Source organism: Cellulomonas sp. Leaf334, from assembly GCF_001424195.1.
Classification (GTDB): Bacteria; Actinomycetota; Actinomycetes; order Actinomycetales; family Cellulomonadaceae; genus Cellulomonas.
In genome coordinates this window covers 1-107308 of the sequence record NZ_LMOO01000009.1, presented here as the reverse complement: position 1 = coordinate 107308, position 107308 = coordinate 1, and the positions used below count along the sequence as shown (strand labels likewise).

The following is a 107308-nucleotide window of genomic DNA, read 5'->3' as shown; positions in this document are numbered from 1 at the left end:
AAATGTCTACATGGCACCCCACCACCGAAGCAGCAGAGCAACCGACACACGAAATGGTCCCGATAAGGACCGTTCAGATTCGGCTGAATTTTGGTCCCGTCCCCCCACGGAGGTGGAAGAAACGACACCTATCTCAACCAAGACCCGACCACCCTCCAACACCCCACCTCGAACGAGGCAAGACACCATCAGATGACGAGCCATATGGCATCGACTATTTGGCACACTGTTGAGTTCTCAAGGAACAGACGCGCATCCTTCCAGGCCTTTCAACCTGTCCGGAGGCAACCGTTCTAACTTAGCGGAGCGGCCCTTCCCCGTCAAATCTCCTGGTCAGAGGAGATTCAGCTGGGGAGGAACCGTGGTTCCGCGTCCGGACACTCCAGGTGACCGACGATCTGGCCGCCGGTCGAAGAGTCCGAGGATGTCGCTCCGGGGGACCAGCCACTGCGGTGCGATCCGCGGTGTCCGTTCCTCCCTGCCGGGCGACATCGAGAAGATTACGCAGGCCTCGGCCCGAAGGGCAAATCCGTGCCCGGTGACGCGGGTCACGTGCCGATCAGGGCCCCGACCTGCGCAGACGTGCAGTCGCTCAGTACAGCGCGCTCGCCATCGCGCGGCGGGCCGCGATGACGCGGGGGTCCTCGCCCCCGATGACCTCGAACAGGTCGACCAGGCGGACCCGAACCCGCTCACGTTCCGGCCCGAACGTCGTCCGCAGGACGTCGACGAGGCGACCGAACGCGTCCTCCACCTTGCCGCCGAGGATGTCCAGGTCCGCGACCGCGAGCTGTGCGTCGACGTCCGTCGGGTCCGCCGCCGCAGCGGCACGGGCCGCCTGCAGGTCGAGGTCGCGCGTCCGGTCGAGCAGTCCCACCTGCGCCAGGCCGGCGCGCGCGAGCGAGTCGCGGGGGTTCTCCTTGAGCGCCTGCTCGTACGCGGCCGTCGCCGCGGCCAGGTCGTCGCGCTCGATCGCGTCGTAGGCCGCCTGGTGCAGCGGCGGGAGCTCGGGCTCCGGTTCCGGCTCGGTCGGAGCCTCGGAGTCGTTCGGCGCGGCCCGCCCGGTGATGCCGTTCGCCTCGGCTGCGGCGAGCACCTGATCGAGGACCGCGCGGACCTGGTCCCTCGGGTAGGCGCCCTGGAACAGCGGCAACGGCTGGCCCGCGAGGACCGCGACGACCGTCGGCACGCTCTGGGCCTGGAACGCCTGGGCGATCTGAGGGTTAGCCTCGGCGTCGATGCGCGCCAGCAGCCACCGGCCGGCGTCCTCGTCGGCGAGCGACGCCAGGTCGGCCGCGACGGTCGCGCTCGCCTCGCTCCGGGGCGACCACAGCACGACCACCACCGGGTGCTGGGTCGAGCTCTGCACCAGGTCGGGGAACGTCGTCTGGTCGACGTCCACCACGTACGCGCCCGGCGACGGAAGGCCGCCCGGGCTGCCCGGAGGCGGCGTCGCGGGACGGTTCAGGGTCGACAGGTCGACCGCTCCCCGCACGTCGAGGCGGGGACGGGGTCCGGTGGGCTGCGACATGCGGCGTTCTTCCTTCGGGGCCTGTGTCTAGGGTCGGCAGGACGGCGTGCGGGTCACTCGGCGGTCGCCGACGTGACGGCGTGCTCCGCTGCGAGCAGCTGCACGAGTGCGGTGCTGCCGGCAGGGGGCACGTACATGACGAGGACGTCGGTGAACGTGCGGACGAAGTTGCTGGCGGCGCTCTGCTTGCCGGTCAGCGCGGCGTAGAACGGGTCGGCGATCGGGATCGTCCCGCCCGCCACCGTCAGGGTCACCGTGGACACCGTCGTCAGCTGGCCGACCACGATCGCGCCGCCGTCGACAGTCTTGAGCGACACCACCGGGGCGGGCTCGGGCGTGTAGGTCTCGGTCGCCGAGCCGGCCGCCTGGACGCCGGCGACGGTCGCCGCCCGAGCAGCCTCGACGCTCGTACGGAAGGTGTCCGGCTGGAACGTCGCCGCGTACGGCGACGCCGTGCCGTTCGCCAGCACGTCCGCGTACTGGTGCAACGCCTCGGTGGGCGTCACCAGGAGTCCTGGCTCGTCGGGCGCCAGCACCTCGCTGCCGGTCTGCGGCGCTGCGGTCGCCGGCATCTGCACGCCCGCACCCATCCGTCCCCAGCCCCACAACCGGTACTGCTCGCGCGGCGCGGTCTGCTGCATGACGAGGATGCGCGGAGCCTGCAGGTCGTCAGGCTGCTTCGTGACGACCAGCTGGGTGCGCGGCCAGACGTCGGTCTGCGGCACGATCAGCACCTGCTCGTCCGTCGGGAGCGCGGTCGGCGGCTTGGCACCCGCCGTCGCGGTCGCGCGGGTGTACTCCGCCGTCCGCACCGCGAGCGCGGGACCTTCCACCCGCGGCGGCAGGAGTGCGGGGTCCAGCGTCGCGTCCGCGGCAGCGAGGACCTCGCCGACGTCGGTGAGGACGTCCTGGGACTGGTCCATCGTCGTCGCGGCCGGCGCGACGGCCGGGACGGGCTCCGGCTGGGCCTGCGGCAGCGGCGTGGCGCAGGCGCTGAGCCCGAGCACCAGCGCGCATCCCGCGGCGACGAGGAGCCGGCGGGCCCGTGGCGTGCGCGTCATCGCTGCTCCCCTCTCGTGTCCGTCTCGCTCTGCGGGCCGTCCGCGGTCCCTTCCGTCGGGGGCAGCCCCCAGGCGCGCCGCCAGGCGTCGGCCCGGGAGCCGGCGGTCGCCGGGTCGTCCGTCGACGGCGTCTCCGCTGCTGCGGGGCGAACCCACGTGGGCCGGCCTGCGTGCACCGACGAGTCGGGCCCGGACGGCGAGCCGGGACGCACGCGCGCACCGGGAGGCGGCGGGACCGCCGACCAGCCGGCGGGACCGGTGCGGTCCGCTCCGGTGACGGGCGCCGGGCCCGCTCCGGGCGCCGAGGTCGGCGGCGGTCCGGCCGTGCCCCGCACCCACGACGGTCGGCCGTGCGGCGCAGTCGATGCCTCGTCCGCCGGTCGGCCGGGACCTGTCGGGGCGCTGCCGCCGGGCGCAGGCGGAGCGCCGCCCGACCACCCGGGAGCCCTGCTCGGACCCGCGGGCGACCCGCTCGGGCGACCCGGGGCGCTGCTCGACCCGCCGGGCGCACCACCCGACCACCCAGGAGCACTGCTCGGTGCCGCGGGCGACCCGCTCGGGCCGACGGGGGTGCTACCCGGTCCCGCGGGCGCGCCGCTCGGCCGGCCGGGTGCCGGTGGCGGGGTTCCGGGTGCGCGGCCGGTCGTCGACGGGGTCGGAGCCCAACCCGGGGCGGGGCGCCCGCTCTCGGGTGCGGTGCCCGGCTGCGTCACGGGGATCGAGCCCGTGGGTGGGCGCAGCGCGCGACGGCTGGTCCCCGCACCTGCCGCGGACGCACCGGTCGGTACCGGGGCGCGCGACGGCTCGGCGGGGGCAGGTCCGGGCGCGGCTGCGGGTTCGGCGACCTGCGGGACCGGTCCGGACCGCGGCCGCGCGGCGTGCGACTGCGCGGCCTCGCGCATCTGCCGCCGCGTGAGCACGGGGATGGCGTCGATGTCGTCGCTGACCACCACCGCGGGGGTCGAGCCCGTGCTCACCGCGTGCCAGCGCGGCTCGTCGAGCCCCGCGCGTCGACGACGGGCGCCACGCAGCAGGAGCCAGGCGGAGACGAGCACGAGGAGGGTCCCGACCGCGACGCACGGCCACAGCCAGGGCGTCGTCACCACGCGCGGCCACGCCAGCGCGAGGGTGGGAGCGGACTCGCCGGTGCTGACGGCGAGCAGGCTCCAGCGACCCTCCTGAGCCGGCCAGACCAGCTCGGCCGACCCGGTGCCGGTCACCTCGGCGACCCAGAGGTCCGACCCGGTCGGGTCGGCCGCGGTCGGCGCTGCGTCCGTGGTGCCCTCGGTCGGGGTGGGCGCGGCTGCGTCCGCCGGTGCCGGCTCCGTCGCTGCGGGGTCCGTGGGTGCAGGAGTGGGTGGCGGAGCGGCGACGTCGTCGACCGCCAGCGTGTGCCAGCCGGACAGGCCCGTGACCTGCCCGTGCGCGTCGCTGCCCACCCAGCCCGCCACGTCCGTGTCCCGGCCGACGGCGAGGACGACCGTGCCGCCGTCGGGCACGCTCACCTTGACGGTCACCGGGTCGCCGCCGAGCTCCAGGACACCCGGGTCGGTGACGAGGGTGTGCGGACCGTCGGACGTCGTCGCGACGAGCACGTCGTCGGCTCGCCAGACCGTCGCGGACGCGATGCCGAGACCGATGACGACCAGTCCGACGACGCCGACGGCGGCGGTGGTCAGTCGCTTGAGCACGCAGGATCCTCCAAGGGCGGGGGCACCCAGGATAGGCAGAGGCACTCCCGACGACCGAACCGGGAACGAGTGGACGGATCCGCCCGAGCGTGCATACCTGGGCGTGCGTCCATCCGCGGCACCCTGAACACGCGTATCCTGACCGGCGGGCTCCGGAAGTCGACGAGCGCCTCGTCCGAGGCAGCTCCACGGAGCCACAGTGCCCAGGAGGACTGCTCGTGCCCGACGCCCGGACCCCCTTCCCCGTCGTCAACTTCCGCGGCTACGAACGCGAAGCTGTCGACGCTCGTATCACCGGGCTGGAGAAGGCTCTCGCCGACGCCCGCGCCCAGGTGGAGTCGCTCGACGGACGGGCCATGCAGGTGGCAGGCGAGCTGTCCGAGGCGCACCGCCAGCTGCGGGAGGCCGAACGGCCCACGTACTCCGGTCTGGGCTCGCGCATCGAGCAGCTCCTGCGCTCCGCGGAGGAGCAGTCTTCGGACGTCGTGTCCCAGGCGAACGCGCAGGCGGCCGACGCCCTGGCGCGCGCCAAGCTCGCCTCGGGGCAGCTGCGGGCCCGCGCGGAGAACGAGGTCGCCGAGGTCGTCGCCACCGCACGCCGGGAGGCCGACGAGGTCAAGACGACCGCTGCGGCGGAGGCCGAGAGCACGCTCCTGGCCGCGCAGCGCCGGGCGGAGGAGCTCGTCGGCTCGGCCGAGCGTGAGGCCGCTCGGATCCAGAGCGCGATCACGACCGAGGAGAGCGAGCGCCGCAGCTCGCTCGAGCGCGAGCTGGGCACGCTGCGCGCGAGCGTCGAGCACGAGGCCACGCAGCTGCGCATCGCGACGGAGCGCACCGCGAGCGAGCTCCGGTCTCGCTCCGAGACCGAGACGACCGCGCAGCGCGAGGAGGCCGAGCGGTACGCGCAGGACCTGCGCCAGAGCGCCGACGCGGACACCACCGAGCTGCGCCAGCGGGTCGAGGGCGAGCTGGCCGCCGCGCGGGGCGAGGTCGACCGGTACGTCGCCCAGCAGCGCAGCGACGTCGCGGCCGAGGTGGCCGCCGCCCGCCAGCAGGCGGCCGACGACGTCACCTCGCTGCGGGTGGCCACCCAGGAGTACGCGGACGGCCTGCGCGCCGCCGCGGAGCGGGACGCCGCCGCGCTGCAGCAGCGGGTCGCGTCCGAGGTCGCCGCGCTGCGGGTCGAGGCCGAGCAGTACGCGGCGTTCGTCCGCGCCCAGGCCGACCGGGAGACCGGCGAGCTGCGCGCGACGACGTCCGACGAGCTCGGCACCCAGCGCGCCGACGCCGAGCAGACCGTCCTCGCCCTGCGCGGCGACGCCGAGCGGTACGCCGCCGACCTGCGCACGCAGGCCGAGCGCGAGACCACGGAGCTGCGCGAGCGCGCCGCGCAGGAGACGTCGCACCTGCGTGACGTCACGACGCGCGAGGCGGCCGAGCTGCAGGAGGTCACCGAGCGCGAGACCTCCGAGCTGCGTGCGGCGGCCGAGCGGGAGACCGCCGAGCTGCGCGAGCGTGCGCGGCTCGAGGTCGAGCGGGCGATCACGGAGGCCCGCCGGTCGGCGGCCGTGGTGACCTCGTCGACGAAGGCCCACGCTGACGAGCTGATCCGGGACGCGGAGCAGCAGCTGGCCGACGCCGAGCTGAGCATCGCGTCGCGCCGTGAGGCCGCCGAGCGCGAGGACGCCGACCGGCACGAGACCGCGCGGGCGGAGACGGAGCGCCTCGTGCGCGACGCCGAGGCGCACGCGGCCGAGGCGGAGCAGCGCGTGGCGAAGGCCCTCGCGCAGGCCGACAAGGTGCGGACGGACGCCGAGCAGCACGCCAAGGAACTCCTCTCCAACGCGCGCAGGAACGCCGACCGCGTCGTCGCCGAGGCCCGTGAGCACGCAGAGAAGCAGATCTCCGACTCGATGATCGAGTCGGAGCGCGAGCGCACGACCGCGACCCGCCAGGTCGAGGACCTCAACCGCCAGCGCGAGTCGATCACGTCCTACCTCGACGAGCTGCGCAACCTTCTCGGGCACAACCCGGACCGGGCCACGCTCGAGCGGGCAAGCCGCGCGGAGGCCGCGTTCCAGGAGGAGCAGAAGTCGGCCCCCGGGGTGGCCTCCGTGCCCGAGCAGAAGTCACCGACGCGAGCAGCCGAGCAGAAGGCACCCACGCCGGCGGAGCAGAAGCCGGCCGACGCGTCGGCCGAGCAGGAGCAGAAGCCCGCGTCGTCGTCGAAGACCGAGGCCGAGCAGGTTCCTGTCGCGCCCGCCGGCAAGCCCGCCCGTCCGGCGACGCGGCCGACGAAGGCGCGTCCGGCGCCCGTGTCGGCGGCCATCCCGGTCGTCGCGGAGGCGCCGGTCGACGAGCCCTCCACGGACGACGCAGCGCAGGACGTCGCGACGGACGACGTCAAGGACGCTCCGCCGGCTGCCGATGTCCAGGGCGAGAAGCCCGCCAAGGACGACGCGGCCGCGTCGGCCCGCTGACGGGCGCCCCGCACAGAGGCCGAGGTAGGCGTGAGCGACGAGAAGGCTGCGCGCTGGCGCGAGGAACGGCGGGCTGCCGCGGAGGCGCACGGCGAGCTGCTGGCGAACCGGCAGCGCGCCGAGTCCGCCCAGGCGCAGGAGCAGATCGACGCGTTCCTGCGCCGGGCGCTGAAGGTCGGGCCGAGCCCTCAGCCCCTCACCGCGACCAGCTACGACGGTCGAGCCCGCTACAGGACGCCGCTGGTCGGGTGGTACCTGCGGCGCGACGAGACGGTCGCGATCGACACGGACGGGAAGTTCTACGTCCTGACGACGCCGTCGAGCCTCGCAGCCCGGTTCCGTGGCGTGACCCCGGCGCCGTCCGCTCCCCCGCTCGTCATCGGGGCCGGCGGCAAGGACGGCGAGTCGCTCGACATGTCGGAGGCGCTCGCGCGGGTGCTCGCGCGCTGACGGCTGCTCGACACCGGAGACCTTCGCCGCGTCGACTCGTCGGCCGCTGGGCCTGCCTCGCCGAGCCGGACGTCAGGTCGGGTCGGACGCCGCGGCGAGGTCGGCGAGCGCGGCCGCGACCGCGCCGGGCTGCTCGACGGCCGAGAGGTGGCCCGACTGCGGAACGACGACGAGACGAGCGCCGGCAGCCGTCGCGACGAGGTGCTCCGCCGCCTCGACCGGCGTGACGGTGTCCTCGTCGCCGACGACGACCGCGACGGGACCGCGGAAGGTCCGGAGCACGTCCGACCGGTCGGGACGCGCGGCCATCGCCCGCTGCGACCAGGCGATCCCTGCAGGTTCCTGCTGGTCGATCCAGGCCGCGACCTCGTCGGCGAGCTCCGGCCGGGCCACCCTCGTCGTCTCGCCCAGCAGCGAGGCCGCCATCGGCCGCACCGGGTCGACCGAGCCCGCCGACTCGGCCTCGTCCGCGATGCGCAACCGGTTGGCGCGCGCCTCGGGGGCGTCCGCGGTCGACTTGGTGTCCACGAGCGCGAGCCCGGCCACGAGCTCCGGGTGCCGCTCGAGGAGGGCCAGCGCGACGTAGCCGCCCATCGACAGCCCTGCGACCACCGCGTGCTCGACGCCTGCGGCGCGCAGCACCTCCGCGACCAGGTCGGCCGACACCTCGAGCGCGGGTTCCGGCAGGCCCGTCGCGTTCCCGGGCGTGCCGGGCAGGTCGACGGCGTGCACGGCCCGACCGGCGGGCAGCTCTCGAGCGACGTCGTCCCACATCCGGTGGTCGAGCGGGAAGCCGTGCAGCAGGACGAGCGGCAGACCGTCGCCCTCGGACCGGTACGTGTGCAGGCTCATGCGTCGTCCTCCGCTGTCGTGCTCGGTCCGGCCCACGTGCCGGGCAGCGGGACCGGGTGGTCCGGCAGCACGTGGGCGACGATCTCGTCCAGGACCCGCCGGACGGCGGACTCCCCGACCCACAGGTGCTTCGCGCCGTCGACGCCGATCACCTCGGCCTGCGGGACCCGGGCGAACCGTCGACGCGCCTCGTCCGGGCGCAGGTAGTCGTCGAGCTCCGGGACCAGCACGACGAGCGGCTTGCCGAAGGCGGCCCACGCGTCGAGGTCGGCGTCCGCGGCTCGGTGCAGCGGCGGCGAGAGCAGGATGGCGCCCTCGATCGACGGGTCCCGGCCGTGCATGAGCACGAGCTCCGTGCCGAACGACCAGCCGACCAGCCAGCGGTTCGGCAGGTCGTGGAACTCGGCGAACTCGATCGCGGCGTGCACGTCGAACCGCTCGGCGACCCCGCCGTCGAAGGCTCCGCCGCTGGTCCCCCGCGGGCTCGCCGTGCCGCGCGTGTTGAACCGGAGCACGGCCAGGTCCGCGAGCGCCGGCAGCCGCCACGCCGCCTTCCGGTAGACGTGGGAGTCCATGTAGCCGCCGTGCGTCGGCAACGGGTGCAGCGTCACGAGGGTCGCGGCGGGGGGTCCGTCCGCGGGCCGGGCGAGTTCGCCGACGAGGGTGACGCCGTCCGCGGTGTGCAGCTCGACGTCCTGGCGCACCGCCGGCAGGACGGTGAGCGACCGGATGGGGCTGGGGTCGGGTGTGTGCGTGGCGGGCGTGGTCATCGGGACGAGCCTAGGACGTCCTCGGCCAGCGCACCCGCGAGGTCCAGCACGTCGGCGACCCCGTCGTCGGCGTTCGACGCGCACCGCCGGGTCGCAGCGGCGGCGACGTCCGGGTGCGCGTTGGCCACGGCGAACGACGTGCCCGCCCAGCCGAGCATCGAGAGGTCGTTCGGGGCGTCGCCGACCGCCCAGACGTCCGCCGGGTCGATGCCCCGGGACGCCGCCCAGTCGGCGAGCGTCGTCGCCTTCGTGATCCCCGGACCGGAGATCTCTCCGAGGCCGTGCGCGCCCGAGTCGGCGACGATCGCCAGGTCCCCCACGACGGCGGCCAGCGCGTCGGCGTAGCCCTGCCCGGGTGTCCGAGCGGTGCGGACCAGCAGCTTGCAGGTGGAGGTGCCGAGGACGTCCTCGATGCGGTCGGCCGACGGGCTGCCCGATGGCACGGGGTGCAGGGAGCGGAAGCGGGTCTCGTGGGCGAACCCGCCGGCGCTCTCCGTGGCGAGGTGCACCTCGTCCGGACCGCCCCAGGCCGTGCGGATGCGGTCGGCGATGCGTCCCACCAGCGCGGAGGACATCCCTCGCTCCGCGAGCACGCGCCCTGTGCCCACGTCGAGCACCGCGGCACCGTTGAGGCAGATGGCGACGCCGTGGCCGGCCACGTGCGAGGCAAGGTCCTGCAGCCAGCGCGGCGGTCGGGCGGTCACGAACACGACCTCGACCCCGGCGTCGGCTGCCCGCAGGAGGGCCGCCGCGGTGCGCGGGGAGACGGTGCCGTCGGGGCGCAGCAGGGTGCCGTCGAGGTCCGTGGCGACGAGTCTGGGTGCCGACAGCGCGCGGGCCGGTGCGTCGGTCATCGGCGCGTCGGTCCGCGACGGGCGCGGGCCTGCCAGCAGGACGTGTGCCAGTGGCGGCGGTCGTCGAGCGCCTCGCCGAACAGGCCGTCGGTCCGCCATGCGACGACGTGGGCGGTGCCGGCGTTGACGAGCTGGTCGCACCCGGGACAGCGGTACTCGCGGTCGGAGCCGCGGACCTGCTGGACCGTCCACTCCCCGTCGGCACCCGACTCCGAGCGCCTGCCGCCGGTCGCCCGCTCGACGTCGAGCTCGACGTGCTCAGCCCCGTACGGCCGCTTGGTCGATCGTCGTCCCACCGCCCCATCCTCCCCCACCGCACCGGGACGTCCGCACCCGTGCAGCGGGGAGCCCACCGGAGTGCGGACGTCAGTGGCGGGGAGCTGGGACGTCCGCACTCGTACGGCGTTGAGCCCCACCGAGTGCGGACGTTGCGGGTGGGGGGACGCCGACGGCCGAGCACCCTGGTGGGGGGCTCGGCCGTCGGCGGGGGGTGGGTCAGAGGGCTGCCGACTCCGGGGTCGGGATCGTCTTCGTGCGCAGGAGCTCGCGGTACCAGAGGCCCGAGTCCTTCACCGTGCGCTCGAGGGTGTCGTAGTCGACGCGGACCACGCCGAAGCGGCGGTCGTAGCCGTAGGACCACTCGAAGTTGTCCATGAGCGACCAGACGAAGTAGCCGCGCACGTCGGCGCCGCGCTCGATGGCCTCACCGACGGCGTCGATGTGGTCGTGCAGGTACGCGACGCGGGCGGCGTCGTGCACGCGGCCGTCGGCGCTGACCTCGTCGTAGAAGGCGGCGCCGTTCTCGGTGATGGCCATGGGCAGGCTCGGGTAGCGGTCGCGGATCTCGAGGAGCAGGTCCACGAGGCCCTGCGGCTCGATGTTCCAGCCCATCGCGGTGTGCGGGCCGGGCTGCGCGAGCCACTCGACGGTGGTCGCGCCGACCCAGGGGCTGTTCACGGAGGACCGGTGGCCGTCGGGGCCGGGGGTGCCGTCGCCGCCGGCGGGCGTGCCGTGCTGCACGCGGCCGGTGGAGTAGTAGTTCACCCCGAGCAGCGCGAGGGGCACCTTGATGACGTCGAGGTCACCCTCGAGCACGAAGGACCAGTCGGTGATGTGCTCCGTGTCCGCGAACACGGCCTTCGGGTACTCGCCGTCCAGCATCGGGCCGAGGAACACCTCGTTGGCGATGGTGTCGATGCGGCGCTTGGCCTCGATGTCCTGCGGTGCGTCGGACGCGGCGCGCGTGACGTGCAGGTTGAGGGTCACCGAGATCGGCGTGTCCTCGCCCAGCACGTCCTTGATCGCCCGGCCGGCGAGGCCGTGCGCCAGGTTGAGGTGGTGGACCGCGGCGAGCGCGGTCGCGTCGTCGGTGACGCCGGGGGCGTGCACGCCCGACGCGTAGCCGAGGAACGCGGAGCACCACGGCTCGTTCAGCGTGGTCCAGACGTGGATGCGGTCGCCCAGGACCTCGGCGAGCTTGCGCGCGTACTCGCCGAACTGCACGGCGGTCTGCCGGTTGGCCCAGCCGCCCTCGTCCTCGAGCGGCTGCGGGAGGTCCCAGTGGTAGAGCGTCGCGACGGGCTTGATGCCGGCAGCGATGAGACGGTCGGCGAGGTCGACGTAGAAGTCGAGGCCGGCCTGGTTGAACTCGCCGGAGCCGGTCGGCTGGACGCGGGGCCAGGCGATCGAGAACCGGTAGGCCTGCAGGCCGAGGTCCTTCATGATCGCGACGTCCTGCGGCACGCGGTGGTAGTGGTCGGCGGCGACGTCGCCCGTGTCGCCGTCGAGCACCTTGCCGGGCGTGCGGGAGAACGTGTCCCAGATGGACGGGCCGCGGCCGTCCTCGTCGAACGCACCCTCGATCTGGTACGACGCCGTGGCCGAGCCCCAGAGGAAGTCGGAGGGGAACTGGCGTCCGGAGGGGCGCGAGGTCGTCATGGAGAGGTTCCTTCTGTCGGGCGGAGGTTCGACGGACCGTGGGAGCGCACCCATGCGGGGACCAACTGTCACGTCCAGAGAAGATCGAATCGATACGATACACGGTTCCGGTCCGCCGCAAAAGCCCGGTCGCTACTGTCCGTAACATTGTTACGTCCTGTCCTCGATCCCCCGGAGACCATCGTGCGCACCTCTCGACCCGTCCTGCTGTGCACCGCGTCGGCGCTCGCCCTCGCCGCCTGCAGCCAGCCCGCAGCCGTCCCGACGGAACCCTCCGCCCCCGCCGGCCCACCTCGGGTGTGGCCCGGGTGGGAGCCGTCCGAGCCCGACGGCGACCTGGTGCTCGCCAGCACCGACTTCACGGCCGGCGGTGACTTCCCGCGCAGCATCGAGCTGAGCGGCTACGGCTGCGCGGGCGAGAACGTCCGCCCCGAGCTGCACTGGGACGGCCTCCCGGAGGGCACCGAGAGCGTCGTCGTCACCTTCACCGCGGAGGGCGGCGGACCGCTCAACCGCTGGACGCTCGCGGACATCCCCACCGACGTCACGAACCTGCCCGCGAGCGCGGAGAACCCCGACGTCGGGACGATCGCCACGAACGGCATCGGCTGGGACAAGATGCTGGGCCCGTGCTCGAAGGAGGGCGAGCGGTGGGAGCTGTGGTTCACGGTGTACGCGCTCGACACCACGCTCGACATCCCCGAGGGGTCGAAGGGACAGGCCGTGATCGACGCGGGCGCCGGTCACGTGATCGAGGCCGCGGAGCTCACCGGGTTCCACGCCTACGAGGCACCCGCCGGCTGAGGTCAGACCGGGGAGGGCCCGGTGCGCAGCAGGGCGAGCACCCCGCGCTCGAAGCGGCCCACCGCCGCGTCCGCACCGGTGCTCGACGTGAAGAGCTGCAACATCACGTAGCCGTGCAGGAGGGCCCACAGCTGGTGGGCGGCATCGTCGACGTCCTCGTCGGCTAGGTCGGTGCGGACCAGGCGCACGCGGGCGACGAGGTCCGCGAACGTCGCCTCCGCGATCAGGATCGACGCGGCGCTCGGCTCGAACCGTGCCTGCGCGGTGACGAACATCAGCTGGTACTGCGTCGGGTGGGCCAGGGCCCAGTCCCAGTACCGCCGGCACGACTCCACCAGCCGCTCCACCGGGTCCGGCAGCGAGTCCGGCTCGGCCACATAGGCACCGAAGAGCGTGAAGCCGTCGGCGTACATCGCGTCGAGCAGACCGGTCTTGCCGCCGAAGTACGTGTAGATGCCCGTGGTCGAGCAGTCCGACGCCGCCGCCACGGCCCGGACGGTCAGACCACCCGTGCCGTGCTCGGCGAGGATCCGGACGGCGTTGTCGAGGATGCGCTGACGCTGGGGAGAGGCACTCACAGTGCGGTCACCCTAGCGTTTCGCGGGTCACGTCCCGATCGTCAGCGTCACCACGTCCTGGCCGGCGTCCGCGGTCGCCGTGGGACCGCCGGCCAGCGCGACCGACCACGGCGCGTCGGTCCCCCGCGCCTCGACCCGGACCGCCGACCCGTCCCGGGTCACGACGAAGCTGGCGTCCCCGACCCGGGTCACCGAACGGTGGCCGTCGGCGAGCTCGACGAGTCGCAGCGTGACACCGTCGGCCCACGCGTAGTCAGGCCGGTCCGAGCGCGCGCCGACGGGCAGCACGGTGTCCTGGCGGACGTAGACGGGCAGCGAGAGGTAGCCGTGCTTCTCGCGGACCCAGCGCGGGCCGGTCACCTGGTCACCCGTGAGCAGCGACGTCCACGTCCCGTCCGGCAGGTAGACGTCGACGTCACCCTCGGCAGTGAACACCGGGGCGACGAGGAGGCTCTCGCCGAGCATGTACTGGGTGTCGACGGTCGCCGCGCCCGGGTCGTCGGGGAACTCCAGCACCATCGGGCGCATGACGGGGACCCCGGACGTGTGGGCGTCCTGCCCCAGCCGTGCGAGGTAGGGCATGAGCGAGAGCTTGAGGCGGGTGAACAGCCGCGCGACGTCGACGGCCTCCTCGTCGAACGCCCACGGCACCCGGTAGGAGTCCGAGCCGTGCAGGCGGCTGTGCGACGAGAGCAGACCGAAGGCGAGCCAGCGCTTGAACACGGCCGCGTCGGGCGTGCCCTCGAAGCCGCCGATGTCGTGGCTCCAGAAACCGAAGCCCGAGGAGGCCAGCGACAGCCCGCCGCGCAGCGTCTCGGCCATCGACACGAACGTCGACTCGCTGTCGCCGCCCCAGTGCACCGGGAACTGCTGGCCGCCCGCGGTGGCCGACCGGGCGAACAGCACGGCCTCGCCCTCGCCGCGCTCGGCCTCGAGCACGTCGAACACGGCGCGGTTGTAGAGGTGCGTGTAGTGGTTGTGCATCCGCTCGGGGTCGGAACCGTCGTGCCAGACGACGTCGGTCGGGATCCGCTCGCCGAAGTCGGTCTTGAAGGAGTCGACACCCTGGGCGATCAGGTGCCGCAGGTAGCCCTGGTACCAGGCGACCGCGTCCGGGTTGGTGAAGTCGACGAGCCCCATGCCGGACTGCCACTGGTCGGTCTGCCGGACCGTGCCGTCCGCCCGGGTCACCAGGTAGCCGGCGGCGCGGCCCTCGTCGAAGAGCGCCGAGCGCTGCGCGATGTACGGGTTGATCCAGACGCAGACCTTCAGGCCCTTGGCGTGCAGGCGGGCGAGGAGGCCCTCGGGGTCGGGGAACGTCGCCGGGTCCCACGTGAAGTCGGTCCAGTGGTACGCCCGCATCCAGAAGCAGTCGAAGTGGAACACGCTCAGGGGCAGCCCGCGCTCGGCCATGCCGTCGACGAACGACATCACGGTTGCCTCGTCGTACTGCGTGGTGAACGACGTCGACAGCCACAGCCCGTACGACCAGGCCGGGACCTGCGCCGGGCGGCCGGTCAGCGCGGTGTAGCGCCGCAGCACGTCCTTGGGCGTCGGGCCGTGGATGACGTAGTACTCGAGGGACTCCCCCGCGACCGAGAACTGCGTGCGGGAGACCGCCTCGGAGCCGACCTCGAACGAGACGCGGCCCGGGTGGTCGACGAACACGCCGTAGCCCGCGTCGGACAGGTAGAACGGCACGTTCTTGTACGCCTGCTCGCTCGCGGTGCCGCCGTCCTCGTTCCAGATGTCGACGGACTGCCCGTTCTTCACGAACGCACCGAAGCGCTCGCCCAGGCCGTAGACGTGCTCGCGGACGCCCAGGCCGAGCTGCTCGTGCACGTACGCGTCGCCGCGGGCGTCCGTCACGACGCCGACCGAGCGGGCGGTCGACGAGGTCAGGACCTTCCCGTCGGCCTCGAACTCGACGTTCCAGGCGCCACGGGTCGAGATGCGGGCGGTCAGGGCGCCGGCGCGGAAGGTCGCGATGCCGTCCGCGGCGTCCTCGGCCTCGACGACCTTGACGTCGGCGGGGGTCCTGGTCAGCGCGAAGGCCGGGCCCCGGTCGACACCGCCGCGGTGGTGCTCGATGCGCACGCCGATCACGTCGTCCATCGGGCTGTGGAACGACACCGTGACGAGGGCCTTGTTGAGCGTGTCCCCGCGGGACGTGAGCGGCACCGTCGAGGCGTACACGGTCAGGGACTCCTCGCCCACCACCACGTCCGCGATCTCGCGCGGTCGCAGGACGGTGACGCCCGGGAGGTGCTGCCAGTAGCCGTCGGTGAACTTCATCGTGGCGCCTTCGCGTCGTGGGTCAGAGGACCGGTTCCTTCATCGAAGCGTTTCGATGCTGGTATTACGTTAAAGGGCAGCGTGAACGCTGTCCAGGATGGTGGAATGACGTCCGCCGTTTCGACGGCGGTTCGACTCGCTAGGGTGGCCCCGGCGGGTGTCGACGAGGGGATGACGAGATGGCGACGATCGACGACGTGGCACGCGTGGCGGGAGTCTCCGTGTCGACCGTGTCCTACACGTTCTCCGGCAAGCGACCCATCTCCGCCGAGACCCGTGCGCGCGTCGAGCGCGCCGTCCGCGAGCTCGACTACCGGCCGCACGCGGGCGCCCGCGCGCTCGCGTCGCAGCGCACGCAGGTCCTCGCGCTCATGGCGCCGCTGCGCGTCGACGTCAACGTCGGCGTGATCATGCAGTTCGTCACCGGCGTCGTCACGCGGGCGCAGTCGTTCAAGCACGACGTCCTGCTGCTCACCCAGGACGACCACGACGGGATCGAACGCGTCGCGGCCGGCTCGATGGTCGACGCGGTGATCATGATGGATGTCGAGGCCGAGGACCCCCGGCTGCCCATCCTGCGCAAGCAGCGCCAGCCCGCCGTGCTCATCGGCCTGCCCCGCGACGCCACCGGGTTCTCGTGCGTCGACCTGGACTTCGAGGCCGCCGGACGGGCCGCGGTGGCCCACCTCGCCGGGCTCGGGCACCGGCAGATCGCGCTCATCGGCTCCCCCCGGGCGGTGCTCAGCCGACGGACCACCTATGCCGCGCGCCTCGTGCGCGGGTTCACGCAGGAGTCCGCCCGGCTCGGCCTCGATGCCGTGTTCGAGACCTGCGAGTCCTCCCACAGCGGCGCCATCGAGGCCGTCGACCAGGTGCTCGCGACCCTGCCGGGCGTCACCGCCGTCATCGTGCACAACGAGGTCGCCCTGCCCGCGGTCCTCGAGACCCTGCGGTCCCGTGGCAAGGACGTGCCCCGGGACATCTCGGTGGTCGCCGTCTGCCCGGAGGACGTGGCCCTCGGGCAGACCGAGGCCCTCACCGCGGTCGACCTGCCCGCGCACACCATCGGCAGCGTCGCCGTCGACATGGCGATCGGCCGGCTCACCGGGGACCAGCCCGCCGAGACCCGCCTCCTCGCGCCCGTCCTGACCACGCGCAGCAGCACCGCTCCCCCGCCGCGCTAGCACCGCGGCGCCGCCGGCCGGCAGTCGCAGCAGCCCGTCGACGTCGGTCTGCGCCAGCAGGTCGCGGCCCGTCCAGACCAGCTCCGCCACCGACTCCCCGTGGTTGAGCACGAACAGCAGGCCGCCCCGCAGCGCGACCTCGACACCGTCGGGCACGGTCGGGACCGGGGGCACCACGCCCGCCGCGGCGACGCAGTCCGCGACGATCGCGGCGAGCACCGGTGCGGGTGGCACGGTCGAGACGTACCAGGAACCGCCGTGCCGGAGGACCGCCGGACGACCGTCGAGGCCCGCACCCGCGTAGGTGGCGAGGACCTCGGCACCCTCCGCCGTCAGGTGCTCCGACCAGAGGGACGCGGTGAACGCGCCGTAGCGCTCGGAGCGCACCGGCACGCCGGTCGTGGGCAGCGGGCGGTGCTCCTCGCCGGACACGCCGAGCACGTCGGCCCACGGCACGGGGAAGCGGCCCTGCCGGATGCGCTGGTCCTCGTCGGCGATGCCGCTGAACGGCCCGACCAGGAGGGTCCCGCCACGCTCGGCCACCCGCGCCAGGTTGGCGGCGTCGGCGTCCGACACCAGGTGCAGCAGCGGGACCACCACCAGGTCGTACCCGTCGAGGTCGGCCCCCGGCGGGACGACGTCGGTCGCGATGCCCGCCCGCCAGAACGGCTCGTGGTAGGCCGCGAGCTGGTCGGGGACGCGCAGGTGCGTGCTCGGCACCGAGTCCGCCTCACCGGCCCAGAGCGACGGCCAGTCGAAGACGAGCGCGACGCGCGCCTCCACCGCGGTCCCGACGACCGCCCGCAGCCGGCCCAGCAGCTGGCCCTGCCCGCGGACGGCGCGATGCAGGTCCGTGTCCGGGCCGGCGTGCGGGAGCATCGCCGAGTGGAACCGCTCGGACCCCTGCGCCGAGGCCCGCCACTGGAAGTAGCAGATCGCGTCCGCGCCGTGCGCGACCGCCCGCAGCGAGTCCCGCAGCATCCCGCCCGCAAGCTTGGGCAGGTTGTGCGGCCGCCAGCTCACGGCGCCGGCAGCCTGCTCGAGCAGCGCCCACGGGCGGCCGCCGCCGACCCCGCGGGTCAGGTCGTGGGTCAGGGCAGCGCGCGCGGGCGCCGACGGGTCGGCCGGGTCCGCGTAGTGGTCGTCAGCGACGACGTCGAGGTCGTCGGCCCAGGAGAACTGGTCGACCAGCGGGAAGAAGCCCATCGCGTTGGTCGTCACGGGAGCCGACGACGACGCGCGGATGATCTCCGCCTGCAGGCGGTACACGTCCCGCAGCTGGTCGGACGTGAACCGCCGGAAGTCGAGCAGCTGCGTCGGGTTGTGCACGTACGGCGCGACCCGCGGCGGCACGATCTCCTGCCAGTCGCCGTACCGCTGGCTCCAGAACGCGGTCCCCCAGGCGCGGTTCAGGGCGTCGAGGTCGCCGTAGCGCGTCTCCAACCACGTGCGGAACCGGTCGGCGCACAGGTCGCAGAAGCACGCCTGGCCGAACTCGTTGCCGACGTGCCACATCGCGACCGCGGGATGGCCGGCGTACCGGTCCACGAGCGCCCGGACGAAGCGCGCGACCCGGTCGCGGTACACCTCCGACCCCGGGCAGAACTGGTTGCGCGAGCCGACGCTCATCCGCACGCCCGAGGCGTCCACGGCGGACGTCGTCGGGTCCAGCCGGGCGAGCCACGGCGGCGGGGACGCGGACGGCGTCGCGAGGTCGACGGCGATCCCGCCCTCGTGCAGCAGGTCGAGCACCTCGTCGAGCCAGTCCCAGCGCAGGTCGCCCGGGCTGGGCTCGAGCGTCGCCCACGAGAACACGCCGACGGTCACCAGGGTGACGCCGGCCTCGCGCATGAGGGCCACGTCCTCGCGCCAGACGTGCGGGGGCCACTGCTCCGGGTTGTAGTCGCCCCCGTACAGGATCCCGCGGTCCCGGGTCAGCGCCTCGAACGGCTGCACGCTGGTCACCCCTTGATCGCGCCGAAGATCACGCCCTTGGTGAAGTGTCGCTGCACGAACGGGTACACGAGGAGGATCGGCACGATCGCGAGGACCATCACCGCCATCTTGATGGGAAGACCGGTCACCGCGCCCGTCGCCACGTCGACCTGCCCGACACCGCTGCCCGGCAGGGTGACGCCCTGCAGCACGTACGACCGCAGCACCAGCTGGAGGGGCCACTTCGCGTTGTCGTTGATGTAGAGGATCGCGTTGAAGAACGCGTTCCAGTAGCCGACGCCGTAGAAGAGGGCGACGACGGCGATCACCGCGCGCGACATGGGCAGCACGATCCGGCCGAGGATCCGCCAGTCGCCGGCGCCGTCGATGCGGGCCGCGTCGAGGATCGAGACGTCGATGCCCATGAAGAAGTTGCGCAGGATCAGCACGTTGAACGCCGACACCGCCCCGGGCAGGATCAGCGCCCAGTAGCTGTTGATCAGACCCAGGGAGCTGACCAGCAGGTACGTCGGGATGAGACCGGCGCCGAAGAACATCGTGATGAGGAAGACGAACAGGATCGGACGGTGCGCGAACGACCCCGGCCGGGAGAGCCCGTAGGCGCCCATCACCGACACCGTGGTGGACAGCACGGTGCCGACGACGGTGATGAACGTGCTCACCAGCGCGGCGCGCGCGACGATCCCGCCGCCGAGGATCTGCGTGTAGGCGTTGATCGTCAGCTCGCCCGGCACGGTCACCAGGCCACCGACGCGGATCGTCTCGGCCTGCGTCGACAGGCTCGTGAGGATGACGGTGTACAGCGGGAAGACGACCGCCAGCACGACGGCCGCGAGCACGATCACCTTGAGGGCCTGTCCGCCGATCGACGGGCGACCCTCCCAGGCGGGACGGTGCTTCGACCGGCGCTGGCGCCGACGTGGTTGCGGCAGGACCACCGCCTCGGCAGAGATCTCCGGTGTCTGTCCACTCATGCGCGCTTGTACACCCCCGACTCACCGAACACGTGCGCCAGCTTGTTCGCACCCAGGACGAGCGCGAGGCTGACCACACCCTTGACCAGCCCCGCCGCGGCGGCGAAGCTCCAGTCCCCGTAGACCACGCCCTGGAAGTAGACGTAGGTGTCGATGACCTCGGAGACACCCGCACCGACGGCGTTGCGCTGCAGGATCAGCTGCTCGAACCCGACGGTCAGCGCGTCGCCGAGCCGCAGGATCAGCAGCAGGATGATGACCGGGCGCAGCGCGGGCAGCGAGATGTGCCACATGCGCCGCCACCGGCCCGCCCCGTCGACGGCGGACGCCTCGTACAGCTCGGGCGACACCGTGCTCAGGGCGGCGAGGAAGATGATGATCCCCCAGCCCGCGTCCTTCCACACCGACTGCATGGTGATCAGGACGAGGAACGTGTCCGGGTTGGTCATCATGTCGAACCCGGAGCCCAGCCCGTGGTTGCTCAGGGTCTGGTTGATCAGCCCCGCACCGCCGAAGATCTGCTGGAACACCGTCACCACGAGCACCCACGAGAAGAAGTGGGGCAGGTAGACGATCGACTGGATGGTGGTCCGGACCGAGGGCGTGATGACGCTGTTGAGCAGGAGCGCCAGCAGGATCGGGATGGGGAAGAAGAACACGAGCTGGAACGCCGTGATGATCAGCGTGTTCTCGACCGCGTTGACGAACAGCGGGTTGGTGAACACCCGCTCGAAGTTGGCCCAGCCGACGTACGGACTGTGCAGGAACCCCGTGTACGGCGAGTAGTTCTGCCACGCGATGACGTTGCCCAGCATCGGGACGTACGCGAAGACGCCGAGCAGCAGGATCGCGGGCGTGACCATGATCAGCAGCGACCGGTCGCGCTTGAGCCGCACGCGCCAGCCGATCTTGCGGGTGGGTACGGGCGCTGGGGGCGCCGCCTCCCCGGGAGTCACAGGGGGGCGGCGCCGGACCAGCTCGGACAAGGACATCAGCTCTGCTGGTCCAGGATGTCCTGGTAGAACGCCCGGAGCTCGTCGCCACCGGCCGAACGCCACTCCTCGACGGCCGCGTCGAGGTCGTCGAGGCTCTTGCGCCCGCGGGAGATGTCCTTTTCCAGGTCCACGAACGGCTGCCCGATCGAGGCGTACTGCTGGGGCTCGACGATCTGCTGCGCGTAGAACAGCGGGTCCGTCGTGTACTCGGCCGCCTTCGCCTTCCACTCCGACGCCGCCTTCACGTACCCCGGGTACTGCACGTGCGTCTCGGAGATCGGCGGGTCGACCAGGAAGATGTACGTCGGCTGCAGCTCGGTGGCAGCCAGCTCGGTCGGCACCGGGAGCCCGTCGTCGCCGCGCGTGTAGTGCACGCCCTCGACGCCGTTGTTGATGGTGTCGTACTCGGTGGTGCCGTACGGCGCCGCGAGCACGTTGGCCATCGCGAGGAGCTCCTTGATCTTCGCCTCGTCGTCCGTCTTCTTGAGGAACGAGAAGATGTTCGCCGGGTTGCCCTTCCAGAGCACGGGCGTGCCACCGTCGGCCGCGAACGGGTCGAACGGCTGCTGCCAGTACTCGGGGTTGCTGGCGAGGTTGTCCCGCATCGCCTCGTGCCACCCGCCGACGCCGTCGTTGGCGATGAGCGACTTGCCGGACTGGAACCGCGCCTTGGCCTCGCCGGACAGGTCGGCCACGGCATCGGGGTGCACGGCGCCGCTCGCGAACAGCTCGGCGTTCCAGGCGAGCGCCGCGCGGTACTCCTCGGTCTCGACGCGGTGCACCAGAGCGTCGCCGTCGAGCTTCCACTTCGGCGGCACGGCGTGGATGATCGCCGCCGTGTTCCACAGGTCCTCGGCGCCCCACACGCTGCCGCCGGTCAGCTCCTTGGCCAGGTCGAGCAGGTCCTGTCCGTTCGTGACGGCCGGGGTGATGCCGAGGCCGTCGAGGACGTCGCGACGGTAGAAGATCGCGTCCGTGATGACCTCGCCCGGGAACGGCAGGCCGTAGAGCCTGCCGTTGAAGACGCAGAACTTCCACGCGTCCGAGGAGATGTTGGCCAGGTTCGGGTACGGCGTGACCTTGTCCCCCGCGAGGAACGGGGTGAGGTCCTGGAAGACGTTCTCGACGATCTCGGAGCCGAAGCGCGGGGGCAGGTTCCAGGTGGGGATGGACACCCAGTCGGGCACGTCCTTGGCGGAGGCCAGCACCGTGGCCAGCTTGTCGCCGTAGACGTTGCCGTCGGTGATCTGGAACTGGATGTCGGACCCGAGCAGGCCGTTCACGGCCTCGTAGTACTTGTTGCCCTTGGTGGGCGGGATGGTGCCCCACAGCGGGGTCATCGCGGTGTAGACGACGCCGGTGCCCGGCGCGTCCTTGACGGACTGCACGAGCTCGGACGGGATCGTCTCGTACCCCGGGACCGAGCCGTTGACGCTCGGGTAGTCCGGGTCGATGTACGTGACCGGGATGTACTTGGGGATCACGTCGCCCGCGGCCGCCGCGGGGTTCGTCGCCGACGGGGTCGGCGTGGTCGAGCACGCTGTCAGGAGACCGGGGATCCCGACGACGGCCGCGCCCGTCGCGATCAGGCCCAGGAACCGGCGGCGGTCGACCGCATGGTCGCCCAGGCGGCCGAAAGTAGGCGTGGCGTTCATCTGCGTCCCTTCACTTCCTCGTGGAGATCGCGTCGAAGCGGTTCGACGGCGAGACTCTATGGTCTTGTCCCGGGGGAGGCAAGGCCTGGGAGCCATGGATCGGCACTTGCGACAAACAGGGCCGTCAAGCACCATGAATGCCGCACGATGCCTGTTCGCGCGCCGTCGAACCATCATCGAATCGGTTCGACGTTTGCGGCCTTAAACGATTCACATCCTGTCCTGAACCACTCGACGACGAGGACTCCGTGGCCGACCACTCCCTTCCCGACCGGCCGTCCCCGACAAGCGCCGGCGCCCCCGCGCGACCGTTCGCCGCACGCGCCCGGGAGCTGCTCGACCAGCTCACGCCCGGCGAGCGGCTCGCCCTGCTGCACCAGCACGCCGCGCCGGTCCCCCGCGTCGAGCTCGGGCCGTTCCGCACCGGCACCGAGGGCCTGCACGGGGTCGCGTGGCTCGGCACGGCGACCACGTTCCCCCAGCCCGTCGGGCTCGCGGCCACCTGGGACGCCGAGCTGCTGGAGCGCGTCGGAGCCGCGGTCGGCACGGAGGTCCGGGCCAAGCACGCGGCCGACCCGACGGTCTCGCTCAACGTGTGGGCGCCCGTCGTCAACCCGCTGCGCCACCCCCGCTGGGGCCGCAACGAGGAAGGGTTCTCCGAGGACCCGCACCTCACCGCGCACCTCGCCACCGCGTACGCCCGCGGGCTGCGCGGCGACCACCCGACGTACTGGCGGACGGTCCCCACGCTCAAGCACCTGGTCGCCTACGGGAACGAGACCGACCGCAGCGTCACCAGCGCGCAGCTCTCCCCCCGGGTGCTCCACGAGTACGAGCTGCCCGCGTTCCGCGGCCCCATCGAGGCCGGGGTGGTGGGCGCCCTGATGCCGTCGTACAACCTCGTCAACGGCCGCCCGAACCACGTCGCCCGTGAGCTCCTCGACGAGGTCCGCGGGTGGACACCGGCGTCCCTGTTCGTCGTCTCCGACGCCGGCGCCCCCACCAACCTCGTCGTCGGTGAGCGCTACTACGACGACCACGTCGAGGCGGCGGCCGCCGCAGTCCGGGCCGGGGTGGACTCGTTCACCGACCACGACGCCGACCCGACCCGGACGATCGCGCACCTGAGCGCCGCCCTGGAGCGTGGCCTGCTCGACCAGGCGGACGTCGACCGCGCCGCGCTGCGCCAGCTCGAGCTGCGCCTCGCGACCGGCGAGCTGGACCCCGCGCTCGACCCGTGGGCGTCCATCACCGCCGCCGACCTCGACCTGCCCGCCAGCCGGGCGCTCGCCCGCGAGGCCGCGACGCGCGCGGTCGTCGTGCTGGAGAACGACGGCGTGCTCCCCCTGCGACCCGGTGCCCGCGTGGCCGTCGTCGGACCGCACGCCGACCAGGTCCTGGCCGACTGGTACTCGGGCACCCCGCCCTACACGGTGTCGATCGCCGAGGCGCTCGCCCCGGCCCACGTGGTGACCGGTGCGGACACCGTCGCGCTGTGGTCCCGCACCACCGGCGCCTACGTGGACGCGGGTGCCGACGGGACCCTCGTCGCGACCTCCCGCACCGCGGCCCACCATGACGTCACCGACTGGGGCGAGGGCATCCTCACGCTGCGCTCCGCCGCGTCCGGCCTGCTCTGGACCGGAGCCGGCTGGATCCTGCGCGCGGACGCGAGCAGCGTGCACGGGTGGGTGGCGCAGGAGAGCTTCCGGGCGCACCGGCACGACGACGGCTCCGTCTCGCTGCAGCACGCGGGCTCCGGCCGGTGGCTGATGGTGCAGCGCGACGGCGGGGTGCTCGTGGCCGACGCCCCCACGGCCGCGAGCGCCGAGCGCTTCACGCTGCGCACGGTCGCGTCCGGGACGGCCCGCGCGGTGGACGCCGCACGGGATGCCGACGTCGTCGTCCTCGCGGTCGGCAACGACCCCCACCTGCTCGGCCGCGAGACGGAGGACCGCCCGCACCTGCGGCTGCCCGAGTCGCAGGCGGAGCTCGCCCGTGCGGTGCTGGAGGCCAACCCGTCGACCGTCCTCGTCGTCGTCTCGTCCTACCCGTACGTGCTCGGCGCGCTGGGCGACGAGGCCGCGGCAGTCGTCTGGACCGCGCACGGTGGCCAGGAGCTCGGCCACGGCGTCGCGGACGTGCTCCGGGGCGACGCCGAGCCGTACGGGCGGCTGGCGCAGGCGTGGCCCGAGGCCGAGCAGGACGCCGGTGACCTGCTCGACTACGACGTCATCGGCGGCGGCCTCACGCACTGGTACGCGCCGCGGCCCGCCCGGTGGGCGTTCGGTCACGGGCTGAGCTACTCGACCGTCGCGTTCGAGGCGATCGACGAGGTGGCCGGGTCGGTCCGCGTGACCGTCCGGAACACCGGAGACCGGCCCGTCGACGAGCTGGTCCAGGTCTACGCCGCCGCCCCGGAGCACCGGCTGCCGGTGCCGCACCGCCGGCTCGTCGCGCACCGGCGCGTCCGGCTGGCGCCCGCGCAGACCGCCGTGGTCGCGCTCGACGTCGCCGCCGACGCGTTCGCGGTCTGGGACGTGACGCGCGGCCGGTTCGTCGTCGAGCCCGGCCGGTACGAGCTGCACGCGGGACCCTCGTCGGCGGACCTGCCTCTCGTGATCCCGGTCGACGTCCCCGGTGAGCCCGTCCCCGCGCGCTCGCTCGACGCCTGGGTGCGGGCGATCGACCACGACGACCGCGAGGACGTCACGTTCGCCGAGCACACCCGCGAGACCGGCGACGCCCTGGAGGTCACGCGCGGCCGACGCAGCGGCTGGGTGCTGTTCCGGGCGGTCGACCTGACCGGCGTCGGCCACGTCGAGCTGACCGTGGCGCGGGGCGGGTCGGTGCGGGTCGAGGTGCGCGACGGGCGCGGCTGGCGGCTGCTGGGCACGGCGTCGGCGCCGTCGGGCGGCCGGTACGACTGGTCGAGCGTGGAGCTGCCCGTGGCGGCCGACGGCGTGCACGACGTGCGCCTGGTCCTCGTCGGGGAGATCCGGCTCGGATCGCTCCGGGGCCGCGTCTGACGCCACTACGGTGGGCCGATGACGAGCCCCGCGCTGCCGCCCCAGTGGTTCATCCGGGTCGCCTGGCGCGTGCACCGCGGTCTCTACCGCATCAGCGGCGGCCGGTTCCTGTGGGAACCGTCGAACAAGCGCGGCTACGGCGCGCTGCGGCTGACCACGACCGGGCGGACCTCCGGGCAGGAGCGCAGCGTCATCCTCGGCTACCTCCAGGACGGTCCGAACCTGGTCACGCTCGCGATGAACGGCTGGATCGAGGGGCACCCCGCGTGGTGGCTCAACCTCCAGGCGCAGCCCGAGGCTGTCGTCCGCCTGGACGGCGAGGAGCCCCGCCCGGTCCGCGCGCACGCCGCCGAGGGGGCGGAGCACGACCGGCTGTGGGCGGTGTGGACCGCGGTCAACCCGAAGCTCGACGCCTATGCCGCGACGCGGACGACGGTGACTCCGGTGGTCGTGCTCGCGCCCCGCTAGACCCAGGCTCCGCCGCGCAGGACGCGCAGCGGTGCGAGGTCGGCGTCCGTGACCACGAGGTCGGCGCGCCGGCCCGCCGCGAGCGCACCGAGATCGCGGCGACCGAGCACGTCGGCCGGCACCGTGGCGGCGGCGAGCACCGCGTCCTCGAGCGGGATCCCCGCTGCGACGACGTTCCGCACCACGTCGAGCAGGTGCGCGACTCCCCCGGCGATCGCGCCGGTCTCGTCGGCGATTCGCGCGACCCCGTCGGCCACCCGCACGGACATCGGACCGAGCCGGTACTCGCCGTCGGGCATCCCGGCGGCGGCCATGGCGTCGGTGACCAGCGCGATCGCGCCCGCACCGACGAGGTCGAACACCGAGCGGACCGTCCCGTCGGCCAGGTGCGTGCCGTCGGCGACCAGCTCGACGACCAGCTCCCCGCGCGCCGCGGCGGCCAGGCACGCGGCGACCGGACCCGGGTCGCGGTGGTGCAGCGGGCGCATGCCGTTGAACAGGTGCGTCGCTGTCAGCCTGCCGTTGGACCGGGACGCCAGCAGGTCGAACCCGCGGTCGACGGCATCGTCGACCTGCTCGGCGGACGCGTCGGTGTGCCCGATCGACGGGACCGCGCCGACGTCGACCAGGGCGGCGACGACCTCGTCGGCCCCCGGCACCTCCGGCGCCACGGTCATGGTGACCAGGTGACCGTGCGCCGCCTCCGCGAGCCGGCGGACCAGCTCGGGGTCGCCGTCGAGCATGTCCGCCGGGTTCTGCGCTCCGCACCTGGCCGCCGACAGGAACGGACCCTCGAGGTGGATGCCGACGATCTCCCCCGCGTCCGCCAGCTCCGCGAGGACGGCGGTCCGCCGCAGGAGGACCTCCGGCGGGGCTGTGACCAGCGACGCGACCAGGCTCGTCGTGCCGTGCCGGCGGTGCTCGTCGACGGCGCGCTGCGCGTCCGCGGCGTCGGCGGCGTCCGGGAAGCTCGCGCCACCGCCCCCGTGGCAGTGCAGGTCGACCAGGCCCGGGAGGATCGTCGTCCCGCTCGGCTCCGGTGCTGCCCACCCCGCCGGCAGCCGGTCGGCCGGGCCGACCCAGACGATCGTGGCGTCGTCGACGACCACGACACCGTCGTCGAGCACTCCCCGAGGGGTGACGAGCCGACCGCGCAGGACCAGGGGGGTGTCGGTGCTCACGGGCCAATCTTTCCCCATGGCAGAGCCGCTCCTTGCACGTCCGACCAGGGCACCGCCCGGGCGTGCGCGCGTCCCGACCACCAGCGGGCCCCACCGGCTCCGACAGCCCCCTCTGCAGCAGCGACGAACCACGCCCAGCCGGTGATCCCGAGCATGCCCCACCATCCGCACAGCGTCATCGCCAGGAGTGCGCCGACGGACGCGAACACAAGGACGTGAACCCCCTCGCGACGCTGGCCGCTCAGCAGCCTGGCTGCGAGCAGGCCCGCCGGGAACCCGACCACGGCGATCAGCAGGGCGGCGATCGTCGCCACGGCCGGGAAGTACGCCAGGGCGGCCGCCACCACCGACCCGGCGGCCACGTCCGACCCCATGACGGCGTAGGCGACGGCGAGACCGAGCAGGTTGACGACGACCAGGACGGCCAGGCAGCGCGCGCACAGCACCGCGATCGCGCGCGGTCCACGGACGCTCATGACGGGCTCCCGACGGAGCGTCGGTCCTCAGCGAGCACCCGACGGGCGCCACGCGCGAGCAGCCGCAGGTAGGCGCGCTGCCCGACCACGGTGAGCGGGCCGGCGAGCCGCACCCACCAGCGATCCGGCACGGAGAAGGCCGTCACGACGAACCAGAGGTCCCCGGCGTCGTCGCGCTCGACGGTGAACGCCTCCTCCCCCCGGAAGACATGTCCGGCGACGGTGCCGTACCCGAAGCCGACGCGGTCCGTGGTCCGCTCGACCCAGACGACCTCGCAGGGCTCCGACAAGCGCACCGGCAAAACCCCGATCCGACTGACCACGCGCACGCCGGGCGCGGCCTCCGGCCCGTCCCGCAGGAGCTCGATCCTCGCGGCCGCGTGCACCTGCCAGGTCAGCAGCGCGTCGCCGACCACGTCCACGTCGCGCGCAGTCGACCCGGGCGCCAGCAGGTGCCGCACCCGCAGGTGCCGGTAGCCGGCAGGCAGCGGACCGCCCTGGGTCGCGCCGACCTCCGCGTAGGTGAGGCCGGACGGCTCGGGCGGGGTCGGGAGGAGCCGCAGCCCGAGCAGCGTGCACAGCACGAACCCCAGCGCGTTCGCGACGCCGTGGGTCGCGACCATCCACGACAGGCTCGGGTGCGTCAGACCGGTCACCTCTCCCACCGCCCACCAGAGCGCGAGGAGCATCGACAGCGCGATCGTCACCGCACCGAGCCTCAGGAGCGCCCGCGCCCGGGAGCCGCCGAGGCCCACGGTCGCCGCCGCCGCGCACCACAGCCCGACCGTGAGGACCACGGCCCCGACCAGCTCGGCGGCGTCCGAGACGAAGTAGCCCGCCAGCACCAGGAGCACGCCGGTCGGTGCCGCGGTCGCCGCCACCCGCGTGAGGGGGGTGACCGTCACCTGCGCGACCAGGCCGACCACGAGGCACGCCCCGAACCCGGCGAACAGCATGTGCGGGACGGTCAGCGCCAGGTAGTCGCCCGAGAACCCGAGCAGACCCCAGCCCGACCTTTCCGCGACGAGCGCGACCCCACCGACCACCGGGGTGGCGAGGGCGACCGCGGTGGAGACCGGCCGGACGGCGAACGCGCACAGCGCCAGCATCGCGGCGGCTGCCGCGAACGGCAGCGCGAGCCCGGCGGCCGCCGAACCGACCGGCAGCCAGACGCTCACCGCCGCGAGCAGCCCGACTAGTGGCCACATCGCGGATCGCGGCCGCGGGACCACCTGGTCTCCGAGCAGCCGCAGCCCGAGGGGCAGGACGACGACGGTGCCGAGCCCGACGACGGCCCGCACGACGTCGACCGCGACCGGGGACAGCTCGCTCATGAGCGCACCGCCCGCACGAGCGCCAGCACGTCGTCGGCGGCACCGCGCAGGACCGGCAGCCGGGACAACCGGACCAGTCGACCGATCAGGGGCGCGATCCCCTCCACCAGGGTCCGCGTCCGGCGCTGGTCCGGTGATCCGTCGTAGACCCAGAAGAGCGTGACCCCGAGCTGCGCCAACCAGAGGAGCTCGGGCAGCTCCTCGCGCAGGCCGGTGGGCACGGCGGGCGACGCACCTTCCACCAGCTCACGGAAGACGTCCTGGCTGAGCTCGCGGGACGCGCCGGACTCCGTCGAGAAGGGGCTCGCGGCCGATCCCGGCCGGATGGCGACCGTCACGAACTCGGCGCCGAACGCGTGGTACTCCGCGAACGCGTCCACCCCCGCCAGCATCACGCCGCGCAGCCGCGCGGTCAGGTCGCCGCCCTGGGCGAGGACCGCGCGCGCGGCGACCGCGTGCTCACGCGTGACGTCGAGGTAGAGCTCCTGGACCAGGTGGTCCTTCGAGGCGAAGTGGTAGTACGCGTTCCCCGTCGCGACGCCCGCCTCCTGCGCGATCGCCCGCATCGTCGTCGCCGCGTACCCGCGCTCGCGGAAGAGCCGAAGGGCGGTGGACCGGACGAGGGCCTTGGTGTCGTCGCTCATGCGTTCAGTTGAACACGTTCAACTGAACATGTTCAAGAGCGCGGCTGTGTGAGATGGGTCTTAGAAGAGCCGTGTGCTGCTGTCGTCGACGCCGCGCATCGTGTCGTAGTCGAGCACGAGGCAGCCGATCCCCCGGTCCGTGGCGAGCACGCGCGCCTGCGGCTTGATCTCCTGCGCCGCGAAGACCCCGCGCACCGGCGCCAGGTGCGGGTCCCGGTTGAGCAGCTCCAGGTAGCGCGTCAGCTGCTCGACGCCGTCGATGTCCCCACGTCGCTTGATCTCGACCGCGACCGTGCCGCCCGCCGGGTCCTTCGCCAGGATGTCCACCGGGCCGATGGCCGTCGGGTACTCCCGGCGCACCAGCGTGTGCCCGGTGCCCAGCAGCAGGATCTGCGCCGCGAGGAGCTCCTGCAGGTGCGCCTCCACGCCGTCCTTGACGAGCCCGGGGTCGACGCCAAGCTCATGCGACGAGTCGTGCAGAACGCCGTACAGGTCGATCTCCAGGCGGTCGTCCGACTTCTGGTGCTGGACGGTCCACACGGCGGTGACACCGGCGGTGCGGGCCTCGTCGGACGGCTCCGACACCGCGAGCGTGCACGGCGGGCTCATCCAGTTCAGCGGCTTGTACGACCCGCCGTCCGAGTGCAGCAGCACGCTGCCGTCGGCCTTCACGACCAGGAGGCGCGTTGCCAGGGGCAGGTGTGCGTTGAGCCGACCGCTGTAGCGGGCCGAGCAGGACGCCACGACGAGGCGCATGGAGAGACTCTTCCCGAGAAGTCAGATGACCGAGCCGACGCGCGACGGCGTCGCCTCGATCCACGACGTGAGGCCGGCGTACGCCTCGGCACTCATCAGCAGGTGGACGGGCTCGCTCTCGGACCCCGGACGGCACGTCACCACCACCTGACCGGCGTACCAGTCGGTGCGCGCGAGGACCTCGAGCCCCACCCGCTGCCACCGCGCGTGCGGCCTGGCCGCGAGCGAGCGGTATCGCCACCAGTAGAGCCGGTCCGCGCCGTACTGGGCGACCCCCGAGGACCAGGGGCCCTCGGCGGTCCGGCCCAGCGCACAGTGGAACGACCCGACCCGACGGTTCAGGGTGTGCACCCGGGAGAACCAGACGGCGACGACGGCGAGCAGCACCACGACGATCACACTCAGGAGTGCGACGACGTGTCCGCTCACCGTCTCGGCGCCCTCAGTGCGTGGCGGGCGACGTCGCGGGGCGAGCGCCCTCGACGACGTTGTCGGCGACGATGGTCAGGTGGTTCGAGTCGAAGGACAGGAACCCGCCCTCGACCTGCCAGCGCTTCGGCTCGCCGCCCCCGACCGGGAACACGCGGAGCTCGCCGGGCTGGAGCACGGACAGCACGGGCTCGTGACCGGCCAGGATGCCGATCTCGCCCTCCCCGGCCTTGGCCGAGACCATGCGGGCGGTGCCGGACCAGAGCTTTCCGGCGGTGGCGACGAGCTCGACCTCGATGTCAGCCACGAGACCCTCCTTCGATGATGTGCGGGACTAGGACGAGCACAGTGGGGCGGGGCGTGATCGTCGCCCCGCCCCACTGTCATCAGACGCCGTAGTCCTTCTGGATGCGGGCCCAGTTGCGCTCGAGGTCCTCGAGGCCACCGATGTTGAAGAACGCCTGCTCGGAGATGTGGTCGAACTCGCCGTCGGCGATCTTGCCGAAGGCCTCGACCGTCTCCGTGAGCGGGACCGTCGAGCCGACGACGCCGGTGAACTTCTCGGCCATGTACGTGTTCTGCGAGAGGAACTGCTGAATACGACGGGCGCGTGCCACGACCGTCTTGTCCTCCTCCGACAGCTCGTCGACACCGAGGATCGCGATGATGTCCTGGAGCTCCTTGTTGCGCTGCAGGATCGACTTCACGCGCGTCGCGGCGTCGTAGTGCGCCTGGCCGACGTAGCGCGGGTCGAGGATGCGGCTCGTCGACGTCAGCGGGTCCACGGCCGGGTACAGGCCGCGCGACGCGATCTCACGGGACAGCGCCGTCGTCGCGTCGAGGTGCGCGAACGTCGTGGCCGGGGCCGGGTCGGTGTAGTCGTCGGCGGGCACGTAGATCGCCTGCAGCGAGGTGATCGAGTGACCACGCGTCGAGGTGATGCGCTCCTGGAGGAGGCCCATCTCGTCGGCGAGGTTCGGCTGGTAGCCGACCGCGGACGGCATGCGGCCGAGCAGCGTCGACACCTCGGAACCGGCCTGCGTGAACCGGAAGATGTTGTCGATGAAGAGCAGCACGTCCTGCTTCTGCACGTCGCGGAAGTACTCGGCCATCGTCAGCGCCGACAGAGCGACCCGCAGACGCGTGCCCGGCGGCTCGTCCATCTGGCCGAAGACGAGCGCCGTCTTGTCGAAGACGCCGGCCTCCTCCATCTCGACGATGAGGTCGTTGCCCTCACGGGTGCGCTCGCCGACACCGGCGAACACCGACACACCACCGTGGTTGAGCGCGACGCGCTGGATCATCTCCTGGATGAGGACCGTCTTGCCGACGCCCGCACCACCGAAGAGTCCGATCTTCCCGCCGAGCACGTACGGCGTCAGCAGGTCGATGACCTTGATGCCGGTCTCGAACATCTCGGTCTTGCTCTCGAGCTGGTCGAAGGCCGGGGGCTTGCGGTGGATGGGCCAGCGCTCGGTGATCTCGAGCTTCTCGCCCTCCTTGAGGTTGAGCACCTCGCCGATGACGTTGAAGACGTGACCCTTGGTGATGTCGCCGACGGGCACGCTGATCGCCTCGCCGGTGTCGCGCACGAGCGCGCCGCGGACCAGGCCGTCGGTCGGCTTCAGCGCGATGGCGCGGATGAGCGAGTCGCCGAGGTGCTGGGCGACCTCGAGCGTCATCGTCGTGACGCCCTCGGCCTCGCCCTCACCCTGCGTCGACAGGTCGATGTCGACCTTGAGCGCGTTGTAGATCTCCGGGATCTGGTCGGACGGGAACTCGATGTCGACGACGGGGCCGATGACCCGCGCGACCCGACCCACGCCAGGACCGGACGCGTGCTCGACGGCAGCTTCGGTAGTGGTAGCAGTCATGGTGTTTCTCCGGTTCGTCTGTGGGGACGTAGTCGTCAGGAGGCGAGCGCGTCGGCGCCCGACACGATCTCGCTGATCTCCTGGGTGATCTCGGCCTGGCGGGCCTGGTTGGCGAGCCGGGTGTACATGCGCACCAGGTCCTCGGCGTTGTCGGTCGCGGTGTGCATCGCGCGCTGCCGGGCAGCGAGCTCGGAGGCCGCCGCCTGCAGGAGGCAGGTGTAGATGCGGCTGCGCACGTACATCGGCAGCAGCGCGTCGAGCACGGCCTCCGGGGACGGCTCGAACTCGTACAGCGGCGGGATCTCGTTCTCGTCGCGCGCCTCGACGCCCTCGACGATCTCGAGCGGCAGGAGCCGGATGACCCGCGGGGACTGCGACACCATGTTCCGGAAGTGCGTGAACACGACGTGCAGCTCCGCGACGCCGCCCTCGTCGACCGGCGCCTCGAACGCCGCGAGCAGCGTCTCGGCGATGTCGGCGGCCGTCTCGACGGACGGGGCGTCCGAGTTGCCCGCCCACTGCTGCGCGAGCTCGCGACCACGGAAGGTGTAGTACGAGATGGCACGGCGGCCGACGGCGTAGACGATCGGCTCGAAGCCCTGCTCGGTGAGGCGACCGATGAGGCGCTCGGCCTCCCGGATCGCGCTCGCCGAGTAGGCACCGGCCATGCCGCGGTCCGACGTGACGACCAGGACCGCGACCCGCTTGGTGTCCGTCCGCTCGGTGACGAGCGGGTGGGTCACGTTCGAGTGCGTGGCCACGGCCGACACCGCACGGGTCAGCGCACGGGAGTACGGCGTCGCCGCCGTCACCCGGTCACGCGCCTTGCCGATGCGCGAGGCGGCGATGAGCTCCATCGCACGGAAGATCTTCTTCAGCGACTCTGTCGACCGGATCCGCTGCCGGTAGACGCGCTGCTGACCTGCCACGTCAGCCCTTCTTCTGCCGGACGATCTGCTCCTGCTCGATCTCGACCTCGGCGCCGTCGTCGGACGAGCCGACCAGCGTCGTGCCGTCGCCCACCAGGAACCCGTTCCGGAACTCGTCGACCGCGTACCCGAGCGCCTTCTCGGTGTCGTCGTCGAGCTTGCCGGACGACGCGATCGTCGAGAGCACCTCGGTGTTGCGGCGCAGGTGGTCGAGCAGCTCCGTCTCGAACCGGCGCACGTCGGCGATCGGGACGTCGTCCAGCTTGCCCTTGGTGCCGGCCCAGATGGATGCGACCTGGTCCTCGACCGGGTACGGGGAGTACTGCGCCTGCTTGAGCAGCTCCATGAGGCGGGCGCCACGGGTCAGCTGGGCGCGCGAGGCGGCGTCGAGGTCGGACGCGAACATCGCGAACGCCTCGAGAGACCGGAACTGCGCGAGGTCCAGCTTCAGCGTGCCGGAGACCGACTTCATGGCCTTGACCTGCGCGGCACCACCGACGCGGGACACCGAGATGCCGACGTCGACGGCCGGGCGCTGGTCCGCGTTGAACAGGTCGGACTGCAGGAAGATCTGGCCGTCGGTGATGGAGATGACGTTGGTCGGGATGTACGCCGACACGTCGTTGGCCTTGGTCTCGATGACCGGGAGACCCGTCATCGAGCCGCCGCCCAGCTCGTCCGAGAGCTTGGCACAACGCTCCAGCAGACGGGAGTGCAGGTAGAAGACGTCACCGGGGTACGCCTCGCGGCCCGGCGGGCGACGCAGCAGCAGCGACACGGCACGGTAGGCCTCGGCCTGCTTCGACAGGTCGTCGAACACGATGAGGACGTGCTTGCCCTGGTACATCCAGTGCTGGCCGATGGCCGAGCCGGTGTAGGGCGCGAGGTACTTGAAGCCGGCCGGGTCGGACGCGGGGGCCGCGACGATCGTCGTGTACTCGAGCGCGCCGGCCTCCTCCAGGGCGCCGCGGATGGCGGCGATGGTGGAGCCCTTCTGACCGATGGCGACGTAGATGCAGCGGACCTGCTTGGACTCGTCGCCCGACTCCCAGTTGGCCTTCTGGTTGATGATCGTGTCGATCGCGATCGCCGTCTTGCCCGTCTGGCGGTCACCGATGATCAGCTGGCGCTGGCCACGGCCGATCGGGATCATCGCGTCGATGGCCTTGAGGCCGGTCTGCAGGGGCTCGTGCACGCTCTTGCGCGCCATGACGCCGGGGGCCTGCAGCTCGAGGGCGCGGCGGCCCTCGGTCGCGAGCTCGCCCAGACCGTCGATGGGCTGGCCCAGCGGGTCGACGACGCGGCCGAGGTAGCCGTCACCGATCGGGACGGAGAGCACCTCGCCCGTGCGGCGGACCTCCTGGCCCTCCTCGATGCCCGTGAACTCACCCAGCACGACGACGCCGATCTCGCGGACGTCGAGGTTGAGCGCGAGGCCGAGCGTGCCGTCCTCGAACCGCAGCAGCTCGTTCGCCATCGCGCCCGGGAGGCCCTCGACCTGCGCGATGCCGTCGGCCGTCAGGGTCACGCGGCCGACCTCTTCGGAGACCACGCCCGTCGGCTCGTAGGACTTCACGAAGCTGTCCAGCGCGGCCCGGATCTCGTCCGGCCGGATCGTCAGCTCAGCCATTGCTCTTCTCCTGTCGTGACCGCCGGTCGGGCGGTCGTACGTTCGTGCACGTCGTTCAAGGGACCGGCCGGGGGCCGATTCTCAGCTGGCAAGTCGTCGTCGTGCGTCGGCGAGCCTGGCGAGCACGGTCGAGTCGACCACGTCCGCGCCCACCTGGATGCGCAGTCCCCCGATGATCGCGGGGTCCACCGTCACGTTGAGCTGCAGGTCCTGCCCGTACTCCTGCTGCAGCAGGGCGCCGAGGCGGTCCAGCTGCGCCTGCGAGAGCTCGCTGCCGGACGTCACGGACGCCACGAGGCGTTCGCGCCGCGCCGCGGCGAGGTCGCCCACGAGGCCGAGCGTCGCGACGAAGCGGCGACCGCGCGGGGACGCGGCCGCTCGCCGTGCCACCGCGAGGGTGGCGTCGGTGACCTTGCCGCGCAGCAGGTTCTCCGCGAGGTCGGCCCGCTTGTCGCCGGGGACCCGCGGGTCGAACAGTGCCTGGCGGACCTCACGCTGACCGACGAGCGACCGCGTGATGCGGAACAGCTCGTCCTCGACCCGCTCGAGCTCCTTTCCGGCCTGCGCCGACGCGAGCACCGCGTCGAAGCCGAGCCGCTCGACGGCCTCGATGAGGTCCTCGGCGGACGACCAGCGTGCCTTCACCAGGTCGGACACCGCGTCGACGACGCGGGCGTCGAGCCGGCCGAGCACGCTCGAGACCAGTCCGGCCTTGGCGTCGCCGTCGATGGCGGGGTCCGACAGGGTCCGCCGCAGCGAGCCCGAGGAGTCCAGGGCGTCGACGACGGCGAACAGCTGCTCGCCGAGCGTGATCCCCTGCGCACCCGCCGCGGACAGCACCGGCTCGAACCGGTGCTGTGCCGCGCCGAGCGACGCGAGACTCGTGCCGCGCATCAGTTCTCCTTGCCGGCAGTCGTCGTCGCCGAGGCCTCGAGCTCCGCGAGGAAGCGGTCGACGACCCGCGACTGGCGGGCGGAGTCCTCGAGGGACTCGCCGACGATCTTCGAGGCCAGCTCGGTGGCGAGCGCACCCACGTCGTTGCGCAGCGAGACCGCCGCCTGCTGACGCTCGGCCTCGATCTGGCGCTGGGCCGTCTCGACCGTGCGCGCAGCCTCGGCCGCCGCCTTCGCCTTGAGCTCGGTGACGATGGCACCACCCTCCGCGCGGGCGGCCTCCTTGATGCGGGCGGCCTCGGTGCGGGCGTCGGCGAGCTGCTGCTCGTACTCCGCGCGCAGCTCGGCTGCCTCGGCCTGTGCGGTCTCCGCGTGCTTGAGACCGCCTTCGATCTTCTCCGCGCGCTCGTCGAGGACGGCCTGGAACTTCGGCAGGGCGTACTTGATGAACACGACGGCGATGATCACCACGATCACCAACGACCAGACGATGTCGTAGGTGTGCGGGAGGAGGGGGTTGACCTCCTCGACTTCCTCAGCAGCCACCACCGCGCTGTGCGCGGCAGCGACGAGCGGCGCGGTGATCACAGGAAGAACGGGGTGGCGATGGCCAGGAGGGCGAGGATCTCGATGAAGGCCAGGCCGACGAACATGGTCGAGCGGAGCTGGCCGGCCATCTCGGGCTGACGCGCCATGCCCTCGATCGTCTTGCCGAACAGGATGCCGAGGCCGATGCCGGGGCCGATGGCCGCGAGACCGTATCCGACGAGAGCGAGTCCGGTGATTTCCACGGGGTGGTTCCTTTCATCTGCGCGCCGCGCGGCGCGTCCGGTCAGGGGCGACGGTCCGGGGATCAGCCCGTCGCGGTGAGGCTGTCGATCAGTGCTCTTCGGTGATCGACATCTGCAGGTAGACGGCGGTCAGGATCGAGAACACGTACGCCTGCAGGGCGGCCACGAAGACCTCGAGCAGGAAGAAGGCGAAGCCGGCGACGAACGTCACGGCGCCGAACGCCTTGACCGCACCGGACGCCTCGAAGAACAGGAACGAGGTCGCCGCGAAGCACAGGGCGAGCAGCAGGTGGCCGGCCATCATGTTGGCCAGGAGCCGGATGACCAGGGTCGCCGGGCGCAGGATGAAGACCTGCAGCGCCTCGACCGGGGTCAGCAGGATGTAGATCGGCCACGGGACACCGGGCGGGAACAGGCTGTGCTTGAGGTACCCGCCGACGCCGAACTTCTTGACGCCCTGCCACAGGTACAGGAAGTACACCCACAGGGCGAAGATGATCGGCAGGCCGATCACGGACGTTCCCGCGATGTTCAGGAACGGGATCACACCCGTGATGTTGAAGAAGAAGACGGCGAAGAAGATCGTCGTGATGATCGAGACGTACTTCTTGCCGTCCTTCTCACCGAGGATCTCGTACGCGATCGAGTTCCGGCAGAAGTCCAGACCCATCTCGAGGATGCTCTGGAACCGGCCCGGGACCAGCTTGGCCCGGCGGGCGCCGATGATGAAGATGAGCATGAGCGCGACGACGGCGATCAGCCGGACCAGGATGATCCGGTTGATCTCGAACGGCGTCCCCTCGAACCAGATGGCCGGCGGGAAGAAGTCGGCGAGCGAGGGGGGATGGAAGCCGCCGCCGCCGTCTTCTTCCGCGGCGAGCGGCAGGATCGTCGCAAGGCTGAACAGGGCGGTCTCCTGTGGTCGTGTGCGCCGAGTGCCGCATCAGTGCGGGCACGAGCACGGCGCCGGGCCGTCTTGGATGGCGAAAGCCTAACCTATGGACGGGCTTGGTCTGGACCCGCGACGGGTGCCTGCGAGGGCCCCGGAAGCCCCTACGCCTCGAAGTACCCGACCCGCCCGCGCTGCACCGCACGGGCGTCCAGGACGGCCGACCCGATGACCCCCGCGATGGACACCAGGAACAGCACCTGCGGGTTGTAGAAGTCGAACTGCTTGAGGATCACGAGCACCACGATGACGACGACCAGCTTGCCCAGCCAGGCGCCCATGATCACCGCCATCATCGTGGTCGGCGCCGAGTGGGCCGTCTTCAGGACCGAGATCACGGTCGTCCCGGAGAAGATCAGCGCGATGCCCACACCGATCAGCGCACCCCAGACGCCGGCCATGCCGTCGACCAGGTAGCCGATGCCGACGCCGAGCACGGTCAGCACGCCGAGGAGCACGAGCATGTCCCGCAGCGACTGGCGGAAGACCGCCTCGTTGCCGGTAGCCGGGGTCGGCGTGTGTTCAGCGGTGGTCATCGGACGGCCTCCAGAGGCGGTGTGGCGGACCGGCCGCGCAGCGGTCCGAGCGTCAGCAGGGTGGCGACGAGCACGGCGACGCCGAACGTGATGAGGACGACGGTGGTCTCCCACCGGACCAGGGCGGCGACCCCGAAGGCGAACACCGCGGTCCAGACGTACATGATCGCGACCGCGCGGCGGTGCGAGTGGCCCAGCTGCAGCATGCGGTGGTGCAGGTGCATGCGGTCCGGGTGGAAGGGGGACTTGCCGGCACCGACCCGGCGGATGATCGCGAGCCCCATGTCGAGCAGCGGGAGCAGGAGCACCGCGAACGGCAGGAGCATCGGCAGGAAGGCGGGGAACCGCTGGCGCTGGAGCACCTCGTCGGGGTCGATCTGCCCCGTCACGTAGATCGCGGCGGCGCTGAAGACGAAGCCGAGCAGCATGGCGCCCGAGTCGCCCATGAAGATGCGGGCGGGGTAGACGTTGTGCGGCAGGAACCCCACGCACGCGCCCACCAGCACGGCGAGGACGAGCGCGGCGAGGTTGGCGTTGGCGTACGCGCCGGGGTTGGCACCCTCGGTCAGCAGGTAGGCGTAGAGGAAGAACGCCGTCCCGCCGATCGCGAGCACGCCGGCCGCGAGCCCGTCCAGGCCGTCGACGAAGTTCACCGCGTTCATGGCGATGACCACGGTGAGCACGGTGAGGAACATCATCACCCGCGTGGAGCCGACGGTCTGGTAGCTGCCGATGGGCAGCTGGTAGAGCTGGACGCCCTGCCACGCGAGGAACCCGCCGGCCAGCACCTGGCCCATGAGCTTGGTGAGCCAGTCGAGGTCCCAGATGTCGTCGGCGACCCCGAGCGCGCACACGATCGCGGCACCGCCCATGATGCCGATGATCGGCCGGGGGTTGGCGTAGACGCCGTCGAGGAACGGGAGGTTGCTGCACATGAGGACCGCGACGAGCATGCCCGCGAACATCGCCATGCCGCCGAGTCGCGGCGTCGGGATCGCGTGCACGTCACGGTCGCGGACGGCCGTGATGGCCCCCCAGCGCAGCGCGCACCAGCGCGCCAGCGGCGTCATCAGGTACGCCACCGTGGCGGCGATGAGCAGGGCGAGCAGGTAGACCCTCACGCGGCGGGTCCCTCCACCGGCGTGATCTCGTTGAGCTGCTCGACGCCGATCGCCCCGGCGCGCACGAGGCGCAGGGTCGGACCCGTCGCGTCGACGATGGTCGAGGCGACCTGGCCCGGGGCGTCGCCGCCGTCGAGGTAGACCGCGACGGAGTCGCCGAGCTGGTCGTAGGCACCCTGCGCGGTCACGGCCGCGGGCGAGCCCGTGGTGTTCGCGCTGGAGACCGCGAGCGGCCCCGTGCGGCGCAGCAGAGCCCGTGCGGTCTCGTGGTCGGGGACGCGCAGCGCGACGGTGCCGCGCGTCTCCCCCAGGTCCCAGGCCAGCGACGGCTGCGCGCGGACGATGAGCGTGAGACCGCCGGGCCAGAACGCCTCGGCGAGGGCGCGCGCGCCGTCGGGCACGTCGGTGGCCAGACCGTCGAGCGTCCGCACGTCGCCGATCAGCACGGGGGGCGGCATCTGGCGGCCGCGGCCCTTGGCGTCCAGGAGCGCCTGCACGGCGGGTGGGGTGAACGCGTCGGCGGCGATGCCGTAGACGGTGTCCGTGGGGAGGACGACGAGTCCCCCGCGGGACAGGACATTGACCGCCTCGTCGAGCGCCGGCCCCCAGGTGGTGGGGTCGCTCGCGGGGGTGATCCGCTCGTTCACGGCGCCGAGTCTGTCACGTGCGGCTGTGCGGCTCGCCGCGCGACGAGCATCCGCGGTCGACCGGTCAGGTCGGGCCGGGACTCGATCGCCTCGAACGCCCCCGTCGCCCGGGCGGCCTCCCGGGCGCCTGCGTCCTGCACCTCGGCGTGCTCCATCACCAGGAGCCCACCGGGGGCGAGCAGGCGGGCGGCCGCACGCAGGACCGCGCGGGGGACGTCCAGCCCGTCGAGACCACCGCCGTAGAGGGCCAGGTCAGGGTCGTGGTCGCGCACCTCCGGGTCCACCGGCTCCGCGTCGGGCGGGATGTAGGGCGGGTTGGCGACGAGGACGTCGACCGTGCCGTCGAGCTCGTGCAGGAGGGCCGGGTCGGCGACGTCGCCGTGCTCGACGCGGAGGTCCGCCTGGACCGCGACGGCGTTGCGGCGCGTCAGGTCGACGGCCTCCACGGACAGGTCGACCGCGACCACGCGTGCGCCGGGGACCTCCGTGGCGACCGACAGGGCGATGCCGCCGGCGCCGCAGCACAGGTCGACGACGAGCGGGTCCGTCAGCCGCGCGGCCTCCTCGATCGCCACCTGCGCGACGACCTCGGTCTCGGGGCGCGGCACGAACACGCCCGGCTCGACCAGCAGCGTCAGGTACCGGAACCCGGTCGAGCCGACCAGGTGCTGCAGCGGCTCACGGTTCCGGCGCCGCTCGACCAGACCGGCGAACTGCTCGGCGAAACCCTCGGGCACGGGCGGTGCGAGAGCGAGCTCCAGCCGGTCCTGCCCGAGCACGTGCGCGGCGAGCGCGGTGGCGTCGTGCCGCGGCGACTGCACCCCGGCGTCGGCCAGGATGCTCGAGGCCCCCTCGACCAGCGCCCGCATGTCCGGGCCGCTCATGCGGAACCCGCCGATGCCAGCCGTGCGGCCTCGTCGGCGTCGATCGCGGACTGCACGACGGGCGCGAGCTCGCCGCCGAGGACCGCGTCGAGGTTGTAGGCCTTGTAGCCCGTGCGGTGGTCGGCGATGCGGTTCTCCGGGAAGTTGTACGTCCGGATGCGCTCGGAGCGGTCGACGGTGCGGACCTGGGACCGGCGGGCCTCGCTCGCGGCGGCGGCGGCCTCCTCCTGGCGGGCGGCCAGGATCCTGGCGCGCAGCACGCGCATGCCGGCCTCGCGGTTCTGGAGCTGCGACTTCTCGTTCTGCATGGACACGACGATGCCCGTGGGCAGGTGCGTGATGCGCACGGCGGAGTCGGTGGTGTTGACGGACTGCCCGCCCGGGCCGGAGGAGCGGTAGACGTCGATGCGCAGGTCGTTCGCGTCGATCGCCACCTCGGCCTCGTCCTCGGCCTCGGGGAACACCAGGACGCCCGCGGCGGAGGTGTGGATCCGGCCCTGCGACTCCGTGACGGGCACCCGCTGGACGCGGTGGACGCCGCCCTCGTACTTCAGGTGCGCCCAGACGCCGTCCTCCGGCGCGACCGTCCCGCGGGCCTTGATCGCGAGCTGCGCGTCCTTGTACCCGCCCAGGTCCGACTCGGTCGCACCGAGCAGCTGCGTCGCCCAGCCCATCTTCTCCGCGTACCGCGTGTACATCCGCAGCAGGTCCGCGGCGAACAGCGCGGACTCCTCGCCGCCCTCCCCCGCCTTGACCTCGAGGATCACGTCACGGGAGTCGTCGGGGTCGCGTGGGATGAGGACCTCGCGGAGCCGCGCGGCCGCGGCGTCGGCGGCCTGCCGGAGCGACGGCAGCTCGGCGGCGAAGCTCTCGTCGACCTCGGCCAGCTCGGCGGCGGCTCCCGCGTCGTCGGACGCGGCCTTCCACGCCGTGTACGCCTGGGCGATGCGGCCGAGCTCGGCGTAGCGACGGCCGAGCCTGCGAGCGTTCGCCGCGTCGGCGTGCACCGCGGGGTCGGCCAGCTGGGCCTCGATCTGCGCGTGCTCGGCGAGCAGCGGCTCGGCGGCGGCGAATGCCTCGCTCATGCGTGGTTCCTTCTGCTGGCTGGCTCAGGCTCCGACAACGACACAGCGCCGGTGCCCGCGCGGACACCGCCATGGAGGGCGGTCGTCCGCGCCGGGCACCGGCGCTGAGGGAGTGCTAGGCGTCGGCCTTCTTGCCGTAGCGCGCCTGGAACCGGGCCACGCGGCCGCCGGTGTCGAGGATCTTCTGCTTGCCCGTGTAGAACGGGTGGCAGGCGCTGCAGACGTCGGCGTGGATCTTGCCGGACGTGACGGTGGACTTGGTGACGAACGTGCTGCCACAGGTACAGGTGACCTCGGTGGTCACGTACTGGGGGTGGATGTCAGCCTTCACAGAAACTTCTCCTCGGGTGGATGTCTCCGGGTCCGGACGCGCGAGACGGCGCCGGTGAACCGCAGACCAGCGAACCATTGTGCCAGAACAGCGACCGGGCCCGAAATCATCCCCGTGCTCCCGATCAGAACGGCTGCGCGTCCAGACGCGCCTTCTCCGCCTCGACGTCGAAGTCGGCCGGCGGCCAGTCCAGCTGCAGGCTCTCGACGGCGTCGAGCACGAGGGCGCCGACCGCCAGGCGCGCGTACCACTTGGAGTCGGCGGGGACGACGTGCCACGGCGCGTGCTCGGTGCTCGTGCGGTCCAGGACCGCCTGGTAGGCCTCCTGGTAGGCGGGCCACTTCGCGCGTTCGTCGACGTCCTTCGGGTTGAACTTCCAGTACTTGTCGGGACGTTCCAGCCGCTCGCGCAGCCGCGTCTTCTGCTCCTGCTGGGACACGTGCAGCATCACCTTGACGACGACCGTGCCCGCGTCGACGACCTCGCGCTCGAACGCGTTGATCTCGTCGTACCGCGGCTCCCACACGTCGGGCGGGACCAGCTCGTTGACCCGCACCACGAGGACGTCCTCGTAGTGCGACCGGTCGAACACCCCGATCCGCCCACCCGACGGCAGAGCCTCCCGGATCCGGTGCAGGTAGTGCTGCGCCCGCTCCTCCTCCGTCGGGACACCGAACGAGTGCAGCTGCACCCCCTGCGGGTCCACCATGCCCAGGACGTGCCGGACGATCCCGCCCTTGCCGGCGGTGTCCATGCCCTGCAGCACCAGGAGCACGGCCCGCGACCCGCCCGTGCGACCGTGCGCGTAGAGGCGCTCCTGCACCTCGCTCAGCCGGTTGCCGTCCGCCTCCAGCTTGTTCTCGGCCGACGACCGCCCGTGCTCCCACCCGGGGGTCGACGACGCGTCGACCGCCGACAGGTCGAACCCGGGCCCGACCCGCAGCGCCTCTCCCGGCGGGGTGCTCCACGACTTCGTCATCTTCGACCTTCCGGCTGCGCATGGGTGCGGACACCCGCACGCTAGCGCGCGCACAGGACGTCGGCGGTCGGGCCCGGGTGGGACGGACCGCCGAGCAGCGCGGTTCGTCCCACCCACCAGGCCCTATCCCGCAGTGCCGAGCGGTGTATCGGCCGAAAGCACCAGAGGGCCACCGAGCGAACGGCCGGTGCAGGTCTGGCTCCGAGGCCGGTGTGCCCGGCACGGGGGTCCGCGATCGTCGAGGAGCCACACCTCACCACGACGACGGAGCAGCACAATGAGCACTCGCCGAGACACCACCGCGCTGGACGACTCGCGCCTACCCGTGAGAGCGAAGCTCGTGGCAGCGTGGACGAGCGTCGTGTTCCTCTACGCCTACGTGGACATCCTGGGCTTCTTCGTGCCGGGCAAGATCGACGACATCCTGGTGGGCGTCGTCTTCGAGTTCGACATCACCCAGACGTTGCTGACCACCTTCCTCGTGCTCATGGCCATCCCGATCCTGATGGTGGTCCTGTCCGCCGTGCTGCCGGCACGCGCGAGCAGGATCACGAACCTCGTCGTGGCATCGGTCCAGGTCCCCTACGCGATGTTCAACGCGGTGGGCGAGTCCTGGACGTACTACTACGGGCTCGCCGTCGTCCTGGAAGTGGTCCTGCTCGTGGTGATCCTCCGGCTGGCCTGGACCTGGCCCCGCCGCGTCGCGTCGCCGGTGGCTGCGGTCACCGGCGTGCACGAGGAGCCTCTGGGGACGCAGCGTCACTAGTGCGACGACGGCCCCGCTCCCTCTCGGGGAACGGGGCCGTCGGCCGTGCCTCAGCGGTCAGTCGCTGCCGGGTGTCGTCTTCTGCACCTGGAGCAGGAACTCGACGTTCGACTTGGTGTCCTTGAGCTTGCCGATGAGCAGCTCGATGGCCTGCGTCTGGTCGAGCGCACCCATCACGCGACGAAGCTTGTAGATGATCTTCAGCTCGTCGTGCGGCATGAGGATCTCCTCGCGGCGGGTGCCCGACGCGTTGACGTCGACCGCCGGGAAGATGCGCTTGTCCGCGAGCGAGCGGGACAGCCGGAGCTCCATGTTCCCGGTGCCCTTGAACTCCTCGAAGATGACCTCGTCCATCTTGGAGCCCGTCTCCACGAGCGCCGAGGCGAGGATGGTCAGCGAGCCGCCGTGCTCGATGTTGCGCGCCGCACCGAAGAACCGCTTCGGCGGGTACAGCGCGGAGGCGTCGACACCACCGGACAGGATGCGCCCGGACGCCGGGGCGGCCAGGTTGTAGGCCCGCGACAGGCGCGTGAGCGAGTCGAGGAGCACGACGACGTCCTGGCCCAGCTCGACCAGCCGCTTGGCGCGCTCGATGGCGAGCTCCGCGACGATCGTGTGGTCGGACGCGGGGCGGTCGAAGGTCGACGCGATGACCTCGCCCTTGACCGTCCGCTCCATGTCGGTGACCTCTTCGGGGCGCTCGTCGACGAGCACGACCATGAGGTGGACCTCGGGGTTGTTGGTCGTGATGGCGTTCGCGATCTGCTGCATGATGATCGTCTTGCCCGCCTTGGGAGGCGCGACGATGAGGCCGCGCTGGCCCTTGCCGATGGGCGCGACGATGTCGATGACACGCGGCGACAGCCGGTTCTGCTCGCTCTCGAGGCGCAGGCGCTCCTGCGGGTAGAGCGGCGTCAGCTTGTTGAACTCGGGGCGCACGCGCGCGCCGTCGGGCTCCAGGCCGTTGACCGAGTCGAGACGCACCAGCGCGTTGAACTTGCTGGGGCGGTTGCCCTGCGGCGGCTGCTCGCCCTCGCGCGGCTGCCGGACGGCGCCCGTGACCGCGTCACCGCGGCGCAGGCCGTACCGCTTGACCTGGTTGAGGGACACGTACACGTCGTTGGCGCTGGGCAGGTAGCCCGTGGTGCGGACGAACGCGTAGCTGTCCATCAGGTCGAGGATGCCGGCCACGGGGAGCAGGACGTCGTCGTCGGTGACCTCGATGTCGTCCAGGCCGGCGAGCTCGCCGGCGCCGGGACGGCCGCGCGTGCCACGGCCCTTGCGGTCACGGTCGCGGTCCCGGTAGCGGTCCCGCGAGCGACGGCGGCGACCGCCGCGCTCGTCGAGGCCGTCCTCGTCACCCTCGCGACGCTGCTGCTGGGTGCCACCCTGCTGGGCGCCGCCCTGCTGGCGGTTGCCCTGCTGGGGGTCGCGCTGCTGGGAGTCGCGCTGCTGGCCGTCCCGCTGCTGGCCGTCCCGCTGCTGACGGTCCGCCTGCTGGGAGTCGCGCTGCTGGCCGTCCCGCTGCTGGTGGTCCGCCTGCTGGCCGTTGGTCTGCCCGCGGTCGGCGTCGTCGCCCTGCGGGGCACCGGCCCCGCGGCCGGCCCGGCGCGAGCGCCGCTCGCCGGTCACGCCACCGACGGCGTCGGCCGCCCGCGCTGCACGGTCGTCACGCTGCTCGACGGGGGCGAGCCTGGCGTCCAGCGCGGCCTCCAGGCCGGCGAGCGCGTCGCCGCGCGGCGCACGGGACGAGCTGTCCTGCGCGCTCTCCCGCGTCGGTGCGGCGGCAGCGTCGCCACCCAGGTCGAGCTGCGGTGCCTGCGTCCGCGGCGCACGAGCACGGCGCGCCGGGGGCGCGTCCGCCACGGCGGTGCTCTGCTCACGACCGAGGTCGCGGCGCGGCTCCAGCGCCTGGGGGCGCGAGCCTGCGCGGGCGTCCGAGATCGCCTGGACGAGATCGCCCTTGCGCATCTTGGACGTGCCCTTGACGCCCAGGTCGGACGCCATCGCCTGCAGCTCGGGCAGGCGGAGTGCCGAGATGCCTGCGCTGCGGGCGGACCCGCCGGACGTGCTCACGGCGGGTTCGATGATGTCTGTCACGAAGGACCCTTCCCCTCGTCGGTGGCCGGGACCCGATGGTTCGGGGATCGGCCGACGCCCGGTCGGGGGTGACCGAGACGGTGCTGGAGCCACACACGCGCTGCGTACGACGACGTCTGCGCACGGTGGGCTGGATCGCTCCCGGCTCGTCTACTCATTCTGAGGCGGCCGGTCACGTACGACACGGGCCACCGGAGGGCGAGGTCCGGGGAACGCGTCGATGCTACCACTGTCGGCTGCGCCACCCGCCGGGGTGAACGACGCGGGTGTACTTCACCCGGTCATGTCACCCGTTGGACGGTCGCGCCGGTCCGGTCGACCGGGAGCGGGAGGATCTGCCAGCCCCCCATGGCACCACCGAAGGCGGATCGGACGGCGCCGTCGGCGTCGGTCGTCCCCTCACCGTCGCGCCGCGCGAGCACCAGCACGGTCGGCCCCGCACCCGACACCACGGCGGCCACGCCCTCGGCCCGCAGGACGTCGACGAGCGCGAGCGAGCCCGGCATGACCGACCGCCGGTACTCCTGGTGCAGCCGGTCCTGCGTCGCGGCGAGCAGGAGCTCCGGTCGACGGCCCAGCGCCTCGACCAGCAGGGCCGCGCGACCCGCCTGGAACGCGGCGTCCGCGTGCGGGACGGTCGCGGGGAGCACGCCCCGGGCGGCCTTCGTCGACAGGTGGGTCGGCGGGATGACCGCGAGCAGGGCGAGGTCGTCGTGGACCTGGAGGTCGACGGCCCGGAACCGGCCGTCGTCGAGCCACGCGAGCGTCGCGCCGCCCAGCACGGCCGGCGCGGCGTTGTCGGGGTGACCCTCGATGCGCCCGGCCAGGTCGATCGCGACGTCGTCCGACAGCGCCTCAGGCTCCGCGATCAGCCCGCGGGCCGCGACGATCCCCGCGACGACGGCCCCGGCGGACGACCCGAGGCCCCGACCGTGCGGGATGCGGTTGTGGCAGACGAGGTGCAGGCCGGTCTGGGACGCACCGACGTGGTCGAGGGCGGCCCGCAGCGAGCTGACCACGAGGTGCTGCTCGTCGTCGGGAACCTCACCGGCGCCCTCCCCCGTGACCTCGACCGTGACGCCCGGCGACGCGAGCGCACGGACCTCCAGCTCGTCGTAGAGCCCCAGGGCGATGCCGAACGCGTCGAACCCCGGACCGAGGTTGGCGCTGGTGGCGGGGACACGGACGCGGACGTGGTCCGCACCCAGGCGCATCGCGGGGCCTCAGTCCAGGCCGAGGGCGGTGGCGATGGACACCACGTCGGACGAGATCCGCACCGGCACGACGTCGCTGCCGTCGGGGGTGCGCAGCGCCCACTGCGGGTCCTTGAGCCCGTGCCCCGTGACCGTGATGACGATGCGGGCACCAGCCGGGACGCGGCCCTCGTCGCTGAGCCGCAGCAGCCCGGCGACCCCGGAGGCGGAGGCCGGCTCGACGAAGATCCCGACCTCTGCGGACAGCACGCGGTGCGCGGCGAGGATCTGCTCGTCGGTGACCGCCTCGATCAGTCCGCCGGAGGCGTCGCGCGCCTCCTCGGCCTGGAGCCACGACGCCGGGTTGCCGATGCGGATCGCCGTGGCGATGGTCTCGGGCTGGTCGACGGGGTGGCCCTTGACGATCGGCGCGGCGCCCGCGGCCTGGAAGCCCCACATGATCGGGGTGCGCGTGGCCACGGCGGTGTGCGCGGCGCCCGCGTCGAGCCCCGCGTACTCGCGGAAGCCCTTCCAGTACGCGGTGATGTTGCCGGCGTTTCCGACCGGGAGCACGTGGATGTCGGGAGCGTCGCCCAGGGCGTCGACGATCTCGAACGCGCCCGTCTTCTGACCCTCGATGCGGTCGGGGTTGACGGAGTTCACCAGCTCGACCGGGTACGACTCGGCCAGCTTGCGCGCCGCGATGAGGCAGTCGTCGAAGTTGCCGTCGACCTGCAGCAGCGTCGCCCCGTGCGCGATCGCCTGGCTGAGCTTGCCCATCGCGATCTTGCCGTCCGGCACGAGCACCGCGCAGACCATGCCCGCGCGGGTGGCGTAGGCCGCCGCCGACGCCGACGTGTTGCCGGTGGACGCGCAGACGACGGCCTTGGCGCCCCGGCCGGCCGCGGCCGACATGGCGGTCGTCATGCCGCGGTCCTTGAACGACCCGGTCGGGTTCATCCCCTCGACCTTGAGGAACACCTCGGCGCCCGTGCGCTGCGAGAGCGTCGGCGACGGGACGAGCGGCGTGCCGCCCTCCCCGAGCGTGATGACGCGCTCCTGGACGTGGGCGGGCAGACGGTCGGCGTACTCGGCGATCACGCCGCGCCACTGGTGGGCCATCAGGCTCCCTCGACTCGCAGGACGGACACGACACGACGCACGACGTCGAGGCCGGCGATGGCCTCGACCGTGCTGCGCAACGCGTGCTCAGGGGCCGCGTGCGTGGTGATCACCAGGCGCGCGTAGTCGGCGTCCGGCGCCTCGAGGACCGGCGTCTGGCGCACCGCCTCGATCGAGACGTCGTGCGACGCCAGGACCGAGGACACCTGGGCGAGCACGCCCGGACGGTCGGCCACCTCGAGGCGCACCTGGTAGCGGGTGCGCGCGGCGGCCGCGGGCAGCACCGGAAGCTCGGCGTACCGGGACTCGATGGGTCCCTTGCCGCCGAGGACGCGGTGTCGGGCGACCGAGACGACGTCGCCGAGCACGGCGGACGCGGTCGGCTCGCCGCCGGCACCGCGGCCGTAGAACATGAGCTCGCCCGCTGCCTCGGCCTCGATGAACACCGCGTTGTAGGCGCCGCGGACGTTCGCGAGCGGGTGGCTCACGGGCACCAGGGCGGGGTGCACGCGCACCTGGACGCCCTCGACGCCGTCGGCCGTCCCGCGCTCCGCGATCGCCAGCAGCTTGAGCACGTAGCCCGTGCGCTGCGCCCACAGGACGTCGTCGGCGGTCAGGGACGTGATGCCCTCGCGGGAGACGTCCTCGATGGACACCCGGGTGTGGAACGCGAGCGACGCGAGGATCGCGGCCTTCGCGGCGGCGTCGTACCCCTCGACGTCGGCCGTCGGGTCCGCCTCCGCGTAGCCCAGCGCCTGGGCCTCCTTCACGGCCTGGTCCAGGTCGAGGCCCTCGGACGCCATCTTGTCGAGCACGTAGTTGGTGGTGCCGTTGACGATGCCGAGCACGCGCGTCACGCGGTCCCCCGCGAGCGACTCGCGCACCGGGCGGACGATCGGGATGGCGCCCGCGACGGCTGCCTCGAAGTACACGTCCACCCCGGCCTCGTCGGCCGCCGCGTACAGCGTGGGACCGTCCTGCGCGAGGAGGGCCTTGTTGGCGGTCACGACGGACGCACCGCCCGCGATCGCCCGCAGCAGCAGGCTCCGCGCGGGCTCGATGCCGCCCATGACCTCGACGACGACGTCCGCGCGCTCGACCAGCGACTCCGCGTCGGCGGTGAGCAGCGCGCGGTCGACCACGGCGTCCCGCTCGGCCTCGACGTCACGGACGGCGACGCCGACGAGCTCCAGCGGCGCACCCACGCGCGAGGCCAGGTCCGCCGCCTGCGTCGTGAGCAGCCGCACCACCTCCGTGCCGACGACGCCGCAGCCGAGGACGGCGACGCGCAGGGGCGGGTGGGCGGGCACGGGCGAGGGCACGGGACGGCCTCCAGTCGGATCGGGCGGGAGCGCCCCCAGGATAGGGGTGCGTCCCGCCTGTCGGGACGTGCGGTCCGACCGGTGGGCCGGATGCGACGCAGGGCCGGTGCGCGGGTGCGCACCGGCCCTGCATCCGTGCTGCGTCAGCCGAGCAGGTCCGTGCGCCGGCGACGTGCCACCAGCGCGAGCAGGCCGCCCAGGACCACCAGGACACCGGCGCCCGCGGCGAGCGGAGCGACCTCGGAGCCCGTGCTGGCCAGACCGGTCGACGCGTCGCACTCCACGGTGCCGCCGAGCGGCAGGGTGAACGACACCGGGTCGAGCGACTCGCCCGCGGTGTAGAAGCCCGCGAACGCCGCCGCACCGGCCGCCGTCAGGGTGGCGGGGACACCCGTCCACCGCACCTGGCTGCCGGAGCTCGTCGCCGAACCTGCCGACAGGCGCAGGCTCGCCAGCGCCACCCGGGACGACGCGCCGTCGGCACCCGTCACCGTCGCGAAGAGGGTGCCGGACGACGGACCGTCGACCTGCACCCGCGGCGACGCGATCGTCAGGTCGAGCGTGCCCGCGTGGCCGGTGAAGTGCACCGAGCCGCCGAACGCCGCCCCACCGAGGGTCTCGGCGGTGTTGAGCTGGCCGCGCCCCCCGCCCCACGTCCACGGGCCCGAGCCGCTGACGCCCGCCGCGGTGACGGCCCCGTTGGCGATCGGACCGGTGACATAGGTGCGGAACGACTCACGGACGCCCCAGGTGAGCGACGCCCCGCTGACCGACCGTGCGACGCACGACGGCGCGGCGGCCACCACGACGGCGAACGACGCCGTGTGCTGCGCGCCGATCAGGTAGAGGGTGTGCGCCCCGGCGGGCGTGCTCGTCGGCACCGTGAACGTGACCGTCACCGTGCCCGCCGCGTCGGCCCGCAGACCCGTGGCCAGGACCACCGGGGTCGAGTGCAGCTCGAGCCGCACGCCCTGCTCGTCTGCGCCGAAGCCGCCGGCCGAGAGCGTCAGCGTGGCGCCGGGCTGGACCGTGCCGCCGGCCGTCAGACCGTCGACCGTCGCCGGGCCGGTGGTCGGACCGGTCGACGGTGGCGTCGTCGGCGTCGGGGTACCCGTGCCCGGCATGCTCGTCCCGGCGAACGAGACGGGGGTGACCGTGTCGAAGGACCGGTCGGCAGAGCCGTGCGCCGCCATGGTCAGCACGGAGAACGCCGTCGTCGCGCTGTCGTAGGTGACACCGCCGCCGACGAACGACGGGCGCAGACCCGTGAGGTGCACGGTGAACGTCCCGTCCGCGGCGAGCGGCGCCATGCTCGCCGTCTCCGTGGTGGCCGACGCGCTGACCCACTTGGTCGCCTGGAAGCGGGAGGCCTGCACGTACCAGTCCGCGCCGATCTTCGGGCCGACGGCCACGTAGACGCCCGCACCGGCGCGCGCCCCGGCGAAGCCGGAACCGGTGAGCGTGAGGCTCAGGCTGCCGTCGGCGGCCACCGTGCGCTCGGCCACCTGGACCGTCGGGACGACGGGCTCGGGCTCCGGTGCGGTGAACGTCAGCGGCGTGGCCGTCTCGTAGGCCGCGACGGTCGCGCCACCGCCGGCGTAGGTGTAGATGCCGAGGTTGCCCGCGGCGGAGGCCAGCCAGTCGGAGTTGACCGTGACCGTCGCCGTGAACGAGCCGTCCGTGCGCAGCTCGGTGTACGACGCCGACGCCGGGTCCTGACCCGAACCGGCGAACGACGCCGCCGGGACCGCCCAGATGACCCCGACACCGCTGCCGTTGGCACCCGAGGCGTTCACCCGCGCACTGCTCGGCGCACCCGCCGACGGCCGCCACGCGTCCGCGTACCGACCGAACGCGACGTAGACGCCCGAGGCCTTACCGGCGAACGGCGGCCGCGTGCCCGTGGCCAGCGCCGGGTCGAAGCCCGTCCCCGTCACCGTCAACGTCGTCGTCTCCCCCGACGTCAGCGTCGTGTCCGACACGGTCACTGTCGGCACGGGGGCCGGTGCGGTGAACGTGAGCGGCGTGGCCGTCTCGTAGGCCGCGACGGTCGCGCCACCACCGGCGTAGGTGTAGATGCCGAGGTTGCCCGCGGCGGAGGCCAGCCAGTCGGAGTTCACCGTGACCGTCGCCGTGAACGAGCCGTCCGTGCGCAGCTCGGTGTACGACGCCGACGCCGGATCCTGACCCGAACCCGCGAACGACGCCGCCGGGACCGCCCAGATGACCCCGACACCGCTGCCGTTGGCGCCCGAGGCGTTCACCCGCGCACTGCTCGGGGCACCCGCCGACGGCCGCCACGCGTCCGCGTACCGACCGAACGCGACGTAGACGCCCGAGGCCTTGCCGGCGAACGGCGGCCGCGTGCCCGTGGCCAGCGCCGGGTCGAAGCCCGTCCCGGTCACCGTCAACGTCGTCGTCTCCCCCGATGTCAGCGTCGTGTCCGACACCGCGACGACCGGGGTCATCGGCTCGGGTTCCGGCTCGGGTTCCGGGAACGTCAGCGGTGCCGACGTGTCGAAGCTCCGGTCCGGCGAGCCGTGCGCCGCGAGCGTGAGGACGGAGAACGGGGTGGTCGCCGCGTCGTACGTGACACCGCCGCCGACGAACGTCGAGCGCAGCCCCGTGAAGTGCACGGTGAACGTGCCGTCCGCCGCCAGCACCGCGCGGGACGCCGTCTCACCCGTCGCGGACGCGCTGACCCACTTGGTGGCCTGGAACGCCGACGCGTTCAGGTACCAGTCGTCGCCGACCTTCGGCCCGACCGCGACGTAGATCCCGTTGCCGGCGACCGCCCCGGCGAAGCCCGAGCCGGTGACCGTGACGTCGAGGCTGCCGTCGTCGTGGACGGTGGTGTCGCTCAGCACGACCGTGGGCGCGTCGGCGGCGGTCGCCGGGGCCGCGACGCCGAGCGTCACCCCCAGCCCGAGCACGAGCGCACCCAGTGCGGCGATCGCGCGGTGTCGACCGCGCACGGTCGATCCTCCTGCATTCATCGTTGCCTCTCTCATCTCGACTGGCGGGGTGGCACGGGGGTGCCGGGTCGGGCGGAGCGCTGCGGGAGCGCGCCGCGTCAGGTCTGCGGTGGCGTGCCGTCGTCCGACCGGCGGCGCCGGACCACCCAGGCCGTCCCGGCACCGGCTGCGGCGAGCACGGCAGCGCCGGCGGCCAGCGGACCGACGGGTGCGGGGGCCGGTGCGGTCGGGGCGGCGACCCCCGTGGGCGACGGGTCCGGGGTCGCCGTGGCGGTCGGCGTCGGTGCGGACACCGTCGGCGTCGGCTCGGTCGCAGCGAACGTCAGCGGGGTGAACGTCTCGTTGGTGGCGTTCTCGATGCCGTGCGCGCCGATCGTGATGACCCCGCACGTCACCTGGAGGCAGTCGACGACGACCTCGGCACCCGCACGGTCGACGGCGGTGAACGTCGACCCGGGAACGGTCAGGCTCGTCGCCCACGTCCCCTCGGCCGTCATCTCCCCGCCGTTCGCCTCGACGGACGTGCTCGAGCCGGGGAACGCGACGAAGCGCTGGTGGCCGGCGTTCTCGGCGGTCTCGACGTCCGGCGCGTACCGGAGCTGCTCGCCCGTCAGCCCGCCCGCGCTCGGCCGCCACGTCCCGCCCGCGGGGTCCTCGACCCAGCCGAACAGCACGTAGATGCCGCCGAACCCACCGGGCACCGACTGGAACCCGCTGCCGGACACCTGCACGACCGTCGGCGCGGCGGCGTCGAGCGTCGTGACGTCGACGGTGACCTGCGGACCGGGCGCCGCGACGGTGAGGATCGTCGACAGGACGACCAGGGCGAGGTTCATGCGGGTTCCTCCGTCATCGACCGGACACGGGCACGCACCGGCATCACCACGAGCTGCGCGTCGTGGTCCCACACCTCGACGGGATGCCCGTAGACCTCGCTGAGCAGGTCCGCGGTGAGCACCGACCGCGGAGGTCCGTCCGCCCGCACCCGGCCCGCGTCGAGCAGGACGACCCGGTCGGCGTAGGCCGCGGCCAGCGTGAGGTCGTGCAGCACGACGACGACCGCGGCACCCGCGGCGGCACGGCCGCGCGCCTCGGCGAGGACCGTCTCCTGGTGCCGGATGTCGAGCGCGGCCGTCGGCTCGTCGAGCAGCAGGACGCCCGGCTCCTGGGCCAGCACCCGCGCCAGGGACGTGCGCGCCTTCTCGCCACCGCTGAGCGTCGGGAAGGTGCGGACCGCGAGCGCGGTCACGTCGGCGCGGACCATCGCGTCGGCGACCACGGCGTCGTCCTCGTCCTCGCGGGCGGTCCCCCGCCAGGGCGCTCGGCCCATGCGGACGACGTCGCGGACGGTGAACGGGAACGCCAGCCGGTTCTCCTGGAGGAGCACCCCCCGGCGGCGGGCGAGGGCGGCGACGTCGATCGCGCGCAGGTCGACGGCATCCAGCAGCACACGCCCGGCGTCGGGGTGCGGGTCGCCCGCGAGGATCGACAGCAGCGACGACTTCCCCGCGCCGTTGGGCCCGACGAGCGCGACGACCTCGCCGCCGTGGACGTCCAGGTCGACGCCGTCGAGCACGGTCGCGGGCCCGTACGCCAGGCGGACGCCCTCGGCGCGCAGCACCGGGGCGCTCACGCCCAGCCTCCGGCCGAGCGGCGGGTGCGGCGGATGAGCCAGAAGAAGAACGGTCCGCCGACGAGCGCGGTGAGCATGCCGATCGGGAGGTCGGCGAACGGGATCGCGGTCCGGGCGACCAGGTCGGCGGCGAGCAGCAGGACCGCTCCACCGAGAGCGCTCGCGGGTACCAGCACGCGGTGCCCCGGCCCCACGGCCATCCGGATGACGTGCGGGACGACCAGGCCGACGAACGCGATGATCCCGCAGAAGGCGACCGCCCCCGCGGTGAGGAGGGCGACCAGCAGGACCGCGGTCAGCCGCAGCCGCTCGACGTCGACGCCGAGGTGCCGCGCGGCCCGTTCGCCCAGCGCCAGCAGGTCGAGGCGCCGGGCCAGCAGGCATGCCGCGCCGACGCCGACCAGCACGATCGGCGCGACCACGGCCACGTACGCCCAGCGGGTGCCGTTGAGGCTGCCCAGCTGCCAGAACACGATCTGCTCGCGCGCCTGGGTGTCCCCGAGGAACGTGAGGAAGGCGATCGCGGCACCGGCGAACGCGTTCACGGCGACACCGGTGAGCACCAGCGTGACCACCTCGGACCGTCCGCCGGAGCGTGCCGTCGAGTAGACGAGCAGCGTCGCCGCGAGACCTCCGACGAAGGCCAGCACCGCGGTGGTCCACGCACCGGCGAACGTCAGCCCGAACACGATGCCCGCGCAGGCCGCGACCGCGGCCCCCGCCGAGACGCCGACCACGCCCGGGTCGGCCAGCGGGTTGCCGAACACGCCCTGCATCAGCGCACCGCCGGTGGCCAGCGCCGCGCCGACCAGCACCGCCATCACCACCCGCGGGAACCGGATGGACCACAGGGCCGCGTCGCCGTTCGGGTGGCTGGGCATCGGGCCGAGGTCGAGGCCGAGCCGGTGCAGGATCGAGCCGACGACCTCGGCGGGCGGCACGTGCAGCTGGCCGATGCCCGCGGACAGGACCGCGAGCACGACGAGCAGCAGCCCGAGCGCGACGAAGAGACCGACGACCCGGGGGTTCCTCGTGCGGACCGGCGCGTCGACGGGTGCCGTCAGGGTCGTCGTCATGACGCGTCCGGGGCGTAGAGCGCGACCGCGAGCGCGTCCAGCACGGCCGCCGTCGTCGCACCGAAGCTGAGCACGGTCGCGTCGGCCATGTCGACGATCCGACGGTTCTCGCCCGCGGGGGTCTGCGCGACGGCGGGCACCTGCTCCAGGAGGCCGTCGACACCCCCGACCGACGCGAGCCCGTCGGTCATCATGAGGATCACGTCGGGCCGCGCCGCGACCAGGCCCTCGTCGCTCACCGGCTTCATGCCCTGCCAGCCGATCTCGCCGGCGACGTCGACCCCGCCGACGGCGGTGATGAGGGCGTCGGCGCCGGAGCCCTCGCCGAACAGGTAGTAGACGCCGGCCTGCCCGCGCGCGTAGAGGAACACGATGCGCAGGCGGTCCGCGGGGTCCGGCGGGACGACCGCGGCGATCTGCTCGGTCGTGGCGTCGATGGCGTCCTGCGTGCGCTGTGCCAGCTGCCGTCCCGCGTCGGGCACCCCGAGCGCGTCGGCGACGGCCTGGACGAGGTCCGGTGCGGTGACGATGTCCCGGTGCGGGTCGAGGACCACCACCGGGATGCCCGCGTCGCGCAGCTGGAGGACGACGTCCCAGGGTCCGAGGGTCGTGTCGGTGACGACGACGGTGGGGGCGAGCTCGAGGATCGCCTCGCCGGACAGGTCGTGGCCGCCGGTGGTGACGAGCGGGCGGTCGAGGACCTCGGCGTACGACGACGACACGTCGCGGCCGACGACGTCGTCGCCCAGACCGAGCTCGAACACGATCCGGGACAGCGATCCGTAGACGTCGAGCGCGAGGATGCGGCTGGCGTCGGTGACGGTGACCGCTGTCCCCTGCGTGTCGGTGACCGTGGTCGGCAGGGTGGGCGTGGGCCGGTCGACGACGGGGACGACGGCGGACTCGGCGAGGACCGCTGTGGACGGCCCGGACCAGGCGCGCGGGTCCGGCACGGGCGTCACGTCCGCGAGCAGCCGGCCGCCGTCGGGGGTCTGCGCCTGCGGGGTCGTGGAGGTCGGGCTGCACCCGACGAGAACCAGTGCGACGACCAGCAGAACCACCGCGCGACGCACCCGTTCATCCCTCCGTCCGGCCCGCACCAGCGATTCCAGGTGCTCGGCACGCAGACGTCAGGACGTCGCGACGAAGGTGATCCTAACCTTAGTTAGGTAAGCCTCCACTACCCCGTTCGTGTGGTGTGCACCACGAATCCGCCCAGGTCAGCGAGGACAGCGTTCGCCCGTCAGCCGAGGTCGAGCGCGAGCAGGTCGTCCTCGGTCTCGCGGCGGACGAGAGCACGGGACGAACCGTCCGTCACCGCGACCACCGGCGGGCGCGGGACGTGGTTGTAGTTGGACGCCATCGAGCGCCCGTACGCGCCCGTCGCCGCGACCGCGAGCAGGTCGCCCGCACGGACGTCGGCGGGCAGCCGGACCTCGTGCACGACGATGTCGCCGGACTCGCAGTGCTTGCCGACGACGCGCGCCAGCACGGTCTCCGCGGTCGAGAGCCGGCCGACGACCTCCGCGTGGTACTGCGCGCCGTACAGGGCGGGGCGGATGTTGTCGCTCATGCCGCCGTCGACGGACACGTACGTCCGGACGCTGCCGTCGTCGATCCGTACCGGCTTGACCGTGCCGACCGTGTAGAGCGTCAGCCCGGCGGGCCCGACGATCGCGCGGCCGGGCTCGATGGAGAACCGCGGCAGTGGCGTGCCGAGGTCGGTCGCGGTCGCCTGGACCGACGCGGCGACGTCCTTCGCGATCCGGTCCGGGTCGAGGGCGACCTCCCCCGGCAGGTACGCGATGCCGTAGCCGCCGCCGAGGTCCACCTCGTCGACGAGCACGCCGGTCCGCTCCGCGAGCTGCGCGCGCAGGGTCAGCACCGCGCGGGCGGCCACCTCGAACCCCGACGGGTCGAGGATCTGCGAGCCGATGTGCGAGTGGATGCCGAGCAACCGCAGCTCGGGCCTGGCGAGCACGGCGAGCAGCCCCCGCATCGCGGGAGAGTCCGCAGCGTCCGAGGAACTGAGCGCTCCAGCGACCACATGCTCGGACGTTGCGGTGGGGACCGCGATGGAGAGGCCGAACTTCTGGTCCTCGTGGGCCGTGGAGATGTACTCGTGGCCGCCCGCGTGCACGCCGGTGGTGACGCGGACCATCACCGGGGCGGGATGCTCGACGGACGCGGCGTCGGCCACGCGCTCGATCTCCACCAGCGAGTCGACGATGATCCGGCCGACGCCCGCGTCGAGCGCCCGCGCGATCTCCGCGTCCGACTTGTTGTTGCCGTGCAGGCCGATGTCGGCGCCGGGGACCCCGGCGCGCAGCGCGACCGCGAGCTCGCCGCCCGTCGCGGTGTCGACGCGCAGGCCCTCCTCGTGCACCCAGCGCGCGACCGCGACGGACAGGAACGCCTTGCCGGCGTAGTACACGTCGACCCCGGCACCGATCTCGGCGAACGCCGTCTCGAACGCGCGCCGGTACGCCCGCGCACGAGCGCGCAGGTCGGCCTCGTCGAGGACGTAGGCGGGGGTCCCGTGCTCGTCGGCGAACGCCCGGACGTCGACACCGCCCACCGTCACGGCACCGTCGGCCCCCCGCGCGACCCCGGTGGACCAGGGCTCGCCGGGGATCGACGTGCTCACATGCGCTCCGGCGCGGAGACGCCCAGCAGCCCCAGACCGTTGGCGAGCACCTGGCGGGTGGCGTCGTTCAGCCACAGACGGGTGCGGTGCACGTCGCCGACGACCTCGTCGCCGAACGGCGCGACCCGGACCTGCCCGTACCAGGTGTGATACGCCCCGGCGAGGTCCTCCAGGTACCGGGCGACGCGGTGCGGAGCGCGAAGCTCGGCGGCCTGCGCGACGATCCGCGGGAACTCCGCGAGCCGCCCGAGCAGGATCGAGTCGCTCTCGTTGTCGAGCAGCGAGGCGTCGAACCCGTCCTCGCGGCGCACACCGGTGGCCTCGGCGTTCCGGTCGACCGCGGCGGACCGGGCGTGCGCGTACTGCACGTAGAAGACGGGGTTCTCGTTCTTCGCGCTGGTCAGCAGGTCGAGGTCCAGGTCGATCATCGAGTCCGCCGACGAGCGGGCCAGCGCGTACCGGGCGGCGTCGACCCCGACGGCGTCGACGAGGTCGTCGATCGTGACGACCGTGCCCGCGCGCTTGCTCATGCGGACGGGTGCGCCGTCCTTGACCAGGTTGACCATCTGGCCGATGAGGATCTCGAGGTTGACGCCGGGCTCGTCGCCGAACGCCGCGCAGACGGCCATCATGCGACCGATGTACCCGTGGTGGTCGGCGCCGAGCATGATGACGACCCGGTCGAAGCCGCGCTCCCGCTTGTCCAGGTAGTAGGCGATGTCACCCGCGATGTACGCCGCGTCGCCGTCCCGCTTGATGACGACGCGGTCCTTGTCGTCGCCGAAGTCGGTGGTGCGCAGCCACGTCGCGCCGTCGGCCTCGTAGATCCGGCCCAGCTCCCGCAGGCGCGCGATGGCCCGCGTGACGGCACCGGACTCGTGCAGCGAGTCCTCGTGGAAGTAGACGTCGAAGTCGACCCCGAAGTCGTGCAGCGCCTGGCGGATCTCGGCGAACATGAGGTCGACGCCGCGCGCGCGGAACGCCTCGTTCGCCTCGTCGGTGGGCAGGGTGCGCGGGTCGGGCTCGCCGGCGGCGAGGGCGTCGGCCACCACCTGCTCCGCGATCTCCGAGATGTACTGCCCGCCGTACCCGTCCTCAGGTGCGGGCTCGCCCAGCGCGCGCGCCAGCAGCGAGCGGGAGAACCGGTCGATCTGCGCACCGTGGTCGTTGAAGTAGTACTCGCGGCTCACCGCGGCGCCGGACGCCTGGAGCACCCGCGCGAGGCTGTCGCCGACAGCCGCCCACCGGACCCCGCCGATGTGCAGCGGACCCGTCGGGTTGGCGGACACGAACTCCAGGTTGAGCGCGACACCGGCCAGCGTCTCGTTGTTCCCGTACTCGGCGCCCTGCTCGACGACCGAGCGGGCCAGCTCGCCGGCAGCGGCCGCGTCGAGCCGGATGTTGAGGAACCCGGGACCGGCGACCTCGACGGTGGAGACGCCCTCCGTCTGCGCGAGCCGCCGTGCGAGCTCCTCGGCGAACGCGCGCGGGTTGGTGCCCGCCTTCTTCGCCAGCTGCATCGCCACGTTGGTCGCCCAGTCGCCGTGGTCGCGCTGCCGGGGTCGCTCCAGGTGCACGGTCGCGGGGATCGCGGCGGGGTCGAGGGCGAACGTTCCGTCGTCGACGGCGTGCACGAGGGCGGCCCGGAGGGCCTCGGAGAGCTGGGCGGGAGTCACCGGAGAAGGGTACCGAGCCGGTGGGAGCGCTTATGCAGCGGGCTCGACGCCCAGCATCGTCGGCCGGCACGCGAACCAGCCCGCGACCAGCAGCAGCCCGACGAGACCCAGCAGCACCAGCAGCGGTTCGCGCCACGACCCCGTCGCGACGTGCAGCACGCCGATCCCGACCGGCCCGACGACCGACAGCGCGTACCCGAGGCCCTGCACCATCCCGGAGAGCGCCACCGCGACGGCGGGCGTCCGTGACCGCAGGCCGATGAGCGCGAGCATGATCGGGAACGTCCCCGGCCCGATGCCGAGCAGGACCATCCACACCGCCGTCCCCTGCGCGGGCGCGAGCATGAGCCCGAGCAGGCCGGCCACCCAGCACGCCGCGAAACCGACGACCAGCGGGTAGGGGTCGCGCATCCGGACGGCCAGGACGGGCGCGACGAGCGACGCCGGCAGGCCGAGGATCGCGAACACCGCCAGCCACCGGCCCCCGGCATCGGTCCCCAGGCCCGCGTCGGCGAGGATCTCCGGCAGCCACGCGAACAGCACGTAGGTGCAGGTGGTGTTGGCGAAGAACGTCAGCACCAGCGCCCAGGCCAGCCGCGAGCGCCACACGATCCGGCTCTCGGCCGCACCGGACCGGACGAGCACCGCCGGCCGGTCCGTGACCGGGGCGCGGCGCACCAGGTCGCGCAGGTGCGACCGCGCCGAGACGGACTGCGCGATCACGACCAGCCAGGGCACGACGGCCGCGAACCCGAGCACCGCCCACATCCCGACCGACCACCGCCAGCCGGCGGCCTGCGCGACGGGCAGCGCGACCAGGGGCGGCACCGCCGCGCTCACCGACATCGCCACGAGGTAGGCGGCGGTGACGCTCCCGATCCGGTCGGGGAAGTACCGCTTGACCAGCGGCGGGACCAGGACGTTGCCCATCCCCAGACCACCGAGCGCGAGCACCGACCAGCCGATGAGCGCGGGCGCGCTGCCGGCCAGCGCCCGCAGGAGCTCACCGGTCATCGCCAGGAGCAGCGCGAGGATCAGCGACGGTTCGAGCCCGAGGCGCCGCGCGACCGGCGTGGCCAGCGACCCGAACACCGCGAACGCCGCCACGGGCACCGTGCCGAGCAGGCCGGCCTGCGCGTCGCTCAGCGCGAAGTCCTCCCGCACCACACCGAGGATCGGCGAGACCGCCGCGACGGCGATGCGCAGGTTGAGCCCGACGAGCACGATGCCGGCCAGCACGACGAGCCTGCCGCGCCACGGAGCGGGCGGCGGCATGAGGGACTGCACGAGGAGAACTCCTGATCCGGGCGCCGCGGTGTCCGGAATCATCCGTCCGGGGGTCTGGCGTGCGCCCGACCGCCGGTGTTGACTGCACCGCATGCCTCGGAACGGAGCCTAACCGGATGGCGCGACGGACCGGACTGATCGACACCGCGGTCGACGAGCTCCGGGGACGCATCGAGACGGAGCAGTGGCCCGTGGGGACACGCATCCCCCCGGAACCCGCCCTCGTCGACCTCCTGGGCGTCGGACGCAACACCGTCCGCGAGGCCGTGCAGTCCCTGGTCCACGCGGGGCTGCTCGAACGACGGCAGGGCTCCGGCACCTACGTGCTGTCCCGTTCGGAGCTCGCCGTGACGATGGGCCGGCAGATCGCCGACGCCCGGCAGCGCGACGTCGTCGAGGTGCGGCGCTCGCTCGAGGTCGAGGCCGCCCGCCTGGCTGCCCGACGCCGGACCGCCTCGGACGCCGCCGCACTGCTCCAGCGTCGCGACGAACGCGCCTCCGCCTACCACGCGGGCGACCTGGACGCGATGGTCGCCACCGACCTCGACCTGCACCGCGCGATCGTCCGCGCCGCCGCGAACCCCCTGCTGGTCACCCTCTACGAGAACCTGCTCGACGCGATCGGCGAGAACATCCGGTTCAACTTCGTCACCGACGCGCACGGCCACGACGCGCACGACCACCTGGTCGAGGCGATCGTCGCGGGCGACGACGGCAAGGCCGCCGACGAGACCGCCCGCTACCTGTCCGCACTGCTGGGTGAGTGAGATCGGCTGGTAGTGTCGTGCACCGCATCGACCCCCGGGTCGGTGAGCGGCCCGCGTAGCTCAGTGGATAGAGCGTCTGCCTCCGGAGCAGAAGGTCGAAGGTTCGAGTCCTTTCGCGGGCACACATCAGTGCAGGTCAGAACGTTGGACAGGGCCTCGTGCCAGACACGTGCCAGAAGAACTGGCACGAATGGCGGCTAACGGCGCCCAGTTCGCGGGCCAGCGACCGGTCGCAGGATCGCCTCAAGGTCTCCCCGCCGGACCCTCACGAGCCGGCGGCCGACGCGCACGGCCTGCAGATCGCCGTCAGCGATGAGCTTGCGCACGAATCGGTCGGTGACCTGCAGTTCTGCCGCGATCTCGGCGACGGAGACGAACTCCGGTCGCTGATCTTCTCTTGTTGGTGCGGACATGGTTCCTCCTCCATCGAGCGCCGGTCGGCGCGGTCGGTCGGGCGTCTCGAGCGTCACCACCGGTCCAGCACCGGCCCTTGTGTGGTCGGGCTGGTCGGGGGCGTCGAGGGACGCGGCGCCATCTGTGGGCGCAGCGCCGGGATGGCGGGTTGTCGGCGACTCGCAGGGACCGGCGGCTGCGGCGCCTCTGGGTGGTGTGACGCCCAGGTCTCGGTGGCCGAGGTCTCGGCGCGGGTGGTGGCCAGGATCCGGTCGAGGACTTCGCGGGCGGTCGCGGTGTCGCCCGAGGGCAGGCAGTCGTTGTCGGGGCGGTCGGTGGCGACATAAAGCCGGTTGAGGTGGCGGCCGCGGCTGAGGGCGACGTAGAGGTCTTCGCGGCCCATGCCGGCGGTGACGACCGTGTGGGTCTCGTCGACGGTCATCCCCTGGCTTCGTGCCGTCGTGGTGGCGTACCCGAGCTCGACCGCCTCAGCGACGTACTGGGCAGGAAGTCGGAGGGCTGCACCGCCGTCGGGTTGCTTGATGGGCTGAACGCGCAGGCCGCCGTCCGGCAGGACTGCGGTGATCCGCCAGAGGTCGCCGTTGCGCACGAACCCGTCGCTGGTGCGCAAGCGCCGGTTGTTGCGGCGGGTGACGATCCTGTCTCCGACGCCGCCGGTCAACCCGTCGCTCAAGGTGACGCCGGCGGGCCGGACCAGGCCGGTGCGGATGCGTTCGGCGCGGGTGCGGGCGTTCAGCTCGTTGACGGTGCGTTGGTCCGCGGCGGCGAGCAGGACGGTTCGGGTCTCTGCGTCGGCGTCGGTGGCCGCGGCGAGGGCGTCCTCGAGCATGTCGTCGTGGGAGCCGTGGCTGATGCGCTTGTGCTCGACGTAGGCGTCCAAGGCTGCAGGGTCACCATGGCGCAGGTCGAGGGTGGCGCGGGCCTCCCACGGGTGGCTGAACCGCCACAGCGTGCGCAGCTCGGCGGTCGGTCCGCGGCGGGCGAGCATCCCGAACGCTCCACCGGCATCGACCGACCCGCGTTGCAGGTGGTCTCCGACGAGCAGCACCTTCGCGTCGGCCGCGGCGGCCTGCTCGACGAGGACGGCCAACGTGCGAGTGTCTGCCATGGAGGCTTCGTCGACGATCACCAGGTCCCCACGACCGAACCGCCACTGCTCCTGAGCCATCACAAGGGCGCCGCGACGCTGGTTCGCGGCATTGCGGTCCCAGTAGCCCACCGTCGGGTCGGTCAGGACGTCCGTCTCGTTCCCGTAGCGCAGTGCGCGTTGCGCGGCGCCGTCACCGACCGACTCGTAGATCCACTTGGCCGCGGTCTCGCACCTCGAACTCAGCGCACCGGACAGGGTTGCGGCCGCGCTGGCTGAGGGCGCGAGCCCGATGACATTGCCGCGGACCTGCCGCCACGCGCCAGCAAGCGCGGACAGGGTGGTTGTCTTGCCGGACCCTGCCGGTCCCACCAGGACGTCCAGCGCGCGGGTCGAGTGCAGCACGGCCTTGGCGGCGGCGTGCTGATCGTCGGCGAGGGCGGCCATGTGTCGGTCCGCGATGCGCCCGGCGAGGGGGTGGATCCCGAGCGGGATGTCGGTCTCGGCAGCGTCCCGCAGGGCGCGCTCGGCCTCAAGCAGCTCGAGCGACGTGAACGTCTCTTCCCCGACGCGCTGCCGTACCGACTCGGGGTCGTCGATGCGTATGCACGCGCTCCCGGCGAGGGTCACGAGGTCGTCCGTCAACGCGAGCCGATCCGCCGGCGAGGCCATTCTCAACGTCATCGAGGAGCGCAGGGCGGCGGCGCCGAGGTTCCACGTCGACCACACCGAGCGGCGGGTCGAGACGTCGTCGATCATTTGAGCGACGATCGCGGCCCGCACCTCCGGCCCGACATCGGTCGCTCGCAGCGCGCGGCCGTAGTGGGCCGTGAGGGCGCGAGCGGCCAAGTCCAGCGGTTCGACACCGGTGAGCGCGCGGGCGCGGTTGGCCCAGTCCGCCAGCAGATCCCCTAACGCCCGGACGACCTTCGGCGGCCGGGTCTCACGGGTCAGGTGCTGGCGAGCCCGAGTCGTCTCCGTGCGAGAGGGCGCTCGTCCACGCCGCTCGGTGAACTCCCGAATCCAACGCTGCTCTGCGCAACGAATCTGCTCCGACCGGGTCGAGAACTCCGTCAGCAGGTCCTCCCCCACCCCGTCGAGCTCGAAGGCTGGGTTGCGCCGCTCCCCCCGGTCCCGCGACGACCAGGTCGCGCCGAGTCGTCGGCTGACCTCATCGGCGAGAAGGGCGTCGTACAGCTGCGAGACGGTCACCGTGGCGCCATGCAAAGTCCGACCGTCCACGGACCGCCAGATCCCGTCAGGGCCTTGAACCTTGTTCGCGATCACGACGTGGGTGTGCAGATTCGGGTCACCCGCCCGCGAATCCCAGTGATCGAAGGCGGCCGCAACCATGCCCAGGGTCTTGACCTGCCGGCACCCCGCCGCGCCGACCCGGGTCCGGAGCACCGAGTGCTCCACAAACCGCAGCGCCGACGACAGCGCGGCGCGGTGCGCCTCGTACAGCTCGCCCCGCGTCGCGGAGTCGGCCAGACCCCACACGACGGAGACCGACTTCGGCGCAGTGAACGTCAGGTCGTAGCCGGCCACCGCGTGCCGGCCCTCGCCAGGGCTGACTTGGGGGTACGCCTTGCCCAGAGGGAGTCGACTGATCGGGTCGCATCCATCACGAAACACCTGAGCCATGGCCGCCTCTGTCACGAGGCTTCCGTCCAGCAGGCCGTTGGCGCCGAGAGCGTCGAGGCCACGTCCCAGCCAGCGGCCGGCGGGGTTGCCCGTCTGCTCGTAGTACGCGGTGAGCGAGTCGGTTCCCGACAGACCGGCGTCGCCGGCGGCAACGTGCCTGGTCAGGTACGCATAGCCGTCGCCCACCGTGAGTTTGTGCATCGACATCACCGCGCCACCACCCCCGAGGAGCGGCCCGAGCGGCGTGTGCTCCCACAAGCAGGTGCGCCAGAAGATGCGCAACACGCGACCTTGCGGTCCAGCGAACTCCGGAACCCCAGAGCATCAGACGGTTCAGGAGCACACAGTGATGAGGCTCGGGGTCGGGGCGGGGCATTCGACCCCCGGGATAGTCACGCAGGGATCGTGGGGTGACGTCGATACTGCTCCTCGCTTGCGTCCCGGCAGACGTTGCTCCTCAACGGCGGGATGGGTCCTGCCGATAACCGGTCGTGACCGCACGTGCGGGCGCGAATTCGAGGGGTGCACATGAACGGCCAGCCGCATGACCCGCTAAGCAAGAACGGCGACGGTTTGGGGATGGGAGAGTCGCCGCAGGTGTATCGGTTCCTGCTCAGGCAATCCGACATCGACGGAGCCGAGGCGGCACTCGGCAAGAGCGACAGCGGTGTGAGCTGGGCACGGGCTGGGGCGACCAAGAATGGTGTCCTCCTGGATGTCACTTCGAGCACACCTCAACGGGACACAATGGGGCGCATTCTCTCGGTGTGGCGATCCATCATCACGCCGCTCGATGTCTGGCCGCGCGACCTGGTCGACCAGGTGAGTGAGCACTGGCTTCGCGAGCAGATCAGAGGGGCGGCGAGCCGGCCGCTGACCAGGGTCGAGGAAGCCAACTACTGGTGGCGGTTGGAGAGGCTGACGGGCGCTGAGACTCTGCGGCAACTTCTCGCGCTGGTCCGAGACCCCCGAGAAGTCGACGACGCACGATGGAAGGCCGCCTCGACCTGCGGCGTCGTCCTCAGAAACTCTCGGGACGCGGGACTGGTTCAGGACGTACTGGACGCGTCTATTGATCTCAGCCGAGCGGGCGCGAAGCGCGGCCCTTACGCGCGCAGTCGCGTCGCGCTCGAACTTGTAGAGGCCGTGACATCGATGTTCGAATCGTTCCGCCACTGGCCGGCCCGCACGTGTGAGTTCAGCTCGGAGCAGTCCGCCCCCGTCGAACCCAGGGTCCGAGCACTCCTCACACATCCTTGGGCGGAGTTCCAATGGCGGACACTCACCTTAGCCACCACGCTGCACGGTCACCGTGATACAGCAACCGCCGACGCGTTGGCGGCGGTAGCTCTGGCGCGGGCGTCGACCAAGGGCCAAGACGCAGGCGTGGTCAACACCGCCGCCGCTGAAGCGCTGGCGATCTGCCCGCCGACCCCAGCTGTGCGCGAGGCGCTCCTGGCCCTTCGGGGCGCGCACAAATGGGAGACGCGCGTCACCGCCACCATGGCGTTATGTGCCTTGGACGATCCAGCGCTCACGCGGTCACTTTGGTCCGAATGGTCTGTGTCTCGCTCGGCCAACGACCGCGCTGTCGCCTACTTCATCCTCGCCGAGCGCGGAACAGCCGAGGATTTGGACGCCGCGGTCGCGGCACTCGCTGCAGTGCTCCGCTGGACGCGACCCGACGATGACCAGATCGGCCGCAAGCTCTTCGATCTGCTCTGCCGCAACGGCGCCGCGAGTCGCGCTCGAACCGAGCTCGAGCACGCCCGACGACGGAAGGCCGGAGTGCCGCCGGTACTCGAGGCATGGATCGAGGTCGCGCACCCCACGCTAACCAGCAGGGTCCCAGCTGATCGCAAGTGACGACAGCTTCGACGGCCTATCGTGGCGAGACACGAATCCTCCTGCAGGTAACTGGCCACCCCGCACACGAGATCAGCGCCCGGCGATGGATGACGCTAGATCCGCCGCGCTACGCCATGGAGCCACACACCTAGGTGGCGACTCCTCTTGCACTGCGCGTGCGCGAGGTCGCGTGATCTTGCGACGTTCCACGTCATCGCGCACCCCGTTTGGCCAGTTCGCCCCAGCGCCTACACATCCAGGACGTAGGCGAGGAGCGCCGCGGGAACGGCCCATGCGCGGGCTTCATCCTGTGAAATCTCGAGCACGTTTCGGGTGGCCAGAATCCCTGACCAATCCGAGGCTTCCACCGTTGCCGCCTCGGATCGCCATGCACCCTGGGTGTACTTGCCTTCAATCGCGACGCCGCCCAGTTGCTGACTGACGAAGTCGATCTCCTTGCGCGCAGGGGTGCGCACATGAAACAGAAAGTCGTCGCTGAGACTGACGGGAAGGTCGGTCACAACCCTGCGCCGAATCGCGTTGCCGATCTGCATCTCCGCAAGTGCTGTCAGGTCGACGTCCTGTCGGTTCGGGTTGCGCAGGTGAGGCAACCGCGCGAGCAACGGGTCGACGGCGTACAACTTGTCCTGGGCGCGGCTCTTCGGGGTCCAGGACGACTCGCCCTTCTGCGGGCACGCCCACAACAAGTAGGCGTTGCGCAAGTAGCCGACGTGCCGGGCGACGACCTCGTGGCTGATGCCCAGGTCCTGTCCGATGCTCGTGTACACCGCGAAGCTGGTGATCGTCGCCCACAGCCGCTCGAGCAACGCCATCTCCGTTGCCGCCGCGAGTTGAGAGTTCCGGAAGGCGTCATTGGCCACGATGTCGAAGAGGTCATTGGCGAACCACGTTGGGACCGGTTCACCCTTCTTCGCCGCCGCCACGGCGACCGGGTAGCCGCCGTACATCAGGTACCTCTCCCATGCCCTGATGAGATCGTCCATCCACGGGATGAGCGTTTGGTAGGTCTCGGCGGCAGCGCCGTCGCGCAGGCCGTTGAGAGGCAGTTGGTCAGCCGGCGCCGACGATCCCGCGGACATGTGCTGGGCGAACGTTCGGAATCCCATCGGCAGCAATGTGCGGTCGAGCTGGGTTCCCCGCCCGCGACGACCAGCCAGGACACCGACCGCCTCGGTCAGTCGGGACGCACTCGAGCCGGTCAGGACCACGGTCGCGCTAGAGAACTCTGCGTCGTTGTCCCGAAGCCACTTCAGCTGCTCCGGCCAGTCCCCCGAGACCGCGGTGACTTCATCTAGCAGCCAGTACCGAGCAGTGCCGGGAGGTACCCGCGGCAGCGCAGCGTTCTGGGTCAGGGTGCGCAGATCCTTCGCCGCCCATCCGTCGACGGCCACCCGCACGATCGCGGTAGCAGGCACACCCATTGTCAAGAGGTCGGACACGAGCTGTTTGATGGCGACGGTCTTGCCTACTCGACGCGGGCCCCGTAGCAAGTACATGCAGCCTGGCACCAGGTCGTCGAGCACCCCGGAGCGGTAGGTGAGCCCGGACCGAGCAGCATCGACCAGATCCTTGTCCAGACGCTCCCAGTCCCCTCCGCGCCACCATGGGTTCTGTGCGGCGACTTCTTGCGCGAGTTGCCCTATGTGAGTAGCCACACGCAGGAATGTACCCCCTGGTGATGGTGTCTAACGCAGGGATGTATACGTTGCTGGAGGTGTCACCCGTGAGAAGGTATACCTTTTTGCGTGTGGCTACGTCGCGCCGCGAGGCCTCACTGCTGGGTGCACCCTGACGCGCCGGCAAGCGGAGGCGCACGCGGAGGAAGTCCCGTAGGCGCAAGCCACCATCCGTGCGAGATGCGGTCGGCGTGATCGTGCTCATCGTCGTGCTGGTGCTGATCGTCGTGGTGGCGCTGGTGCTCATCGGCGATCTGTCTGGGGAACATAGCCCTTCGGATCAATTCCCGGCTGCAGTGGCAAGGCTGGAGAGCGCGTCCGCGATGACGCGGTCGCGGTCCGCCGCTGCATGCTGGTACTTCATGGCCATCGCCGGCGTGGTGTGGCCAAGACGGGCCATCAACTCCGCGACCGTCGCTCCCGACGCGGCGGCGAGGACAGCGCCCGTGTGCCGCAGCCCGTGAAAAGTGAGGTCCGGTCGCCCAGAAGCGGCCTTGGCTCGATCGAACTCCTTCCGAAACCGGTGTGGCGACAGCTGGACGTCTCGGCCCTGCTCGAGCGGAAACAGCAGCGCGCCCGAGCGCTTGGCCACGCGCTCCCGGAGGTGAATCTCGAGCAGCGGAAGCAGATGCGGTGGGATTGCGACATCCCGGGCGCCGGCCTCGGTCTTCGGAGTGTCGACGACGGGAGTTCCAGTGAGCCAGGTGACGCCCCTGCGGATCCGCAAGACCCCGGCCTTGACGTCCACGTCGCCGCGTCGCAACTCAGTGACCTCTCCGAAGCGGAGCGCACACCACGCGCCGAGCAGGACCATCGGGCGGAAGCGCTCGTCGACCGCAGCAGTGATCGCCTCCAGCTCGGCGAGCGAAGCCGGCCGGATGGGTCGGGCGCGTTTCGCTGATCCTGCGCCTGACACCCGGCACGGGTTCGCTGCGATGAGATCGTCTCGGCACGCGGTGCCCAGGATGACGCGCAGCAACGCGTAGAGGTGCGCTCGCTCCGTCGGCCGGTCGGGCATCAAGGTGGCGTGCCACGCGCGAACCGCGGCCGGCGTGATGTCCGTGAGCCTGACGTCACCCCACGTCAGCAAGAGTTCTTTGTCGAGCTGCCGGGAGTACAGGACGCGCGTCGACGATTTGAGGTCCCGCCCCGCGAGCCAGGCTGTGGCGAACTCGCCGAACGTCGTCACGACGGCTGTCGGATTGACCTTGCCTTCGCCGATCAGGACGCGCTGCTTGGCAAGCCACGCCGTCGCTTGAGCCTTCGTTCCGAAGGTGTCGGGTGCCGTGATCGACTGCTCGGCTCCGGGCACTTGGTACCGGGCCTGATAGCGGCCGCTCGGCAACTTTCGGACCGACCCGAAGTCACGTCGAGACACCTTTCGACCTCCCCCTCGTGCCAGATACGTGCCAGAAGTCGGCGAAATCTGGTTCAACGAGGTTCACGCTAGCATCCGCGAAAGGCACCCAAAGATGCAGGTCAGGTACCCTCTAGCGCCACTCGGTTCCTATCCGTTCATGGGTCACTTCGAAGGTTCGAGTCCTTTCGCGGGCACCATCTCGACTTCAGGACTCCGGCCGCGTCGCGCGCGGCCTCTTGGACATCCGTCCTCCATGGCGGTTCCCTGTCGGTCCACCTCCTGGGATGCTCTCCGCGTGGAGTACTGGGTGCTGCTGCGCGGCGGGGAACGCGACGGCGAGGTCAAGCCGTGGGCGGAGCGACCCGACGCGAGCCTGGACTGGTGGTTCCCGCGGACCGGCGTCGGCGCCAAGCACCTGGAGCTCCGGTACCGGTACACGGAGGAGAAGGTCTGCCTGCCGGACGGCCGCATCGCCTGGGTGCTCACGTTCGACGGCTGACGACCGCCTCGACGCGGGACGCTCGCTGGGTTGCGGCCGGCCTTCTCGCCGGACTCCGGCACCCCCGAGGCTCAGGTGTGGGCCGCGTCCGCCACCGCACCTGACGGGACGGCTTCGTGCCGCTTCTGCCTCGCGAAGCGGGCGGGCAGGTCAGGGCCGTCCCACACCTGGACCGCCCCCCAGATGGACGCCGCGATCGGCACGGCGAGGACCGCTCCCGTGAGACCTGCCAGCACGGTGCCGGCCGTCAGCGCGAACAGGATCACCAGCGGGTGCAGGCGGAGTGTCCGCCCCATGACGACGGGCTGGAGGAAGTCGCCCTCGAGCTGGTTCACGACGACGACGATCACGACCACGATCAGCGCCTCGACGGGCCCGACCGCCACGAGGGCGACGAGCGCGGCGAGGATGCCGGCGACCGTCGCTCCGACGAGCGGGATGAAGGCGAGCAGGAAGACGAGCACGGACAGCGGGATCACCAGGGGGACCCCGACGATCGCGAGCCCGATACCGATCGCGACGGCGTCGACCGCCGCGACGATCGCGGTGCCCCGGATGTACCCACCGAGCGTGCGGACCGTCGTGTCGCCGATGCGCTTGCCGCGCTGGTAGCGGTGCGCCTCGAACGGGCGGAGGAGGAACTCCCAGATCTGCGGGCCGTCCTTCAGGAAGAAGAACAGCACCACGATCATGATGAAGAAGCCCGCCACGAAGTCCACGGTCTGCGACACACCGGCGATCGCGCCCGAGCCCACGGCATCGGACTGCAGCAGGCCGGTGACGGAGTCCCGGACCGACTGGATCTGCTCCTCGGTGATGTCGAACGGCAGTCCTTCGACGTAGGCCTGGAGCTCGTCGAAACCGTCCAGGGCCTGGTCGCGCAGCTCGCTCCACTGGCTCACGACCGCCGCGACGACCAGCCAGAGGATCCCCGCCAGGAGGGCGACGAGCGCGACCAGCGCGATCCAGGTGGCCAGCAGCGACGGCAGGCCCTTGCGACGCAGGAACGACACGAGGGGCGAGATCGCGGCCGCCAGCACGAGCGCGATGAGCACCGGGATGACGACGAGGGTCAGCTGGGTCACTGCGAGGACGAAGACGGCGACGACGGCGACGACCGCGAGCACCTGCAGCGACCGTGTCGCCACGCGCCCGACGCCGTCGGACCACAGCGAGGGGGTGGATGCCGGTGGCTCGTCGCGCGGTGGCTCCACGGCCCGGGACCGAGAGCCGTGCGCTGATCTGCGAGCGAACGGACCCATCGGGCTCCCCCAAAGTGCGTGGTCGACGGCTGCCGGAGTCCCAGACCGTACAGCGCGTCACCGTCGTCCGCTCGCCGTGCCGGACCTGACCCGCGGGGTCCGACCTCGTCACCGCAGCGATCGACCCCGGGCCGTCGGCGCGTGCGGCAGGGCGATGGACGCCGCAGCAGCAGCGCTGTGCACCCCCATCCGCTCGCGGACGTGCTCCAGGTGCTTGCGCACCGTCGAGACCGCGACGAACAGGCGTGCAGCGATCTCGGCGTGGCTCAGCCCCGAACCGACGAGGGCGAGCACCTCCCACTCGCGGTTCGTCAGCTCGGGCACACCCGCCCGGCGTCGTTCGGCGTCCAGCCAGATCTCCTGCACGTGCGGCCGCAGCAGTGCGACGACCTGACGGTCACGCTCGTCGAAGCCGGGCCACTCGCGACTGGCGAAGAGGACCCTGTGCACCAGACCGGGAGGAGCCGGGAGGGACAGGATCAGGTGAGTCTGGACGTCGTTGGCGAACTTCAGTCGTCGCGCGGCGTTCTGGTCGGCCGCCGGGATGAAGTCGGTCGTGGTCACCACGCTGGTCAGGTCACCTGTGCGCTGGGGATAGCTGCACAGCGGGTCGGTCCACCAGTCGTCGAACCAGTCGGCGGGTTCGTCGACGACCAGGTCCGTCCCGTACCAGTGCTCGCCCGCGTCGAAGACCCCCTGCTCCCGATCGCACCGCAGGTCCTCGGGCGCGTAGCACGTGGAGGTGACGAGGGTGTCGTGGCCCAGCAGCTCACGGAGTCCGTCGAGCAGCGCCCACGGGAGGTCGGGTCCCGGCTCGTCGTGGTACGCGTCCGCGATGAGGCGGACGAGAGCGTCGCCGTCTCCTGCGTGCAGGTGTCCGATCCGATCCATCGCTTCCTCCCCCGCCCCGGTTCCTCTCCTGCATCGACGGTAGACCCGGACGCCTGCGCCGGACATCCGCCCTGATGCGAATGTTCACGCCCGGCCGGGAGGGGCAGCGTCGTCGTCGACGGACCGACCGGAGGGTCGGACCGAGGACACGACGAGGAGATGACGACGATGAGGGCAACAGGGCGAGCGACGGCGGGTGCGGTGGTCGTGCTCGCGTGCATCACGTTCGGCGGTTCGGCTGCCGAGGGCGGCGTGCAGCAACCGGATCAGGCGACGCGCACGGTGGTGTCGGACCGGCAGCCGGCCACCTGCGCGGAGCCGGGGACCGGCACGGTCGACCCGAGACCCGCGCCTGCGCGGCACCTGCTGGGCACGATGCGCGCCGTGTGACGGGCTGGGCTGGGCACCGGGGTCACGGTTCGAAGATGTACCCCATGCCCGGCTGCGTGATGATGTGCCGCGGGTGCGCCGGGTCCTCCTCCAGCTTGCGCCGCAGCTGCGCCGAGTAGACGCGCAGGTAGTGGGTCTCGTCGGAGTACCCCGGGCCCCAGACCTCCTGGAGCAGCTGGACGCGGCCGACCAGTCGGCCGCGGTTGCGGACGAGGACCTCGAGCATCGACCACTCGGTGGGGCTCAGCCGCACCTCGACCCCGTCCCGGAGCACACGCCGGCGTGCGAGGTCGACGGTCAGCGCCCCTGCGGTGACGACCGCGTCGTCGGAGTCGGACGGGACGGACGCACGCCGGACCGCCGCACGGAGGCGCGCGAGCAGCTCGTTCATCGCGAACGGCTTGGTCACGTAGTCGTCCGCGCCCGCGTCGAGGGCGTCGACCTTGTCCTCACCGTGCTGACGGGCGGACAGGACCACGATCGGCACGCGGCTCCACCCGCGGATGGCGGTGATGACGTCGAGCCCGCTCATGTCCGGCAGCCCGAGGTCGAGCAGCACCACGTCGGGGGTGTGGGCCGCCGCCGCAGAGATCGCCGAGGTGCCGTCGCCGGCGGTCGTGACGTCCCAGCCGGTGGCGCGCAGCGTGATCGACAGGGCGTGCGCGAGCCCCGGCTCGTCGTCGACCACCAGGATCCTGTTCCCCGCCATCAGCGTGCCCTCTCCGCGAGAGGGACCGTCACCAGCATCGTCAGGCCTCCGCCGGGGGTGTCCTCGACGCTCAGCTCGGCACCGACCGCGGTCGCGAGCCCGTCGGCGACGGCCAGCCCGAGGCCGAGGCCCGTGCCGGTCGTGTCGCCCAGTCGCTGGAACGCGGCGAACAGGTGCTCCTTGACGTCGTCCGGAACACCAGGTCCGTCGTCGACCACCCGCACGACGACGTCGTCACCGACCACCGCCGACGCCACGACCACGGCGCTGCCGGCCTGCGCGTGCCGCACCGCGTTCGACACCAGGTTCGCGACGACCCGCTCCAGGAGGCCCGGGTCGGTGTGCACGAGCGGGAGGTCGTCGGGCACGTCGAGGACGACGGCGCCCGGGGGGTAGCCCTCGATCGCGAACGGCACGATCTCGTCGAGACTCGTCGCCCGCAGCACGGGTCGGACGCTCCCCGTCTGCAGCCGGGACAGGTCCAGCAGGTTGTCGATCAGCCGCTCCAGCCGCGAGGTCGACTCCTCGAGGGTGCCGACGAGCGCCGCGCGGTCGGCATCGTCGAGGTCGAGGTCCGTGGACGTCAGGCCGTCGACGGAGGCCCGGATGGTCGCCAACGGCGTGCGCAGGTCGTGCGAGACGGCGGCCAGCAGGGCGGTGCGGGTGGCGTCGGCCTCGCCGAGGACCCGCGCCTGCTCGGCCTGGGCGCGCAGGCGCTCCTGCTCCAGCACGATGCCGACCTGCGACGCGAACGCCTCCAGCACCCGGCGGTCGCTCGCCGGGAGGACACGTCCCGTGAGGGCGAGCACCCGCTCGTCGTCGACCGCGAGCACCACCTGGGCCGCCCCGGGATCGCGGGCGGGGTCGGCACCGTCCGTCGCGAGGACCTCCCACCCGGTCGCGACCCGCGCGAGGAGCGAGACGGCCTCGAGCGTGAAGGTCTCGCGCAGCCGGGCGACCAGCGCGGCGGCCGTGTCCTCGCCCGACAGGACCGAGCGGGAGATCGCGGCCAGGGCGGAGGCCTCGGCGCGCGCGCGGAACGCCTCGGTCGTGCGCCGGGCTGCCAGGTCCACCACCGAGGCGACACCGGCGGCCACGAGCACGAACACGCCCAGAGCGAGCGCGTTCTCCGGTTCGGCGATGGTCAGCTGCCCGGTGGGGAGCGTGAAGAACCAGTTGAGCAGCACGAAGCCGACGACGGCGCTGACGATCGCCGGCCAGAGCCCACCGACGAGGGCGACCAGCACGGTGAGGGCGAGGAAGAGCATGAGCTCGGTGGGCAGGCTGACCACGTCGCGCGACCCGGTGAGCACGAGCGTGAGCAGCACGGGACCGAGGAGCGCGACGACCCACCCGGCGATCCGACGGGTGCCGGACAGCGCGGAGCCCCGTCCGATCCGTCGGCTGCCCGCGCGTGCGCGGTCGTGGGTGACCAGATGCACGTCGATCATCCCGGCGCGTCGGGCGATCTCGGTGCCGTTGCTCTCCCGCACCGCCTCCCGCCAGCGGCTGCGCCGTGACACCCCGACGACGACCATCGTGGCGTTCACCCCGCGCGCGAAGTCCACGACCGCGGTCGGGACGTCCTCCCCGATGACCGTGTGGAACGTCCCGCCGAGCGACTCGACGAGCGCACGTTGCTCCTCGATCCGTGCGGGAGGGGCGCTCGGCAGCCCGTCGGTGGCCAGCACGTGCACGGCAAGGAGCTCGGACCCGGCCGCACGCTGCGCGATCCGCGCCCCGCGCCGGAGCAGCGTGTCCCCCTCCGGCCCGCCCGTGACCGCGACGACGACCCGCTCGCGGGCGGGCCACGGCGACTCGATCCGGTGGTCGCGCCGGTAGGTGGTCAGCGCGTCGTCCACCCGGTCCGCGAGCCACAGCAGCGCCAGCTCGCGCAGCGCGGTGAGGTTGCCGACGCGGAAGTACTGCGCGAGCGAGGCGTCGATCTGCTCGGACCGGTACACGTTGCCGTGCGCGAGCCGGCGCCGCAGGGCCTCCGGGGCGAGGTCCACGAGCTGGATCTGGTCCGCGTCCCGCACCACGTGGTCCGGCACGGTCTCGCGCTGCTTGACGCCGGTGATCGCCTCGACGTCGTCGTTCAGCGACTCCAGGTGCTGCACGTTCACGGTGGTCACCACGTCGATGCCGGCCGCGAGGAGGTCGTGCACGTCCTGCCACCGTTTGGCGTGCGTGCTGCCGGGCACGTTGGTGTGCGCGAGCTCGTCGACCATCGCCACCTGCGGCGCCCGGGCGAGGAGCGCGGGCACGTCCAGCTCGGTGAACTCGCTCCCGCGGTGGCCCACCGTGCGGCGCGGGAGGACCTCGAGCCCGTCGAGCAGCGCCGCCGTCGCGAGCCTCCCGTGGTCCTCGACGAGGCCGACCACGACGTCCGTCCCGCGGGACAGTCGGCGGTGGGCCTCGTCGAGCATCGCGTACGTCTTCCCGACGCCGGGTGCCGCGCCGAGGTACACGGTCAGCCGACCGCGCCTCGGTCGATCGCCGGCTGGGGTCATGAGCCCATTGTGTGCAGCGCCAGGTTCAGCCGGAGCACGTTCACCCGCGGCTCGCCGAGCACGCCCAGGTCGCGGCCGACGGTGGTGTCGTCGACGAGCGCCCGGACCTCGTCCTGGGCGAGCCCGCGCTCCCGGGCGACCCGGGCGACCTGGAGCTGCGCGTACTCCGGCGAGATGTCGGGGTCGAGGCCCGAGGCCGACGCCGTGAGGGCGTCGACGGGCACGTCGGCGCGGTCGACGCCGTCCGCGTCGGCCACGGCGGAGCGCCGCTCCTCGACCGCGGCGAGGAGGTCCTGGTGGAGCGGCCCGAGGTTGGACCCGGCGGACGCCAGGGTGTCGTAGCCCTCGCCGGCGGCCGACGGTCGCGGGTGGAACCACTGCGGCCCGTCGAACGCCTGCCCGACGAGCAGCGAGCCCACGGCGTCGTCGCGCGACGTCACGCGCTCTCCCGCCGACGAGACGAGCGACCCGTTCGCCTGCCACGGGAACGCGACCTGCGCGACGCCCGTGACAGCCAGCGGGTAGGCGAACCCGAGCAGGAGCGTGAGCACGAGCAGCACCCGCAGGCCCGCCCAGGTCTGGCGGGCGAAGGCGACGGTGTCGGACCCGGCCGAGTGGTGCGGGCGTGTGGTCGTCATCAGGACATCCCCAGGGCAGTGACGAGCAGGTCGATGATCTTGATCCCGACGAACGGGGCGACGACGCCGCCGAGCCCGTAGACGAGAAGGTTGCGGCGCAGCAGGGCGCTCGCGGACGACGGCGTGTACCGCACGCCGCGCAGGGCCAGCGGGAGCAGCGCGACGATGACCAGCGCGTTGAAGACGACGGCCGAGAGGATCGCCGACTGGGGGCTGGTCAGGTGCATCACGTTGAGCACGCCGAGCTGCGGGAACGCGACGACGAACATCGCGGGCAGGATCGCGAAGTACTTGGCGACGTCGTTCGCCACCGAGAACGTCGTCAGGGCCCCGCGCGTGATGAGCAGCTGCTTGCCGATCTCGACGATCTCCAGCAGCTTGGTCGGGTTCGAGTCGAGGTCGACCATGTTGCCGGCCTCCTTCGCGGCGGTCGTCCCCGTGTTCATCGCGACGCCGACGTCGGCCTGGGCGAGCGCCGGGGCGTCGTTCGTGCCGTCACCGGCCATCGCGACCAGCCGCCCGCCCTCCTGCTCGCGGCGGATCAGGGCGAGCTTGTCCTCGGGGGTGGCCTCGGCGAGCACGTCGTCCACGCCGGCCTCCAGCCCGATGGCCCGTGCCGTGAGCGGGTTGTCCCCGGTGACCATCACGGTCCGGATGCCCATCGCCCGGAGCGCGTCGAACCGCTCACGCATGCCCTCCTTGACGACGTCCTTGAGGTGGATCACCCCGAGCACGCGCGCCGGGCCGTCGCCGAGCAGCTCCGCGACGACGAGCGGCGTGCCGCCGGACGCGGAGATCGCGTCGACCGTCGCCGCGACGTCGTCGCCCGCGTGCCCGCCCGTCGACCGCACCCAGTGCGTGACCGCCGCGGCGGCACCCTTGCGCACCGACCGGCCGGGCAGGTCGACGCCGCTCATCCGGGTCCGCGCCGCGAACGGCACGAGCTCCGCACCGGCCAGGTCGTGCCGCTCACGCAGCCCGAACTGCTCCTTGACCAGCACGAGGACCGAACGCCCTTCGGGGGTCTCGTCGGCCATCGACGACAGCTGCGCGGCGTCCGCGAGCAGTGCGGGGTCGACGCCCGCGGCGGGCAGGAGGTCCGCCGCCTGGCGGTTGCCGAGCGTGATCGTGCCGGTCTTGTCGAGCAGGAGGACGTCCACGTCGCCCGCAGCCTCCACGGCCCGGCCGGACATGGCGAGCACGTTGCGCCGGACCAGGCGGTCCATGCCCGCGATGCCGATCGTGGACAGCAGCGCGCCGATGGTGGTCGGGATGAGGCAGACCAGGAGCGCGACCAGCACGACCAGGTCCTGCGGGGCGCCCGAGTACGTCGCGAACGGCTGCAGCGTGACGACGGCCAGCAGGAACACGATGGTCAGCGTGGTGAGCAGGACGTTGAGCGCGACCTCGTTCGGTGTCTTCTGCCGCTCGGAGCCCTCGACCAGCGCGATCATGCGGTCGACGAACGTGTGGCCCGCGGGTGCCGTGACCCGCACGACGATCCGGTCCGACAGGACGACCGTGCCCCCGGTGACGGCGGACCGGTCCCCGCCCGACTCCCGGATGACCGGGGCCGACTCGCCCGTGATCGCGGACTCGTCGACGCTCGCGACGCCCTCGATCACGTCCCCGTCGCCGGGGATGGTCTCCCCTGCGACGACGACCACCACGTCGCCGACCTGCAGCGACGACGATGCCACCTCGACGGTGCCGGACCCGACGACCTTGCGGGCCGTCGTCTCTCGCTGCGTGGCCCGCAGGCTCGCGGCCTGCGCCTTCCCGCGGCCCTCGGCCACGGACTCCGCGAGGGTCGCGAACAGCACCGTGAGCCACAGCCAGACGGTGATCGACCAGGCGAACGCGCTCGGCTCGGCGACCGCGAGGACCGTGGTGAACGCGGCGCCGACCTCGACGACGAACATGACCGGCGAGTCCCAGAGCCTGCGCGGGTCGAGGCCACGGAGCGCGCCGGGAAGCGCGCCGGCGAGCTGCCGCGGGGACAGCGTCGTCGGGGCGGCCGCGACGGGGCGCGGCTTCTCGAGAAGGGTGGTGCTCATGACAGGGACTCCACGACGGGACCGAGGGACAGGACGGGGACGAAGGTGAGGCCGACGACCACGAGGGTCACGGTCACCAGCAGGCCGACGAACAGCGGCGTGTGGGTGGGCAGGGTGCCGGCGCCGTCGGGCACCTTCCGCTGACTCGCCAGCCGCCCGGCCAGGGCGAGGACGAGCGCGATCGGCACGAACCGCCCGACCAGCATCGCCAGGCCCAGCAGCGTGTTGTAGAACGGCGTGCCCACGGTCAGGCCCGCGAACGCGGAGCCGTTGTTGTTCCCGGCGGACGCGAAGGCGTAGACGATCTCCGAGAGCCCGTGCGGCCCCCCCTGGAGCTGCCCGGCGAGACCCGCGGGCACCGAGATCGCGATCGCGGAGCCGATGAGCACGACGGCGGGCATCGTCAGCACGTACAGCGCGACGAGCGTGATCTCCTGGCGGCCGATCTTCTTGCCCAGGTACTCGGGCGTCCGGCCGACCATCAGCCCGGCCAGGAACACCGCGACGACGATGAGCACGACCATCCCGTACAGGCCGCTGCCGACCCCGCCGGGCGACACCTCGCCGAGCAGCATCCCCACGAGCGCGACCCCACCGCCCGGTGCGGTGAGCGAGTCGTGCATCGAGTTCACGGCACCGGTCGAGGTCATCGTGGTGGACGCGGCGAACAGGGCTGACGCGGCCTCGCCGAAGCGAACCTCCTTGCCCTCCATCGCTCCCCCGGCAGCCGCGGGCACCAGACCCGGCCCGGCCATCTCGGCCCAGGTCAGCAGGCCGACGGCAGCGACCCACAGCGTCGACATGGCGGCGAGGATCGCCCAGCCCTGCCGGCGGTCACCGACCATCCTGCCGAAGGTGCGCGGCAGGCTGAACGGGATGAGCAGCAGGAGGACGACCTCCAGCGCGTTGGTCCACGGGGTCGGGTTCTCGAACGGGTGCGCGGAGTTCGCGTTGAAGAAGCCCCCGCCGTTGGTGCCGAGCTCCTTGATGGCCTCCTGCGAGGCGACCGGCCCGCCGAGCACGGACTGCGTCCCCCCGGCGAGGGTCCCGACCTCGGTGTGGGCGCTCAGGTTCTGGATCACGCCGGCGGCGACGAGCACGAGGGCAGCGACGAACGCGAGGGGCAGCAGCACCCGGACCGTCACCCGCACGAGGTCCGACCAGAAGTTGCCGACGCGACTGTCGGTCCCGTGCCGCGCGAACCCCCGGGCGAGCGCCGCGACGACACTGATGCCGACCGCGGCGGACACGAAGTTCTGCACCGCGAGCCCGGCCATCTGGAACAGGTGGCCGGCGGCTGCCTCGCCCGAGTACCACTGCCAGTTGGTGTTGGTGACGAACGAGACCGCGGTGTTCCACGCCCCGGCCGGGTCGAGCGGGGCCATGCCGATGCCGAGGGGCAGCCGGTCCTGCAGCCGACCGAGGCCGAACAGGACCAGCACGGACGCCAGCGAGAAGCCGAGCACGGACAGCAGGTAGGTGCTCCACCGCTGCTCGGCGTCGGGGTCCACGCGCATGACCCGGTACCCGACCCGCTCGACCGCGAGGTGCGTCGGGGACGTCAGGGTGCGGAACAGGTAGTCACCGAGGGGTCGGTGCGCGGCGGCGAGCACCAGGACGACGATCCCGACCTGGCCGACCGCGGTCCACGTGGCGCTCATCGGACCTTGTCCGAGCGCAGCAGCTGGACCACCAGGTACACGAGGAGCGCGCCGGCCACGACCAGGCCGGTGACGTCCAGCCCGCTCATGTCCGGTCCGCCCGACGGGCGAGCAGCGCGACGGTGGCGAAGAACGCCACGGTCAGCGCGAGGAAGGCCAGGTCGGCCATGGGTCTCACAGCGCTTTCGACGACGGTCGGCAGCACCTGCCCGGAGCCGCCGACGGCCCTCTCACCAGGGCCGCACCCGCAGGTCTACGCCCGGATCCGGGCGCGGACGGGTGGTGTTGACGGAACCTTGACGCCCCCGGCCCCGGTCTTGGCGGAACCTTGTCGCCTCGTCACGCACCCGACCTCGTCGGACCTCGTCGCCTGGCGGTCGGGACGACGAGGTCCGACGGGGCGTGTCAGACCGCCGCGACCGGCTTGCGCGCGCGGACGACGGCGCCGTGCATCCCGTCGGCGACCTGGTGGGTGAAGGTGACGTCCGCGTCGACGAACCCGGCCGCGGCCAGGCCGGTGAGGTACTCGCCGCGTGACAGGGCACCGGCGATGCAGCCGACGTAGGAGCCGCGCTCGGCGCGCTGCCCGGGCGTCAGGTGGTCCTCGGCGACGACGTCGGAGATGCCCACCCGGCCGCCGTCCGCGAGCACCCGGAACACCTCGCCCAGCACGGCGGGCTTGTCCGGCGACAGGTTCACGACGCAGTTCGAGATGACGACGTCGACCGAGCCGTCCGCGAACGGCAGCTCCTCGATGGTGCCCTTGCGGAACTCCACGTTGGTCGCGCCGGCCTTCGTCGCGTTCGCCCGGGCCAGGTCGAGCATCTCGTCGGTCATGTCCACGCCGTACGCGAAGCCGGTGGGGCCGACACGGCGGGCCGACAGCAGGACGTCGATGCCGCCGCCCGAGCCGAGGTCGAGCACCCGCTCGCCCGGTGCCAGCTCCGCGACGGTCAGGGGGTTCCCGCAGCCGAGTGACGCGGCGGCCGCCTCGACGGGGATCTCGGCGATCTCCGTCGCGTCGTAGAGGCCCTGACCGAAGCTCTCGTCGGTGGGGCCGCACGAGCCGCCGCAGCAGCCGTCGTTCGTGGTCTGCACTGCGGCGAGGGCGTAGCGCTGGCGGACCTGCTCGCGGACGTCGTCCATGATGACTCCTCAGACATTGATGGGTGTCGATGTGTTGCGAGACCGACTCTGCACCCAGACATCTACGGGTGTCAATATCGACAGCCGTCAATCTCCGAGACATACTTGCCCCATGCCTCTGGACCTGCTGCCCGTCTCGGCCGCCCCCGCTGCGTGCTGCACCCCCGCGACGAGCACGGCGATCAGCGAGCAGGACGCCGTCCAGCTCGCCCGCACGCTCAAGGCGCTCGCGGACCCGGCACGGCTGCGCCTGCTGTCCCTCATCGCCGCCCACGACGGGGCCGAGGCCTGCGTCTGCGACCTCATCGAGCCCGTCGGCCTGAGCCAGCCGACCGTGTCGCACCATCTCAAGGTGCTCACGGACGCCGGACTGATCACCCGGGACAAGCGCGGCGTGTGGGCCTACTTCGCGCTCGTGCCCGGCGCGCTCGACTCGGTGACCACGCACCTGGGCGCGCACCTGACCGGGAGCGCCGCATGACCGTCCGGGTCGGCCCGCTGACCGCCGAGCACTGGCCCGAGGTCGAGCGCATCTACGCCGACGGGATCGCCACCGGGCACGCCACGTTCGAGGCGGCACCGCCCACCTGGGCGGCCTTCGACGCCGGCAAGGTGCGCGAGCACCGGTTCGTCGCCCTCGACGACGGACGCGTCCTCGGCTGGGCCGCCGCGTCCGCGGTGTCCGACCGGTGCGTCTACGCGGGAGTGATCGAGCACTCGGTGTACGTCGACCCGAACGCGCGCGGGCGCGGCGTCGGCCGGGCCCTGCTCGACGCGCTGCTCGACTCGGCGGCCGCCGGTGGCGTCTGGACCGTGCAGTCCGGGATCTTCCCCGAGAACACCGCGAGCATCGCCCTGCACACCGCCGCCGGGTTCCGCGTCGTCGGCACCCGGGAACGGCTCGGCCGCATGACCTACGGCCCGCTCGCGGGCCAGTGGCGAGACGTCGTCCTCCTGGAACGACGCCTCGCCACCGACGGCTGACGGTCAGCCGGTCAGGCCTCGTCGAGCCGAGTGCGCAGCTCGTCGTCGAGCACCAGGTCGAGCGCGCCCAGCGACTCGTCGAGCTGGGCCACCGAGTGGGCACCGACGATGGGGATGACCGGGGTCGGCCCACCGAGCAGCCACGCGAGCGCGACCTGGTTCGGCGTGGCGCCGGCGTCCCGCGCGACCTCGCGCAGCACCTCGACCCGACGCCGGCTGCTCGGGTGGTCGGCGCCGCCGAACAGCGACTTGTCGGCGCGGGTGAACGCGCCCTGGTGCAGCGGCGAGTACACCGTCACGGCGAGCGGCGGGCGGCCGTCGACCCCCGTCGACGCCGCGTAGTCGAGCAGGTCGCCGGACACCCAGTTGGACCGGAACGGCGTCGGGCCGGGGTACACGTAGCTGCCCTGCTGCTGGACGAGCCCGTACGGCTCGACACCCAGCCGGGCGGCTGTCTCGCGCGCCTCGACGACGCGCCACGTCGTGACGTTGGAGATCCCCGGCACGCCGACCACCCCGTCGGCGACGAGCTTGCCGAACGCGCCGACGGTCTCCTCCAGGGCCGTGTCGCGGTCGTCCACGTGGCCGTAGAGGACGTCGAGCCGGTCGACGCCCAGGTGGCGCAGGCTCGTGGCGGCCTCGCGGTGGATGGTCTCGGCCGCCAGCCCCTGGTAGTTCGTCGGCGGGGTGCTCGACAGCGGCAGGGCGGGGTCCTTCTTGGCGGCGCCGCACTTCGTCGCGATGCGTACGCGGTCGCGCAGCCCGCGGGACGCCAGCCACGCGCCGATCACGTCCTCGCTCTCGTGCCCCTGGCCACCCTCGGCCCAGGCGCTGTAGTTGTTCGCGGTGTCGAGGAACGTGCCGCCAGCGTCGACGAACCGGTCGAGGACCTCGAAGGCCGTCTCACGCGGGGTGTGCGTGCCGAAGTGCATGGTGCCCAGGCACAGGACGCTGACGTCGGTGGACGTCGGGCCTGAGCCGATCGTGCGCTGCTGCATGGTGCTCTCCTCAGTTTCGGTGACACAGACGACGCTAGGTGTGCAGCGGACTGGGAGTACGGTCCATTCCTGTGGCAGGCGACCAGACCAATCGATGGGTCGGCGACGCGCTCGTCACGCTCGAGAGCGGCCAGCCGGTCCACGTCGCGCTCGAGCGGGCACTGCGCGCCGCCGTCCGCGAGGGCCGCCTCCGTCCGGGCGACCCGGTGCCACCGAGCAGGACCCTCGCCCGCGACCTGGGGGTCTCGCGCTGGGTGGTCACGCAGGCGTACACGGCGCTCGTGGCCGAAGGCGCCCTCGACGCCCGCACGGGCGCCGGCACCCGCATCGCGTCCACGTCGTGGCCCTCCGTGGCGCCGCCCCGGGTGGCCGAGCACCCGACCCAACCGCGGCCCGCCTTCGACCTCGGGCCCGGCGTCCCGGACCTGCGCCACCTGCCCCGCACGACGTGGGTCGGCGCGGTCCGCACCGCCGTCGAGGCCGCGACGCCCGGTGACCTCGTCGCACCCGACCCCCGCGGCGTGCCCGCGCTGCGCCAGGCGCTCGCCGACCGGCTGGCCGTGACCCGCGCCGTGCTCGTCGACGCCGACGCCGTCGTGGTGACCCACGGTGCCGCCGACGGCATGACGCGCCTGGCACGCTCGCTGCGCGCCGCGGGACACGACACCGTGCTCGTCGAGGACCCGAGCTGGCCCCGGCTGCGCGACGTCGCCGCGTCCGCCGGTCTGCAGCCCGTGCCGGTGCCGGTCGACGACGAAGGCGTGGACGTCGACGCGCTGGTCGCAGCCGCCGCACGGACCGGCGCGCGCGCCGCCCTCGTCACACCGTCGCACCAGTTCCCCGTCGGTGCGGCCCTCGCCCCCGCGCGACGCGAGGCGCTGGTGCGGTGGGCCCGCGCCGTCGACGGGGTGGTCGTCGAGGACGACTACGACGCCGAGTTCCGCTACGACCGCCGCCCCGTGGCGGCCCTGCGCGCGCTCGCCCCCGACCGCGTCGCGCTGCTGGGCTCGCTGAGCAAGACCCTCGCGCCGGGGTTCGGCGTCGGCTGGCTCGTCCCTCCCGACGACGTGCCTGCCGCGCGCACGGGCCTCGACGTGCACACGAGCGCCCCGCCGTCGCTGCACCAGCTCGCGTGCGCCGCGCTGCTGGCCGACGGCGGCTACGACCGGCACCTGCGGTCGGCGCGCACGCGGTACCGGCGCCGCCGGGCGGCCCTGCTCGCGGCGCTCGACCGGCACCTGCCCGGTCTGCCCGTGACGGGCCTGGCCGCGGGACTGCACGTCGTGCTGGGGCTGCCACCCGGTGTCGACGAGGACCGCGTCGCCCGGATCGCCGCCCGCCGCGACGTGCGCGTGGTGCCGTCCAGCCGGTACCGCGTCGGGGCCGCGACGTCCGTACCCGCGCTCGTCGTCGGGTACGGCAACCTGGTCGACGCGCGGCTGGACGAGGCGGTCGGCCGGCTCGCCGATGCCGTCGCCGAGGCGACCTAGCCGCCGAGCGACGCCCCCTCGACCGCGGCGTTGGGCTGCGGGTCGGGCAGGCGCCTCATCCGGAAGCCGTTGACCACCCCGACGATGCCGGCGAGCAGCGGGACCAGGAGCGCGATCTGCAGCGCTCGCGGCCGGACCTCGGTGTTGATGCGCAGGATCTCGTCCTGCACGTCCTCCGGCTGACCCGCGAGGGTCTCCTCCAGTGCCGTGTTGCTCATCAGCTCGGCGTCCTCCTCGAGCGCTGTGGCGACCTGGGTCTGCTCCTCGGGCGAGAGGACCGTGCTCGCGTCGGCCTGCGCGGTGAACCCGAGGGACAGCGCGGCGAGCATGACGCCGCCGGCGAAGGCGAGCCCGAACGACAGCCCGAACGAGCCGGCGGCCGAGTTGACGCCGGCGGCCTCGCTCACGCGCTGCTCGGTGATCGGCGACAACGTGTAGTTGTTGAGCTGCGAGACGAGCAGGCCGAGCCCGGAGCCCACGACGAGGAGCGGGAGCACGAGGTACCAGCCGGAGGTCGCGCGCGGGACCACCGGGATCAGGACGAGGATGCCGATCACGACCAGCGAGAAGCCCGCCAGGACGATCGTGGCCGGCCGCCGCCGCCCGGAGCGCTTCCCGGCGAGCAGGGCCAGGGCGAACATGGACAGCGACAGGGGCGCGAGCGACAGACCGGCCGCCATCGCGTCGTACTCGAGCACCATCTGCAGGAAGATCGGCAGCGTGATCATCGCGGCGCCGAGCGTGATCTGCTGGAGCGTCTGCTGGGACACCCCGACGCGGAACAGGGGAAGCCGGAACAGGTCGGGGTCGAGCAGCACGGGCCTGCCCTGACGCTTGCGGCGCAGCAGCCACCAGACCAGGGCCGCGAGCGCGACGGCACCGACGGCGATGAGCGCGCCGACCGCCTCGCCGCCCTCCTGCCACACGAGGATCCCGAGGACGATGCCGCCCATGGCGACGGCGGAGAGCCCGGCGCCGACGAGGTCGATCGTGCGGTCGCCGGTGTACTGCACGTCCTTGACCAGCGTGATGCCGCTGAGCACGACCACGATGATCAGCGCCTCGAGCCCGAACGCGACGCGCCACGACAGGTAGGTCGTGATGAAGCCGCCGAGCAGCGGGCCGACGGCCGCGGCGATCGACGCGGACGCCCCGACCAGCGCGTAGACCTTCACCTGGTTGCCGCCGCTGAAGTTGCCGTGGATCAGCGACTGCATCGCGGGCAGCAGGAGCGACGCCCCCAGGCCGCCGATGATCGCCCAGAAGATGATCACCGCGGTCAGGCTCTGGGCCAGCATCATCGCGACGGCACCGGTGGCGTACGCGAGGAGGCCGAGCACGTAGGCGCGCTTGCGGCCGGCGAGGTCCCCGATCTTGCTGCCGATCAGGATGAACGCCGCCGACACGAGGGCCTCGAGCGCGATCGCGGACTGGACCCCGCTGACGGTGGTGTCCAGGTCGGCGACGACGGCCGAGATCGAGACGTTCATGAAGGAGGTGTCGACCACCAGGACGAACATCGCCATCGCGAGCAGGACGGCCAGGCGCCGGTTCAGCGGCGGCGCGGGCTCCGGACCTGAGGTCATGGTCGCAGCGTAGGAGCAGGCGGCCCCTGCGTGGGGGAGTTGCCCCGATCTGGTCGGGTCAGCGCGCCGTTGACATCCGACATGTGATCGTTAACATGACCGAGAACACCCGGTGTCCGGCGCACCGTCACCGAGCGCGTCGCGCGTGCGACCGAGGGCAACGACGCCCCCGTTCGACGGACCGCGCGCGCCCGGCTCCCTCACGTGCACGGACGAAGGAGTCACGCATGACGCAGCCACTCTCCCGGCGCCTCTGGGCCGTCCTCGCGGCGCTCGCGCTCGCCCTCGTCGCGGCGGTCGCCGTCGCGACCGCTCCCCCGGCGCAGGCCGCCACGGCGTACATCTACACGACGTTCAAGGGCGACGCCGCGGCCGACCAGGAGCTGTGGGTCTACACGTCCTCCGACGCGACCACCTTCTCCGCGCTCGCCGACACCAACTACCGCGGGCCGTCCGGTGCGCTGCGCGACCCCAGCATCATCAAGCGCGACGGCACCTACTACATCGCGTACACGGTGCAGTCGTGGACGACGCAGTCGACGACCTTCAACATCGCTCGGAGCACGAACCTGCGGGACTGGACGCACGTCACCAGCGTCAACGCCGGGATCAGCGGCACCGCGTACACGTGGGCGCCGGAGTTCTTCGTCGACGGCAGCACGGTCCGCGTCATCGTCAGCCTCGGCACGTCCGGCCACCAGTTCACGCCGTACGTGTACACGGCGCAGAACAGCGGCCTGTCGTCGTGGAGCGGCCCGACCGCCCTGGGCATCCCCGCCAACCACATCGACACGTACATCGTGAAGAGCGGCTCGACGTACCACGCGTTCGTCAAGAACGAGTCGACCAAGTGGATCGAGCGCTGGACCTCGACCACCTTCACCAGCTGGTCGAACCAGGGCAACCTCTGGCAGCAGTACCACGAGGGGCCCTCGGTCGTGCAGCAGGCGGACGGCACCTACCGCGCGTACATCGACCGCTACCCCAGCGGCGGCATGTGGACGTCCACCAGCACCAACCTCACCTCGTGGAGCGGGCTCTCCCAGGTCGGCTGCTCGGGCTGCCGGCACGGCACGGTCATCCTCGACACCGGCTACTCGGGCAGCGGCACCGAACGGATCACCAACCGGCACAGCGGCCTGGTGCTCGACGTGCAGAACCCCAACACGTCCAACGGGGCGCGCGTGGGCCAGTACGCGTGGAACGCCGGGGCGTGGCAGCGGTGGACCGTCGAGGACGTCGGCAGCGGCTACGTGCGGTTCCGGTCGGCGCACTCCGGCAAGTGCCTGGACGGGTCCGGCACCGCCAACGGCGCCTACGTCCAGCAGTGGGACTGCAACGGCGGCACCAACCAGCAGTTCGCGCTGCAGAGCGCCGGCAGCGGGTACGTGCGGATCGTCGAGCGGCGCTCCGGCAGGTGCCTGGACGTGCCGGGCTGGTCGACGGCCAACGGCACCGTCCTGACCCTCTGGGACTGCACCGGCGGCAACAACCAGCTCTGGGCGCGTGCCCTGGTGTGACCCCGGCTACTTGACGGGGACCTCGATCTCCTCGCCGTTGACCTCGACGAGCAGCGGCTTCGTCGTCGTCGTGTTCTCGGGGCTGCCGAAGATGGTCGTGTGCGGGACGAGGTCGGCGGTGCAGATCGCGTCGTCGGGGATCGGCTCGGTCTCGATCCGCACCGAGTTCCCGCTGTTCGCGTCCTCCAGGACCACGATGTCCGTCCCGACGACCGGGCAGGTCGAGCTCCCCCACGTCACCAGGGCAAGCCGGTCGCCGTAGTCGAGGTAGACGACGCTGGTCTCCCCCTCGGGGACCTCCAGCTCCTCGAGCTCCGGCTCCGCCTCCTCGCCCTCGGCGGCGACGGGGACGCTCGGGAGCCCGGAGAAGTCCTCGATCGCGGTCGGGGAGGCGCAGCCGGACAGCGACAGCGCCCCCAGTGCCACCAGGAGCGCGCCGACGTGCCGAACCCTCAGCCGTTGTTCCATCACTGACCCCTTCGCGTGAGCTGACGACGTCACTCTGGCACGACCGCCGTCGTCCCGGGCCGCGGCGAGCCGGTGTCGTCGCCATCGGGGGTCACTTTCTGCGCGGCACGCCGAGGGGGCAGGAGCCCGACGAGGAGGGTGAGCTGCGTGCGGTACTGCGGCGTCCTCTGGTCACCGCCGTGCGTCGCCACCTTGGCGGGATCGACGGACTCGTCCCACTCCGCGTCCATCCGGTCGATCTCCGTGCTCGCCACCGACTCGTCCGCGCCGACGGCGTACCCGTTCACAGGGAAGCCGAGGTAGTCCGTCCGGCGCCAGAGGCTGCGCCACCGGGTCACGGTCCTGTCCTCGTCCTCCGGGGTGAGGGAGCCGACCAGCGTCCACGCAGCGAACGGGGGCACCTCCGCGTCCTTCGTCTCGCGGCTCCACGGGTCGCCGGCCCAGGCCTTCGCGCCGCGCGTCGGGCGGGTGCCCAGCACGGTGGGACCGAGCAGCTCGGGGAAGAACCGTCCGAAGTACGACCGCAGCTGCGTCCCGAAGGACAGGAACGCGATGTTCTCGCTCTCGGTCGTCGCGGTCCTGGTGTCCCAGCGAGCGAGCAACGCCGCGACCACGACGACCGCGCCCAGGCTGTGCGCCGACATCACCACCCTCCGCCCGGAGTCGGGCTGTGCGTCAGCGGCACCGAGCCACTCGTCGATGCGTCCCCGGAGCTCCGGGACGGCGCGCTCGGCGTAGCACGGCGGGCCGAACGGGTGCGCCACGCGCGGCAGGAAGCACATCAGGTCCCAGAGCAGACCCCACGGGCGCACGAGCGACTTCTTGGACCCCGCGACGACGACGCTGGCCACGAGCAGGCCGACCGCGAAGAGGACGGACTTTGTTCCCCAGTCGTCCAGACGCGGCGCGAGCGAGAACATGCTCGGTACCGCCGCGGACGACTCGGACGCACCCGCTGGTCTCGCCAGGAGCGTGGCGACGAGCGCGAACCAGAACGAGGCGGCGAGCCACCCGACGATCCGTTCCGCGCGGTGCGCCAGGGTGGCGAGCCGCCGGGTCCCCGCGATCTTCTTCTCCATCCCGGCAGCGCTGCCGACCGTCGACGGGGTGGTGTCGAACGGCAGGTCGCGGATCGTCGTCCTGAAGAGCCAGGTCCGGAGACCGAGCACGACGACGGCGGCCGCGAGGGCGACGATCACGAGCAGGCTCATCGCCGCGAACTCGCGGTAGCCCTCGGGCGTCCAGAGGTTCAGCGACCCGTCGGGCGAGCTCACGACCGGCTCCGGCCAGGCGCCTGCCGCCTCCACCGACTCGGCCGTCGAGCGGCTCACCCCTGCCGGCACCGTGGACAGCTCGAGCCACCCGACGACTCCGGCGACCATGGCACCGCTCAGCACCATCCCGAACCCGGACGCCAGCGCCAGGAAGACCGCGGGACCACGACCGCCCCAGCCCTCGTTCTCGCGGCCGTCCGCACGCAGGTTCGCGGCGAACGCGACGACGCCGAGGACGACGAGCACCCCCGTCGCCACCGTCGCCCACAGGCGCACACCGTCCGCGTCCTGCGCATCGCGCTCGACGAGGGTCATGACGGCCGCGCCGATCCCGGCCACGACGAGGGGCGCCCAGACGATCGCGGGCAGGTGTCCCCGCAGGCCGACGGCCGCGACGCAGAGCAGCACCAGGGTCGCGATGAGGACGGCAGGCACGACCTCGAGGCCGGCGAACCGCGCGGGGTCACCGACGGCGACGGGGCGTTCCACGCTCGTCGCGGTCTCGATCTCGACCCAGACGAGGACGGCGACGGCGACGGCGAGCAGCCCGGCATCGATCACCCACCGCGGGTCCTTCGACGTGCTCCCGGGCTCGACCTGCAGGAAGCCGATCCGCACCGCGACGACGGCGAGCAGCGCCCAGCCGAGGACCAGCAGCAGGAACCACGACTTGCCCGCGTCCGGCGTCCCGGACAGGTCCCGGCACTCGGCGAGCAGGTAGTTGCCGACGCTCGGGCACTGGTCCCCCGCACGGTGCAGCATCTGCCAGCTGACCAGGATCGCGATCAGCGCGAACCCGGCGGCCAGGTGATCCAGCCACATCGAGGTCGACGCCCGGACGTGGTCCCAGAAGCCGGTCCGCGCGAGCCAGGGCCAGCTCGTCGCCGCGCCCTTGACGTCGGGCATGATCCGCGGGCGGTCCTTGTCCTGCTTCTCCTTCGCGCGCGTCGGCGAGACGACACGCTCGTACCGCACGATCCCGGTCGTCGCGACGCCACCGAGCACAAGGAACGCGGCCGCCGCGAGGGCGGCGAAGAGGGCGGTGCGCTGCCCCGACGACCAGTCCGCGAGGCCGTTGAGCGGGTCCGGCAGGATCGAGCAGGCGACGACGGTCGTGCCGTTGCTGTCCGGCACGAAGCACTGGGCGGCCACCAGCCCCAGCGTCACCGTCGCGGCGGTCACGACCCACAGCAGGGTCACCGTCAGGCCGGCGAGCCGCACGAGACCGCCGCTCCCGGTGCGCAGGACACGTCGGCCGCCTCGCTCGGGCTCGTGGAGGTCGCGGGCCCAGTGGGCGACGTTGACCATCCCGAACGGGATGATGAACACCCAGAAGGCGCGGATCACACCGCGCGCGACCCCGGGAACCCGATCGACGCCGGGCACCTTCCTCGCGGAGCGCGCCAGCCCACCCCACGAGTAGGCCTCGCGGCGGACGCCCTCCGGCACCAGCGAGTGCGCCGGCCCCGAGGCTGTCCCGTCCGGCCGGAGGTACTTGGCCTCCGCGTCCCGGCTCAGGGTCCAGAAGCCGCTGAGATCGTCGCCGCCGCTGCGGCAGACGTCCTTCTTCTCCACGGCGAGCATCGACGCCGGCGGGGTGTTCGACACGCCGTGCACGCGAAGCTCGAGGACCCGTGCCGGCGGTACGCCCGTGTGCTCGACGCTGATCGCTTCGTTCGTCTCCGTCGCCATGATGTCGCCCCCCGCTGGGCGTCGACGCCAAGCAGCGCCGGCAAGCGGAACGTACCGCGCATCGGGCGGCGTCCGCTATGTCCTTTTTGGGTGAGATCTCAGGCGGAGCGCACCGCCCGACGGGGGACGCGGGTCTCGCCCAGCAGGCGCAGCACCGACGTCCCGTACTCGTCGTGGTGCTCGATGCTCACCGACAGGACGCGGCCGATCTGCCTGCTCCGCGCCCAGTCCATGACGTCCTCGACATCCTCCGCGTCGAGCACGCGCCACTGCTCGCTCTCGCCTCCGCTCGTCCAGAACTCGACGACGTACACGGGTTCGGTGACGACGGTCGACGACCAGTGCGTCCGACCACGTTCGACTCGCACAGCAGGCTCCCTCGCGACGGTTGTCCGCCCATCGTTCCCGGCGCGGGTGAACGTCCCGTGACCGTCGGACGGCAGCACGGCGACGGCCTCGCGGCATCGTTCACGTGGTCGTCATGCGGTGTCCGTTCTGCCGCATCCGCGCGACCGGCACGGTGGTAGCCATGACGACCACCGACGACCGGGACGCCGTGCGCGGCGCGTCCCGGCGGCTCCTGCTGCCCATGGCCGGCCACACCGCAGGCAAGCGGTCCCCGGTCACCTGCCACCTCAAGTGCGCCGACGCGTGCTTCCACCCGGTGCCGAACACCAGCGACAACGCGTACTTCCGGGACATCGCGAGCGCGAGCCTGACGCGACGGTCGGTGCTCTGGGGTGCCGTCGCTGCCGGTGGTGCGATCGTCATCGGCGCGGCCGTCGGTGACGCGCAGCCCGCCGCCGCGCACGGACGACCGGGCAAGGGCAGGCTGCCGTTCACGCCGATCGCTCCCGTCGCCGCGTCCGTCGACGCGTTCGTCGTGCCGGCCGGTTACACGTGGTCGCCGATCATCCGCTGGGGTGACCCGCTGTTCTCGAAGCGCGACACGTTCGACCCGAACCGGCAGACCGCGGCGCTGGCGGAGCGCCAGTTCGGCTACAACAACGACTACCTGGACATCATCGAGGGGCCGGCCGGGCTGGGCGCGCTCCTCGTCGCCAACCAGGAGTACACGAACGAGAACATCATGTTCCCGCCGGCCACCACGCCGGAGGAGCTCGACGAGCAGCGCCGGATCGCGATCGCCGCGCACGGCATGGCCGTCGTGCAGCTCTACCGGACGCGCAGGGGCAAGCCGTGGACGTACGCGGTGGGCGCTCCGCTCAACCGGCGGATCACGGGGAACACCCCGTTCACGTTCAGCGGGCCGGCCGCCGGCTCGGCGCTGCTGAGGACCGTGGAGGACCCGACGGGCACGACCGCGCGGGGCACCCTCGGCAACTGCGCGGGCGGGACGACCCCGTGGGGGACGGTGCTGTCGGGCGAGGAGAACTTCAACGGCTACTTCCGGACCGCCGGGACGAGCGCCGCCGACCTGCGCTACGGCCTCGCGGACCGGCCGACCTCACGCGGCTGGGAGTCGGTGGACCCGCGGTTCGACGCGCGGACGCCCGGGTACGAGAACGAGCCGAACCGGTTCGGGTGGATCGTCGAGGTGGACCCGCTCGACCCGCACAGCCCGCCCGTGAAGCACACGGCCCTCGGCCGGTTCAAGCACGAGGGCGCCAACGTCCGGATCAGCCGGGGCGGCCGCGCCGTGGCGTACATGGGCGACGACGAGCGGTTCGACTACCTGTACAAGTTCGTCTCGACGGACACCTACCGACCCGGGCCGAGCCTGCGCGCCCGCCGGCACAACAAGACGCTCCTGGCGGCCGGGAGCCTCTACGTCGCGCGGTTCTCCGGGGACTCCCCCGTCGAGGAGATCACCGGGACGGGGGCGCTCCCGTCCGACGGGGCCTTCGACGGCACGGGCGAGTGGATCCCGCTCATGGTCGACGGGGTCAGCCAGGTACCCGGGTTCGCCGCCGACGAGGTCGTGGTGAACGCGCGGCTCGCCGCGGACGCGGTCGGCGCCACGAAGATGGACCGCTGCGAGGACGTCGAGCCCCACCCGAAGACCGGCCGTGTGTACGTCGTGTGCACCAACAACACCGACCGCGGGAAGGCCGGCAAGGAGGGCGCGACCGAGCCGAACCCACGCTCCGGGAACAGGGACGGGCACGTCGTCGAGATCACCGAGGCGGGCAACGACGCTGCGGCGACCACGTTCGGCTGGAGCATCGTCCTGCTCTGCGGCGACCCGGCGACGAACCCCTCGACGTACTTCGCAGGGTTCCCCCCGGAGAAGGTCTCTCCGATCTCCTGCCCGGACAACGTCACGTTCGACTCGGCCGGCACCATGTGGCTCGCGACCGACGGTGCACCCGGCGTCATCGGCTACGGCGACGGTCTGTTCAAGGTGCCGCTGGAGGGCCCCGAACGCGGCCGCGTCCAGCAGTTCCTCTCCGTCCCCGCCGAGTCCGAGACGTGCGGGCCCGTGGTCCGCGACGAGGAGGGCATGGTCTACGTGGCCGTGCAGCACCCCGGGGAGAACGGCACCTGGGCGCAGCAGCACTCGTACTTCCCGGACTACGTGGCGCCGGGCACGCTCGCCGGCGGTCGGTGGGGCGGACCGCGCCCGAGCGTCGTCCAGGTCTGGAAGTCCTGACCGTCCGTCAGACCCCGACCGCGGAGGCGAGCTCCTCCGCGGTCGGGGGTACCGCACCCAGGCGCGCGACGGTCAGCGCCGCCGCCTGGACGGACCGCGCCAGCACCTGCTCGACGAGCGGCGCCCCCGAGCGCACCCACCGCATGCTCGTGTCCGACCCGAGGCTCAGGGCGCTGTCGATCAGGGTCGACATGAACACGTCTCCCCCACCGACGCCCGCCTCGGCGTAGAGCACCGGGATGCCCGGGACGTCGACGATCCCGCGCGCGGTGACCGCCGTCGCACCGCGCACGCCGCGGGTGAGCACCGCGAGGTCCGGACCGCGGCCGAGCCAGTCGCGCAGGACGTCGAGCGGGTCGTCGTCCGGGTAGAGGAAGGCGAGGTCGCGCTCGCTCGCCTTGACGATCCCCGCGAGCGCGACGAACTCGAGGGTCCGGCGCCGGGCGTCGTCACGTGGGCCCACCAGGGCGGCCTCGATCTTCGGGTCGAACGTGATCAGCGACCGCCCGTACGACCGGCGCACCAGGTCCAGGACGGTGCGCGCACCGGGCTCGAGGTACGCGGCGACCGATCCGGCGTGGACGGCCCGGGCGCTCGACGGGCCGGGGTCCGCGGCGGGCTCCCAGTGGATCCGGAAGTCGTGCTGCGCCGAACCGTCGATCCGCAGGACCGCCCGGGTGACCGACGAGGTGGTCTGCGTGACGGACGAGTCCGACAGCCCCACGCCGGACGCGGTCAGGTACGCCGAGATCTCCCGGCCGCGTTCGTCGCGTCCGATGGCCGTGTGCAGGAGGGTGTCCCGGCCGAGGCGCGCCAGGCCGACGGCGATGGTGCCGGCGCTGCCGCCGACGCGCTCGCGGATGGTCATGCCGTCGTCGTGGACGTCGATCAGGGCCTCGCCGACGACGAGGACGTCGTGTCGTGGACTCATGGGTTCCTCAGCTCACGTATGGGGGTGGGCCTGAACCTGGACCGCTGACCGAGAGTCGCACGCGGGCTGTTTCCTCCGGGTTTCGCGCAGGCGAACAGTCGGTGCGCGAGCCGACTTCACCCGCACGAGGCTGCACAGAGCTGCACTTGACCAACCGTTGGGCCGACGGTGGTAGAGAAGCGCCGGACCCCGGGCCGATGATGGCGGGACAGGTGCCGAGGTGCGGAGGCCGCGCGCATGATCCCGAAAGAGACGTCCGCGAGCATCGAGCTCCCGGTCGCGGCCGACGCCGCGTGGCTCGCACTCACCCGTGCCGCGGGAGGTCAGGACCACCTCTTCCGCTTCGAGCACACCGACGTCGTCCTCGACTCCGTCACCCCGGGCGAGGCCGCCGGCGGCGACGGCCGGTGGGAGGAGCTGGACTTCCGCGTGGCTGTCCACCTGGTCCCGATGGGCGCGGAGCGGACCCTCGTGCTGTTCACCGCCGAGGCCACGCAGGAGCCGCACGGCGTGCGGTCCACGGCGCACGCGTCGGCCGCGCACCGCCGGGCCCGCCGCGACCTGGAGGCGATGGCGCTGGCCGTCGGGCAGCAGGTCACCGACGCGACGGGATGACCGAGGCGGCCGCTCGGGAACGGGTCCCGAGCGGCCGTCGCGTCAGCCCACGGTCGCCGCAGCGATGTCCGGGTTGTCGCTGAACAGCCCGTCCATCCCGGCCTTCACGAACACGCGGATCTCCCCGGCGAGGTCACCGACGCCTGCCGGGTCGGCGCTGCTGCGGAACTCCGCGGGCAGGAACTGGTTCTCGCGCCGGAACGTCCACCCGTGCACCTCGAGGTGCGCCCGGTGGGCGTCCCGGATCACGGAGGTGGGCGTGCCGAGGGTCCCGTCGGCGTCCCGCGGGATCATCACGTCCTTGCACAGCCCGACGCCGTCGGCGTACCGAGCGATCTCCCGGAGCCCCTGACGCGTCACCAGGTCCTTGTAGGTGCGGGGGTCGCCCGCGGCTACGAGGTCGTACGGCGCTCCCGAGCAGTCGACGAGCTGGGCGAGGTCCACGTCCGTCACGCGGTCGAGCTCGCGCAGGTTCGCCGTCTCGAAGCTCTGGATGATGACGGGCGCACGGCGGTCGTCGAGCCCGTTCGCGGCGAGCTGGGCGACCAGCGGCTCCTCCAGCGAGAGCCCGATCGAGTCGAAGTACGTCGGGTGCTTGGTCTCCGGGTAGACGCCGACCGGCTTGCCGTCGCAGGTCACCGAGTGCCGGGCGAGGTCGAGCACCTCGTCGAGCGTCGGGATCTCGTAGAGCCCGTCGAAGGCCGTGTTCGCCGGCCGGACCGCGGGCAGCCGCTCCTTGGCGCGCAGGGTCTTGAGCTCGGCGAGCGTGAAGTCCTCCGTGAACCAGCCGGTGACCGAGCGCCCGTCGATGACCTTCGTCGCGCGACGGTCGGCGAACTCGGCGCGGTCGGCGACGTTCGTCGTCCCGCCGATCTCGTTCTCGTGCCGCGCGACCAGGACGCCGTCCTTCGTCGGGACGAGGTCGGGCTCGATGTAGTCGGCGCACTGCAGGATCGCCGTCTCGTAGGCCGCGAGCGTGTGCTCGGGGCGGTAGCCGCTGGCGCCGCGGTGCCCGACGACGGTCACGTCGCCGGCGTGCGGTGCACGGACGCGGCGCAGGTCGACGACCAGCAGCTCCGTGTCGTCCGGCGTGCCCGCGACCCGCGCCGCGTTGCCCGGGTAGTTGTTGTCGTTGGCGAGCAGGAGGCGGCCGTCGCGCAGCTGTACGACGGTCTCGAACGACTGCACCGGCAGGGCGAACGGGTCGTCCGTGCCGTAGCCGTCACCCGAACCGATCCGGTCCGGGTTCGCGATCTTCAGGGCGTCGAGGACGAGCGTCTTGCGCACGTAGCCGTCAGCGTCGGTCCGGTCGAGGTCGATCTCGTACACGCGCTTCATGACCGACGCGGCGCCCTGGAAGTCGTCCCGCTCGATGACGAGCAGCTTGCGCTCGCCGGTCAGGAACGCGTCGCCGATCACGTTCGCGTCCTGGTGCGTCTGGTAGGCCCACGTGCGGCCCGTGTAGGCACCCGCGACGGTGTCGAACTCGTAGACCGTCCGGCGGCGCTGGTCGGCGTCGTCGACGAACGCGCCCTCCGTGATCGGGTACAGGAACCGCCCGTCGCGGGACCCGGCCAGCGCCTCGAACCCGCGGCTCGCCCGCACGTTCGGGGTCTCGCCCGGCAGCAGGGACGGGTTCTGCGGGGACTTCCCGCCGACGAAGGGCACCGGTGCCGTGAGCAGCTTGCCGCTCGCGTCGACGTGCAGGAGGAACGGCCCGAACTCCTCGCCGATCCAGAAGCTGCCGTCCTTCGCGCGGACCACGGACTCCACGTCGAAGTCCGCCCCGGTCAGCAGGCGGTCGGCGGTGGACTCGTTGACGATCGGGAAGTCGACCTTCCGGTCCGGGTCGCGCAGCGAGAGGAACTCGCCCACGCCGACCTGACCCGCCCGCCAGTCGGGCGTCACGCGGTACAGCCGCAGGAGGAAGTCGGCGGAGTTCGCCTTCGTGCCGAAGCCGTTGTCTGGCAGCGCCCAGAAGGTGCCGTCCCCGGCGTCGACCATCCCGGAGAAGCCCGGGATCACCTGGCCCGGGAACGGACCTTGGCGGCCGTTGGCCGGGGTGGCCAGCGCACCTGACGGCGGGCCGGGGGCGAGGAAGTCGGCGGAGAGCGTCGCGCGGGCGACCAGGGTCGGCTGCACCGTGCGGTCGGGCCCGCCGCGGTCACCCGCGTTCGCCGGGATCGGAGCGAGCAGCGCGACGGTCACGGTCGCCGCGAGGACAGAGAGTGCTGCGGTGCGTCTCATGCACTCCAGGGAACTCCCGTCCGGCGACGCCCGCCAGACGTGCCGGACACGTCCGGGTGACCAGCCTGTGAACCTCGGGAGGCCGTACCGTGCGGACATGCGACTCGGAGTGCTGGACGTCGGATCGAACACCGTCCACCTGCTCGTCGTCGACGCCCACCGCGGCGGCCCACCGGTCGCGCAGTCGTCGCACCGGTCCGTCCTGCGCCTCATGCGGTACCTCACGCCCGAGGGCGCGATCAGCACCGAGGGGGTCGACGCCATCGTCACCGCCGTGGCCGACGCCGTCGCGGCCGGGGCCGCCGCCGAGATCGACGAGCTGCTCCCGTTCGCGACGTCCGCCGTGCGCGAGGCGGCGAACGGCCCCGAGGTGCTCGCCCTCGTCGAGTCGACCACCGGGGTCCGGCTGCAGGTCCTGTCCGGGGACGACGAGGCCCGCCTGACGTTCCTCGCCGTCCGGCGCTGGTTCGGCTGGTCGGCCGGCGAGATCCTGCTCGTCGACATCGGCGGCGGCTCCCTCGAGCTCGCTGCGGGCGGCAGCGAGTTCCCCGACGTGGCCGTGTCGCTGCCCCTGGGCGCCGGGCGCTCGACCGTGAGCTTCCTGCACGACGACCCGCCGACCGCCGAGCAGGTCGCCGCGCTCCGGCAGCACGCGCGTGAGCAGCTCCGCGAGGCACGGTCCCGGTTCACCGACCGGCCCGACCCCGCCCACGTCGTCGGGTCGTCCAAGACGATCCGCTCGCTCGCCCGGCTCGCGGGGTCCCGCGCGGACGGGGTCGGCCCGCAGGACCGGCGCCTGCTGCGGCGCGCCGGGCTCGAGGACTGGGTGCCGCGTCTCGCACGGCTGCCGGCCGACTCCCGCCCCGCGCTGCCGGGCATCACCGCGGACCGGACGTTCCAGATCGTGGCCGGTGGGATCGTGCTGGCCGAGACGATGCGCGCGTTCGGGATCGAGGAGCTCGAGGTGTCGCCCTGGGCCCTGCGCGAAGGGCTGATCCTGCGCTACCTCGAACGCCTCACCTGAGGTCCCGCTGAGGGATGTCGGAGGCCTTTCGTAGGCTCGTCCGCATGAAGATCGTCGTCACCACCCCCACCGGGAACGTCGGCTCCCTGCTCGCCCCGACCCTCGTCCGCGCGGGCGTGCGCCCGACCCTCCTCGCCCGGGACGCCACCCGCGTCGCGCCGGAGGTGCGCGAGGTCTGCGACGTCGTCGAGGCCGACCAGGGCGACCGCGACGCCGTCGTCGCCGCCACCCGGGACGCCGACGCGCTGTACTGGGTCGACCCACCCACGGACGACGACGACCCCCTCGACGGCTACCGGCGGATGAGCGAGACCGTCGCCCACGCGGTGACGACGAACCGCGTGCCCCGCGTCGTGTTCCAGAGCAGCGTCGGCGCGGAGGGCCGGCACGGGTTCGGGGAGATCGACGGGCTCGGCCTGACCGAGGAGCTCCTGAACGCCACCGGCGCCGACGTCACGCACCTGCGCAACGGGTACTTCTTCAGCAACCTCCTGATGGACCTCGACGGGATCCGCGCAGGGGTGCTGACCACCACGCACCCCGTCGACCGGCCGCTCGCGTGGGTCGCCCCGCTCGACATCGCGACCGTCGCCGCCACCCGGCTCCTCTCGACGGACTGGCACGGCGTGCAGACCCTCGGGGTGCACGGACCGGCGGACCTGTCGTTCGCGCAGGTCGCGGACATCCTCGGCGACGTCCTCGGGCGACCGGTGAGCGCGCAGCAGGTCAGCGAGCAGGACCAGGCACAGGCGCTCGCGGGCTTCGGCATGACGCCCGCACAGGTCGAGGCCGTCCTCGGGATGACCCGCGGGTTCGCCGACGGGTTCGAGCCGGAGGACCCGCGCACCATCGCCACCACCACCCCGACCACGCTCGGCGCGTGGGCGTACGAGCACCTGCGCCCAGCCCTGGCGTCCTGACCTGCAGCGGTCCGCCGGCAGCCGCTGTCGGTGGCCTCGGCAAGAATGCCCGTATGCCCCAGGATCTCGACGCCGTCCCCTGGCCCGCCCGCACGGACCGCCTGTCCCTGCGGCCGGCGACCCCCGACGACGCCGACGCGATCTGGCAGGTCCGTCGTCAATCGGGCGTCGACGACTGGCTGAGCCACGACGTCGGCGAGCGGGACGCCTATGTCGCCCGCGTCCGCGACCCCGACCGCCTCGCCGTCACGCTCGTGATCGAGCTCGACGGACGCGTCGTCGGCGACCTGATGCTCCAGGTCGAGGACTCCTGGTCGCAGCGCCCCGACCCGGAGACACCCCGGCAGGCGACCCTGGGCTGGGTGCTCGACCCGCAGCACGGCGGTCGCGGCTATGCCACGGAGGCCGTCGCCGAGCTGCTCCGGATCAGCTTCGAGGACCTCGGCCTGCGGCGGGTGCGGGCCGTCTGCTTCGCCGAGAACGAGCCGTCGTGGCGCCTGATGGAGCGGCTCGGCATGCGGCGCGAGGAGCACAGCGTCCGCGACGCGCTGCACCGGTCGCGGGGCTGGGTCGACGGCCTGGCCTACGCCCTGCTCGCCGACGAGTGGCGCGCGCAGCAGCGACCTTCCTAGGTCGGGTCGGCCGGGCCGCCGCTGGGCCGTTCGGGTGACGGTCGTCGACCGTTTGGTCCCGTTCCTCCACAGGCCGCTGTGACTGTCGCCACAACGGCTCAGGAACCGTTCCTACACTGCGCCGGTGTCCCGTACCCGCGCCTGGCCGTCCCTCGTCTCGGCCGTCGTCGTCCTTGCGCTCGGCGCCGCCGTCGCGGTGGGCGTCGGAGAGGCCCTCGGGCTGTCCTACGAGCCCGCCGACACCCCGCCCGCCGTCCGGACGGCCGTCGACCTGGACCCCGTGGTGCCCGCGCCCGCGATCACCACGATCGAGGTGCCCGCCGGTGACCAGGTGGCGCTCGCGGCCTCGGCCGTCGCCGACGCCCTGACCGCCCGCGGGCTGCCCGCACCGACCGTCGGGGTCGGGACGGGCGACGCCGACCTGACGGTCAGCCTCGTGCCGGCGTTCGCCGGCTCGGCCGAGGCGTACCGCGTGCGCTCGGACGGCCGCCTCGTCCTGGAGGCGTCGGAGCCCGCGGGAGCGGCCGCGGGCCTCTACGCGCTCGCCGACCGGATCCGCTCCGGGGCCGCCCTCCCCGCCGACGGTGAGACGGTCGAGCCCCGCCTCGGTCTGCGCCTGGTCGACTCGGGCTCTGTGGGCCGCGAGGCCGACCCGGCCGCGTTCGCGGCGGGCACCGACTACTCCCTCAACACCGACGTCGTCGCCGGTGCCGTGCTGCCCGCGGCTCCCTGGGTGGACCAGGAGGTCGTCGACGAGATCGACGGGCAGTTCCGCCAGCTCGTCCAGCACGCGCTGCGGCACGGGTACAACGGCGTCGTCGTGCCCGGGTTCCTCGAGTACGTGACGTTCAGCGGCGTCGGCGACGGGCACGAGGTCTACCCCGAGGGCGACCCGCACGTGGCCCGCGCGGAGGCGATGGTCGAGGCGTTCGGACCGGTCTTCGCCTACGCGCACGAGATGGGGATGCAGGTCTTCCTGCTGACCGACATGCTCGCCGTCTCCCCGCCGCTGGAGGCGTACCTGGAGCGGACGGTCGGAGGGCTGGCCGTCGACGACCCCGCGCTGTGGTCGGTGTACCAGGCCGGGCTGTCCGAGCTCTTCGAGAGCCTGCCGTTCGTCGACGGGCTCATGGTCCGCGTCGGTGAGGGCGGCGCGGTGTACCAGGCCGGCTGGGACTACTCGTCGAAGCTGGCGGTCACCTCGCAGTCCTCGGTGCAGGCCATGCTCGACGCGCTGCTGGAGACGGCCGGCGCGCACGACCGCGAGATCGTCTTCCGCACCTGGACCGTGGGGGTGGGGGCGGTCGGCGACCTGCACACCAACCCGTCGTCGTACGACGCGGTGCTGGGCGGCATCGACGACCCGCACCTGATCGTGTCCACCAAGTACACGATGGGCGACTTCTACAGCCACCTCCCGCTCAACCCGACGCTGGAGGTCGGCGCGCACCGCCGCATCGTCGAGTTCCAGGCCCGCCGCGAATTCGAGGGGTTCGGTGCGCTGCCCAACGACCTGGTGGCCGAGGAGGCGCAGGCGCTGCGGCAGTTCCTGGCGGCGAACCCGCACGTCGAGGGCGTCTGGAACTGGACGCAGGACGGCGGCCCGCTGCGCGCGGGGCCGATGTCGCTGTACCTGCGGACGGGGTTCTGGCAGCTCTACGACCTGAACACCTACGGGACCGCCCGGCTCGCGTGGGACCCCGACCTGGAGCCGTCGCAGGTGACAGGCGACTGGGTGCGGCAGACGCTGTCGTCCGACCCGGCGACCTCCACGCAGATCACCGAGGCGCTCGCACGGTCCCGTGAGGCGATCACCCGCGGCCTGTACATCGGGCCGTTCGCGGAGCAGACGGTCAAGGCGCTGGGCCTGGAGCCGCCGCCGATGATGTGGATCTTCGAGTGGGACATCGTCACCGGCGACTCCGCGGCGCTGGACAGCATCTACGAGGTCAGCCGCGACAGCCTCGACGAGGCCATCGCGGACGGCGCGGGGGCGGCGGAGGTGTCCGCGGCGATGCGGGAGCAGGTCGCCGCCACGGCACCCGGCACCTGGCATTCTCCCGAGCTCTACCGGTCGCTCGTCGACGCGCTCGACTACGAGACCGACCTGCTGGGCACGCTCGCCGCCTACCGGGCGACCGTCCTGCGGCACGCCGAGTGGCTCGACACGGGCAGCCCGACCGCGCTCGACCGGTGGCGGACCGCCGAGCAGGAGTACCACGCGGCACGCACCGCCCACGTCGACCGGTACGCGGGCGACCTCGACCTGCCCGCGTACAGCTTCACCGCCGCCGACCTGGGCAGCGACCGCGCCGACCGCGACCCGGCGATGGCCTGGCTCGCCCGCGTGCTGCTCCTCGCGCTCGCGGTGGTGCTCGTCCTCGGGTTCACGTCGCTGCGGTTCCCCGGCGCGGCAGCCCTGCGGGCCCTCGCCGTCGCGGCCACCCGGCCCTGGCGGCTCGGCGAGGTCCCCGCCCCGACGACACGCACCGACCGGGTCGTCGTCTGGGCGCTGCCTGCGCTCGTCCTGGTGGCCAGCCGCGGTGTGCTCACCTGGTTCGCGGCTCCCGCGCACCTCGTCGCGACGCTCGGCGCGTGGCTGGTGCTCGCCGTCGTGCTGCGCTGGGTTGTCCGCGGCCGCGACCCGTTCCACCTCTGGGCCGCGCTCGGCGGGGTGGTGCTGCTGCGCACGGTCATCCTGCTCGTCGCGCTCGTGGTGCGCGGTCCGGGCCGCTACTGGTTCGGCTTCTGGACCGACCCGACGGCGCGCACCGCCTACGTCACCGTGGCGTTCGCGGCGTTCTGCTGGCTGTTCGTCGTCGTCGGGCTCGTGCTCCGGCGTGCCTACGGCCTCGGGTCGACGCGTTCTCTCGGCGCGACCCTCCTGGCCGGTGGGACCGCGCTCGCGGTCGTGGCCGGCGGCGTCGCGGCGATCGGCCTCGAGCGGGCGCTGACCGTGTGGAACGACCAGATGGCCCTGCTGCCGTGGGGCCTGTCACGGATCCTGGGGATCACCGTGCACCTCGGCATCCCCCCGTCGTCGGCGGGAGTCCTGGCGGTGGTGGGGTTCGCGGTCGCGGTCGTCGGTGCCGGCCTGGCCCTCGTCGGGTCGCGCGCGCTGCGACGCCGGGACCACGGCGTCACGAACGCCTGACGCTCGTCGTCGGACCGCCCGCTTGTAGTGTCGACGAGGAGCGACCAGGGCGGACGGAGGACTCTGCGTGCACAGCGTCGAGGTGTTCCTGCTGGTCGCGGGCGCGGTCGCCGTCACGGCGGTGTGCCGACGGCGCGGGTGGCCGGCGCCCCTGGTCCTGGTCGCCGCCGCGATCGTCGTCTCGTTCGTGCCGGCGATCCCGCGCTTCGAGATCGAGCCGGAGATCCTGCTCGACTTCGTGCTCCCGCCGCTGCTGTACTCCGCCGCGCTGTCGAGCTCCTACCGCGACTTCCGGACGTCGCTGAACTCGATCACCCGCCTCGGCGTCGGGCTCGTGCTGGTCAGCGCGGTCGCCGTCGCGCTGGTGTTCTGGTGGATGGAGCCCGCGGTCCCGTTCCTGGCCGCGCTCGTGCTGGGCGCCGTCGTCGCACCGCCGGACGCGGTCGCCGCGGCAGCCGTCGGCAAGCGCCTCGGCCTCCCCCGGCGCGTCATGACGCTCCTGTCCGGCGAGAGCCTCATCAACGACGCCACCTCCCTCACGCTCTACAAGGTGGCCCTCGCGGGCGTCGCGACGGGGGCGTGGGCGTTCGCCGAGGGGCTGTCGACCTTCGCGCTCGCGGTAGGCGCCGGGGTCGCGGTGGGGCTGGTCATCGCGTTCGTGGTGCACCTGGTCCGGCTGCGGCTCGACGATCCGGTGGTCGCCTCCGCGATCGGTCTGCTGACGCCGTTCGCGGCGTACTGGTCCGCGGAGGAGCTGGCGGGCTCGGGCGTGCTGGCCGTCGTCGCGGCAGGGCTGTACCTGGGACACACCTCGCCGCGCGCGGGCTACGCGACGCGGCTCTACGAGGAACCGATCTGGTCCACCGTCGACCTGCTGCTCGAGGCGTTCACGTTCGCGCTCATCGGTATGCAGCTGCCGTGGGTGGTGCGGGACGTCATCGCCTCCGACCAGGGGCTCGGGCACGGGATAGCGGTGTCGCTCGTCGTGCTGCTCGTCGCCATCCTGGTGCGGCCGGTCTACATCGTCGTCACCGCGCGCTTCGACCACCTGCGCCTCCGCGGCAGCCATCGACCTCCGCGCGACTCGTTGAGCGGCCGCGAGTCCGCGGTCGTGTCGTGGGCGGGGATGCGCGGTGTGGTGACCCTCGCGGCGGCGGCCGCGATCCCCCTGACCAGTGCCGGCGAGCCGTTCCCCGAGCGCGCGACCATCCAGCTCGCGGCCTACACCGTGGCCATCGGGACGCTGCTCCTCCAGGGCCTGACCCTGCCGTGGGTGATCCGGCGGCTGGGTGTCGGATCGGCGGACGAGTCCGTGCGCGACGCCGCGCAGGAGGCCGCCGTCCGGGTGGCGACGGCCGACGCGGTCCAGGAGGTGCTGGAGCGGCAGCGCGAGGACTGGAGCGAGCACCTGGGACCGGAGCGCACCGACGAGCTCATCGACCGGCTCTCCGGGGTCTGGCGCGCTCGCGCGACGGCCGCGGCGGTCATGCTGGACCCCGACTCGGCCGACGAGCTCGTGCCCGACGAGACCTCCGGGCTGACCGCCGCGATCCGCCAGGTCAGCCCCTCGCAGGTGCCCACGGCCGAGGAGGGCCTGCGCACGCAGCGGCTGCGGCGCGAGATCGTCGCCGCGCAGCGTGAGGTCCTCATGGAGCGTCGGGACTCCGGCGACCTGGACGAAGCCGTGATGCGCCGGATGATGCGCGAGCTCGACCTGGAGGACGAGAGCCTGTCGTCGTCGTGGGTGACCCGGGTGCAGCGCCGCTAGCAGCTGGCGGTGGATCGTTAAAACGCGAAACGTTTTACCCCTGGTTCACCCTCCACCGGCGTGCAAATGTGAGCGCTCACATGGCTGGTCGTCACGGCCCCGGGCCGTGCGAGACCGCAGCTCGTGGACGTCCGGCGCAGTCCGTCCACGAGTGGCCCGGCCGACAGCACGCACCGGCCCCGGGCGGTGCCCCCAGAGAGGTGTGCCATGACGACAACACCACGGCGAGGGCGACACGCCCTCGTCGCCGCGTCCTTGAGCCTGGCGGTGGCCGTCGCAGGTCTGGCCGCGGCCATGCCCGCACAGGCGGCTGCCAGCACGCTCGGGGCCGCCGCCGCACAGTCCGGCCGGTACTTCGGCACCGCGATCGCCGCGAACCGGCTGAACGACTCGACGTACTCGACGATCGCGAACCGTGAGTTCACCATGATCACGGCCGAGAACGAGATGAAGATGGACGCGACCGAGCCGAACCAGAACCAGTTCAGCTACTCCAACGGCGACCGGATCGTGAACTGGGCCCGCAGCAACGGCAAGCAGGTCCGCGGCCACGCACTGGCCTGGCACTCCCAGCAGCCCCGCTGGATGGAGAGCATGTCCGGCACCGCCCTGCGCAACGCGATGCTCAACCACGTCACCCAGGTCGCCACCTACTACCGCGGCAAGATCCACTCCTGGGACGTGGTCAACGAGGCGTTCGCCGACGGCTCCTCCGGTGCCCGCCGCGACTCCAACCTGCAGCGCACCGGCAACGACTGGATCGAGGCCGCGTTCCGCGCCGCCCGCGCCGCCGACCCGAACGCCAAGCTCTGCTACAACGACTACAACACCGACGACTGGACCCACGCCAAGACCCAGGCCGTCTACACCATGGTCCGCGACTTCAAGTCCCGCGGCGTGCCCATCGACTGCGTCGGCCTCCAGTCGCACTTCAACCCGCAGAGCCCCGTGCCGAGCAACTACCAGACGACGATCTCGAGCTTCGCCGCCCTCGGCGTCGACGTGCAGATCACCGAGCTCGACATCGAGGGCTCCGGCTCCTCGCAGGCGGAGAACTACCGCCGCGTCGTCCAGGCCTGCCTCAACGTCGCCCGCTGCACCGGCATCTCCGTGTGGGGCGTGCGCGACACCGACTCGTGGCGCTCCTCAGGCACCCCGCTGCTCTTCGACGGCTCCGGCAACAAGAAAGCCGCCTACACCTCGACCCTCGACACGCTGAACGCAGCGTCGCCCACCCAGAACCCCACCACCCCGAACCCCACCCCGACCACCCCGAACCCGACGCCGACCACACCGACCCCCACCCCGACCTCGGGACCCGGCACCGGCTGCTCGGTCAGCTACACCTCGAACCAGTGGAACAGCGGCTTCACCGCCAGCGTCAAGATCACCAACCTCGGCTCCGCGATCAACGGCTGGACGCTCACCTGGGCGTTCCCCGGGAACCAGACCGTGACGCAGGCCTGGAGCACGACCGCCACGCAGAGCGGCAACCAGGTGACGGCGAGGAACGTCAGCTACAACCCGCAGATCCCCGCGGGAGGCACCGTCGAGTTCGGGTTCAACGGCGCGTACAGCGGCAGCAACCCGGCACCGACGAGCTTCAGCCTGAACGGCACCCCCTGCAACGGGAGCGTCGCACCCACACCGACACCGACACCCACGACGAACCCGACGCCGACCCCGACACCCACGAACACCCCGTCGTGCTCCTTGCCGTCGAGCTACCGGTGGTCCTCCTCGGGTGTGCTCGCCACGCCGCGGTCGGGCTGGGTCTCGCTCAAGGACTTCACCACGGCCCCGTACAACGGCAAGCACCTCGTCTACGCCACGACGCACGACAACGGGACGTCCTGGGGCTCGATGAACTTCAGCCTCGTGAACAACTTCTCCGAGCTGGGCTCCGCCTCGCAGAACGCCATGTCCTCCGGGACCGTGGCACCCTCGCTGTTCTACTTCGCCCCGAAGAACATCTGG

General features: G+C 72.4%; 88 protein-coding genes, 1 tRNA gene and 1 pseudogene. 24 read left to right on the top strand and 66 right to left on the bottom strand.

Annotated elements, in window-relative coordinates:
• Positions 1 to 592 precede the first annotated feature (592 nt).
• The 3 genes from ASF78_RS20990 to ASF78_RS20980 are packed head-to-tail and all read right to left on the bottom strand — an operon-like array spanning position 593 to position 4283.
• The gene (locus ASF78_RS20990) at positions 593 to 1531 is read right to left on the bottom strand and encodes a tetratricopeptide repeat protein (protein ID WP_056594365.1); all 939 of its coding nucleotides are present in this window, start codon (positions 1529 to 1531) and stop codon (positions 593 to 595) included.
• 53 nt (positions 1532 to 1584) lie between these two features.
• Positions 1585 to 2592, bottom strand: a complete 1008-nt coding sequence (locus ASF78_RS20985; protein ID WP_056594362.1) for a hypothetical protein — start codon at positions 2590 to 2592, stop codon at positions 1585 to 1587.
• Positions 2589 to 4283, bottom strand: coding sequence for a hypothetical protein (locus ASF78_RS20980; protein WP_056594359.1), 1695 nt, complete (start codon positions 4281 to 4283; stop codon positions 2589 to 2591). The genes ASF78_RS20985 and ASF78_RS20980 overlap by 4 nt, the downstream gene beginning before the upstream one ends.
• A 218-nt stretch (positions 4284 to 4501) precedes the next feature.
• Here ASF78_RS20980 and ASF78_RS20975 point away from each other — a divergent pair, with 218 nt between their 5' ends.
• Together ASF78_RS20975 and ASF78_RS20970 are read left to right on the top strand one after the other, a co-directional pair.
• Entirely contained in the window at positions 4502 to 6763 is a 2262-nt protein-coding gene (locus ASF78_RS20975) for a hypothetical protein (protein ID WP_056594356.1), read from the top strand.
• 30 nt (positions 6764 to 6793) lie between these two features.
• Positions 6794 to 7213 (top strand): hypothetical protein, encoded by a 420-nt coding sequence (locus ASF78_RS20970; RefSeq protein ID WP_056594353.1) that lies wholly within the window; start codon positions 6794 to 6796, stop codon positions 7211 to 7213.
• 72 nt (positions 7214 to 7285) lie between these two features.
• On the opposite strand, the gene ASF78_RS20965 is transcribed toward ASF78_RS20970, so the two are convergent.
• From ASF78_RS20965 to ASF78_RS20945, 5 genes are all read right to left on the bottom strand, one after another.
• Entirely contained in the window at positions 7286 to 8065 is a 780-nt protein-coding gene (locus ASF78_RS20965) for an alpha/beta fold hydrolase (protein ID WP_056594350.1), read from the bottom strand.
• The gene (locus ASF78_RS20960; RefSeq protein ID WP_056594345.1) at positions 8062 to 8835 is read right to left on the bottom strand and encodes an alpha/beta hydrolase; all 774 of its coding nucleotides are present in this window, start codon (positions 8833 to 8835) and stop codon (positions 8062 to 8064) included. Before ASF78_RS20960 ends, ASF78_RS20965 begins: the two co-directional genes overlap by 4 nt.
• Positions 8832 to 9689, bottom strand: coding sequence for an HAD family hydrolase (locus tag ASF78_RS20955; RefSeq protein WP_056594342.1), 858 nt, complete (start codon positions 9687 to 9689; stop codon positions 8832 to 8834). The genes ASF78_RS20960 and ASF78_RS20955 overlap by 4 nt, the downstream gene beginning before the upstream one ends.
• Positions 9686 to 9985, bottom strand: coding sequence for a hypothetical protein (locus ASF78_RS20950; protein WP_056594339.1), 300 nt, complete (start codon positions 9983 to 9985; stop codon positions 9686 to 9688). Before ASF78_RS20950 ends, ASF78_RS20955 begins: the two co-directional genes overlap by 4 nt.
• Before the next feature lie 199 nt (positions 9986 to 10184).
• Positions 10185 to 11627: a GH1 family beta-glucosidase gene (locus tag ASF78_RS20945; RefSeq protein WP_056594336.1), complete on the bottom strand. Its 1443-nt coding sequence runs from the start codon at positions 11625 to 11627 to the stop codon at positions 10185 to 10187.
• 183 nt (positions 11628 to 11810) lie between these two features.
• Here ASF78_RS20945 and ASF78_RS22640 point away from each other — a divergent pair, with 183 nt between their 5' ends.
• On the top strand, positions 11811 to 12431 hold the full coding sequence (locus ASF78_RS22640; protein WP_056594335.1) for a YbhB/YbcL family Raf kinase inhibitor-like protein: 621 nt from the start codon (positions 11811 to 11813) through the stop codon (positions 12429 to 12431).
• Positions 12432 to 12433: 2 nt separating this feature from the next.
• Here the strand turns inward: ASF78_RS22640 and ASF78_RS20935 are convergent, their stop codons facing one another.
• Positions 12434 to 13009, bottom strand: a complete 576-nt coding sequence (locus ASF78_RS20935; RefSeq protein ID WP_056594332.1) for a TetR/AcrR family transcriptional regulator — start codon at positions 13007 to 13009, stop codon at positions 12434 to 12436.
• A 27-nt stretch (positions 13010 to 13036) separates the two neighbouring features.
• Positions 13037 to 15304: an alpha-xylosidase gene (yicI, locus tag ASF78_RS20930; RefSeq protein ID WP_056594330.1), complete on the bottom strand. Its 2268-nt coding sequence runs from the start codon at positions 15302 to 15304 to the stop codon at positions 13037 to 13039.
• Between the two features lie 179 nt (positions 15305 to 15483).
• Between yicI and ASF78_RS22185 the strand changes: the two genes are divergently transcribed.
• The gene (locus ASF78_RS22185) at positions 15484 to 16488 is read left to right on the top strand and encodes a LacI family DNA-binding transcriptional regulator (RefSeq protein ID WP_082495284.1); all 1005 of its coding nucleotides are present in this window, start codon (positions 15484 to 15486) and stop codon (positions 16486 to 16488) included.
• Between the two features lie 237 nt (positions 16489 to 16725).
• Here ASF78_RS22185 and ASF78_RS20925 read toward each other — a convergent pair.
• The 4 genes and pseudogenes from ASF78_RS20925 to ASF78_RS20910 form a co-directional block, all read right to left on the bottom strand.
• Positions 16726 to 18339 (bottom strand): annotated as a pseudogene (locus ASF78_RS20925) (beta-galactosidase); the annotation flags it as partial.
• A 110-nt stretch (positions 18340 to 18449) separates the two neighbouring features.
• Positions 18450 to 19418, bottom strand: a complete 969-nt coding sequence (locus ASF78_RS20920; RefSeq protein ID WP_056594327.1) for a carbohydrate ABC transporter permease — start codon at positions 19416 to 19418, stop codon at positions 18450 to 18452.
• Positions 19415 to 20410: a sugar ABC transporter permease gene (locus ASF78_RS20915; protein ID WP_056594321.1), complete on the bottom strand. Its 996-nt coding sequence runs from the start codon at positions 20408 to 20410 to the stop codon at positions 19415 to 19417. Before ASF78_RS20915 ends, ASF78_RS20920 begins: the two co-directional genes overlap by 4 nt.
• Positions 20410 to 22068, bottom strand: a complete 1659-nt coding sequence (locus ASF78_RS20910; RefSeq protein WP_056594317.1) for an extracellular solute-binding protein — start codon at positions 22066 to 22068, stop codon at positions 20410 to 20412. The genes ASF78_RS20915 and ASF78_RS20910 overlap by 1 nt, the downstream gene beginning before the upstream one ends.
• A 248-nt stretch (positions 22069 to 22316) precedes the next feature.
• On the opposite strand from ASF78_RS20910, the gene ASF78_RS20905 reads away from it, so the two are divergent.
• Both ASF78_RS20905 and ASF78_RS20900 read left to right on the top strand, forming a co-directional pair.
• Complete coding sequence (locus tag ASF78_RS20905) at positions 22317 to 25097, top strand: glycoside hydrolase family 3 C-terminal domain-containing protein (RefSeq protein WP_056594315.1); 2781 nt, start codon at positions 22317 to 22319, stop codon at positions 25095 to 25097.
• 18 nt (positions 25098 to 25115) lie between these two features.
• Positions 25116 to 25565, top strand: a complete 450-nt coding sequence (locus tag ASF78_RS20900; RefSeq protein ID WP_056594312.1) for a nitroreductase/quinone reductase family protein — start codon at positions 25116 to 25118, stop codon at positions 25563 to 25565.
• Here ASF78_RS20900 and nagA read toward each other — a convergent pair.
• From nagA to ASF78_RS20795, 21 genes are all read right to left on the bottom strand, one after another.
• A complete protein-coding gene (gene nagA, locus ASF78_RS20895; RefSeq protein WP_056594309.1) occupies positions 25562 to 26764 on the bottom strand; it encodes an N-acetylglucosamine-6-phosphate deacetylase in 1203 nt (400 codons plus the stop codon). The two genes, ASF78_RS20900 and nagA, sit on opposite strands and share 4 nt — an antisense overlap.
• Entirely contained in the window at positions 26743 to 27222 is a 480-nt protein-coding gene (locus tag ASF78_RS20890; RefSeq protein ID WP_056594306.1) for a hypothetical protein, read from the bottom strand. Before ASF78_RS20890 ends, nagA begins: the two co-directional genes overlap by 22 nt.
• Positions 27219 to 28556 (bottom strand): YndJ family transporter, encoded by a 1338-nt coding sequence (locus ASF78_RS22880; RefSeq protein ID WP_082495275.1) that lies wholly within the window; start codon positions 28554 to 28556, stop codon positions 27219 to 27221. The genes ASF78_RS20890 and ASF78_RS22880 overlap by 4 nt, the downstream gene beginning before the upstream one ends.
• On the bottom strand, positions 28553 to 29200 hold the full coding sequence (locus ASF78_RS20880) for a TetR/AcrR family transcriptional regulator (protein ID WP_056594303.1): 648 nt from the start codon (positions 29198 to 29200) through the stop codon (positions 28553 to 28555). Before ASF78_RS20880 ends, ASF78_RS22880 begins: the two co-directional genes overlap by 4 nt.
• 60 nt (positions 29201 to 29260) lie before the next feature.
• Complete coding sequence (gene nucS / locus ASF78_RS20875; protein WP_056594301.1) at positions 29261 to 29956, bottom strand: endonuclease NucS; 696 nt, start codon at positions 29954 to 29956, stop codon at positions 29261 to 29263.
• A gap of 21 nt (positions 29957 to 29977) precedes the next feature.
• Positions 29978 to 30385 (bottom strand): DUF2550 family protein, encoded by a 408-nt coding sequence (locus ASF78_RS20870; protein WP_082495266.1) that lies wholly within the window; start codon positions 30383 to 30385, stop codon positions 29978 to 29980.
• Positions 30386 to 30398: 13 nt separating this feature from the next.
• Complete coding sequence (locus ASF78_RS20865; RefSeq protein ID WP_056594287.1) at positions 30399 to 30692, bottom strand: F0F1 ATP synthase subunit epsilon; 294 nt, start codon at positions 30690 to 30692, stop codon at positions 30399 to 30401.
• A 79-nt stretch (positions 30693 to 30771) separates the two neighbouring features.
• Entirely contained in the window at positions 30772 to 32259 is a 1488-nt protein-coding gene (gene atpD / locus ASF78_RS20860) for a F0F1 ATP synthase subunit beta (RefSeq protein ID WP_056594285.1), read from the bottom strand.
• A gap of 35 nt (positions 32260 to 32294) precedes the next feature.
• The gene (locus ASF78_RS20855; protein WP_056594282.1) at positions 32295 to 33188 is read right to left on the bottom strand and encodes a F0F1 ATP synthase subunit gamma; all 894 of its coding nucleotides are present in this window, start codon (positions 33186 to 33188) and stop codon (positions 32295 to 32297) included.
• Position 33189: 1 nt separating this feature from the next.
• Positions 33190 to 34818, bottom strand: coding sequence for a F0F1 ATP synthase subunit alpha (gene atpA, locus ASF78_RS20850; protein WP_056594280.1), 1629 nt, complete (start codon positions 34816 to 34818; stop codon positions 33190 to 33192).
• Positions 34819 to 34899: 81 nt separating this feature from the next.
• Entirely contained in the window at positions 34900 to 35712 is an 813-nt protein-coding gene (locus ASF78_RS20845; protein ID WP_056594277.1) for a F0F1 ATP synthase subunit delta, read from the bottom strand.
• Entirely contained in the window at positions 35712 to 36257 is a 546-nt protein-coding gene (locus ASF78_RS20840; RefSeq protein WP_235518749.1) for a F0F1 ATP synthase subunit B, read from the bottom strand. The genes ASF78_RS20845 and ASF78_RS20840 overlap by 1 nt, the downstream gene beginning before the upstream one ends.
• A gap of 38 nt (positions 36258 to 36295) precedes the next feature.
• Positions 36296 to 36502: an ATP synthase F0 subunit C gene (atpE, locus tag ASF78_RS20835; protein ID WP_055918092.1), complete on the bottom strand. Its 207-nt coding sequence runs from the start codon at positions 36500 to 36502 to the stop codon at positions 36296 to 36298.
• A gap of 88 nt (positions 36503 to 36590) precedes the next feature.
• Positions 36591 to 37313, bottom strand: coding sequence for a F0F1 ATP synthase subunit A (atpB, locus tag ASF78_RS20830; protein ID WP_156374276.1), 723 nt, complete (start codon positions 37311 to 37313; stop codon positions 36591 to 36593).
• Positions 37314 to 37555: 242 nt separating this feature from the next.
• Entirely contained in the window at positions 37556 to 37987 is a 432-nt protein-coding gene (locus ASF78_RS20825) for a hypothetical protein (RefSeq protein ID WP_056594271.1), read from the bottom strand.
• Complete coding sequence (locus tag ASF78_RS20820) at positions 37984 to 39108, bottom strand: glycosyltransferase family 4 protein (RefSeq protein ID WP_056594268.1); 1125 nt, start codon at positions 39106 to 39108, stop codon at positions 37984 to 37986. The genes ASF78_RS20825 and ASF78_RS20820 overlap by 4 nt, the downstream gene beginning before the upstream one ends.
• Complete coding sequence (locus ASF78_RS20815) at positions 39105 to 39755, bottom strand: L-threonylcarbamoyladenylate synthase (RefSeq protein ID WP_056594265.1); 651 nt, start codon at positions 39753 to 39755, stop codon at positions 39105 to 39107. Before ASF78_RS20815 ends, ASF78_RS20820 begins: the two co-directional genes overlap by 4 nt.
• Complete coding sequence (prmC, locus tag ASF78_RS20810) at positions 39752 to 40639, bottom strand: peptide chain release factor N(5)-glutamine methyltransferase (RefSeq protein ID WP_056594262.1); 888 nt, start codon at positions 40637 to 40639, stop codon at positions 39752 to 39754. The genes ASF78_RS20815 and prmC overlap by 4 nt, the downstream gene beginning before the upstream one ends.
• A complete protein-coding gene (gene prfA, locus ASF78_RS20805) occupies positions 40636 to 41724 on the bottom strand; it encodes a peptide chain release factor 1 (protein WP_056594257.1) in 1089 nt (362 codons plus the stop codon). The genes prmC and prfA overlap by 4 nt, the downstream gene beginning before the upstream one ends.
• A 115-nt stretch (positions 41725 to 41839) precedes the next feature.
• Complete coding sequence (gene rpmE, locus ASF78_RS20800) at positions 41840 to 42055, bottom strand: 50S ribosomal protein L31 (RefSeq protein ID WP_056594255.1); 216 nt, start codon at positions 42053 to 42055, stop codon at positions 41840 to 41842.
• Between the two features lie 124 nt (positions 42056 to 42179).
• A complete protein-coding gene (locus ASF78_RS20795) occupies positions 42180 to 43034 on the bottom strand; it encodes a polyphosphate kinase 2 family protein (RefSeq protein WP_056594253.1) in 855 nt (284 codons plus the stop codon).
• A gap of 277 nt (positions 43035 to 43311) precedes the next feature.
• Between ASF78_RS20795 and ASF78_RS20790 the strand changes: the two genes are divergently transcribed.
• Positions 43312 to 43800 (top strand): DUF6326 family protein, encoded by a 489-nt coding sequence (locus ASF78_RS20790; RefSeq protein WP_056594250.1) that lies wholly within the window; start codon positions 43312 to 43314, stop codon positions 43798 to 43800.
• Between the two features lie 57 nt (positions 43801 to 43857).
• Here the strand turns inward: ASF78_RS20790 and rho are convergent, their stop codons facing one another.
• The 12 genes from rho to ASF78_RS20730 form a co-directional block, all read right to left on the bottom strand.
• Positions 43858 to 45900 carry a transcription termination factor Rho gene (rho, locus tag ASF78_RS20785; RefSeq protein WP_056594248.1) on the bottom strand — a complete coding sequence of 681 codons (2043 nt, stop codon included), beginning with the start codon at positions 45898 to 45900 and terminating at the stop codon, positions 43858 to 43860.
• Between the two features lie 281 nt (positions 45901 to 46181).
• Positions 46182 to 47114 carry a homoserine kinase gene (gene thrB / locus ASF78_RS20780; protein ID WP_056594245.1) on the bottom strand — a complete coding sequence of 311 codons (933 nt, stop codon included), beginning with the start codon at positions 47112 to 47114 and terminating at the stop codon, positions 46182 to 46184.
• A 9-nt stretch (positions 47115 to 47123) separates the two neighbouring features.
• Complete coding sequence (thrC, locus tag ASF78_RS20775; RefSeq protein WP_056594242.1) at positions 47124 to 48215, bottom strand: threonine synthase; 1092 nt, start codon at positions 48213 to 48215, stop codon at positions 47124 to 47126.
• Entirely contained in the window at positions 48215 to 49537 is a 1323-nt protein-coding gene (locus tag ASF78_RS20770) for a homoserine dehydrogenase (RefSeq protein WP_235518746.1), read from the bottom strand. Before ASF78_RS20770 ends, thrC begins: the two co-directional genes overlap by 1 nt.
• Positions 49538 to 49680: 143 nt before the next feature.
• Positions 49681 to 52512, bottom strand: a complete 2832-nt coding sequence (locus tag ASF78_RS20765; protein ID WP_056594237.1) for an HtaA domain-containing protein — start codon at positions 52510 to 52512, stop codon at positions 49681 to 49683.
• Positions 52513 to 52610: 98 nt separating this feature from the next.
• Positions 52611 to 53348, bottom strand: coding sequence for a hypothetical protein (locus ASF78_RS20760; RefSeq protein ID WP_056594234.1), 738 nt, complete (start codon positions 53346 to 53348; stop codon positions 52611 to 52613).
• Positions 53345 to 54145, bottom strand: a complete 801-nt coding sequence (locus tag ASF78_RS20755) for a heme ABC transporter ATP-binding protein (RefSeq protein ID WP_056594232.1) — start codon at positions 54143 to 54145, stop codon at positions 53345 to 53347. Before ASF78_RS20755 ends, ASF78_RS20760 begins: the two co-directional genes overlap by 4 nt.
• Positions 54142 to 55221, bottom strand: a complete 1080-nt coding sequence (locus ASF78_RS22545) for an iron ABC transporter permease (protein ID WP_056594229.1) — start codon at positions 55219 to 55221, stop codon at positions 54142 to 54144. Before ASF78_RS22545 ends, ASF78_RS20755 begins: the two co-directional genes overlap by 4 nt.
• Positions 55218 to 56282 (bottom strand): hemin ABC transporter substrate-binding protein, encoded by a 1065-nt coding sequence (locus ASF78_RS20745; protein ID WP_369816357.1) that lies wholly within the window; start codon positions 56280 to 56282, stop codon positions 55218 to 55220. Before ASF78_RS20745 ends, ASF78_RS22545 begins: the two co-directional genes overlap by 4 nt.
• Before the next feature lie 182 nt (positions 56283 to 56464).
• Positions 56465 to 57868: a diaminopimelate decarboxylase gene (gene lysA / locus ASF78_RS20740; protein ID WP_056594219.1), complete on the bottom strand. Its 1404-nt coding sequence runs from the start codon at positions 57866 to 57868 to the stop codon at positions 56465 to 56467.
• Entirely contained in the window at positions 57865 to 59544 is a 1680-nt protein-coding gene (gene argS, locus ASF78_RS20735; RefSeq protein ID WP_056594217.1) for an arginine--tRNA ligase, read from the bottom strand. Before argS ends, lysA begins: the two co-directional genes overlap by 4 nt.
• 30 nt (positions 59545 to 59574) lie before the next feature.
• A complete protein-coding gene (locus tag ASF78_RS20730; RefSeq protein ID WP_235518744.1) occupies positions 59575 to 60831 on the bottom strand; it encodes an MFS transporter in 1257 nt (418 codons plus the stop codon).
• A 116-nt stretch (positions 60832 to 60947) separates the two neighbouring features.
• On the opposite strand from ASF78_RS20730, the gene ASF78_RS20725 reads away from it, so the two are divergent.
• Together ASF78_RS20725 and ASF78_RS20720 are read left to right on the top strand one after the other, a co-directional pair.
• A complete protein-coding gene (locus ASF78_RS20725) occupies positions 60948 to 61598 on the top strand; it encodes a FadR/GntR family transcriptional regulator (RefSeq protein ID WP_056594214.1) in 651 nt (216 codons plus the stop codon).
• 49 nt (positions 61599 to 61647) lie between these two features.
• A tRNA-Arg gene (locus ASF78_RS20720) sits at positions 61648 to 61720 on the top strand.
• Positions 61721 to 61795: 75 nt separating this feature from the next.
• On the opposite strand, the gene ASF78_RS22175 is transcribed toward ASF78_RS20720, so the two are convergent.
• Together ASF78_RS22175 and mobF are read right to left on the bottom strand one after the other, a co-directional pair.
• The gene (locus ASF78_RS22175) at positions 61796 to 62011 is read right to left on the bottom strand and encodes an excisionase family DNA-binding protein (protein WP_082495262.1); all 216 of its coding nucleotides are present in this window, start codon (positions 62009 to 62011) and stop codon (positions 61796 to 61798) included.
• Positions 62012 to 62064: 53 nt separating this feature from the next.
• On the bottom strand, positions 62065 to 65025 hold the full coding sequence (gene mobF / locus ASF78_RS20715) for a MobF family relaxase (RefSeq protein ID WP_235518742.1): 2961 nt from the start codon (positions 65023 to 65025) through the stop codon (positions 62065 to 62067).
• Positions 65026 to 65271: 246 nt separating this feature from the next.
• On the opposite strand from mobF, the gene ASF78_RS20710 reads away from it, so the two are divergent.
• Positions 65272 to 66609, top strand: coding sequence for a hypothetical protein (locus ASF78_RS20710; RefSeq protein ID WP_156374275.1), 1338 nt, complete (start codon positions 65272 to 65274; stop codon positions 66607 to 66609).
• 230 nt (positions 66610 to 66839) lie between these two features.
• On the opposite strand, the gene ASF78_RS20705 is transcribed toward ASF78_RS20710, so the two are convergent.
• Positions 66840 to 68135 (bottom strand): ATP-binding protein, encoded by a 1296-nt coding sequence (locus tag ASF78_RS20705; protein WP_056594210.1) that lies wholly within the window; start codon positions 68133 to 68135, stop codon positions 66840 to 66842.
• 433 nt (positions 68136 to 68568) lie between these two features.
• Positions 68569 to 69666, bottom strand: coding sequence for a site-specific integrase (locus ASF78_RS20700; RefSeq protein WP_056594207.1), 1098 nt, complete (start codon positions 69664 to 69666; stop codon positions 68569 to 68571).
• Positions 69667 to 69943: 277 nt separating this feature from the next.
• Between ASF78_RS20700 and ASF78_RS20695 the strand changes: the two genes are divergently transcribed.
• A complete protein-coding gene (locus ASF78_RS20695; protein WP_056594204.1) occupies positions 69944 to 70147 on the top strand; it encodes a hypothetical protein in 204 nt (67 codons plus the stop codon).
• Between the two features lie 71 nt (positions 70148 to 70218).
• Here ASF78_RS20695 and ASF78_RS20690 read toward each other — a convergent pair whose 3' ends face one another.
• Together ASF78_RS20690 and ASF78_RS20685 are read right to left on the bottom strand one after the other, a co-directional pair.
• On the bottom strand, positions 70219 to 71409 hold the full coding sequence (locus ASF78_RS20690; protein WP_056594201.1) for an AI-2E family transporter: 1191 nt from the start codon (positions 71407 to 71409) through the stop codon (positions 70219 to 70221).
• A gap of 108 nt (positions 71410 to 71517) precedes the next feature.
• Positions 71518 to 72300: a LuxR family transcriptional regulator gene (locus tag ASF78_RS20685; RefSeq protein WP_056594198.1), complete on the bottom strand. Its 783-nt coding sequence runs from the start codon at positions 72298 to 72300 to the stop codon at positions 71518 to 71520.
• Between the two features lie 168 nt (positions 72301 to 72468).
• Here ASF78_RS20685 and ASF78_RS20680 point away from each other — a divergent pair, with 168 nt between their 5' ends.
• Positions 72469 to 72690, top strand: a complete 222-nt coding sequence (locus ASF78_RS20680) for a hypothetical protein (RefSeq protein ID WP_156374274.1) — start codon at positions 72469 to 72471, stop codon at positions 72688 to 72690.
• A gap of 22 nt (positions 72691 to 72712) precedes the next feature.
• Here ASF78_RS20680 and ASF78_RS20675 read toward each other — a convergent pair whose 3' ends face one another.
• The 6 genes from ASF78_RS20675 to arsM form a co-directional block, all read right to left on the bottom strand.
• Complete coding sequence (locus ASF78_RS20675) at positions 72713 to 73399, bottom strand: response regulator (protein ID WP_056594192.1); 687 nt, start codon at positions 73397 to 73399, stop codon at positions 72713 to 72715.
• Positions 73399 to 75912: an ATP-binding protein gene (locus ASF78_RS20670; protein ID WP_056594189.1), complete on the bottom strand. Its 2514-nt coding sequence runs from the start codon at positions 75910 to 75912 to the stop codon at positions 73399 to 73401. Before ASF78_RS20670 ends, ASF78_RS20675 begins: the two co-directional genes overlap by 1 nt.
• Positions 75909 to 76550 carry a potassium-transporting ATPase subunit KdpC gene (gene kdpC / locus ASF78_RS20665; protein ID WP_082495260.1) on the bottom strand — a complete coding sequence of 214 codons (642 nt, stop codon included), beginning with the start codon at positions 76548 to 76550 and terminating at the stop codon, positions 75909 to 75911. Before kdpC ends, ASF78_RS20670 begins: the two co-directional genes overlap by 4 nt.
• Positions 76550 to 78607 carry a potassium-transporting ATPase subunit KdpB gene (gene kdpB, locus ASF78_RS20660; RefSeq protein ID WP_056594186.1) on the bottom strand — a complete coding sequence of 686 codons (2058 nt, stop codon included), beginning with the start codon at positions 78605 to 78607 and terminating at the stop codon, positions 76550 to 76552. The genes kdpC and kdpB overlap by 1 nt, the downstream gene beginning before the upstream one ends.
• The gene (gene kdpA, locus ASF78_RS20655; protein WP_056594183.1) at positions 78604 to 80268 is read right to left on the bottom strand and encodes a potassium-transporting ATPase subunit KdpA; all 1665 of its coding nucleotides are present in this window, start codon (positions 80266 to 80268) and stop codon (positions 78604 to 78606) included. The genes kdpB and kdpA overlap by 4 nt, the downstream gene beginning before the upstream one ends.
• 405 nt (positions 80269 to 80673) lie before the next feature.
• Positions 80674 to 81414 (bottom strand): arsenite methyltransferase, encoded by a 741-nt coding sequence (gene arsM / locus ASF78_RS20650; RefSeq protein ID WP_056594180.1) that lies wholly within the window; start codon positions 81412 to 81414, stop codon positions 80674 to 80676.
• 112 nt (positions 81415 to 81526) lie between these two features.
• Between arsM and ASF78_RS20645 the strand changes: the two genes are divergently transcribed.
• Together ASF78_RS20645 and ASF78_RS20640 are read left to right on the top strand one after the other, a co-directional pair.
• The gene (locus ASF78_RS20645; protein WP_056594177.1) at positions 81527 to 81895 is read left to right on the top strand and encodes a metalloregulator ArsR/SmtB family transcription factor; all 369 of its coding nucleotides are present in this window, start codon (positions 81527 to 81529) and stop codon (positions 81893 to 81895) included.
• Complete coding sequence (locus tag ASF78_RS20640) at positions 81892 to 82398, top strand: GNAT family N-acetyltransferase (RefSeq protein ID WP_056594174.1); 507 nt, start codon at positions 81892 to 81894, stop codon at positions 82396 to 82398. Before ASF78_RS20645 ends, ASF78_RS20640 begins: the two co-directional genes overlap by 4 nt.
• 11 nt (positions 82399 to 82409) lie before the next feature.
• Here ASF78_RS20640 and ASF78_RS20635 read toward each other — a convergent pair whose 3' ends face one another.
• A complete protein-coding gene (locus tag ASF78_RS20635; RefSeq protein ID WP_056594173.1) occupies positions 82410 to 83396 on the bottom strand; it encodes an aldo/keto reductase in 987 nt (328 codons plus the stop codon).
• A 71-nt stretch (positions 83397 to 83467) separates the two neighbouring features.
• On the opposite strand from ASF78_RS20635, the gene ASF78_RS20630 reads away from it, so the two are divergent.
• Positions 83468 to 84886 carry a PLP-dependent aminotransferase family protein gene (locus ASF78_RS20630; RefSeq protein WP_056594170.1) on the top strand — a complete coding sequence of 473 codons (1419 nt, stop codon included), beginning with the start codon at positions 83468 to 83470 and terminating at the stop codon, positions 84884 to 84886.
• Here the strand turns inward: ASF78_RS20630 and ASF78_RS20625 are convergent.
• Entirely contained in the window at positions 84883 to 86472 is a 1590-nt protein-coding gene (locus ASF78_RS20625) for an MFS transporter (RefSeq protein WP_056594169.1), read from the bottom strand. The two genes, ASF78_RS20630 and ASF78_RS20625, sit on opposite strands and share 4 nt — an antisense overlap.
• Before the next feature lie 227 nt (positions 86473 to 86699).
• Between ASF78_RS20625 and ASF78_RS20620 the strand changes: the two genes are divergently transcribed.
• Positions 86700 to 87992, top strand: coding sequence for an RICIN domain-containing protein (locus tag ASF78_RS20620; RefSeq protein WP_082495259.1), 1293 nt, complete (start codon positions 86700 to 86702; stop codon positions 87990 to 87992).
• A 6-nt stretch (positions 87993 to 87998) separates the two neighbouring features.
• Here ASF78_RS20620 and ASF78_RS20615 read toward each other — a convergent pair whose 3' ends face one another.
• From ASF78_RS20615 to ASF78_RS20605, 3 genes are all read right to left on the bottom strand, one after another.
• Complete coding sequence (locus ASF78_RS20615; RefSeq protein WP_156374272.1) at positions 87999 to 88460, bottom strand: hypothetical protein; 462 nt, start codon at positions 88458 to 88460, stop codon at positions 87999 to 88001.
• Between the two features lie 29 nt (positions 88461 to 88489).
• The gene (locus ASF78_RS20610) at positions 88490 to 91426 is read right to left on the bottom strand and encodes a hypothetical protein (protein ID WP_056594163.1); all 2937 of its coding nucleotides are present in this window, start codon (positions 91424 to 91426) and stop codon (positions 88490 to 88492) included.
• Between the two features lie 98 nt (positions 91427 to 91524).
• A complete protein-coding gene (locus ASF78_RS20605; protein WP_056594161.1) occupies positions 91525 to 91794 on the bottom strand; it encodes a hypothetical protein in 270 nt (89 codons plus the stop codon).
• Between the two features lie 161 nt (positions 91795 to 91955).
• Between ASF78_RS20605 and ASF78_RS20600 the strand changes: the two genes are divergently transcribed.
• Positions 91956 to 94040: a PhoX family phosphatase gene (locus ASF78_RS20600; protein ID WP_056594373.1), complete on the top strand. Its 2085-nt coding sequence runs from the start codon at positions 91956 to 91958 to the stop codon at positions 94038 to 94040.
• Between the two features lie 7 nt (positions 94041 to 94047).
• On the opposite strand, the gene ASF78_RS20595 is transcribed toward ASF78_RS20600, so the two are convergent.
• Positions 94048 to 94971, bottom strand: coding sequence for a PfkB family carbohydrate kinase (locus tag ASF78_RS20595; protein ID WP_056594158.1), 924 nt, complete (start codon positions 94969 to 94971; stop codon positions 94048 to 94050).
• Positions 94972 to 95208: 237 nt separating this feature from the next.
• On the opposite strand from ASF78_RS20595, the gene ASF78_RS20590 reads away from it, so the two are divergent.
• Positions 95209 to 95586, top strand: a complete 378-nt coding sequence (locus tag ASF78_RS20590; RefSeq protein WP_056594155.1) for a hypothetical protein — start codon at positions 95209 to 95211, stop codon at positions 95584 to 95586.
• A 42-nt stretch (positions 95587 to 95628) separates the two neighbouring features.
• Here ASF78_RS20590 and ASF78_RS20585 read toward each other — a convergent pair whose 3' ends face one another.
• Positions 95629 to 97833, bottom strand: coding sequence for an esterase-like activity of phytase family protein (locus ASF78_RS20585; protein ID WP_056594151.1), 2205 nt, complete (start codon positions 97831 to 97833; stop codon positions 95629 to 95631).
• Positions 97834 to 97930: 97 nt separating this feature from the next.
• Between ASF78_RS20585 and ASF78_RS20580 the strand changes: the two genes are divergently transcribed.
• From ASF78_RS20580 to ASF78_RS20555, 6 genes are all read left to right on the top strand, one after another.
• Positions 97931 to 98857: a Ppx/GppA phosphatase family protein gene (locus ASF78_RS20580; RefSeq protein ID WP_056594368.1), complete on the top strand. Its 927-nt coding sequence runs from the start codon at positions 97931 to 97933 to the stop codon at positions 98855 to 98857.
• Positions 98858 to 98901: 44 nt separating this feature from the next.
• Positions 98902 to 99777 (top strand): NAD(P)H-binding protein, encoded by an 876-nt coding sequence (locus ASF78_RS20575; protein WP_056594149.1) that lies wholly within the window; start codon positions 98902 to 98904, stop codon positions 99775 to 99777.
• A 53-nt stretch (positions 99778 to 99830) separates the two neighbouring features.
• Complete coding sequence (locus tag ASF78_RS20570) at positions 99831 to 100409, top strand: GNAT family N-acetyltransferase (RefSeq protein ID WP_056594146.1); 579 nt, start codon at positions 99831 to 99833, stop codon at positions 100407 to 100409.
• A gap of 124 nt (positions 100410 to 100533) precedes the next feature.
• Positions 100534 to 103563, top strand: a complete 3030-nt coding sequence (locus tag ASF78_RS20565) for a hypothetical protein (protein WP_056594145.1) — start codon at positions 100534 to 100536, stop codon at positions 103561 to 103563.
• A 67-nt stretch (positions 103564 to 103630) separates the two neighbouring features.
• Positions 103631 to 105331 carry a sodium:proton antiporter gene (locus ASF78_RS20560; RefSeq protein ID WP_056594142.1) on the top strand — a complete coding sequence of 567 codons (1701 nt, stop codon included), beginning with the start codon at positions 103631 to 103633 and terminating at the stop codon, positions 105329 to 105331.
• 207 nt (positions 105332 to 105538) lie between these two features.
• Positions 105539 to 107308: non-reducing end alpha-L-arabinofuranosidase family hydrolase (locus tag ASF78_RS20555; RefSeq protein WP_082495280.1), on the top strand; the 1770-nt coding region annotated here is incomplete at its 3' end.

What these genes read in the sequence shown, in the direction of transcription:
- ASF78_RS20615 (WP_156374272.1), bottom strand. Translation starts at nt 88,460, where the DNA reads ATGGAACAACGGCTGAGGGTTCGGCACGTCGGCGCGCTCCTGGTGGCA.
- kdpA (WP_056594183.1), bottom strand. Translation starts at nt 80,268, where the DNA reads ATGAGCGCCACGTGGACCGCGGTCGGCCAGGTCGGGATCGTCGTCCTG.
- ASF78_RS20920 (WP_056594327.1), bottom strand. Translation starts at nt 19,418, where the DNA reads ATGAGTGGACAGACACCGGAGATCTCTGCCGAGGCGGTGGTCCTGCCG.
- ASF78_RS20575 (WP_056594149.1), top strand. Translation starts at nt 98,902, where the DNA reads ATGAAGATCGTCGTCACCACCCCCACCGGGAACGTCGGCTCCCTGCTC.
- ASF78_RS20635 (WP_056594173.1), bottom strand. Translation starts at nt 83,396, where the DNA reads ATGCAGCAGCGCACGATCGGCTCAGGCCCGACGTCCACCGACGTCAGC.
- ASF78_RS20645 (WP_056594177.1), top strand. Translation starts at nt 81,527, where the DNA reads ATGCCTCTGGACCTGCTGCCCGTCTCGGCCGCCCCCGCTGCGTGCTGC.
- ASF78_RS20915 (WP_056594321.1), bottom strand. Translation starts at nt 20,410, where the DNA reads ATGTCCTTGTCCGAGCTGGTCCGGCGCCGCCCCCCTGTGACTCCCGGG.
- ASF78_RS20710 (WP_156374275.1), top strand. Translation starts at nt 65,272, where the DNA reads ATGAACGGCCAGCCGCATGACCCGCTAAGCAAGAACGGCGACGGTTTG.
- ASF78_RS20880 (WP_056594303.1), bottom strand. Translation starts at nt 29,200, where the DNA reads ATGAGCGACGACACCAAGGCCCTCGTCCGGTCCACCGCCCTTCGGCTC.
- ASF78_RS20960 (WP_056594345.1), bottom strand. Translation starts at nt 8,835, where the DNA reads ATGACCACGCCCGCCACGCACACACCCGACCCCAGCCCCATCCGGTCG.
- kdpC (WP_082495260.1), bottom strand. Translation starts at nt 76,550, where the DNA reads ATGACGACCACACGCCCGCACCACTCGGCCGGGTCCGACACCGTCGCC.
- ASF78_RS22545 (WP_056594229.1), bottom strand. Translation starts at nt 55,221, where the DNA reads ATGACGACGACCCTGACGGCACCCGTCGACGCGCCGGTCCGCACGAGG.
- ASF78_RS22185 (WP_082495284.1), top strand. Translation starts at nt 15,484, where the DNA reads ATGGCGACGATCGACGACGTGGCACGCGTGGCGGGAGTCTCCGTGTCG.
- ASF78_RS20890 (WP_056594306.1), bottom strand. Translation starts at nt 27,222, where the DNA reads ATGAGCGTCCGTGGACCGCGCGCGATCGCGGTGCTGTGCGCGCGCTGC.
- ASF78_RS20590 (WP_056594155.1), top strand. Translation starts at nt 95,209, where the DNA reads ATGATCCCGAAAGAGACGTCCGCGAGCATCGAGCTCCCGGTCGCGGCC.
- ASF78_RS20965 (WP_056594350.1), bottom strand. Translation starts at nt 8,065, where the DNA reads ATGAGCCTGCACACGTACCGGTCCGAGGGCGACGGTCTGCCGCTCGTC.
- prfA (WP_056594257.1), bottom strand. Translation starts at nt 41,724, where the DNA reads ATGAGCGAGGCATTCGCCGCCGCCGAGCCGCTGCTCGCCGAGCACGCG.
- ASF78_RS20675 (WP_056594192.1), bottom strand. Translation starts at nt 73,399, where the DNA reads ATGGCGGGGAACAGGATCCTGGTGGTCGACGACGAGCCGGGGCTCGCG.
- ASF78_RS20600 (WP_056594373.1), top strand. Translation starts at nt 91,956, where the DNA reads ATGACGACCACCGACGACCGGGACGCCGTGCGCGGCGCGTCCCGGCGG.
- ASF78_RS20760 (WP_056594234.1), bottom strand. Translation starts at nt 53,348, where the DNA reads ATGAACCTCGCCCTGGTCGTCCTGTCGACGATCCTCACCGTCGCGGCG.
- ASF78_RS20570 (WP_056594146.1), top strand. Translation starts at nt 99,831, where the DNA reads ATGCCCCAGGATCTCGACGCCGTCCCCTGGCCCGCCCGCACGGACCGC.
- ASF78_RS20955 (WP_056594342.1), bottom strand. Translation starts at nt 9,689, where the DNA reads ATGACCGACGCACCGGCCCGCGCGCTGTCGGCACCCAGACTCGTCGCC.
- ASF78_RS20620 (WP_082495259.1), top strand. Translation starts at nt 86,700, where the DNA reads ATGACGCAGCCACTCTCCCGGCGCCTCTGGGCCGTCCTCGCGGCGCTC.
- ASF78_RS20900 (WP_056594312.1), top strand. Translation starts at nt 25,116, where the DNA reads ATGACGAGCCCCGCGCTGCCGCCCCAGTGGTTCATCCGGGTCGCCTGG.
- ASF78_RS20685 (WP_056594198.1), bottom strand. Translation starts at nt 72,300, where the DNA reads ATGGATCGGATCGGACACCTGCACGCAGGAGACGGCGACGCTCTCGTC.
- ASF78_RS20580 (WP_056594368.1), top strand. Translation starts at nt 97,931, where the DNA reads ATGCGACTCGGAGTGCTGGACGTCGGATCGAACACCGTCCACCTGCTC.
- ASF78_RS20795 (WP_056594253.1), bottom strand. Translation starts at nt 43,034, where the DNA reads ATGACGAAGTCGTGGAGCACCCCGCCGGGAGAGGCGCTGCGGGTCGGG.
- ASF78_RS22880 (WP_082495275.1), bottom strand. Translation starts at nt 28,556, where the DNA reads ATGAGCGAGCTGTCCCCGGTCGCGGTCGACGTCGTGCGGGCCGTCGTC.
- ASF78_RS20680 (WP_156374274.1), top strand. Translation starts at nt 72,469, where the DNA reads ATGAGGGCAACAGGGCGAGCGACGGCGGGTGCGGTGGTCGTGCTCGCG.
- kdpB (WP_056594186.1), bottom strand. Translation starts at nt 78,607, where the DNA reads ATGAGCACCACCCTTCTCGAGAAGCCGCGCCCCGTCGCGGCCGCCCCG.
- ASF78_RS20825 (WP_056594271.1), bottom strand. Translation starts at nt 37,987, where the DNA reads ATGACCACCGCTGAACACACGCCGACCCCGGCTACCGGCAACGAGGCG.
- ASF78_RS22175 (WP_082495262.1), bottom strand. Translation starts at nt 62,011, where the DNA reads ATGTCCGCACCAACAAGAGAAGATCAGCGACCGGAGTTCGTCTCCGTC.
- ASF78_RS20585 (WP_056594151.1), bottom strand. Translation starts at nt 97,833, where the DNA reads ATGAGACGCACCGCAGCACTCTCTGTCCTCGCGGCGACCGTGACCGTC.
- atpD (WP_056594285.1), bottom strand. Translation starts at nt 32,259, where the DNA reads ATGACTGCTACCACTACCGAAGCTGCCGTCGAGCACGCGTCCGGTCCT.
- thrB (WP_056594245.1), bottom strand. Translation starts at nt 47,114, where the DNA reads ATGCGCCTGGGTGCGGACCACGTCCGCGTCCGTGTCCCCGCCACCAGC.
- ASF78_RS20610 (WP_056594163.1), bottom strand. Translation starts at nt 91,426, where the DNA reads ATGGCGACGGAGACGAACGAAGCGATCAGCGTCGAGCACACGGGCGTA.
- ASF78_RS20595 (WP_056594158.1), bottom strand. Translation starts at nt 94,971, where the DNA reads ATGAGTCCACGACACGACGTCCTCGTCGTCGGCGAGGCCCTGATCGAC.
- prmC (WP_056594262.1), bottom strand. Translation starts at nt 40,639, where the DNA reads ATGAGCGGCCCGGACATGCGGGCGCTGGTCGAGGGGGCCTCGAGCATC.
- ASF78_RS20790 (WP_056594250.1), top strand. Translation starts at nt 43,312, where the DNA reads ATGAGCACTCGCCGAGACACCACCGCGCTGGACGACTCGCGCCTACCC.
- yicI (WP_056594330.1), bottom strand. Translation starts at nt 15,304, where the DNA reads ATGAAGTTCACCGACGGCTACTGGCAGCACCTCCCGGGCGTCACCGTC.
- ASF78_RS20945 (WP_056594336.1), bottom strand. Translation starts at nt 11,627, where the DNA reads ATGACGACCTCGCGCCCCTCCGGACGCCAGTTCCCCTCCGACTTCCTC.
- ASF78_RS20640 (WP_056594174.1), top strand. Translation starts at nt 81,892, where the DNA reads ATGACCGTCCGGGTCGGCCCGCTGACCGCCGAGCACTGGCCCGAGGTC.
- ASF78_RS20985 (WP_056594362.1), bottom strand. Translation starts at nt 2,592, where the DNA reads ATGACGCGCACGCCACGGGCCCGCCGGCTCCTCGTCGCCGCGGGATGC.
- ASF78_RS20625 (WP_056594169.1), bottom strand. Translation starts at nt 86,472, where the DNA reads ATGACCTCAGGTCCGGAGCCCGCGCCGCCGCTGAACCGGCGCCTGGCC.
- arsM (WP_056594180.1), bottom strand. Translation starts at nt 81,414, where the DNA reads ATGGACGACGTCCGCGAGCAGGTCCGCCAGCGCTACGCCCTCGCCGCA.
- ASF78_RS20990 (WP_056594365.1), bottom strand. Translation starts at nt 1,531, where the DNA reads ATGTCGCAGCCCACCGGACCCCGTCCCCGCCTCGACGTGCGGGGAGCG.
- atpA (WP_056594280.1), bottom strand. Translation starts at nt 34,818, where the DNA reads ATGGCTGAGCTGACGATCCGGCCGGACGAGATCCGGGCCGCGCTGGAC.
- ASF78_RS20910 (WP_056594317.1), bottom strand. Translation starts at nt 22,068, where the DNA reads ATGAACGCCACGCCTACTTTCGGCCGCCTGGGCGACCATGCGGTCGAC.
- ASF78_RS20725 (WP_056594214.1), top strand. Translation starts at nt 60,948, where the DNA reads ATGGCGCGACGGACCGGACTGATCGACACCGCGGTCGACGAGCTCCGG.
- nucS (WP_056594301.1), bottom strand. Translation starts at nt 29,956, where the DNA reads ATGCGCCTCGTCGTGGCGTCCTGCTCGGCCCGCTACAGCGGTCGGCTC.
- nagA (WP_056594309.1), bottom strand. Translation starts at nt 26,764, where the DNA reads ATGGGGAAAGATTGGCCCGTGAGCACCGACACCCCCCTGGTCCTGCGC.
- ASF78_RS20670 (WP_056594189.1), bottom strand. Translation starts at nt 75,912, where the DNA reads ATGACCCCAGCCGGCGATCGACCGAGGCGCGGTCGGCTGACCGTGTAC.
- ASF78_RS20690 (WP_056594201.1), bottom strand. Translation starts at nt 71,409, where the DNA reads ATGGGTCCGTTCGCTCGCAGATCAGCGCACGGCTCTCGGTCCCGGGCC.
- ASF78_RS20845 (WP_056594277.1), bottom strand. Translation starts at nt 35,712, where the DNA reads ATGCGCGGCACGAGTCTCGCGTCGCTCGGCGCGGCACAGCACCGGTTC.
- thrC (WP_056594242.1), bottom strand. Translation starts at nt 48,215, where the DNA reads ATGGCCCACCAGTGGCGCGGCGTGATCGCCGAGTACGCCGACCGTCTG.